This window comes from Microbacterium sp. MYb62 (genome assembly GCF_002979475.1).
Classification (GTDB): Bacteria; Actinomycetota; Actinomycetes; order Actinomycetales; family Microbacteriaceae; genus Microbacterium.
Genome location: NZ_PCOY01000001.1, coordinates 338657 through 452164 on the forward strand (window position 1 = coordinate 338657; position 113508 = coordinate 452164).

At 68.8% G+C, this 113508-nt stretch carries 111 protein-coding genes and 1 tRNA gene (2 of these 112 only partly in view); 44 read left to right on the forward strand and 68 right to left on the reverse strand.

The annotated features are described in order from the left end of the window. The 3 genes from CQ042_RS01660 to ispG form a co-directional block, all read right to left on the reverse strand. Positions 1-229, reverse strand: partial view of a hypothetical protein gene (locus tag CQ042_RS01660; RefSeq protein WP_105668484.1) — the beginning only. The gene continues 638 nt to the left of window position 1, outside the view; the window shows 229 of its 867 coding nt (coding positions 1-229); the start codon lies at positions 227-229; its stop codon lies off the left edge, out of view. A 61-nt stretch (positions 230-290) separates the two neighbouring features. Then, a complete protein-coding gene (locus CQ042_RS01665; protein WP_105668485.1) occupies positions 291-623 on the reverse strand; it encodes a hypothetical protein in 333 nt (110 codons plus the stop codon). A gap of 18 nt (positions 624-641) precedes the next feature. Further along, positions 642-1793 (reverse strand): flavodoxin-dependent (E)-4-hydroxy-3-methylbut-2-enyl-diphosphate synthase, encoded by a 1152-nt coding sequence (gene ispG, locus CQ042_RS01670; RefSeq protein ID WP_181157395.1) that lies wholly within the window; start codon positions 1791-1793, stop codon positions 642-644. 219 nt (positions 1794-2012) lie between these two features. On the opposite strand from ispG, the gene CQ042_RS01675 reads away from it, so the two are divergent. Next, positions 2013-3896, forward strand: coding sequence for an anthranilate synthase family protein (locus CQ042_RS01675; RefSeq protein WP_105668487.1), 1884 nt, complete (start codon positions 2013-2015; stop codon positions 3894-3896). Between the two features lie 118 nt (positions 3897-4014). Here the strand turns inward: CQ042_RS01675 and CQ042_RS01680 are convergent, their stop codons facing one another. The 3 genes from CQ042_RS01680 to CQ042_RS01690 all read right to left on the reverse strand — a co-directional run bounded on the left by CQ042_RS01680 (position 4015) and on the right by CQ042_RS01690 (position 6899). Continuing rightward, the gene (locus CQ042_RS01680) at positions 4015-5151 is read right to left on the reverse strand and encodes an RNA polymerase sigma factor (RefSeq protein ID WP_258131924.1); all 1137 of its coding nucleotides are present in this window, start codon (positions 5149-5151) and stop codon (positions 4015-4017) included. Next, positions 5148-5516, reverse strand: a complete 369-nt coding sequence (locus CQ042_RS01685; RefSeq protein WP_105668488.1) for a YciI family protein — start codon at positions 5514-5516, stop codon at positions 5148-5150. Before CQ042_RS01685 ends, CQ042_RS01680 begins: the two co-directional genes overlap by 4 nt. Positions 5517-5585: 69 nt before the next feature. Next, on the reverse strand, positions 5586-6899 hold the full coding sequence (locus tag CQ042_RS01690) for an RIP metalloprotease (RefSeq protein WP_105668489.1): 1314 nt from the start codon (positions 6897-6899) through the stop codon (positions 5586-5588). 65 nt (positions 6900-6964) lie between these two features. Here CQ042_RS01690 and CQ042_RS01695 point away from each other — a divergent pair, with 65 nt between their 5' ends. The 3 genes from CQ042_RS01695 (at position 6965) to CQ042_RS01705 (ending at position 10043) form a co-directional block, all read left to right on the forward strand. Continuing rightward, a complete protein-coding gene (locus CQ042_RS01695) occupies positions 6965-7549 on the forward strand; it encodes a hypothetical protein (protein ID WP_105668638.1) in 585 nt (194 codons plus the stop codon). Positions 7550-7647: 98 nt separating this feature from the next. After that, complete coding sequence (locus CQ042_RS01700) at positions 7648-8328, forward strand: YcnI family protein (RefSeq protein ID WP_105668490.1); 681 nt, start codon at positions 7648-7650, stop codon at positions 8326-8328. A 92-nt stretch (positions 8329-8420) separates the two neighbouring features. Continuing rightward, positions 8421-10043: a Mur ligase family protein gene (locus CQ042_RS01705; RefSeq protein ID WP_181157396.1), complete on the forward strand. Its 1623-nt coding sequence runs from the start codon at positions 8421-8423 to the stop codon at positions 10041-10043. A 37-nt stretch (positions 10044-10080) separates the two neighbouring features. Here CQ042_RS01705 and dxr read toward each other — a convergent pair whose 3' ends face one another. Both dxr and CQ042_RS01715 read right to left on the reverse strand, forming a co-directional pair. Then, positions 10081-11163: a 1-deoxy-D-xylulose-5-phosphate reductoisomerase gene (dxr, locus tag CQ042_RS01710; RefSeq protein WP_105668492.1), complete on the reverse strand. Its 1083-nt coding sequence runs from the start codon at positions 11161-11163 to the stop codon at positions 10081-10083. A gap of 37 nt (positions 11164-11200) precedes the next feature. After that, positions 11201-12157 carry an FKBP-type peptidyl-prolyl cis-trans isomerase gene (locus CQ042_RS01715; RefSeq protein WP_105668493.1) on the reverse strand — a complete coding sequence of 319 codons (957 nt, stop codon included), beginning with the start codon at positions 12155-12157 and terminating at the stop codon, positions 11201-11203. Positions 12158-12281: 124 nt separating this feature from the next. Here CQ042_RS01715 and CQ042_RS01720 point away from each other — a divergent pair, with 124 nt between their 5' ends. After that, a complete protein-coding gene (locus tag CQ042_RS01720; RefSeq protein ID WP_105668494.1) occupies positions 12282-13079 on the forward strand; it encodes a 1-acyl-sn-glycerol-3-phosphate acyltransferase in 798 nt (265 codons plus the stop codon). A gap of 12 nt (positions 13080-13091) precedes the next feature. Here CQ042_RS01720 and CQ042_RS01725 read toward each other — a convergent pair whose 3' ends face one another. After that, positions 13092-13586, reverse strand: a complete 495-nt coding sequence (locus tag CQ042_RS01725; protein ID WP_181157397.1) for an OsmC family protein — start codon at positions 13584-13586, stop codon at positions 13092-13094. 67 nt (positions 13587-13653) lie between these two features. Here CQ042_RS01725 and CQ042_RS01730 point away from each other — a divergent pair, with 67 nt between their 5' ends. Continuing rightward, positions 13654-14649, forward strand: a complete 996-nt coding sequence (locus tag CQ042_RS01730) for an asparaginase (protein WP_105668495.1) — start codon at positions 13654-13656, stop codon at positions 14647-14649. Between the two features lie 59 nt (positions 14650-14708). Here the strand turns inward: CQ042_RS01730 and CQ042_RS01735 are convergent, their stop codons facing one another. The 17 genes from CQ042_RS01735 to prmC all read right to left on the reverse strand — a co-directional run bounded on the left by CQ042_RS01735 (position 14709) and on the right by prmC (position 31517). Beyond that, entirely contained in the window at positions 14709-17438 is a 2730-nt protein-coding gene (locus tag CQ042_RS01735; RefSeq protein ID WP_105668496.1) for an FtsK/SpoIIIE domain-containing protein, read from the reverse strand. Positions 17439-17496: 58 nt separating this feature from the next. Beyond that, complete coding sequence (locus tag CQ042_RS01740; protein ID WP_105668497.1) at positions 17497-18294, reverse strand: PP2C family serine/threonine-protein phosphatase; 798 nt, start codon at positions 18292-18294, stop codon at positions 17497-17499. 87 nt (positions 18295-18381) lie between these two features. Further along, a complete protein-coding gene (locus CQ042_RS01745; RefSeq protein ID WP_105668498.1) occupies positions 18382-19359 on the reverse strand; it encodes an aldo/keto reductase in 978 nt (325 codons plus the stop codon). Between the two features lie 89 nt (positions 19360-19448). Then, positions 19449-20279 carry a large exoprotein gene (locus CQ042_RS20355; protein WP_105668499.1) on the reverse strand — a complete coding sequence of 277 codons (831 nt, stop codon included), beginning with the start codon at positions 20277-20279 and terminating at the stop codon, positions 19449-19451. 145 nt (positions 20280-20424) lie between these two features. Continuing rightward, the gene (locus CQ042_RS01755; protein ID WP_105668500.1) at positions 20425-21171 is read right to left on the reverse strand and encodes a YaaA family protein; all 747 of its coding nucleotides are present in this window, start codon (positions 21169-21171) and stop codon (positions 20425-20427) included. A gap of 97 nt (positions 21172-21268) precedes the next feature. Continuing rightward, a complete protein-coding gene (locus CQ042_RS01760) occupies positions 21269-21529 on the reverse strand; it encodes a F0F1 ATP synthase subunit epsilon (RefSeq protein ID WP_017830988.1) in 261 nt (86 codons plus the stop codon). Between the two features lie 2 nt (positions 21530-21531). After that, a complete protein-coding gene (atpD, locus tag CQ042_RS01765; protein ID WP_017830989.1) occupies positions 21532-22986 on the reverse strand; it encodes a F0F1 ATP synthase subunit beta in 1455 nt (484 codons plus the stop codon). A 21-nt stretch (positions 22987-23007) separates the two neighbouring features. Beyond that, complete coding sequence (locus tag CQ042_RS01770; protein ID WP_017830990.1) at positions 23008-23904, reverse strand: F0F1 ATP synthase subunit gamma; 897 nt, start codon at positions 23902-23904, stop codon at positions 23008-23010. A 19-nt stretch (positions 23905-23923) separates the two neighbouring features. Further along, positions 23924-25564 carry a F0F1 ATP synthase subunit alpha gene (gene atpA, locus CQ042_RS01775; RefSeq protein WP_105668501.1) on the reverse strand — a complete coding sequence of 547 codons (1641 nt, stop codon included), beginning with the start codon at positions 25562-25564 and terminating at the stop codon, positions 23924-23926. A 47-nt stretch (positions 25565-25611) separates the two neighbouring features. Continuing rightward, entirely contained in the window at positions 25612-26403 is a 792-nt protein-coding gene (locus CQ042_RS01780; protein ID WP_105668502.1) for a F0F1 ATP synthase subunit delta, read from the reverse strand. Continuing rightward, on the reverse strand, positions 26403-26957 hold the full coding sequence (locus tag CQ042_RS01785) for a F0F1 ATP synthase subunit B (RefSeq protein ID WP_105668503.1): 555 nt from the start codon (positions 26955-26957) through the stop codon (positions 26403-26405). Before CQ042_RS01785 ends, CQ042_RS01780 begins: the two co-directional genes overlap by 1 nt. Before the next feature lie 27 nt (positions 26958-26984). Continuing rightward, positions 26985-27221, reverse strand: a complete 237-nt coding sequence (gene atpE / locus CQ042_RS01790; protein ID WP_017830994.1) for an ATP synthase F0 subunit C — start codon at positions 27219-27221, stop codon at positions 26985-26987. 43 nt (positions 27222-27264) lie between these two features. After that, entirely contained in the window at positions 27265-27933 is a 669-nt protein-coding gene (gene atpB, locus CQ042_RS01795; RefSeq protein WP_308736974.1) for a F0F1 ATP synthase subunit A, read from the reverse strand. Between the two features lie 261 nt (positions 27934-28194). Beyond that, complete coding sequence (locus CQ042_RS01800) at positions 28195-28713, reverse strand: hypothetical protein (protein ID WP_105668505.1); 519 nt, start codon at positions 28711-28713, stop codon at positions 28195-28197. Further along, positions 28713-29882 (reverse strand): MraY family glycosyltransferase, encoded by a 1170-nt coding sequence (locus CQ042_RS01805; RefSeq protein WP_105668506.1) that lies wholly within the window; start codon positions 29880-29882, stop codon positions 28713-28715. The genes CQ042_RS01800 and CQ042_RS01805 overlap by 1 nt, the downstream gene beginning before the upstream one ends. Next, the gene (locus CQ042_RS01810; RefSeq protein WP_105668507.1) at positions 29879-30604 is read right to left on the reverse strand and encodes an L-threonylcarbamoyladenylate synthase; all 726 of its coding nucleotides are present in this window, start codon (positions 30602-30604) and stop codon (positions 29879-29881) included. The genes CQ042_RS01805 and CQ042_RS01810 overlap by 4 nt, the downstream gene beginning before the upstream one ends. A gap of 52 nt (positions 30605-30656) precedes the next feature. Next, a complete protein-coding gene (gene prmC / locus CQ042_RS01815) occupies positions 30657-31517 on the reverse strand; it encodes a peptide chain release factor N(5)-glutamine methyltransferase (RefSeq protein WP_105668508.1) in 861 nt (286 codons plus the stop codon). 100 nt (positions 31518-31617) lie between these two features. Here prmC and cysK point away from each other — a divergent pair, with 100 nt between their 5' ends. Together cysK and epsC are read left to right on the forward strand one after the other, a co-directional pair. Then, entirely contained in the window at positions 31618-32556 is a 939-nt protein-coding gene (gene cysK, locus CQ042_RS01820; RefSeq protein WP_105668509.1) for a cysteine synthase A, read from the forward strand. Positions 32557-32564: 8 nt separating this feature from the next. Next, positions 32565-33137 (forward strand): serine O-acetyltransferase EpsC, encoded by a 573-nt coding sequence (gene epsC / locus CQ042_RS01825; protein ID WP_105668510.1) that lies wholly within the window; start codon positions 32565-32567, stop codon positions 33135-33137. 20 nt (positions 33138-33157) lie between these two features. On the opposite strand, the gene CQ042_RS01830 is transcribed toward epsC, so the two are convergent. Then, positions 33158-33565 carry a phage holin family protein gene (locus tag CQ042_RS01830; protein WP_105668511.1) on the reverse strand — a complete coding sequence of 136 codons (408 nt, stop codon included), beginning with the start codon at positions 33563-33565 and terminating at the stop codon, positions 33158-33160. 70 nt (positions 33566-33635) lie between these two features. Further along, positions 33636-35180 carry a CitMHS family transporter gene (locus CQ042_RS01835; RefSeq protein ID WP_105668512.1) on the reverse strand — a complete coding sequence of 515 codons (1545 nt, stop codon included), beginning with the start codon at positions 35178-35180 and terminating at the stop codon, positions 33636-33638. Positions 35181-35348: 168 nt separating this feature from the next. Between CQ042_RS01835 and CQ042_RS01840 the strand changes: the two genes are divergently transcribed. Next, positions 35349-36992 (forward strand): sensor histidine kinase, encoded by a 1644-nt coding sequence (locus CQ042_RS01840; RefSeq protein ID WP_181157412.1) that lies wholly within the window; start codon positions 35349-35351, stop codon positions 36990-36992. Further along, positions 36989-37642 (forward strand): response regulator, encoded by a 654-nt coding sequence (locus CQ042_RS01845; protein WP_105668514.1) that lies wholly within the window; start codon positions 36989-36991, stop codon positions 37640-37642. The genes CQ042_RS01840 and CQ042_RS01845 overlap by 4 nt, the downstream gene beginning before the upstream one ends. Positions 37643-37663: 21 nt before the next feature. Here CQ042_RS01845 and prfA read toward each other — a convergent pair whose 3' ends face one another. From prfA to lysA, 5 genes are all read right to left on the reverse strand, one after another. After that, complete coding sequence (prfA, locus tag CQ042_RS01850; RefSeq protein WP_105668515.1) at positions 37664-38743, reverse strand: peptide chain release factor 1; 1080 nt, start codon at positions 38741-38743, stop codon at positions 37664-37666. A gap of 11 nt (positions 38744-38754) precedes the next feature. After that, positions 38755-40740 carry a transcription termination factor Rho gene (rho, locus tag CQ042_RS01855; protein WP_105668516.1) on the reverse strand — a complete coding sequence of 662 codons (1986 nt, stop codon included), beginning with the start codon at positions 40738-40740 and terminating at the stop codon, positions 38755-38757. 164 nt (positions 40741-40904) lie between these two features. Then, positions 40905-41867 carry a homoserine kinase gene (gene thrB / locus CQ042_RS01860; RefSeq protein WP_105668517.1) on the reverse strand — a complete coding sequence of 321 codons (963 nt, stop codon included), beginning with the start codon at positions 41865-41867 and terminating at the stop codon, positions 40905-40907. 2 nt (positions 41868-41869) lie between these two features. Further along, positions 41870-43174, reverse strand: coding sequence for a homoserine dehydrogenase (locus tag CQ042_RS01865; protein WP_105668518.1), 1305 nt, complete (start codon positions 43172-43174; stop codon positions 41870-41872). Positions 43175-43195: 21 nt separating this feature from the next. Continuing rightward, positions 43196-44614, reverse strand: a complete 1419-nt coding sequence (gene lysA / locus CQ042_RS01870; RefSeq protein ID WP_105668519.1) for a diaminopimelate decarboxylase — start codon at positions 44612-44614, stop codon at positions 43196-43198. A 146-nt stretch (positions 44615-44760) separates the two neighbouring features. Here lysA and CQ042_RS01875 point away from each other — a divergent pair, with 146 nt between their 5' ends. The 4 genes from CQ042_RS01875 to CQ042_RS01890 are packed head-to-tail and all read left to right on the forward strand — an operon-like array spanning position 44761 to position 48081. Then, positions 44761-45807: a YihY/virulence factor BrkB family protein gene (locus CQ042_RS01875; protein ID WP_181157398.1), complete on the forward strand. Its 1047-nt coding sequence runs from the start codon at positions 44761-44763 to the stop codon at positions 45805-45807. Between the two features lie 54 nt (positions 45808-45861). Continuing rightward, positions 45862-46770, forward strand: a complete 909-nt coding sequence (locus CQ042_RS01880) for an alpha/beta fold hydrolase (protein WP_105668520.1) — start codon at positions 45862-45864, stop codon at positions 46768-46770. Then, on the forward strand, positions 46748-47329 hold the full coding sequence (locus tag CQ042_RS01885) for a TetR/AcrR family transcriptional regulator (protein ID WP_105668521.1): 582 nt from the start codon (positions 46748-46750) through the stop codon (positions 47327-47329). The genes CQ042_RS01880 and CQ042_RS01885 overlap by 23 nt, the downstream gene beginning before the upstream one ends. A 2-nt stretch (positions 47330-47331) precedes the next feature. Next, positions 47332-48081: an alpha/beta fold hydrolase gene (locus tag CQ042_RS01890; RefSeq protein WP_105668522.1), complete on the forward strand. Its 750-nt coding sequence runs from the start codon at positions 47332-47334 to the stop codon at positions 48079-48081. A 21-nt stretch (positions 48082-48102) separates the two neighbouring features. On the opposite strand, the gene CQ042_RS01895 is transcribed toward CQ042_RS01890, so the two are convergent. Further along, positions 48103-48951, reverse strand: a complete 849-nt coding sequence (locus CQ042_RS01895) for a DUF2993 domain-containing protein (protein ID WP_105668523.1) — start codon at positions 48949-48951, stop codon at positions 48103-48105. A 41-nt stretch (positions 48952-48992) separates the two neighbouring features. Next, positions 48993-50657: an arginine--tRNA ligase gene (argS, locus tag CQ042_RS01900; protein ID WP_105668524.1), complete on the reverse strand. Its 1665-nt coding sequence runs from the start codon at positions 50655-50657 to the stop codon at positions 48993-48995. Between the two features lie 92 nt (positions 50658-50749). Between argS and CQ042_RS01905 the strand changes: the two genes are divergently transcribed. The 6 genes from CQ042_RS01905 (at position 50750) to nhaA (ending at position 54163) form a co-directional block, all read left to right on the forward strand. Further along, on the forward strand, positions 50750-51565 hold the full coding sequence (locus CQ042_RS01905) for an SGNH/GDSL hydrolase family protein (RefSeq protein ID WP_258131932.1): 816 nt from the start codon (positions 50750-50752) through the stop codon (positions 51563-51565). A gap of 16 nt (positions 51566-51581) precedes the next feature. After that, positions 51582-51654, forward strand: a tRNA-Arg gene (locus tag CQ042_RS01910). Positions 51655-51870: 216 nt separating this feature from the next. Then, positions 51871-52065, forward strand: coding sequence for a type II toxin-antitoxin system HicA family toxin (locus CQ042_RS01915; RefSeq protein WP_105668525.1), 195 nt, complete (start codon positions 51871-51873; stop codon positions 52063-52065). Further along, a complete protein-coding gene (locus tag CQ042_RS01920) occupies positions 52062-52445 on the forward strand; it encodes a HicB family toxin-antitoxin system (protein WP_105668526.1) in 384 nt (127 codons plus the stop codon). The genes CQ042_RS01915 and CQ042_RS01920 overlap by 4 nt, the downstream gene beginning before the upstream one ends. A gap of 183 nt (positions 52446-52628) precedes the next feature. Then, positions 52629-52802, forward strand: a complete 174-nt coding sequence (locus CQ042_RS20360) for a hypothetical protein (RefSeq protein ID WP_181157399.1) — start codon at positions 52629-52631, stop codon at positions 52800-52802. A gap of 68 nt (positions 52803-52870) precedes the next feature. Continuing rightward, positions 52871-54163, forward strand: coding sequence for a Na+/H+ antiporter NhaA (nhaA, locus tag CQ042_RS01925; RefSeq protein WP_105668527.1), 1293 nt, complete (start codon positions 52871-52873; stop codon positions 54161-54163). A gap of 73 nt (positions 54164-54236) precedes the next feature. On the opposite strand, the gene CQ042_RS01930 is transcribed toward nhaA, so the two are convergent. From CQ042_RS01930 to CQ042_RS01940, 3 genes are read right to left on the reverse strand one after another with little or no spacing between them, the layout of a single operon-like run. Next, positions 54237-55643, reverse strand: coding sequence for a hypothetical protein (locus CQ042_RS01930; protein ID WP_105668528.1), 1407 nt, complete (start codon positions 55641-55643; stop codon positions 54237-54239). Continuing rightward, on the reverse strand, positions 55640-56704 hold the full coding sequence (locus tag CQ042_RS01935; protein ID WP_105668529.1) for an NAD(P)-dependent oxidoreductase: 1065 nt from the start codon (positions 56702-56704) through the stop codon (positions 55640-55642). The genes CQ042_RS01930 and CQ042_RS01935 overlap by 4 nt, the downstream gene beginning before the upstream one ends. Beyond that, entirely contained in the window at positions 56701-57594 is an 894-nt protein-coding gene (locus CQ042_RS01940) for an MTAP family purine nucleoside phosphorylase (RefSeq protein ID WP_105668530.1), read from the reverse strand. The genes CQ042_RS01935 and CQ042_RS01940 overlap by 4 nt, the downstream gene beginning before the upstream one ends. 129 nt (positions 57595-57723) lie before the next feature. On the opposite strand from CQ042_RS01940, the gene CQ042_RS01945 reads away from it, so the two are divergent. Then, entirely contained in the window at positions 57724-58992 is a 1269-nt protein-coding gene (locus CQ042_RS01945; RefSeq protein WP_105668531.1) for a molybdopterin-dependent oxidoreductase, read from the forward strand. Beyond that, positions 58992-59219, forward strand: coding sequence for a hypothetical protein (locus CQ042_RS01950; RefSeq protein WP_105668532.1), 228 nt, complete (start codon positions 58992-58994; stop codon positions 59217-59219). Before CQ042_RS01945 ends, CQ042_RS01950 begins: the two co-directional genes overlap by 1 nt. Here the strand turns inward: CQ042_RS01950 and CQ042_RS01955 are convergent. Genes CQ042_RS01955 through CQ042_RS01965 form a run of 3 tightly spaced genes read right to left on the reverse strand, consistent with a single transcriptional unit; the run spans position 59184 to position 61197 of the window. Continuing rightward, positions 59184-59849: a bifunctional 2-polyprenyl-6-hydroxyphenol methylase/3-demethylubiquinol 3-O-methyltransferase UbiG gene (locus CQ042_RS01955; RefSeq protein WP_105668533.1), complete on the reverse strand. Its 666-nt coding sequence runs from the start codon at positions 59847-59849 to the stop codon at positions 59184-59186. The genes CQ042_RS01950 and CQ042_RS01955 overlap by 36 nt on opposite strands. Continuing rightward, complete coding sequence (locus tag CQ042_RS01960; RefSeq protein WP_105668534.1) at positions 59846-60538, reverse strand: DUF2064 domain-containing protein; 693 nt, start codon at positions 60536-60538, stop codon at positions 59846-59848. The genes CQ042_RS01955 and CQ042_RS01960 overlap by 4 nt, the downstream gene beginning before the upstream one ends. After that, positions 60535-61197, reverse strand: a complete 663-nt coding sequence (locus tag CQ042_RS01965; protein ID WP_105668535.1) for a glycosyltransferase family 2 protein — start codon at positions 61195-61197, stop codon at positions 60535-60537. The genes CQ042_RS01960 and CQ042_RS01965 overlap by 4 nt, the downstream gene beginning before the upstream one ends. A gap of 122 nt (positions 61198-61319) precedes the next feature. Here CQ042_RS01965 and CQ042_RS01970 point away from each other — a divergent pair, with 122 nt between their 5' ends. Both CQ042_RS01970 and CQ042_RS01975 read left to right on the forward strand, forming a co-directional pair. Then, positions 61320-62039, forward strand: coding sequence for a response regulator transcription factor (locus tag CQ042_RS01970; RefSeq protein ID WP_105668536.1), 720 nt, complete (start codon positions 61320-61322; stop codon positions 62037-62039). Continuing rightward, a complete protein-coding gene (locus tag CQ042_RS01975; protein ID WP_105668537.1) occupies positions 62039-63187 on the forward strand; it encodes a sensor histidine kinase KdpD in 1149 nt (382 codons plus the stop codon). Before CQ042_RS01970 ends, CQ042_RS01975 begins: the two co-directional genes overlap by 1 nt. 78 nt (positions 63188-63265) lie before the next feature. Here the strand turns inward: CQ042_RS01975 and CQ042_RS01980 are convergent, their stop codons facing one another. Beyond that, positions 63266-63613 (reverse strand): VOC family protein, encoded by a 348-nt coding sequence (locus CQ042_RS01980; protein ID WP_105668538.1) that lies wholly within the window; start codon positions 63611-63613, stop codon positions 63266-63268. A gap of 47 nt (positions 63614-63660) precedes the next feature. Next, positions 63661-64440, reverse strand: coding sequence for a helix-turn-helix domain-containing protein (locus CQ042_RS01985; RefSeq protein WP_105668539.1), 780 nt, complete (start codon positions 64438-64440; stop codon positions 63661-63663). 126 nt (positions 64441-64566) lie between these two features. Between CQ042_RS01985 and CQ042_RS01990 the strand changes: the two genes are divergently transcribed. Then, positions 64567-66474, forward strand: coding sequence for a heavy metal translocating P-type ATPase (locus tag CQ042_RS01990; protein ID WP_105668540.1), 1908 nt, complete (start codon positions 64567-64569; stop codon positions 66472-66474). A 60-nt stretch (positions 66475-66534) separates the two neighbouring features. On the opposite strand, the gene CQ042_RS01995 is transcribed toward CQ042_RS01990, so the two are convergent. Beyond that, the gene (locus tag CQ042_RS01995; protein WP_105668541.1) at positions 66535-67905 is read right to left on the reverse strand and encodes a glutamate decarboxylase; all 1371 of its coding nucleotides are present in this window, start codon (positions 67903-67905) and stop codon (positions 66535-66537) included. A gap of 175 nt (positions 67906-68080) precedes the next feature. Continuing rightward, positions 68081-69361, reverse strand: a complete 1281-nt coding sequence (locus tag CQ042_RS02000; protein ID WP_105668542.1) for an ion channel protein — start codon at positions 69359-69361, stop codon at positions 68081-68083. 261 nt (positions 69362-69622) lie between these two features. Here CQ042_RS02000 and CQ042_RS02005 point away from each other — a divergent pair, with 261 nt between their 5' ends. Next, on the forward strand, positions 69623-70117 hold the full coding sequence (locus CQ042_RS02005; protein ID WP_105668543.1) for a DUF1269 domain-containing protein: 495 nt from the start codon (positions 69623-69625) through the stop codon (positions 70115-70117). 154 nt (positions 70118-70271) lie between these two features. Here the strand turns inward: CQ042_RS02005 and CQ042_RS02010 are convergent, their stop codons facing one another. The 5 genes from CQ042_RS02010 to CQ042_RS02030 form a co-directional block, all read right to left on the reverse strand. Continuing rightward, a complete protein-coding gene (locus CQ042_RS02010) occupies positions 70272-72464 on the reverse strand; it encodes a heavy metal translocating P-type ATPase (protein WP_105668544.1) in 2193 nt (730 codons plus the stop codon). Between the two features lie 72 nt (positions 72465-72536). Then, a complete protein-coding gene (locus CQ042_RS02015) occupies positions 72537-72797 on the reverse strand; it encodes a YHS domain-containing protein (protein ID WP_105668545.1) in 261 nt (86 codons plus the stop codon). Between the two features lie 22 nt (positions 72798-72819). After that, positions 72820-75147, reverse strand: a complete 2328-nt coding sequence (locus tag CQ042_RS02020) for a cation-translocating P-type ATPase (RefSeq protein WP_105668546.1) — start codon at positions 75145-75147, stop codon at positions 72820-72822. Positions 75148-75211: 64 nt separating this feature from the next. Beyond that, positions 75212-76171 carry a heavy metal-binding domain-containing protein gene (locus CQ042_RS02025; RefSeq protein ID WP_105668547.1) on the reverse strand — a complete coding sequence of 320 codons (960 nt, stop codon included), beginning with the start codon at positions 76169-76171 and terminating at the stop codon, positions 75212-75214. Beyond that, the gene (locus CQ042_RS02030; protein WP_105668548.1) at positions 76171-76380 is read right to left on the reverse strand and encodes a heavy-metal-associated domain-containing protein; all 210 of its coding nucleotides are present in this window, start codon (positions 76378-76380) and stop codon (positions 76171-76173) included. Before CQ042_RS02030 ends, CQ042_RS02025 begins: the two co-directional genes overlap by 1 nt. 211 nt (positions 76381-76591) lie before the next feature. On the opposite strand from CQ042_RS02030, the gene CQ042_RS02035 reads away from it, so the two are divergent. Beyond that, a complete protein-coding gene (locus CQ042_RS02035) occupies positions 76592-77545 on the forward strand; it encodes an HAD family phosphatase (RefSeq protein WP_105668549.1) in 954 nt (317 codons plus the stop codon). 69 nt (positions 77546-77614) lie between these two features. Here the strand turns inward: CQ042_RS02035 and CQ042_RS02040 are convergent, their stop codons facing one another. The 4 genes from CQ042_RS02040 to CQ042_RS02055 form a co-directional block, all read right to left on the reverse strand. Further along, positions 77615-78991: a hypothetical protein gene (locus CQ042_RS02040; protein WP_105668550.1), complete on the reverse strand. Its 1377-nt coding sequence runs from the start codon at positions 78989-78991 to the stop codon at positions 77615-77617. Positions 78992-79043: 52 nt separating this feature from the next. After that, positions 79044-79391 (reverse strand): SHOCT domain-containing protein, encoded by a 348-nt coding sequence (locus CQ042_RS02045; RefSeq protein ID WP_105668551.1) that lies wholly within the window; start codon positions 79389-79391, stop codon positions 79044-79046. A 1-nt stretch (position 79392) separates the two neighbouring features. Continuing rightward, complete coding sequence (locus CQ042_RS02050; RefSeq protein WP_105668552.1) at positions 79393-79827, reverse strand: DUF6325 family protein; 435 nt, start codon at positions 79825-79827, stop codon at positions 79393-79395. Between the two features lie 101 nt (positions 79828-79928). Next, positions 79929-81056, reverse strand: coding sequence for an AI-2E family transporter (locus tag CQ042_RS02055; protein ID WP_181157400.1), 1128 nt, complete (start codon positions 81054-81056; stop codon positions 79929-79931). A 172-nt stretch (positions 81057-81228) separates the two neighbouring features. Here CQ042_RS02055 and CQ042_RS02060 point away from each other — a divergent pair, with 172 nt between their 5' ends. After that, positions 81229-81615, forward strand: coding sequence for a PLDc N-terminal domain-containing protein (locus CQ042_RS02060; protein ID WP_105668554.1), 387 nt, complete (start codon positions 81229-81231; stop codon positions 81613-81615). A 4-nt stretch (positions 81616-81619) separates the two neighbouring features. Next, positions 81620-82063, forward strand: a complete 444-nt coding sequence (locus tag CQ042_RS02065; protein WP_105668555.1) for a DUF6325 family protein — start codon at positions 81620-81622, stop codon at positions 82061-82063. A 26-nt stretch (positions 82064-82089) separates the two neighbouring features. Here the strand turns inward: CQ042_RS02065 and CQ042_RS02070 are convergent, their stop codons facing one another. The 3 genes from CQ042_RS02070 to CQ042_RS02080 all read right to left on the reverse strand — a co-directional run bounded on the left by CQ042_RS02070 (position 82090) and on the right by CQ042_RS02080 (position 86462). Next, positions 82090-84636, reverse strand: coding sequence for a LuxR C-terminal-related transcriptional regulator (locus CQ042_RS02070; RefSeq protein ID WP_258131938.1), 2547 nt, complete (start codon positions 84634-84636; stop codon positions 82090-82092). A 56-nt stretch (positions 84637-84692) separates the two neighbouring features. Further along, positions 84693-85760 (reverse strand): DUF998 domain-containing protein, encoded by a 1068-nt coding sequence (locus tag CQ042_RS02075; RefSeq protein ID WP_105668556.1) that lies wholly within the window; start codon positions 85758-85760, stop codon positions 84693-84695. Positions 85761-85832: 72 nt separating this feature from the next. Next, positions 85833-86462 (reverse strand): hypothetical protein, encoded by a 630-nt coding sequence (locus CQ042_RS02080; protein WP_105668557.1) that lies wholly within the window; start codon positions 86460-86462, stop codon positions 85833-85835. A 140-nt stretch (positions 86463-86602) separates the two neighbouring features. Between CQ042_RS02080 and CQ042_RS02085 the strand changes: the two genes are divergently transcribed. The 6 genes from CQ042_RS02085 to CQ042_RS02110 all read left to right on the forward strand — a co-directional run bounded on the left by CQ042_RS02085 (position 86603) and on the right by CQ042_RS02110 (position 94374). Continuing rightward, a complete protein-coding gene (locus tag CQ042_RS02085; protein ID WP_181157401.1) occupies positions 86603-87436 on the forward strand; it encodes a mechanosensitive ion channel family protein in 834 nt (277 codons plus the stop codon). 67 nt (positions 87437-87503) lie between these two features. After that, on the forward strand, positions 87504-88643 hold the full coding sequence (locus CQ042_RS02090; protein ID WP_258131940.1) for an AI-2E family transporter: 1140 nt from the start codon (positions 87504-87506) through the stop codon (positions 88641-88643). Positions 88644-88796: 153 nt separating this feature from the next. After that, the gene (locus tag CQ042_RS02095) at positions 88797-90473 is read left to right on the forward strand and encodes a SulP family inorganic anion transporter (protein WP_105668644.1); all 1677 of its coding nucleotides are present in this window, start codon (positions 88797-88799) and stop codon (positions 90471-90473) included. A gap of 1 nt (position 90474) precedes the next feature. Next, positions 90475-91146 carry a GAP family protein gene (locus CQ042_RS02100; protein WP_105668559.1) on the forward strand — a complete coding sequence of 224 codons (672 nt, stop codon included), beginning with the start codon at positions 90475-90477 and terminating at the stop codon, positions 91144-91146. A 40-nt stretch (positions 91147-91186) separates the two neighbouring features. Then, positions 91187-91903: a GAP family protein gene (locus CQ042_RS02105; RefSeq protein WP_105668560.1), complete on the forward strand. Its 717-nt coding sequence runs from the start codon at positions 91187-91189 to the stop codon at positions 91901-91903. 128 nt (positions 91904-92031) lie between these two features. Next, positions 92032-94374 carry an arylsulfatase gene (locus CQ042_RS02110; protein WP_105668561.1) on the forward strand — a complete coding sequence of 781 codons (2343 nt, stop codon included), beginning with the start codon at positions 92032-92034 and terminating at the stop codon, positions 94372-94374. A 30-nt stretch (positions 94375-94404) separates the two neighbouring features. Here CQ042_RS02110 and CQ042_RS02115 read toward each other — a convergent pair whose 3' ends face one another. The 3 genes from CQ042_RS02115 to CQ042_RS02125 all read right to left on the reverse strand — a co-directional run bounded on the left by CQ042_RS02115 (position 94405) and on the right by CQ042_RS02125 (position 99877). Beyond that, a complete protein-coding gene (locus CQ042_RS02115; protein ID WP_105668562.1) occupies positions 94405-96999 on the reverse strand; it encodes a LuxR C-terminal-related transcriptional regulator in 2595 nt (864 codons plus the stop codon). Positions 97000-97099: 100 nt separating this feature from the next. Further along, the gene (locus tag CQ042_RS02120; RefSeq protein WP_258131943.1) at positions 97100-98080 is read right to left on the reverse strand and encodes an FUSC family protein; all 981 of its coding nucleotides are present in this window, start codon (positions 98078-98080) and stop codon (positions 97100-97102) included. A 123-nt stretch (positions 98081-98203) separates the two neighbouring features. Beyond that, positions 98204-99877 (reverse strand): SulP family inorganic anion transporter, encoded by a 1674-nt coding sequence (locus CQ042_RS02125; protein WP_181157402.1) that lies wholly within the window; start codon positions 99875-99877, stop codon positions 98204-98206. A gap of 185 nt (positions 99878-100062) precedes the next feature. Here CQ042_RS02125 and CQ042_RS02130 point away from each other — a divergent pair, with 185 nt between their 5' ends. The 4 genes from CQ042_RS02130 (at position 100063) to CQ042_RS02145 (ending at position 102473) form a co-directional block, all read left to right on the forward strand. Then, positions 100063-100449: an SHOCT domain-containing protein gene (locus CQ042_RS02130; protein WP_105668563.1), complete on the forward strand. Its 387-nt coding sequence runs from the start codon at positions 100063-100065 to the stop codon at positions 100447-100449. A 96-nt stretch (positions 100450-100545) separates the two neighbouring features. Further along, a complete protein-coding gene (locus CQ042_RS02135) occupies positions 100546-101010 on the forward strand; it encodes a MarR family winged helix-turn-helix transcriptional regulator (RefSeq protein WP_181157403.1) in 465 nt (154 codons plus the stop codon). Positions 101011-101037: 27 nt separating this feature from the next. Continuing rightward, positions 101038-102015 carry a zinc-binding dehydrogenase gene (locus tag CQ042_RS02140; RefSeq protein WP_105668564.1) on the forward strand — a complete coding sequence of 326 codons (978 nt, stop codon included), beginning with the start codon at positions 101038-101040 and terminating at the stop codon, positions 102013-102015. 56 nt (positions 102016-102071) lie between these two features. After that, positions 102072-102473, forward strand: a complete 402-nt coding sequence (locus CQ042_RS02145; protein ID WP_105668565.1) for a RidA family protein — start codon at positions 102072-102074, stop codon at positions 102471-102473. 38 nt (positions 102474-102511) lie between these two features. Here CQ042_RS02145 and CQ042_RS02150 read toward each other — a convergent pair whose 3' ends face one another. From CQ042_RS02150 to CQ042_RS02170, 5 genes are all read right to left on the reverse strand, one after another. Beyond that, positions 102512-103588 (reverse strand): DNA polymerase IV, encoded by a 1077-nt coding sequence (locus CQ042_RS02150; RefSeq protein ID WP_181157404.1) that lies wholly within the window; start codon positions 103586-103588, stop codon positions 102512-102514. Positions 103589-103671: 83 nt separating this feature from the next. Beyond that, positions 103672-104064 carry a DUF1304 domain-containing protein gene (locus CQ042_RS02155; RefSeq protein ID WP_105668566.1) on the reverse strand — a complete coding sequence of 131 codons (393 nt, stop codon included), beginning with the start codon at positions 104062-104064 and terminating at the stop codon, positions 103672-103674. A 71-nt stretch (positions 104065-104135) separates the two neighbouring features. Next, complete coding sequence (locus CQ042_RS02160) at positions 104136-105026, reverse strand: CPBP family intramembrane glutamic endopeptidase (protein WP_105668567.1); 891 nt, start codon at positions 105024-105026, stop codon at positions 104136-104138. Then, entirely contained in the window at positions 105023-105748 is a 726-nt protein-coding gene (gene trmB / locus CQ042_RS02165) for a tRNA (guanosine(46)-N7)-methyltransferase TrmB (RefSeq protein ID WP_105668568.1), read from the reverse strand. The genes CQ042_RS02160 and trmB overlap by 4 nt, the downstream gene beginning before the upstream one ends. Positions 105749-105804: 56 nt before the next feature. Continuing rightward, on the reverse strand, positions 105805-106644 hold the full coding sequence (locus CQ042_RS02170) for a DUF3097 domain-containing protein (protein ID WP_105668569.1): 840 nt from the start codon (positions 106642-106644) through the stop codon (positions 105805-105807). A gap of 122 nt (positions 106645-106766) precedes the next feature. Here CQ042_RS02170 and CQ042_RS02175 point away from each other — a divergent pair, with 122 nt between their 5' ends. The 4 genes from CQ042_RS02175 (at position 106767) to CQ042_RS02190 (ending at position 110918) form a co-directional block, all read left to right on the forward strand. Further along, a complete protein-coding gene (locus CQ042_RS02175) occupies positions 106767-108809 on the forward strand; it encodes a TPM domain-containing protein (RefSeq protein ID WP_105668570.1) in 2043 nt (680 codons plus the stop codon). Between the two features lie 58 nt (positions 108810-108867). After that, positions 108868-109611, forward strand: coding sequence for a PspA/IM30 family protein (locus tag CQ042_RS02180; RefSeq protein ID WP_105668571.1), 744 nt, complete (start codon positions 108868-108870; stop codon positions 109609-109611). A 63-nt stretch (positions 109612-109674) separates the two neighbouring features. Next, positions 109675-110478: an arginase family protein gene (locus tag CQ042_RS02185; protein WP_105668572.1), complete on the forward strand. Its 804-nt coding sequence runs from the start codon at positions 109675-109677 to the stop codon at positions 110476-110478. Further along, positions 110475-110918, forward strand: coding sequence for a Fe-S oxidoreductase (locus tag CQ042_RS02190; RefSeq protein WP_181157405.1), 444 nt, complete (start codon positions 110475-110477; stop codon positions 110916-110918). Before CQ042_RS02185 ends, CQ042_RS02190 begins: the two co-directional genes overlap by 4 nt. A gap of 34 nt (positions 110919-110952) precedes the next feature. Here the strand turns inward: CQ042_RS02190 and CQ042_RS02195 are convergent, their stop codons facing one another. From CQ042_RS02195 to CQ042_RS02205, 3 genes are all read right to left on the reverse strand, one after another. Further along, on the reverse strand, positions 110953-111423 hold the full coding sequence (locus tag CQ042_RS02195; protein WP_105668650.1) for an SIP domain-containing protein: 471 nt from the start codon (positions 111421-111423) through the stop codon (positions 110953-110955). Between the two features lie 69 nt (positions 111424-111492). Then, positions 111493-112200, reverse strand: a complete 708-nt coding sequence (locus CQ042_RS02200) for a tyrosine-protein phosphatase (RefSeq protein ID WP_105668573.1) — start codon at positions 112198-112200, stop codon at positions 111493-111495. Then, on the reverse strand, positions 112197-112673 hold the full coding sequence (locus CQ042_RS02205; RefSeq protein WP_105668651.1) for a carboxymuconolactone decarboxylase family protein: 477 nt from the start codon (positions 112671-112673) through the stop codon (positions 112197-112199). Before CQ042_RS02205 ends, CQ042_RS02200 begins: the two co-directional genes overlap by 4 nt. A gap of 171 nt (positions 112674-112844) precedes the next feature. Between CQ042_RS02205 and CQ042_RS02210 the strand changes: the two genes are divergently transcribed. Beyond that, a protein-coding gene (locus tag CQ042_RS02210; RefSeq protein WP_105668574.1) for an alpha/beta fold hydrolase crosses the window boundary here: on the forward strand, positions 112845-113508 show its 5' portion. Its footprint extends 263 nt past the window's final position; the window shows 664 of its 927 coding nt (coding positions 1-664); the start codon lies at positions 112845-112847; its stop codon lies off the right edge, out of view.

A 113508-nucleotide genomic window follows, 5' to 3' on the forward strand; every position in this document is an offset into this window, starting at 1 on the left:
CCTCGTCGGAGACCGCGGCCATCAGCGCCTCGGCCACCCGCACCGTGTCACCGCCTGCGGCGATCGTGCCGTCATCGCCGGGCTGGTCGGGCCAGGTGTGATCCACGGGGTGGAAGGGCGTGGCGTCGACGACGACGATGGTCCCGGCCGAGCCGCTCTCGACCCGGGTGACGAGGCCTTCTCCGGTGACAGCGCCACCGGAGAAGGTCACGATGGTGGGTGTGGGCATGGTGCTCCTCGGATTCGACGGTGGTGCGCTCGTCCCTCGGTACGGACCCTGTCCGCACCGATCAGTGCGACGGCGGGATGGTGAAGCTGGCGATCTTGTCGCCCTCGACGACGAAGATGCCGTCGGACTCGCCGTTGAAGACACGACTCGACCATCCGAAGCGGATGCGCGTGGTGTCCCCTGCGGTCTCAGCAGAGAGGACGGTCATCCGCGCACCGGCGCCGATCGCATCGCTGTCGGCCCAGCCGCGCACGCCGACGGGACCGGCCTTGACCGTTCCCCAGTCGCTGACGAAGCCGTCGGGAGTGAACGCGTCGACGAACGCCTCGGTGTCGGCGTCGTTGATCGCGTCGACCATCGCCTGAACGGTGGCGGGCAGGGTGAGTTCCGACATGTCGTCCTCCTCCGAGACTCAGACCGTGACGACCTGGGCGGTGCCGAGCGGAGCCTCAGGGCCCATGTCGGCGGCGATCCGGTTGGCCTCCTCGATCAGCGTCGCGACGATGTCCGCCTCGGGCACGGTCTTGATGACCTCGCCCTTCACGAAGATCTGTCCCTTGCCGTTGCCCGACGCGACGCCGAGGTCGGCCTCACGAGCCTCACCCGGTCCGTTCACGACGCAACCCATCACGGCGACCCGCAACGGGACGGTCATGTCCTTGAGACCTTCGGTGACGTTCTCGGCCAGCGTGTAGACGTCGACCTGGGCGCGACCGCACGACGGACACGAGACGATCTCGAGCTTGCGCTCCCGCAGGTTGAGCGACTGCAGGATCTGGTGCCCGACCTTGACCTCTTCGGCGGGCGGGGCGGAGAGCGAGACGCGGATCGTGTCGCCGATGCCCTCGCCGAGCAGGATGCCGAAGGCCGTGGCGCTCTTGATGGTGCCCTGGAACGCCGGTCCCGCCTCCGTCACCCCGAGGTGCAGGGGCCAGTCGCCTCGCTCCGCCAGCAGACGGTAGGCCTTGACCATCACGATGGGGTCGTTGTGCTTGACGGAGATCTTGAAGTCGTGGAAGTCGTGCTCCTCGAACAGCGACGCCTCCCAGACGGCGCTCTCGACCAGCGCCTCCGCCGTGGCCTTGCCGTGCTTGGTGAGGATGCGGCGATCCAACGATCCGGCGTTGACGCCGATGCGCAACGAGACGCCGGCGGCCTTGGCCGCCTCCGCGATCTTGCCGACGTTGCCGTCGAACTCGCGGATGTTGCCCGGGTTCACCCGGACCGCCCCGCAGCCCGCATCGATCGCGGTGTAGATGTAGCGCGGCTGGAAGTGGATGTCGGCGATGACCGGGATCTGGCTCTTCATGGCGATGATCTTCAGCGCGTCGGCGTCGTCCTGATGCGGCACCGCGACGCGCACGATCTCGCATCCCGACGCCGTGAGCTCGGCGATCTGCTGCAGCGTCCCGTTGATGTCGGTCGTCTTCGTCGTCGTCATCGACTGCACGCTGACGGGGGCGTCGCCGCCCACGAGCACCTTGCCCACCTTGATCTGGCGGGACTTGCGGCGCGGGGCGAGGACTTCGGGGATCTTCGGCATTCCGAGGTTCACTGCTGGCACGCCCCCAGCCTACGCCGCCAGGATGCGTGAGGGCTGGATGCCGGGCCTCGCGTCACGCGCCCGAAGCGACACCGCCGGTGTGGTAGTTTCGGCGCATGCTCGCGAACTTCACCTGGTGGCCCGCCTTCTAGGCGGTGTGTTCGCGTTCCCACGAATCCAGACCGCCTCCGGGGCGGTCTTTTCGTTGCGCCGAGCCGGAGCACTGCACAGGAGACATCCATGACCCTCTCACGCCTCGCCGAGCTCAGCACCGACCCGACGGCATCCTTCGTGCTGATCGCGCGCGACGGCGCGGACACCGTCGAGCTGCTCAGCGGCGACGTCGTCGACGTCGATCTGCTCGCGGACATTCCGCTGAGCATCGACGGCACGCCGCGCGAGGTCTTCGCGATGGTCCCCTATCGCCAAGTGCGCGAGCGCGGATTCGTCGCCCAGGACGACGGCGCCCCGCTGCGCTGCGTGATCGTCGACGAGCATCTCGACCTGCCCACGTCCGAGCTCCTCGCCGCGCTTCCCGGCGACCCGGTCCCCCTGCATGACGACGGATTCGACATCGCCGACGCGGAGTACGCCGCGATCGTCGAGAAGGTCATCGCCGAGGAGATCGGTCGCGGCGAAGGGGCGAACTTCGTCATCCGGCGTGACTTCACCGCGCGGATCGACGTCGATGACCGCACGGCCGCCCTCACGTGGTTCCGCGCGCTGCTCACGCACGAGCGCGGCGCCTACTGGACCTTCGCGGTCTTCACCCCCGGCCACATCGCCGTCGGCGCGAGCCCCGAGGCGCACGTGGTCGCCCGCGGAGGCGTCGTCACGATGAACCCGATCTCCGGAACCTTCCGCCATCCGGCCGGAGGCGCGACCAAGGAGACGCTGATCGACTTCCTCGCCTCTACCAAGGAGACCGAAGAGCTCTTCATGGTCGTGGACGAGGAGCTCAAAATGATGAGCGCGGTCTGCTCCGACGGCGGGCGGATCACCGGACCGCATCTGAAGGAGATGTCGCGGCTCACGCACACCGAGTACATGCTCCGCGGACGCAGCGCACTCGACCCCCGCGACATCCTCCGCGAGACGATGTTCGCCCCCACGGTCACCGGATCGCCCATGCAGAACGCCTGTGCGGTCATCCGGCGTCACGAGCAGAAGCCCCGCGGCTACTATTCCGGCGTCGCCGCCCTGTTCACCCCGAACGACGACGGCGGCCACGACCTCGATGCACCGATCCTCATCCGCACGGTCTACGTCCAGGACGGCACGCTCCGCGTTCCGGTCGGGGCGACCCTGGTCCGCCACTCCGACCCACAGGGAGAGGTGTCGGAGACGCACGGGAAGGCCGCAGGCGTACTCGGCGCGATCGGCGCGATCGACCGCGACCGCGTCGCCGAGGCGCGCAGCGATGCCGACGCTCCGGGCGAGGCACGCGCCCTCGCGAACGATCCGGCGATCGCCGACCTGCTGTCCTCCCGCAACGCGCGACTGGCCGAGTTCTGGCTCAACCCGCAGGGCGAGGAGTTCACCGGACCCTTCGCGGGTCGGACCGCGCTCGTCGTGGACGCGGAAGACCGGTTCACGACGATGCTCGCCCACCAGCTCCGTCATCTCGGCCTCGCGGTGACGATCGCCCCCTGGGATGAGGTGCAGGACGCGGAGCTCGACGCAGCCGATCTGGTGGTCGCCGGTCCTGGTCCCGGAGACCCCCGCGACACGACCACTCCCCGCATCGCCCGGATGCGCGAGGTCGTCGCCCGCCGCCTGGATGCGCAGGCGCCGCTGCTCGCGGTGTGCCTCAGCCATCAGATCCTCGCCGACCGGTTCGGCATCGCACTTACGCCGCTCGATGCCCCGCACCAGGGTCTGCAGAAGTCCGTGCCCGTGTTCGGGGAGGATGCCTCGATCGGCTTCTACAACACCTTCACCGCGCGGGTGGCGCCGGGGACCACGACTGCCGGAGCCGCGGAGATCTCCGCAGACCCGATCTCCGGCGACGTGTACGCCCTCCGCGGCAGGCACTTCGCCTCGGTGCAAGGGCATCTGGAGTCGATCCTGTCCCGCGACGGGATCCACACGCTCGAGCGCCTCGTCGCCCAGGCCCTCGCCTGAGACGGGGCGGGCGACCGGCGTTCAGAGGCCGAGATCGCCTCTGGACCGCAGCAGGCGGCGCTCCGCGTCGTTCTTCGTGCGCTCCCGAGCGTCGCGGACGGCGATGGACGATTCCTCGTCACGCCCGAGACGGTGCAGCAGATCGGCTCGCACCGCGTGCCACAGGTGGAATCTGTTCCAGCTCGTCATGGAGCAGGTCCACCTCTGTCAGCGCCGCCTCGACCTCGCCCGTCTCCGCGACCGCGACCGCCCGGTTGAGGCGGACCACCGGCGACGGGTCGTATCCGAGCAGCATGTCGTAGAGGACCACGATCTGCGGCCAGTCAGTGCGCGCGTACTCCGCGGCGTCGGCGTGGCACGCCGCTATCGCGGCCTGCAGCTGCCATCGCCCCGGTCGCCCCCGGGCTGCGGCGGCAGCGAGCGCACGGTGCGCATCGATCTGCAGCGCGGGGTCCCAGCGCGAGCGGTCCTGGTCCGCCAGGAGCACGATGTCTCCGCCGAACGAGCGCGCCGGCTCACGGCTGCGATGGAACTTCAGCAGCGCGACCAGGCCGAGCGCCTCCGGTTCGCCGGGGAGGGCCTGCGCGACCACGTCGGCGAGCCAGAGCGCATCCTCGGCGACATCGCGATCCGCCGCAGCGCCACCGCCCGCGACGAGGTGCGCCTCGTTGTACATCACCGAGATCACGGTGAGCACCAGGTCGAGACGCGGCGACCGTTCCCCTCCCGTCGGCACCCGCAGCGGGATCCCGGCTGCTCCGATCTTGCGCTTCGCCCTGACGATGCGCTGGCCGACCGCGATCGGCGTGCTCACCGTGGCCCTGGCGATCTGCTCGGTGGTGAGTCCGCATACCGCGCGCAGGGTGAGAGCGAGCTGCGCCGAAGCCGACAGGGCCGGGTGGCAGCACCCGAACAGCAGCGGGAGGCGCTCGTCGATGTCGCGCTCCGACGGCACCGGAGTCGCGGCGAGGAACTCGAGCTTCTGTCGATAGCGCTTGTCACGGCGGAGCCTGTCGAGCGCGTCGTGCCGGGCGGCGGTGGTGAGCCAGCCGCCCGGGTTCGGAGGAACGCCCGCCGTGCGCCACCGCACCAGCGCCTCGGCGACGGCCTCCGCCGCCGACTCCTCCGCGAGATCGAGGTTGCCGAGTGAGAGGGTGAGCGCCGCGACGATCCGTCCGGACTCCTCGCGGATCACCCGAGCGAGCACGCGATCGGATGCCGCGTCGGACGGCGACACGGCATCCGGGGCGTTCACTGTTCGAACTGGCTGTAGTCGGTCACGACGGGACGGACCTCCACGGAGGTGCCCTCGAGCTCCAGCATCGGCCAGCTCTTGGCGAGCGCGATCGCCTCATCGAGGTCGGCGACGTCGATGATGCTGAACCCGCCGACCGCCTCTCTGGCCTCGGTGAACGGGCCGTCGACGACGATGACGCCCTGCGCGCTGTGTCGCACCGTGGTCGCCGTCTCGACCGGCTGCAGTTCTGCTCCGCTGTCTTCGATCGCGTCGGCGTTGTCCTGGAACCACTGGTACACGCGCCCGTAGACGTCCTGCGCGACCTCCGGTGCGACGGCCGCGTCGTGCTCCGGGGTCGACGTGAACATGATGACGTACTTCATGAGGTTCGTCCTTTCGTCGTGAGAACCGTTTCACCCCCACAGCGAACGGGCAAGGACGATTTCGACACGTCAGCCGAGAATGCTCACCGGATTGAAGAGATCGGCGACCAGGAGCAGGGCACCCATCGCGATCAGGAGGACGGCGACGACCACCGTCAGCGGCACGAGCTTCGTCGCGTCGACGGGTGCAGGTGGAGGGCGGCGGAAGAGCTTGGCCCACGCGCGCTTCACGCCGTCCCAGAGCGCCACCACGATGTGACCGCCGTCGAGCGGGAGCAGCGGGATCAGGTTGAAGACGAACAGCGCGATGTTCAGCGACCCCAGCAGCCCGAGCACGTAGGCGAATCGGTTGAGGATCGGCGCATCGGTCGCGGCGGCCTCCCCGGCGAGACGCCCGACGCCCACGACGCTCAGGGGTCCGTTCGGATCCCGCTCGCCACCGGTCACGAGCGAGACGCCCACGTCCCACAGACGCACGGGGAGCGTGACGATCAGCGAGGCGACGCGACCGACGCTGTCGGCGGCCATCTGCGGACCGGCCGTGAGGGGCTGCTGCACGTAGCCCATCTGCGCCCCCATGCCCACGTACCCGACCTCCTTGACGACCGGCTCGCCGTCGTCGTCGAGGACCGGCTGTCCGCCGGCATCCGTGATCGTGCGCTCCGCGGCGATCGGGGTGATGCTCAACGTCTTCTCCGCGCCGTCGCGGAGCACGACCATGTCGAGCGTCTCCCCCGGCGACGCCTGCACGATCGCCGTCGCCTCGGCGAAGGTCGACACCGGCCGGCCGTCGACGGAGACGATCACATCGAGCGGCTCGATGCCGGCTTCCGCGGCCGGCGATGGCGGATCGTCGGGAGCGCACTCGGTCGCGGTGGACCCGGCGGGCACCACGCACTCTGTGACCGAGGCGATCGTCGTGGTGCCCTGCTGCAACCCGATGCCGGACAGGAGCACCGTGAAGATCACGACGGCGAGGAGCAGATTCATCACCGGACCGCCGAGCATGACGACGACGCGCTTCCAGACGGGCAGCTGGTAGAACACCCGGTCTTCCGCGCCTTCGGCGATGGTCTCGTCGTTGGCGGAGCGGGCGTCCTGGATCAGCGAACGGAAGACACCGGATGCGGCACGTGTGCTTCGCGACGGCGGGTACATCCCCGACATCGAGATGAAACCACCCAGGGGGAGCAACTTGAATCCGTACTCGGTCTCGCCGATGCGCTTCGACCACAGCCGCGGTCCGAAGCCGATCATGTACTGGCCGACACGCACGCCGAAGAGCTTGGCGGGGACGAGATGGCCGACCTCGTGCAGGCCGATCGAGACCCCGAGGCCGATCAGCATGACGAGGATGCCGGCCAGATAGAGCAGGAATTCCACGTGCCAACGCTAGTGCCCCCAGCTAGGAATCCGCCCGGCCCCCTCCGCGGGGCTAGGCTGTGGGCGTGAATGCCCGGCAGCTGCGTCTCGTGCGTGCTGCCGCCATCTCCTCCGCCGCGACGCTGATCGCCGCGATCTCGCACACGTGGGGAGGCGGATCCGCGCCCCACCCGCTGCTGGTCATCGCCGTCGCAACCCTGCTCACGCCGCTGTCCGCACTGCTCGTCGGCGTGCACCGCTCCCGCATCCGCGTCGCCGTCGCCGTGTGCCTCGGGCAGACCGTCTTCCACGTGCTCTTCCAGGTGCTGGGCGCGCCGACGGGCGCCACCTCGATCACGGGCGGCGGACACGTCCACCACATCGACCTCGCGCTTCTCGGCACCGCCTCGGCCCTGCCGGCACCGAGCACGATGATGCTGTTCGCACACGCCGTCGCGGCGGTGCTGACCACGCTCCTGGTGTGGCACGGAGAATCGGTCGTGCGGGCCGTCGCGGTGTGGGTCGAGGCGTTGTTCCGGCAGGTCGTCGCGCTCGCGCCCGCCGCGCACCGGCGACCGCCCCGTCTTCGCTCGACCACCGTGTTCTCGTTCGACGCCGCCGTCGCCGCCGCCGTGCCGCGACGCGGTCCTCCTGCGCTCGTCCGCGACTGAGCCGTCGCATCCGAGCCCACCGCCCTTCGCAGGCGGCATCACCCTTCGCGGAGCCGCGCCGTCCGTGCGCGCCCGCACACGAGCATCAGGAGATATCCATGACCCGTAACACCCGTACCCGCACCCGCCGCACCGTCATCACCGCCACCGGCATCATCGGCGGTGCCGTCCTCGCCCTCGCCTTCCCCTCGATGGCCGGCGCCCACGTGGGAGTCAGCCCGGACGAACTCGTCGCAGGCGACCACGGCGTCCTCACGTTCTCGTTCTCGCACGGGTGCGAGAACTCCCCCACCACGGCGCTGCGCATCACGATGCCGGACGGACTCGCCTCCGTGGCGCCGACCATGGACGGGGACTGGAACATCGAGGTGGAGCGCGGCGACGACGGCCTCGTCAGCGCTGTGACGTACACCGCGCTCACACCGGTGCCCACCGATCTCCGAGGAGCGGTGAGCATGTCGGTCGGTCTCGATGAGAGCACGCCGGAGTCGCTCGCGTTCCCCGTCGTGCAGCAGTGCGTCGAAGGCGCGACCGAATGGACGCAGCTCGCCGAGAAGGGCGAGGACCCGCACGACCTCGATGCCCCGGCCCCGGTGGTGTCCGTCACGGAGACCGCGGCAGGCGATCACGGCGAGCACGGAGCCGCCGCGGCCGCGGACGAGACTCCGGCGACCTCCCCCGCGACCGATCCCGTGGGAATCGTCCTCGGCACCGGCGGGCTCATCGCCGGCCTCGCCGCCCTCGTGGTCGCCGTCCTCGCCTACCGGCGTCGGGCCTGACGGCTCGCACGGCTCCTCGCGCCCCTCTCAGGCGCGCGAGGAGTCGTGCCGGAGAGGAGTTCGCGGTGCCGCCATGAGATCATGGATCCGCCATGTCGATTGAACAACAACCGAGCCTGCCTCCCGTGCTCCGCCCCGCGAACCCGCCCCGGCGTGAGCTGTCCGAACTCGCTTCCCGTTTCGCCCGCAGTGTGCGCGGCGATGTCGACGGGATCGCCCTCTCCGGCATCACCCTCGCCACGGCGGACCTGCGCCCCGGCGAGGCCTTCGTCGCGATCCGAGGGGTCAACCGGCACGGTGCCGACTTCGCCGTCACCGCGGCGGAGAAGGGTGCCGTCGCCGTCATCACCGACGAGCACGGAGCAGCCATCGCCGAACCGGCGGGACTGCCGATCCTCGTGGTCGACGATCCTCGCGCCGTGCTGGGCGACCTCAGCGCCTGGGTGTACGGCACCGGGGCCGGTGATCCGCTCCCCCTGCTGTTCGCGACCACCGGCACCAACGGGAAGACCAGCGTCTCGCACCTGCTGGAGGGCATCCTCGACCAGATCGGCGTCGTCACCGGCCTCTCTTCCACTGCCGAGCGCCACATCGCGGGCGAGGTCATCGTCTCCCGCCTGACGACGCCCGAGGCCTCCGAGATGCACGCGCTGCTGGCTCTCATGCGTGAGCGCACCGTCGAAGCGGTCGCGGTCGAGGTCAGCGCGCAGGCCCTCTCGCGTCACCGTGTCGACGGCATCCGATTCGACGTCGCCGGCTTCACGAACCTGAGCCATGACCACCTCGACGACTACGCCGACATGGAGGAGTACTTCGAGGCGAAGCTCCCGCTCTTCCGCCCTGACCGTGCGAAGCGCGGCGTCATCTGCCTCGACTCGCCCTCCGGCGCGATCGTGGTCGACCGCGCCGAGATCCCCGTCGTCACGGTCGGCACGCCGTCGATCGCCGCCGACCCCGACGCCGCATCAGCCGCCGACTGGGTCGTCGTGATCGACGAGGAGCGGGCTGCCGGCACCACCTTCACGATGCGCGGCCCTGCCGGCTCGCTCACCACCACCGTCCCGGTGATCGGCCCGCACATGGCCGCCAACGCGGCGCTCGCGATCGTGATGCTCCTCGAGGGGGGCTATGCGTGGGAGCGCATCGTCGACGCGCTCACCCGTGACGGCGGCATCCGCGCCTACCTGCCCGGTCGCACCCAGCTGGTCTCGGGCGAGCACGGTCCCGCCGTCTTCGTCGACTTCGGTCATTCTCCCGACGCCTTCGAGAAAACTCTCGCCGCTGTCCGTCGAGTGACGCCGGGGAAGGTCCTGATGCTGTTCGGTGCCGACGGCGATCGCGATGCCAGCAAGCGGTTCGACATGGCGCGAACCGCCGTGGAGGGCAGCGACATCCTCGTCGTGACCGACCACCACCCCCGCTTCGAGGACCCGGCATCCATTCGCGCCACCCTCATCGAAGGCGCTCGCACCGCACGACCGGATGCCGAAATCCATGAGGCGTCCCCGCCCGAGAACGCGATCGTGACCGCGGTCGGGCTCGTCGGCGACGGCGACGCCATCCTGTGGGCAGGCCCCGGCCACCAGGACTACCGCGACATCCGCGGCGTGCGCACCCCCTACTCGGCCCGGGAACTCGCCCGCAGAGCACTGCGCGCCGCCGGCTGGCCGGTCCCGGACTCGCGTTGGCCGGTGCCCTACCCCGACGAGGACTGACCCGTCCGATCGGGGCGGTCATCGCCCCGATCCCGGCTCACGCCGCCGCGATCATCCGATCGGCGGTCGTGCGCGCCCAGGACTCGGCCGCGGCGAGCGTCTCGACGTTCAGCGCGTCCGGAGCCTCGTGTGCATCGACGACCCGGGCGATCGTGTCGACGATGCCGAGGAACGACAGCCGTCCCTCGTGGAACGCATCGACGGCCTGTTCGTTCGCCGCGTTGTAGACCGCCGGGAAAGTGCCGCCGGCGCGTCCGACGGCTTTCGCGAGGGCGACCGATGGGAATGCCGCGCTGTCGAGCGGCTCGAAGGTCCACGACGTGGCCGATGTCCAATCGAGCGGCCGGCCGACCCCGCCGATCCGATTCGGCCAGTCGAGTCCCAGCGAGATCGGCAACCGCATGTCAGGAGGCGAGGCCTGCGCGATCGTGGAGCCGTCGATGAACTCGACCATGGAGTGCACGATCGACTGCGGATGCACCACGACCTCGATGTCGTCGTAGGCGACGTCGAAGAGCAGATGCGCTTCGATCACCTCGAGGCCCTTGTTCACGAGGGTGGCCGAGTTGGTCGTGACCATCCGCCCCATGTCCCAGGTCGGGTGCGCGAGGGCCTCAGCCGGGGTCACATCGGTGAGTTCGGAGCGGCTGCGCCCACGGAAGGGGCCACCGGATGCCGTCACCACGAGCCGTCGCACCTCGGCGTGGGTGCCGGCGAGCAGGGCCTGGGCCAACGCGGAATGCTCCGAGTCCACCGGGACGATCTGCCCGGGGGCGGCGGCGGCGAGCACGAGGTCGCCACCGACGATGAGCGATTCCTTGTTGGCCAGTGCCAGGGTGCGCCCCGCCTTCAGCGCCGCGAGCGTGGAGCCGAGGCCGATCGATCCGGTGATCGCATTGAGCACCACGTCGGCCTCGACATCGCGGACGAGCTGCTCGGCCTCGTCGGCGCCGAGCGCGGTGGCGTCGACCTGGAACTGCGCCGCCTGCGCCGCCAGCATCTCGCTGTTCGAACCGGCGGCGAGGCCGACCAGCTCGAATCGCCGAGGGTTGGCCCGGATCACATCCAACGCCTGCGTGCCGATGGAACCGGTGGAGCCGAGGACGATGATGCGACGCATACCGCCAGCCTAGGACACGACCTCGGCGCCTCCGCGGCTACTGCTGGACGGGAGTCGTCGCGAGGATGTCGACGACGAACACGAGGCTCTCCTTCTGGAGTTCATGTCCTTCGCTCGCGCCGTAGCCGTCGGACGGCGGCATCACCACGATGACCTGGGACCCGACCTTCTGCCCCTCGAGCGCCTTCTGGAAGCCGGCGACGACACCGGTCGTCTGGAACTGCGTCGGCGCCGCGTCACGGCTCCAGCTGGAGTCGAACTCCTTGCCGTCGGACCACTTGACGCCCAGGTACTGCACCACGACGAGATCACCCGAAGCGACCGTCGGACCGTCGCCCTGCTTGAGGACGGCGACCGTGGTCTCGGTCGGCGCGTCACCCTCCGGGATCGTCACGGTCGGCGCGCCCTTGTCGTCGAGCTTGACGGTGGGCATGCCGGGCGTGGGATCCACCGGGGTACCCGTGGCGACCTCGGGAAGCTTCTCGACGGCTTCCGCGTAGACGACCTTGTTCGTCTGCCCCTCGCCGAAGACGCTTCCGGGCAGGGCGAGCGCCACCTGAGTGCCGACGGGCTCGCACTCGAGCGCCGCGATGAACAGAGACGCGTTGTTCTGGTCGAGCAGCACGGACGCGAGTCCGCCCTCGTTGCGCGCGGACGAATCGACGACCTCTCCCGTGTCGGCGTCGACGATCTTGAACATCACCGAGACCAGGTCGTTCGCGACGACCTCATCGCCGTCTCCCTCGGAGATGACGGTGCGCTCGACCTCGGCGAACGGGGCATCCGCGGGCACGGTGACGGTGGCATCGACGCCGGAACCGTCGACCACGACCGCATCGGATGTCGCACCCGGCTGGGCATCCAGCAAGCAGGTGCTCGACGCGGTGGGCTCCGGAGTCCCGGAGCTCGACGGCGCAGAGGCGCCGGAACAGCCCGCCAGCAACAGGGTCGCCGCGGCGACGGTGGACAGAACGATGAGCGGACGCTTGCGCACAGGGAGACCTCGGGATCGCGGGCAGGGAAACTCCATCCTGCCTCATCCCCCTTTGCCCGCGCTGGGAGGCGCGGCGCGAGTCTTCATTCCCACGTCGGCATGGATCCGGGAGTAACCTGCTCTGATGACCTCTGCGCAGTCCGTCGAGCCCGAATCCTCGTCAGAAGAGGAATCCTCGCCAGAAGAGACTGCGAAGCCACGTCATGCCGGATTCGCCTACACGCTCGGCCGCGGCCTCATCACCCCGCTCGCCCGGCTCGTGTACCGCCCTCGGATCGAAGGTCGGGACAACGTCCCCCTGAGCGGTCCCGTCATCTTCGCGAGCAATCATCTGTCCTTCATCGACTCGATCGCGATCCCGGTCGCGGCGCCCCGACCCGTCCATTTCCTGGCGAAGTCGAGCTATTTCGAGGGCGAAGGCTTCCAGGGCTGGATGAGCAAGACGTTCTTCGAGTCGATCGGCGCGATCCCGGTGCGCCGGGGCGCTGGCCAGGCCGCCTTGGACGCACTGGATCTGCAACGGCAGCTCCTCGACGAGGGTCTCGCCGTCGCGCTGTATCCGGAAGGCACACGCTCCACCGACGGCCGCCTGTACAAGGGCCGCACAGGCGTCGCGTTCCTCGCGCTGCAGACGGGCGCTCCCGTGGTCCCCGTCGGACTCATCGGAACCGACAAGGTGATGCCGGTGGGGGCGAAGGTGCCCACCCTCAAGGAGCGCATCACGGTCCGGTTCGGCGAGCCACTCGACCTCTCCCCCCACGGACCGGCGACGAGCGGGCGAGCACGCCGCCTCGCCACGGACCAGATCATGGCCGCGATCCACGGCCTCTCCGGCCAGGAACTCGCCGGCGCCTACAACGAGGCTCCGGCGCAGGGTGCCATCGAGAAGATCAAGCAGGCGCTTCCCCACGAGCGCCGCTGACGCCGGGTCGATCTACGCGAGCGCGCTGACCGTCGCCTGATGCCGCACAGGGAAATTCATCGAGTTCGCGATGAAGCACCATTCGTTGGCCTGCGCGTGCGCACGCTCTGCGGCGTCGATCATCGAAGCCTCGGCGACGACGACCTCCGGTCGCAGCATGACCTCGACGAAGGAGCCGCCGCCCTTGCCGTCCTCGCGCATCATGCCACTGGCCTGATCGCGGTAGGACACCACGACGACTCCGGCCGTGACGCACGCGTGCAGATACGAGAGCAGATGACACTCGGACAGGGAGGCCAGCAGGAGGTCTTCCGGGTTCCACCGCGAAGGATCCCCCCGGAAGGGCTTGTCTGATGACGCCAGGAGCTCGGGCTTGCCGCTGACCTCGATCGACACGTCGCGGCGGTAGTCCCGGTAGCCGCTGGTTCCGGTGCCGGTGTTGCCGGTCCACGTCGAGGTGAGCGCGTAGTGATGCTCGCCGAGGATGCGAGGGGTCGACTCTGCCATGGGATCAGTCTGTCAGCGACCTCCGACACGGCGCGAGACGTCGAACGCCCCGAGCTAGAGTTGACGGGTGCTGGAGACTCTCACCGTTCAGGATTCCGTGGAACTCGCCGTCGTCGAGCGGAGTGGATTCGTCGAATCCCGTCACGCAGGCGCGGCGGTCGTGCTCTCGCCCGACGGCGATGTCGTCGCCCGCCACGGCAACGCCGACGCGCTGATCCTCCCTCGATCCAGCATGAAGCCGCTGCAGGCCGTCGCGTGCATCACCGCAGGTGCCGTCCTCGAGGGCGAGCAGCTCGCGATCTCCACCGCGAGCCACGTCGGCACCGACCGGCATGCGTCCGTCGTCCGCGACATCCTCACCGAAGGCGGGCTCAACGAAGACCATCTCGGCTGCCCCGCCGCCTGGCCGAGCGACTCCGCGACGCGCGACGAACTCGTCCGCGAGCACGGCGAACCGGCACGCGTGCGCATGAACTGCTCGGGAAAGCACGCCGCGATGCTGCGCGCGTGCGTGGCGACCGGCTGGTCGACGGCGGGCTACGTCGACCCCGCGCATCCCCTGCAGCAGCACATCCGCGAGGTCGTCGAGCGCCTCACCGGCGAGAAGATCGCCCACACGGCCATCGACGGCTGCGGCGCACCCGTCCACGTCATGACGCTCACCGGTCTCGCTCGCTCGATGCACCGCATCGGCACCGCATCCGACCGCTCGCCGTTCGCTCTCCACCGGGTCGCGGGCTCACTGGTCCGGGCGGTGCGGGAGAACCCGTGGACCATCGAGGGCCCCGGTCGCCCGGACACGATCGCGATCGAGAGACTCGGGGTGTTCACCAAGCACGGTGCCGAGGGCGTCATGGTCATGGTGGCGCCGAACGGCACGACCGTGGCGCTGAAGATGCTCGACGGCGCGACCCGCGCCTCGACCATCGTGGCGGCCACGCTGCTCAGCCGTGCGGGCGGTCTGACCGACGCCGAGGTGGCCTCGCTCGCGGACGCACTCCCGCTCTCGATCCTGGGCGGCGGGACGGACGTCGGCCGCATGCGCCCCGGCGCCGGGATCTGATGTTCGGGGAACCGCGCCTGCGACCCTGAGACGGAGACTTCTGCGGTGGCGTACCCCTCTCACGGTGACAGCTCGGGAAGGACGACTCGGCGCGGCGAGCCCGCGCCGACCACCGACCACGCTCTGCCGGCATGGGGACGGGCGTACGGAGGCAGCTCCCGCACGGCGGCGAGCTGACGGAGGTCCGCCTGCTGTTCCGCGCGGATCAGCACTTCCCCCGTCGCCCGGATACGCTGCCAGGAGGACCAGTTGCGCTGCCACGTCTCCGCGTCGGCGACCACGATGCAGGCTCTTCCCGAGGACGGTTCGATCCCGGCGTCGATCACCTCGCATTCGGGATGAGCCCGACGCAGGCGAGCCGCCACCGCGGCCGCACCGGCACTGACGACGGCCGTGACATCGCTCGACGGCACCCACGCCGCCGCCGTTCGATGCGGCGGACGGACGGCCTCCTCCTCGACCCAGGCGAACTGCACCTCGCGGTCGCCGATCCTGGCGCGTCCGGGAACGCGATCGCGCACGAACCCCGCTGCCTCTCCCCCGGCGGCCATGTGCTCCACCCGAGTGGGCATACGCAGCAGCGCGCGATGCGCGACCAGATCGAACACGCGTCCGGGCGCCCCCGACGCCCTGGCCGCTGCGAGCACGAAGGTTGTGCTCGATCCTGCGCGCACGACCTGCTCCCAAAAGTGGGCGTACTGCTGAGCATGTTCGGGCGGCAACGTGGCGAGGAGGGCGTCGAAGTCGTCGCAGAGGACGACGGCGGGCGGACGTTCGCCGCCGGTCGACCAGGCCGCCACCAGATCCCACGCTTCCTCGGGGTCGGCCGGGATCCAGAGCGCATCGGGTCTCTGCGCCGCCACAGCTCGCAGCACCGCGCTGCGACCCGATCCACTCGCCCCGAGGACGACGAGTCCGCGGCCACGGCCTCCTCGCAGGAGCTCCAGCGGTTGGGACTGGTGCTCCGGATCATCGGCCAGACCCAGCACGATCGCGTCAGAGCCGGCGGCGGACTCAGCCACGAGATCGGCGAGAGCTATGCGCGCCGGGAGCGCGGGGAGCCAAGGGCTGCGTGGCGGGGGCTCGCTCGCCCACCGCAGAGCGACGCGACGCAGATCCGCCGCCCCGGTCAAGGCGATGCGCATCGGGACGGGCTCGTCATCGGCTGGTCGCCGGACGATTCCGAGGCCGCGCGAGCTCGGTCCTCCGGGCAGCGTCGATGCGGCGTCCGTCCCCACCATGAGTCTGCTGTCGGCCGCGTCTCCGACGCGCAGACTGATGCGCAGCGGGCAGTTGGCCGCCAGCGCGTCACGGACGATGCCCGCCGCTCTCTGTGTGCCGAGGATGAGGTGCATGCCGAGAGCCCGACCACGCGCGGCGACATCGGTGAAGACGGCGCCGAGATCGGGATGCTCGGCCAGCAGCGCCGCGAACTCGTCGACGACGATCACCAGACGCGGCATCGCGACCTCGCGCACGTCACGGGCCCCCGCCGCGGCCAGCACGCCCTCACGACGTCGCAGCTCGGCCGTGAGGCTGGAGACGCCGCGCCTCGCGCCGCCCTCGTCGAGATCCGTGATGACCGCGGCGACCTGACGCAGCTCGCGCAGCGGTTCGAACGCCGTCCCTCCCTTGAAGTCGGCGAGCACGAACGTCACACGTTCCGGGCCGTTCCCGGCGGCCATGGCCGTCACCCAGCTGACGAGAAGCTCGCTCTTGCCCGTCCCCGTCGTGCCGGTGACGATGGCGTGAGGGCCGTCACCCACGATGTCGACCACGACATCGCCGCGCTCCCCCCGCCCGATCGCCACCGCCAGGCCGTCTGCGGCCTGAGGCTGCGTGAGCTCCTGCAGGGAGACGACGTCGGGGAGCGCATCGTCCTCCTCCCCTCGTTGCGCGAGGCTCCGTGCGATCGCCTCCGCCTGTGCGAACGAGAGGAGTTCGACGGACACGCCCGACACTCCCTGCGGCGTGCGCAGTGTGGCTCGCCCCGGTTCGATGATGTCGATGACCGTCGTGATCCCCTCCGGCACCTCCGCATCCTCCTCGGTGCGCCAGATCACGGCCGCCGCATCGATCCGGCTCCCGTTCGCGGCGCCGACCCCCAGGCGGAAGCCGCCCCGGCGCGCCCTCACGGCGTGCGGGAGCGCCCCGAGACCGTGATCGTCGAGGTCCGCTCCGACGACCGACAGCTGCGCTGCTCCGAACCTCAGGCACAGCTGCAGGACCAGAGCGCGTGCCGCCGCATCTCTCAGCGGTCGCGGGCCCCGCAGACAGATCCCTCCACCCAGCGGAACGACGACGGGAGCCCCTTCGATCACACGGCAGCGCTCCCGGAACCTGCGCCCGCGCTCATCGTCGCCGCCGATGCAGTGGATCTCGCTCACCGCGCTGCCGGCCCCCACGACGACGTGGGATGTCGGCTCGGGAGGAAGCACGCCCCGAAGCGGCGGCTGCGCGAGGCACGCCGCCGCATCAGGTCGCCGGAACCACAGTGCGTCGCGCTCCTCCGCGTGCCGACGTGCGAGTTCTGCCTCTGCCGCCACCCAGTCCCGCTCCGCCTGCGCATCGTCCTGTCGACGCTCGCGTCGCCGGTTGCGGACCGAATCCGCCAGCGACGCGAGGATCATCAGCGGCCCGAGCGCCGCGAAGCAGAGCGCGAGGATCGAACCCGAGACGAGCCACAGCACCACTCCCGCAGCGATCGGGACGAGCGCGGCGATGAACGGCAACGGCGCGCGCCGCGAAGGAGCCGGAACCGAGGGCAGCACGATCGGGAGGGATTCCATGCACCCCAGTGGATCGCATGCGGACCCTGGATCCCGCGCTGTCCACAGCGCGGAACGGTTACTCGGCCGTGTCTTCGATTGGGGAGGACGAGTCGGCCTCGTCCGCCACCTGCACGATGATGAGGGTCACGTTGTCCCGTCCGCCGTTCTCCAGGGCCGCGGCGAGCATCGCGTCGACGGCGGCGCCCGGATCGAGGTGCTCGCGGAGGAAGTGCTGGATCCCGTAGTCGGTGAGCTCCTTCGTCAGCCCGTCCGAGCAGATGACGAAGCGGTCCCCTGCGCGCACATCGATGGAGACGTAGTCCGGCGCCGTCAGCTCACTCGCCCCGACGGCGCGGGTGATCACGTTGCTGTACGGATGCCCCTCGGCCTCCTCCGGGCTGAGCTTGCCCGCAGTGATCAACTCCTGGACGACGGAGTGATCCGTCGTCACCTGCACGAGGCGGTCATCGCGTAGGAGATACACGCGCGAGTCCCCGATGTTCAAGGCGATCCAATGGGCCTCATCGCCCTCGTTCTCGAAGTACACGCCCGTGAGCGTCGTCCCCGTGCCCTCGTCCGTGGTCTCGGGGTGATCGGCGATGTCGGCGACGGCCAGTTCCAGCGCGTTCTCGATCGCAGGACGATTCACATCGCCCGCGGAGACCGTGGATTGCAGTCGGTCGACCGTGCTGCGACTCGCGATCTCCCCGCCCGCGTGCCCACCCATGCCATCGGCGACGATGAAGAGCGGGAAGTCGGCGAGGAACGCATCCTGGTTCGTCTCCCGGCGCCGCCCCTGATCGGTGACACCGGACCAGGACAGCAGCAGCGGGCGCTGCGCAACCGTGACGCGGTGCGTCTTCGTCTCAGCCACGTGCTGCCTCCGATGGGCCTGCGACGGATCGGACGACCGCAGGATACTCACACATCGTAGTAGAACTCCCCCGCACCCGAATCACACTCATGCGCCCGGATCCGCCGGCAGCGGGAACAGCTCGTCGATGATCGCCAGATCGGAGGCGTCCGGACGCCACGCGTCTCCTGCTGCCGCGTTGGCCTCGACCTGCGCCGCCGTGGTCGCTCCGGCGATCACGCTGGACACCGCAGGCCGCGAGAGAAGCCACCCGAACGTCGCCTGCAGCATGCTGATACCGCGCTCGTCGCAGAAGCCGCGGAATGCCTCGAGCGCATCCCACGGGGCGTTCTCCCACACATGGCGCCGCGTCGACATGATGCGGCTCGATGCGGGGCCTCCTTCGCGACGGAACTTGCCGGTGAGCAGCCCGTTCTGGAGGGGGAAGTACGGGAAGAAGCCGAGCCGGTAGCGCTCCACCGCCGGCAGAACCTCGCGCTCCGCGGCGCGCGCGAGCAGCGAGTAGTGGTTCTGCGCCGAGATGAACCTGCCGGAGGAACGTGCCCGGGTGGTGAACTCGGCCTCGGCGATCTGCCAGCCGGTGAAGTTCGAGTGTCCGTAGTAGCGGATCTTCCCTTCGCCCACGAGTTCGTCGAGAGCGTCCGTCGTCTCGGCGATCGGCGTCTCCGGGTCGGGAAGATGCAGCTGGTACAGGTCGATCCAGTCGGTGCGCAGTCGTCGCAGAGACTCCTCGACCGCGCGGCGGACGTACCGGCGGGATCCGCGTGCCGCGGGGAACGCGTATCCCATGTCGCGTTCCTGGCCGAACTTCGTCGCGAGCACGATGCGATCGCGCCGTCCGTCGAGGGCCTCGCCCATCAGCGTCTCGCTCGCGCCGGCGACGGCACCGTACATGTCCGCCGTGTCGAAGAAGGTGACGCCGTTGGCGATGGCCGCGTCGATCACCTCGCGCGTGCCTGCCAGCGTCTCGGTCACGGTGCCCGCCCGCCCGAAGTTGTTGCAGCCGAGGCCGGTGGACGAGACGAGGAGACCGGATGCGCCGACTCGGCGCTGAGACAAGACCATGACATCCACGTTAGCGTCCGCGCCGGACCGGCGACCGACGGGGACAGCACAGAGCCCCCGACCGGAGTCGAGGGCTCTGTGTCAGACGGTCACGCGGGAGGCTGCGTGGGATCGGTCGGCGGTGCCGGCGGTGCAGCAGGCGGTGCCGGCGGTGCAGCAGGCGGTGCCGGCGGAGCAGCAGGCGGTGCCGTCGGCGGTGCCGGAGGGGTGGTCGGCGGAGCTGCGGGAGGAGCCGGCGGCGTCGTCGGCGGGACCGGAGGCACCGGAGCGCCCGTCGCCGGAGCCGCGGGCCCTGCGGGCGGTGCATAGCCCGGCTGTGCGGGCGGTGCGTATCCCTGCGGGGCAGGCGGCGCGTACCCCTGAGGGGCGGCACCGTAGCCGGCGCGCGGGGCGGCGGCGGACGGCTGGACGGGAACGCCCTCCCAGACCGTACGGTCGCCGAGCAGACCATTGCCGCTCCAGGAGGCCGGCTGGATGTTCGGGTTCCACCGCGACTTGTCGAAGGCGTTGATACCGAGCCACACGGGCGGGAGGAAGAAGTAGAGAACGACCCAGACGGCGTCCTTCTGCAGCTTCAGGCCCACTCGCCACCCGACGATCAGGTCGAGCACACGCCCCGCGATCGCCACGAGGGGCAGGATGAGGAACCATCCCAGGAACGGGATGATGGCGCCGACGAGGCCGGCTCCCATGAGGTACAGGATCAGCCACGGACTCAGGTCACCGAGCTTGTAGAAGATCATGGTGCTGTACACGGGCACCCAGGCACGCCACTTGCCCTGGACCCCGGCCTTCTCGAAGACCTTCATGTAGAACCACGAGTAGATGACGTAGGTCACGATCGGCAAGACCGTGTAGATGAGGGACAGGAAGATGAACCACCCACCTGCAATCCCCTCATAGCCGTAGTAGTCGTCCATGGTTCCCTCCAACGATCTTCGTAACGCGGCATTGTGCGCTGATCACATTAGCGTGTCCCTGCACGAGGCGCATGCCTCCGTCCGCTCGGGCGAGTTCGAGCGGAAACCCCGACCCGACGTCGCACGTCGCGGACCGGGGAGACGCTCACTCCTCGACGACGAGTTCGAGGACGCCCGACTGCGCCCCGTCACGGAGCACGACTCCGCGCTTCTGCGCCCAGCTGCGCATCGCTCGGAGGGACGCGATGCGGGGACGCTCCTCCGCGAGCGCCCGGAGGAGCAGTCCCTTGGACTTCTTGTTGAAGTGGTTGAGCGCCCTGCCGTGCTCCGTCACCACCCTGACGTACGCCGATGACACCGACGAGGGTACCGGACCGAGTGCGACGTAGGCCTCGCTGCGCAGATCGAGCACGAACGACGGATCCTCCGCAGCGATCGCCGAGGTCGTGGCGTCCGCCCAATGCCGGCGAAGCGCGGGAAGACCGGGAAGGGACGTGCCGGCGGCGAGTCGGTAGGTCGGCACGGCGTCCATCGCGCCGACCGGTCCGAGGGGCGCGCTGTGGATCCAGACATGCGCCCCCAGCCAGCGGCGCGAGAAGGAAGAGAGGGTGCGCGCATCGAGTGCGTCGAACAGCACCCCCGTGTAGCGGTCGACCGCCGGCATGGTCGGCGCTGTGCGAAGTGCCCGGTTGTGCGCCACATCTCCACGCTGGCGGTCGCTCAGCTTGAGGACGCGACGCGCCGCGTCCTCATCGGACGCGAGATCGACCAGAGCCTCGATGACCGCCGACCGATGCCCGTGCAGAGAGGGCAGAGCCAGCGCACTCAGGTCGAGCGGGGAACCGTCTCCCCCTTCGTGCTTGGTCTCCGACGGAGGGAGCAGGATCTTCATGAAACCTCGGTGGATGCAGACGCGTCCGCCTCGGTCCTTCGACAGGCTCAGAAGACGAGCTGAGGAAGGTCCGAGGCGGACGCGATGATGTGAACTGCTAGGCGATGAGAGCCGCGTTGCCGGCAACGATCGTCAAGGTGTCGCCCTCCATGGAGAGGAACCCGTCCTGCGCGTTGGCCAGCACCTTGGTGCCATCCGACTGGGTGATGCGAACCTGGCCTTCGGCGAGGATGGCCAGCACCGGCTCGTGGCCGGTCATGAAGCCGATCTCACCCTCGACGGTCTTGGCGACCACGAGGCTCGCCTCTCCCGTCCAGACCTCCGCATCCGCGGAGACGAGGCTGACGTGGAGCGCCATGGTCAGCCGTTCTCCTTCTGGATCTTCGCCCACTGCTCTTCGACGTCGGAGATGCCACCGACGTTGAAGAAGGCCTGCTCCGCCACGTGGTCGAAGTCACCGCGGGTGATCGCGTCGAACGACTCGATGGTCTCCTTCAGCGGGACGGTCGAACCCTCGACGCCCGTGAACTTCTTCGCCATGTAGGTGTTCTGCGAGAGGAACTGCTGGATGCGACGTGCACGCGACACGACGATCTTGTCTTCCTCGGAGAGCTCATCGACACCGAGGATGGCGATGATCTCCTGCAGCTCCTTGTTCTTCTGGAGGATCTGCTTGACCGTCGTCGCGACGCGGTAGTGGTCCTCGCCCAAGTAGCGGGGGTCCATGATGCGCGAGGTCGACGTCAGCGGGTCGATGGCCGGGTACAGACCCTTCGAGGCGATCTCACGAGAGAGCTCGGTCGTCGCGTCGAGGTGGGCGAACGTGGTCGCCGGAGCCGGGTCGGTGTAGTCATCGGCGGGCACGTAGATCGCCTGCAGCGAGGTGATCGAGTGGCCGCGCGTCGAGGTGATGCGCTCCTGGAGCACACCCATCTCGTCGGCGAGGTTCGGCTGGTAGCCCACGGCGGAGGGCATGCGGCCCAGCAGCGTGGAGACCTCGGAGCCGGCCTGCGTGAAGCGGAAGATGTTGTCGATGAAGAGCAGGACGTCCTGCTTCTGCACGTCACGGAAGTACTCCGCCATCGTCAGAGCCGACAGGGCGACGCGCAGACGCGTCCCCGGCGGCTCGTCCATCTGGCCGAACACGAGGGCGGTCTTGTCGAAGACGCCCGCCTCTTCCATCTCATGGATGAGGTCGTTGCCCTCACGGGTGCGCTCGCCGACACCGGCGAACACCGACACACCACCGTGGTCCTGCGCGACGCGCTGGATCATCTCCTGGATGAGGACGGTCTTGCCGACACCGGCACCACCGAACAGACCGATCTTTCCACCCAGCACGTACGGCGTGAGGAGGTCGATCGACTTGATACCGGTCTCGAACATCTGAGTCTTGGACTCGAGCTGGTCGAAGTTCGGCGCCTTGCGGTGGATCGGCCAGCGCTCGGTGACCTCGATGGTCTCGCCGGGCTCGAGGTTGAGCACCTCGCCGATGACGTTGAACACCTTGCCCTTGGTCACGTCGCCGACGGGGACCGAGATGGCCTCACCGGTGTCGCGGACCTCCTGACCGCGGACGATGCCGTCGGTCGGGTTCAGGGCGATGGCGCGGACGAGGTCGTCGCCGAGGTGCTGAGCGACCTCGAGCGTGATCTCGGTGGACTCTTCGCCCATCGCGATCGTGGTCTTCAGCGCGTTGTAGATGTCGGGGATCGAGTCATGAGGGAACTCGATGTCGACAACCGGACCGTTGACGCGTGCGACGCGCCCGACGACCGCGGTCGCCGGCTGGTCAGCCGGAGCGGTGAGGGTCATTTTCGTCTCTTTCCTGATGGTCTATTTGCTCGAGAGGGCGTCGGCGCCGCCGACGATCTCGGCGATCTGCTGAGTGATCTCCGCCTGGCGCGCGTTGTTGCGCAGACGGGTGTAGTCGGTGATGAGCTTGTCGGCGTTGTCGCTGGCCGACTTCATCGCCTTCTGCGTCGCGGCCTGCTTCGCGGCAGACGACTGCAGGAGAGCGTTGAAGACGCGGCTCTGGATGTACACCGGCAGGATCGCATCGAGAACGGTCTCGGCATCCGGCTCGAACTCGTACAGCGGGTAAACGGTGTTACCGGCTTCCGACTCATCGGCTTCCGTGATCTCCAGCGGGAGCAGACGCACGGATTCCGGCGACTGCGTCATCATGCTGACGAAACGGTTGTACACGAGGTGGATCTCGTCGACACCGCCGTCCTGTCCCCCGCGGGAGAAGGACTCGAGCAGTGTCGCGGAGATCTCCTCCGCGGTGTGGAACGACGGGGTGTCGGTGTCGCCCGTCCACTCCGCAGCGGCAGCCAGGCGTCGGAACTGGAAGTATCCGACGGCCTTGCGACCGATGAGGTAGAAGACCGGCTCCTTGCCCTGCTCACGCAGGAGCTCCGCCACCTCGAGACCCTCACGGAGGATCTGCGAGTTGAAGGCTCCGGCGAGACCGCGGTCCGAGGAGAAGATCACGACCGCGGAGCGGGTGATGTTCTCGGACTCACGGGTCAGCGGGTGATCCACGTTCGAGTGCGTCGCGACGGCCGATACGGCCCTCGTCACGGCACGCGCGAAGGGAGTGGACGCCTTCACGCGTGCCATCGCCTTCTGGATGCGCGAAGCCGCGATGAGTTCCATCGCCTTCGTGATCTTCTTGGTCGTCTGAGCAGAAGAGATCTTCTGCTTGTAGACCCTGAGTTGAGCGCCCATATGTCAGTACCTCACGCGGTTACGCGCGACGACCCTTGACGATCTTCTCCTGGTTGACGTCCTCAGCCTCGGCTGCAGCATGCTCCTCGTGACCCGGGGCGCCGATGGCGTGTCCCTTGCCGCCCTGGAACTCCAGGATGAAGGCATCCGTCTGCTTCTCGAGCTCGGCGACCGTGGCGTCATCGAGGACGTTGGTGTCGCGGAGCGTCTCGAGAACCTTGGTGTTGCGACGCAGGTAGTCCAGGAGCTCGCGCTCGAAGCGCAGGACATCCGAGACCTCGATCGTGTCGAGCTTGCCGTTGGTACCGGCCCAGATCGAGACGACCTGCTCCTCCACGGGGTACGGCGAGTACTGCGGCTGCTTGAGCAGCTCGGTCAGACGCGCACCACGGGAGAGCTGACGACGCGAAGCCGCGTCGAGGTCGGACGCGAACATCGCGAACGCCTCGAGGGAGCGGTACTGCGCGAGCTCCAGCTTCAACGTACCGGAGACCTTCTTGATCGACTTGACCTGCGCGTCACCACCGACTCGCGAGACCGAGATACCCACGTCGACCGCGGGACGCTGGTTGGCGTTGAAGAGGTCGGACTGCAGGAAGATCTGGCCGTCGGTGATCGAGATCACGTTGGTCGGGATGTACGCCGAGACGTCGTTCGCCTTGGTCTCGATGATCGGGAGGCCCGTCATCGAACCGGCGCCGAGCTCGTCGGACAGCTTCGCGCAACGCTCGAGCAGACGAGAGTGCAGGTAGAAGACGTCGCCCGGGTATGCCTCGCGGCCCGGCGGGCGGCGCAGGAGGAGGGAAACGGCACGGTAGGCCTCAGCCTGCTTCGACAGGTCATCGAAGATGATGAGGACGTGCTTGCCGCCGTACATCCAGTGCTGGCCGATGGCCGAACCGGTGTAGGGAGCCAGGTACTTGAAGCCGGCGGGGTCGGATGCGGGAGCGGCCACGATGGTGGTGTACTCCAGAGCGCCTGCCTCTTCGAGCGCGCCCTTCACCGAGGCGATGGTCGAGCCCTTCTGGCCGATCGCGACGTAGATGCAGCGGACCTGCTTGTTGACGTCGCCCGACTCCCAGTTGGCCTTCTGGTTGATGATCGTGTCGATCGCGATGGCCGTCTTACCGGTCTGGCGGTCGCCGATGATCAGCTGGCGCTGGCCACGGCCGACGGGGATCATGGCGTCGATGGCCTTGATGCCGGTCTGCATCGGCTCGTGCACCGACTTGCGCTGCATGACGCCGGGAGCCTGGAGCTCGAGGGCGCGGACGCTCTCGGTCTCGATGGCGCCGAGGCCGTCGATCGGGTTGCCGAGCGGGTCGACCACGCGGCCGAGGTAGCCGTCGCCGACCGGAACCGAGAGGACCTCGCCGGTGCGGGTGACTTCCTGGCCGGCCTCGACACCGGTGAACTCGCCGAGGACGACGACACCGATCTCGTGCTCGTTCAGGCTCTGTGCGAGACCCTTGGTGCCGTCGGCGAAGATGACGAGCTCATTCGCCATGACGCCGGGAAGTCCCTCGACGTGTGCGATGCCGTCTGCGGCGTCGATGACGGTGCCGACCTCGGTCGCCCCGGCCCCGGAGGGCTCGTATGCTGCGGCGAAGTCCTTCAGCGCGTCACGGATGACGTCGGGGCTGATCGATAGTTCTGCCATTGTCTTCCCTTTGTATCTGGGTGCGCGGTTCCCCGCGCGAAGTCGTGTTAGCCCGCGAGCTTCTGGCGAAGGTCTGCGAGTCGTGCGGAGATGCTGCCGTCGATGACGTCATCGGCGATCTGCACGCGCAGACCTCCGACCACGGCAGGGTCGATGACGACGTTGAGCGACACCTGGCCGTCGTAGCGACGCGAGAGCGAGTCGCTGAGACGGGCGCGCTGGGCGTCGCTGAGGGCGGCCGCGGTGTGCACCGTGGCGACCACGCGACCCCGCTGATTCGAGACGATTCCCATCGCCCGGTTCAGCAGGCGACGAACACGGCGTCCGCGCGGCTGACGCACGAGCGACGTGATGATCAGCGTCGTGGCAGCGCTCGTGGAGCCTTCGGCCAGGAGGCGCTCGACGAGCGCGCTCTTGGCATCTTCTCCCCCGATGCGGCTGCCCAGAGCGAGCTCGAGCTCGGGGTTGGCCGCGATGACGCGAGAGAAGCTGAACAGCTCCGCCTCGATGTCCGCGCCGGGCTCTGCGATCGCGGCAGCGCGGATCGCGAGCTCCTCGATACCGTCGACGAGTTCACCCGCGTTCGACCAGCGCTCTGCGACCGCGGTCTTCAGTACGCCCTGGGCGCCTGCGGAGAACCCGCCGAACACCGCGGCCACGACGTTCTGTCGTGCCGCGGCGGGAGCGGAAGGGTCAGCAAGCGCGCCGCTCAGCTGGGACGACTCGCTCACGGCACGCGCGGCAGCCAGCAGCTCCCGTGCGGTGTCGAGCGTGATGTCCTTCGCTGCGGCAAGCGTCTTGATGGATGCCGCGAGTGCCTGAGTGGTCGCGCTGCCCATTACTGAGCCGCCTTCTCGGATGCCTCGAGGTCGGCGAGGAAGCGGTCGACGACAGCCGTCGCACGTGCGTCGTCGGAGAGCGTCTCGCCGACCACGCCACCGGCGAGGTCGAGGGCGAGCGTTCCGACCTCGCTGCGCAGCGACACGAGAGCGGTCTGACGCTCTGCCTCGATCTGCGTGTGCGCGGTGGCGGTGATGCGTGCGGCCTCGGTGGTCGCGGCATCCTTCGCCTCGGCGACGATCTTCTTGCCGTCCTCGCGGGCGGCCTCGCGGATCTCGCCGGCCTCGGTACGCGCTTCAGCGAGCTGACGCGTGTACTCCTCGAGTGCCGCCTCCGCCTGCTTCTGCGCCTCATCGGCCTTGGCGATGTTGCCCTCGATGGCGGCGGACCGCTCATCGAGCATCTTCGTCAGCTTCGGAAGGGCGACCTTCCAGACCACGATGAGGATGACGATGAACCACAGGCCCGACCAGATGATGTCGTACCACGCAGGGATGAGGGGGTTGTTCGGCTCACCCTCTGCTGCGAGGTTCGTGACAAGAGCGTTCAGCATCCTGTCTCCTTCAGAAGTCGGTGAGGATTACGGGAAGGGGATGAATGCGACGGCGATGCCGACGAACGCAAGCGCCTCGGTGAAGGCGATACCGATCCACATGAGGACCTGGAGACGACCGGCCAGCTCGGGCTGACGGGCGACACCCTCGATGGTCTTGCCGACGACGATGCCGACGCCGATGGCCGGGCCGATGGCTGCGAGGCCGTAGCCGACCGCTCCGAGGTGGCCGTTGATTTCAGCGAGAACCGTAGTAGCGTCCACGGGTTTTTCCTTTCGTTGGGTGGGAGGGCTGTTGCCCGCCCGCTCAGTGCTCTTCTGCGACCGCGAGCTGGATGTAGACCGCGGTGAGGACGGTGAAGACGTATGCCTGGAGAACGGCGACCAGCATCTCGAAGAGAGTGAAGGCACCACCGAAGGCGAGGGTTCCGACACCGAGCGCGGCCCAGCCGCCGCCTGCGGTGAAGAAGAAGAACTGGGTCGCGGAGAACGCGAGGACCAGGATCATGTGCCCCACGACGAGGTTCATGAGAAGACGCAGCGTCAGCGTGACGGGGCGCAGGATGAAGGTCGAGATGAGCTCGATGATCGCGACGATCGGCATCGCGGCGACAGGAACGCCCTGCGGGAACAGCGAGTTCTTGAAGAACTTGAGCCCGTGGCGCTTGATGCCGGCGTAGATGAAGGTCACATAGCTGACCACCGCGAGCGTGAGCGGCACCGCCACGATCGCCGTTCCCGGCATGTTCAGGAACGGGATGATCCCGGTGATGTTCATGAACAGCACCATGAAGAAGATCGTGGTGAGGATCGGCAGGAAGCGGTCGCCGTCCTTGCGTCCGAGCATGTCGTGGGCGACGTTGGTCCGGACGAAGCCGAGCCCCATCTCCACCAGGCTCTGGAAGCGTCCGGGGACGACCTTCATGCGTCGGGTGCCGAGCCAGAGGATCAGAACCACGGCGATCACCGCGAGCAACTGGACCAGGTGGATCCGGTTGACGGGGACGGGACCTACGTAGAAGAGGATCTCCGGAAAGAAATCGTCGATCGAAGGGCCGTGGAACTCGCCGTCGGAGGCAAGTCGGGGGGTCAGGGTCGCAGCAAGATTAAACAGCGCGGGCTCCAGCTTCGGGGCACCGGTCTAAACCGGGGCGACGATGGTCGGTGTGCTACACAGCGCAAGCGCTCGCGGGCGAGCGGCGGGCACTTGTCAACACTATCAGAATCTGAGGGTCACCTAAGACCGCGGACCGTCCTCGTGGGGCCCCTCGTCGATGTGATTCGCCGTCCCGGGAGCACGGTCTTCGGGCACCTCGGTCGGAAGCGTCGTGTCGCTGACGTTGGGCAGACGCATGCTGGTCAGCACGATCACATCGATCGCGAGCGACATCAGCACACCGGCCACGATCGAGAGGAAGAACACCATCGGCTGCAGCCACGGCTGACCCGCGAGCAGGATCATCGCGACGACGAACAGTCCGAGCTTGAGCAGCCAGCCGCCCAGCACGATCGCGAAGAAGAGCTGCACGTAGAGCGGGTCGCCGTACCAGCGGTTGGCGATGAGGATGCTGATGCCGGTGATCGCCAGGAACACCGCGGCGAGGAGGACGCCGAGCAGGCCGCTGACGAGCCCCTCCCCCTGGGCGACGAGTAAGCCGACGCCGCCCGCGATGATCGCGAGCACCACGGTGGCGACCGCCGACCAGATCAGGGTGCGCCGCAGGATCGGCGTGCTGGAAACGGGGCTCGGACTCATCAGGACTCCACGGGTGTCGGGTCGGGTTCTGCGTCCGCTGCGGCTTTTCTGCGGCGGGTGGGGCTCAGGGTGATGACGAGGCAGGCCGCGATGCCCACGACGCCGAAGGCGACGCCGGGCAGGTACTGGCCGGGCCAGTCCTCGCGCGCACCGACATACATCATCAGGACGGCGAGCGAGACGACCGCGGTCCATGCGTAGAAGATGAGGACCGCATCACGGTCCCGGTGGCCGAGATCGAGCATCCGATGATGCAGGTGCTTCCGATCCGGAGAGAACGGCGATCGACCCGCGCTCATCCGGCGGAGCACCGCGAGGCCGAAGTCGAGCAGCGGCAGCAGGACGACGAGCAGCGGCAGCAGGATGGGGAGGAACGCTCCCACCAGCTGGGACCGCCCGAGGCGCTCCGGGTCGAGGGCGGACGGGTCCATCTGGCCGGTGATGGCGATCGCCGACGTCGCCATCAGCAGTCCGATCACGAGCGCGCCGGAGTCCCCCATGAAGAGCTTCGCGGGGCTCCAGTTCAGCGGCAGGAATCCGAGGCAGGCGCCGATGAGGACGGCCGCGATGAAGGTGGAGAGGTTGAAGTAGCTCGAGGCGCCGGAGTCGCGCGTGAAGATATAGGAGTACGCGAAGAACACGCCGTTCGAGATCAGGCAGACTCCCGCGACGAGTCCGTCGAGACCGTCGATGAAGTTCACCGCGTTCATGACGATGACGATGGCGAACATCGTGATCGTGATGCTGAGCCAGCTCGAGACGACGATCAGGTCGCCGAAGGGCAGCGACAGGATCTGCAGACCGCCGCCGACCGTGATGACGCCGGCGGCGAGGAACTGCGCACCCAGCTTGATCATCCAGTCGATGTCCCAGAGATCATCGACCACGCCGATGATCGCGATCAGCAGCGAGGCGCCCAGGATCGACCACATGGTCTGCGGCGGGATCCAGATGCTCTGGAAGAAGGGATTCACCGCGGAGAATCCGAACGCGGCGGCGATGCCGAGGAAGATGGCGACGCCACCGAGGCGCGGCGTCGGGGTCGTGTGCACATCGCGCTCGCGGATGCCGGGGTACAGCTTGAAGCGGAGGCTCAGCTTCCACACCGCCCAGGTCAACGCGAAGGTGATCGCGGCGGTGAGGACGATCGTGAAGAGATACTGCTTCACGAATCCCCGTCCGGCTCCTGCGCGTGCGCGTGCTCCGTCGGCTGCTCCTCCGCCTCGAGCAGATCGCCGAGCACCTCCTGCAGCTGCTCGCGCGTGACCGCGCCGTCACGGAGGATGCGTACGGTCGCCGGCGCGGAGTCGTCGCCGCGACGCACCAGCGAGGTGGCATCGACGATGGTGGACGGGATGCCGTCCTTGCTCAGCCCGTCGGCGAGGTAGACCGCGACGCTGTCGCCCAGCATCTTCTCGGCATCCAGCGCGGAGATGGCCGCCGACTCCCCCGTGAGGTTCGCGCTGGAGACCGCGAGCGGACCGGTCTCCGCGAGCAGCTCGAGGGCGACCCGGCCCTCCGGCATCCGGACCGCGACGGTACCGAGAGTCTCTCCCAGATCCCACACCAACGAGGGCTGCGCCGGGAGCACGATCGTGAGTCCGCCGGGCCAGAAGGCCTCAACGAGGCGCTCGACCGGCTCGGGGACCGACTCCGCCAGGGCCGCGAGCGTCTCCTTCGTGCCGATCAGCACGGGCGGCGGCTGGTCGCGTCCTCGCCCCTTCGCATCGAGGAGGCGCTGGACCGCGGCCGGAGAGAAGGCGTCGGCGGCGACGCCGTAGACGGTGTCTGTGGGCATGACGATGAGGTCGCCACGGCCGATCGCCTGGCGCGCATTGCGCATGCCGGCGAGCAGCTGCGACTCGTCGCGGCAGTCGAAGATGGAGGACATGACGGTTCGATTCTATGCCGCGCGGTCGCGCCGCATGCTCGGAGTCCGCTGATCAGGGCCGGATCGCGGTGGTGGTGCGGTCGCGCAGCGTCAGGTCGCGATGCGTCGCCGCCGCTCGCCAGCCGTCCCCGGTGAGGATCTCCCTGATCGATTCGCCCTGCAGCTCGCCGTGCTCGATCACGAGGAGACCGCCCGGTCGCAGCAGTCGCAGCGCCCGCGTGCTGAGCACCCGGACGATGTCGAGGCCGTCCTCTCCCCCATACAGTGCCATGGACGGATCGAAGAGCCGCACCTCCGGATCGCGGGGGACCGCGGCGTCCGGCACGTACGGCGGATTCGAGATGACGACGGACGCGGTTCCATCGAGCTCGGGGAACGCCTCGCGCAGGTCGGACAGGACGAGCGTGAGGTTCTCGACCCCCGCGACGTTCCGGCTGGCCCAGGCATAGGCGTCTTCGGAGAGCTCGGCCGCGAAGACGCGGGCATGCGGGACCTCCGTCGCCATGGCCAGGGCGATCGCTCCGCTGCCGGTCCCGAGGTCGATGCCGATCGGTGCCGGCTCGGCGGAGTTCAGCAGCGCATCGATCGCGTACTGCACCACGGTCTCGGTCTCCGGTCGCGGCACGAAGACCCCCGGTCCGACCGCCAGCTCGAGGTGCCGGAATGCCGCGGTGCCGGTGATGTGCTGCAGTGGTTCGCGCGAGGCACGGCGCGTCACGAGCGCATCCAGAGCCGCTGCGCTCTCTTCATCGATCCCGTCGCCGCGGATGATCGCGGCCTGCACCTCACCCCGGCGGCGGCCGAGCACGTGCCCGGCGAGGAGTTCGACGTCGACCATGGGATCCGGCACGCCGACGTCGGCCAGGCGCTGGACGGCCGTGCGGACCGTCGCGGCAAGAGAGGTATCGGGCATGGATTCCAGCGTAGAGCGCCGGGCGCCGTCACAAAGCCGTTTCCCCAGGACCCCTCCCCTAGGCTTGTCCGGCAGCGACCCCCGCACAGGAAGGCTCACCATGCCCGGCATCCACTCCGACATCACGACCGCTTTCGGCAACACACCCCTCGTCCGCCTGAACCGGGTGACCGAAGGCCTCGGGGCCACCGTTCTCGCCAAGCTCGAGTACTACAATCCCGCGTCCAGTGTGAAGGACCGCATCGGCATCGCGATGATCAACGCCGCCGAGGCATCGGGCGAGCTCGCACCAGGGGGCACGATCGTGGAGTCCACGAGCGGCAACACGGGCATCGCCCTCGCCATGGTCGGCGCTGCCCGCGGCTACCGGGTCATCCTGACGATGCCGGCATCCATGTCGAAGGAGCGTCGCGTCCTGCTGAAGGCCTTCGGCGCGGAGATCGTGCTCACCGACCCCACCAAGGGGATGAGCGGAGCGATCGAGGAGACCAAGCGCATCGTCGCCGAGACGCCGGGGGCGATCTGGATCCGCCAGTTCGAGAACGCCGCGAACCCTCAGATCCACCGCGAGACCACCGCGCAGGAGATCCTGCGCGACACGGACGGCGCGGTCGACATCCTCGTCGCGGGAGTCGGCACCGGCGGCACCGTCACGGGCACCGGCCAGGCGCTCAAGGCCGCGAAGCCCGGCGTGCAGATCATCGCCGTCGAGCCGAAGGACTCCCCCGTGCTCACTGAGGGACACCCCGGTCCGCACAAGATCCAGGGCATCGGCCCGAACTTCGTCCCCGACGTCCTCGACCGCGACGTTCTCGACGAGATCCTCACCGCCGAGTTCGACGAGTCGCTGCGCGTCGCGCGCGACCTCGCCGCCAAGGAGGGCCTGCTCGTCGGCATGTCGTCCGGCGCGGCCGTCGCCGCGGCGCTGAAGGTCGCCGCCCGTCCGGAGAACGCCGGCAAGACGATCGTCGTCGTGATCCCCGACACCGGTGAGCGGTACCTCTCCACCGCGCTGTTCGAGGATCTGCGCGAAGACTGAGTCGTTCGATGGGCATGATCGGGCGCATGCGCGAGGACATCGCGGCGGCCCGCCTCAGAGACCCGGCGGCGCGCAGCGCTGTCGAGGTCACTCTGCTGTACCCGGGACTGCACGCCATCTGGGCGCACCGCGTCTCGCACGCGCTCTGGCGGCGTCGACTGCGCCTGCTCGCGCGCACCGGCTCGCAGGTCTCGCGGTGGCTGACCGGGATCGAGATCCATCCCGGAGCGAAGATCGGACGTCGCTTCTTCATCGACCACGGCATGGGCGTGGTCATCGGTGAGACCGCAGAGGTGGGCGACGACGTGATGTTGTATCACGGCGTCACCCTCGGCGGGCGCACGCGCACAGCCGGCAAGCGGCATCCCACTCTCGGCGACGGGGTCGCCGTCGGCGCGGGTGCGAAGATCCTCGGGCCGGTGACGATCGGCGCGGGCTCGGTGGTCGGCGCGAACGCCGTCGTCACGCGTGACGCCCCGGCGGACAGCATCCTCGTCGGGGTGCCGGCGAAGCCGCGCCAGCGCGCGGACGGCGAAGACACCCGGGCGCTGCTCACCGCACCCGATCACTACGCGATCTGAGCGGAACGGCCCCGAAAGGACTAGCGGCGGGCGGTCTTGGCGGCTTCGACCCGCTTGCGCAGGAAGATGAGCGGAAGCAGCACGCTGCCGACAGCGGTGATCAGCCACACGATGACCGACCCGAGCAGCCACCCCGTCAGGTCGGTGATCCGGAGGCCCCCGATGGGCAGCAGCACGACGATGATGAGGGAGATCAGCGTCGAGAAGATCCCGATCCCACCCATCAGCACCGGCGCGTAGCGGGTGGCGATCTTGCCGACCCAGGGCGAGAGCACACTCTGCAGGATCGCGAAGATCAGGATGCAGATGACGAAGCCCCACCACTTGTCCCACTCGATCTCGAAGCCGTCGAGCAGGAGGTCTGCGGCGATGAGGCCGAGCCCGGCGGACACGACGTACATCAGGCCGCGGAACAGGAGAGTGATCACGGGCTGAGCATATCGCCCTGCACGGCCGGCGGCGGGGAGCTCGGCGCCCGCGCTTCCCGCCGCCGGGTCGTCACTGCGCCACGAAGAACGGGACGGCGCCGGTCAGGATGCCGACCGCGAGCATGACCAGGGACACGATCGTCGCACGCCAGAGCACCTTGCGGTGGTGGTCGCCCAGGTTCACGCTCGCGAGGGAGACGAGCAGCAGGATCGCGGGCACGAGCGGGCTCTGCAGGTGCACCGGCTGACCGGTGATCGAGGCTCGCGCCATCTCCACGGGATCGATGCCGAAGTTCGCCGCGCTCTGGGCGAGAACCGGGAGGATGCCGAAGTAGAACGCGTCGTTCGACATGAAGAACGTGAACGGGATCGAGAGGACCCCGGTGATCGGGGCGAGGAACGGGCCGAGCGCCGGCGGGAGGACGTTCGTGATCCAGGTCGCCATCGCATCGACCATCCCGGTGCCGGTGAGCACGCCGACCAGGACTCCGGCTGCGATGACCATCGAGACGACGCCGACGATGCTCGGGGCGTGCGCGACGATCTCCGAGGCCTGCTCCTTGATGCCCCGGAAGTTGATCACGAGGGCGATGCCGGCGCCCACCATGAACACGTACGGCAGCGGCAGGATGTCGAGCACCAGCAGCACCATCACCGCGACCGTGAGCACCAGGTTGAACCAGATGAGCTTCGGCCGGAGCGTGGGGCGGGCGGGGTCCAGCATCGTGTCGGCCATGGCCGTGTCCGCAGGATCGACGCTCGCTGCGGACACGGGAGCGTGTCCCCCGGCGACGACCACGAGATTGCCGGTGCGCAGCGACGCCCGTGCACCGGGCTTGGGCTCGGCTCCCCGGAAGATCTTCGGCACGGTGGAGAGCGATCCGCCGTCGGCACCGGCGAGCAGCCCCTCGGAGCCGAGCCGTCCGAGTCGCCGGCGCTCCTGCAGGCCGAGTATCCACGCGAAGCCGAGGGTCACGATGATCCCGGCCCCGAGGGCGGGAAGCATCGGCACGAAGATGTCGGTCGGCTGCAGCCCGAGCGCCGTCGCCGCCCGCACGGTGGGACCGCCCCACGGCACGATGTTCAGCGTGCCGTTCATGAGACCGGCGACGCAGGTGAGCACGACGGGGCTCATGCCCAGACGGAGGTAGATGGGCAGCATCGCCGAGGTCGTGATGATGAAGGTCGTCGAGCCGTCGCCGTCGAGGGACACGGCGCCGGCCAGGATCGCCGTCCCGAGGACCACCTTCGCCGGATCGTCACCGAGCAGACGGGTGATCACGCGGATGAGCGGATCGAACAGGCCCACGTCGATCATGATCCCGAAGAACATGATCGCGAACATCAGCAGGGCCGCGGTCGGCGCCATGGTGCCGATCGCGTCGAGGATCATGTCGCCGAGGCCGAGGCCCGCTCCCGCGAAGAGCCCGAACGCCGTGGGCACGAGGATCAGAGCCACCATGGGTGTCAGGCGCTTGGTCATGATGAGCGTCATGAACGCGAGCACCATCGTGAATCCGAGGAGCACCAGCACCCATTCGGGCGGCACGAACGCCACGTCGTAGGTTGGCGCCTCTTCGGCGGCCGCGAACAGGCCGGTGAGTGCGTCTGGCATGCGTTGACTCCTTCGTCGTGGCCCCGTCGTCGGCGACGGGTCCCGATGAGATTAGGCAATCCCCGACGACCGGGTGCGGTATCCCGCATTCCCGGGGCTTCTGCGCGTAGCGTGAGTTCTGCGCATATTGCGCGAGTGCAGCACGGGAGGAGCACGGTGCCGAAGACGATGCCGACCAGACCGCGGTTCGCCACGCGAGCCCTGCTGCTTCACCTCGCCACGGTGACGCTCGTCGTCGCACTCTGCACCGGCGTCTATCTGCTCCTCACCGTCCAGCAGCTGCGCGCCGAGGCCGAGTCCACGGCGCTGGGCATCGCCCGCACCCTCGCGGAAGATCCGCAGGTTCGTGCGGAGGTCGCCCGCATCTCGCTCTCGGAGAGCGCGCCCGACGCCCGAGACCTCCGCAGCGGCGACCTGCAGCGCATCGCGTCCGACGTCACATCCCGCACCGGAGCACTGTTCGTCGTGGTCACCGACGACAACGGCATCCGTCTCGCGCACCCCACGCCCTCCCGCATCGGCGAGGAGGTCAGCACCCCGTACGAGGAGGTACTCGCCGGCGCCGAGGTGGTCGATTGGCAGACCGGCACCCTCGGCGAATCCGCGCGCGCGAAGGTGCCCGTGCGCGATGAGGCCGGCACTCCGGTGGGAGAGGTCAGCGTCGGATTCGAGCGCTCCGGCGTCTTCGATGACCTCCCGCCTCTTCTGACGGTGATCGGCGGCACAGCCGCCGGTGCGCTCGCCCTCGCCCTCCTCGCGTTCCTGCTGCTCCGCCGGCGCTGGGAGCGGCTGACCCTCGGAGTGCAGCCGGAAGAGCTCGTGGCACTCGTGCAGAACCAGACGGCCGTGCTGGACGGCGTGGACGACGGCGTCATCGCCGTCGACACCCGCGGAGTGGTGCGCGTGAGCAACGCCGCCGCCGACCGTCTGCTCGGACTCGACGACCCCGTCGGCCGACCGCTCGACGGACTCGGCCTCCCCGCCGCCGTGCTCGACGCCATGACCGGGGCGCTCACGCGCGCGAGCACAATCGTCGGCGACCGCATGCTGTACCTCGACTCCCGGCCGGTCGTGCGCGACGGCCACGCGCTCGGCGACGTCCTGATCGTGCGCGACCGCACGGATCTGGTCGCTCTCACGGAGCGTCTGGAGACGGTCAGGACGATGACGGCGGCGCTGCGGGTGCAGCGGCACGAGTTCGCCAATCGCATGCACGTCGCCGCAGGACTGATCGACGCCGACCGGGTGTCCGACGCGCGAGCGTTCCTGGGCGAGCTCGTGGAGCGCGGTCCGGTGGCGTTCCCCGTCGCGGGACTCGACCTCCTCGGCGACCCCTTCCTGCACGCGTTCCTCGGTGCCAAGGGCGTGGAGGCGGGCGAGCGCGGGGTCGACCTCCGGATCGCGGAGGACACCCAGCTGATCGGGAACGTGACCGCTGCCGAAGACGTCGCGGCCGTTCTCGGCAACCTCATCGACAATGCCGTGGCCGCCGCGGTCTCGGGCGTGCGGACACCCCGCTGGGTCGAGGTCGCCGTGCTGGACGACGGCGACGCCCTCGTCTTCACCGTCTCCGACTCGGGGCCGGGCCTCAGCGACATCGATCCGCTGTCCCCACGACCGAGGGAGGAGGACGCTGCCGACGGGGTGCACGGGCACGGGATCGGGCTCCCCCTCTCCACGGAGATCGCTCGTCGGAGCGGCGGGGACCTCTGGGTCATCGATTCCGGCGGTCCCGACAGCGGCGCGGTGTTCGCCGCGCGCATCGGCGGAGCCGTCGACGCCAGCCCCCACGACCAGAAGGAGAACACATGACCGAGCCCCTTCGCGTGCTCATCCTCGACGACGACTTCCGGGTCGCGCAGCTGCACCAGGGCATCGTCGATGATCACCCCGGCTTCACCGTGATCGAGACCGTGCGAACACTCGCCGGGGCCCGCGAGAGCATGCGCTCGTCTCGCCCCGACGTCCTCATCGCCGACGTCTTCCTCCCCGATGGGGACGGCATCGCGCTCGTGCGGGAATCAGGGATCGATGCGATCCTCATCTCGGCCGCCGACGATGCCCCCACGGTACGTCGGGCGCTGCGATCGGGAGCCGTCGGCTATCTCGTGAAGCCCTTCGAACGACGAGCGCTGTCGAGTCTCCTCGATCGCTATGTCCGCTACCGCAACCTCCTCGGCGGGGACCGCGCACTCCGCCAGGAGGACGTGGACCGGGCACTGGCGATCCTGCACGGCGCGGGCGAGTCGGTGTCGATCTCCCGATCGGCGACGGAGCAGCTCGTGCTCGCCGCACTCGGCGACGGCGAGGCCTCGGCCGCGGAGGTCGGCGAACGGGTCGGGATCTCCCGCGCGACCGCGCAACGCCATCTGGCGGCGCTGGCCGCCAGGACGGTCGTGGAGGTGCGCCTCAACTACGGCACGACGGGACGCCCCGAGCATCGATACGCAGCGCGCACCTGAGCCGACCGGGGAGACCGCTCGTCAGGAGTCGGAGCCGACCGCGGCGAGCCGTGCTTCCTCGTCAGCCGTGATCGCGCTCTCGATCAGCGGATCGAGAGCGCCGTCCATCACCTGATCGAGGTTGTACGCCTTGAACCCGGTGCGGTGATCCGCGATCCGGTTCTCCGGGAAGTTGTACGTGCGGATGCGCTCGGAGCGGTCCATCCCGCGGATCTGCGAACGACGAGCATCGGATGCTGCGGCGTCGAGCTCCTCCTGCTGCCGTGCGAGCAGACGGGCGCGCAGCACGCGCATGCCGGCCTCGCGGTTCTGCAGCTGCGACTTCTCGTTCTGCATCGAGACGACGATGCCCGTCGGGACGTGCGTGATCCGCACCGCGGAGTCGGTCGTGTTCACGGACTGTCCACCGGGACCGGAGGAGCGGAAGACATCGATCTTGAGATCGTTCTGATCGATCTGGATCTCTTCCGGCTCATCGACCTCGGGGAACACGAGCACACCGGTCGTCGACGTGTGGATGCGCCCCTGAGACTCGGTCGCCGGCACACGCTGCACGCGGTGCACGCCGCCTTCGTACTTCAGGTGCGCCCAGACGCCCTGTGCGGGATCGGACGACGAGCCCTTGATCGCGACCTGCACGTCCTTGTATCCGCCGAGGTCGGATTCGTTGCGCTCGAGCAGCTCCGTCTTCCAGCCCTTGGACGCCGCGTACTGGATGTACATGCGCAGCAGGTCAGCGGCGAACAGCGCGGACTCCGCGCCGCCCTCCCCCGCCTTGATCTCCATGATCACGTCGCGGGCGTCATCCGGGTCGCGCGGGATCAGCAGACGTCGCAGACGCTCCTGAGCACCCTGGAGCTCCTCCTCCATCGCCGGGATCTCCGCCGCGATCGACTCGTCCTCGCGAGCGAACTCTCTCGCGGTCTCGAGGTCGTCGGTCGCTGCGACCCAGGCCTCATAGGCGGCGACGATCCGCGACAGCTCGGCGTAGCGACGGTTGACGCGCTTCGCACGGGCGGCGTCGGCGTGCACCGCCGGGTCGGAGAGCTCCTCCTGCACCCGGCGATGCTCGTCGATCAGAGTCTGGACGGACTCGAACACGGCTCAGCCGCTCAGCGGATGTTGTTGTCGTGCCCGTGCGCGCCCGAGGGGAGCGTGGGGATCGACTTCTGCATCTGCACGAGGAACTCGACGTTCGAGTTGGTCTCCTTGAGCTTGCCGAGGACGACCTCGAGGGCCTGCTGCTGGTCGAGGCCGGCGAGGGCGCGACGCAGCTTCCACGTGATCTTGACCTCGTCGGCCGAGAGCAGCATCTCCTCGCGACGGGTGCTGGACGCGTTCACGTCGACCGCCGGGAAGATGCGCTTGTCGGCGAGGGCGCGGGACAGGCGAAGTTCGCTGTTTCCGGTGCCCTTGAACTCCTCGAAGATGACCTCGTCCATCTTGGAGCCGGTCTCGACCAGCGCCGTGGCGAGGATCGTGAGGGATCCGCCGTTCTCGATGTTGCGTGCGGCACCGAAGAAGCGCTTGGGCGGGTACAGCGCCGAAGCGTCGACACCACCGCTGAGCACACGACCGGATGCCGGAGCCGCCAGGTTGTACGCGCGTCCGAGGCGGGTGATGGAGTCGAGCAGCACGACCACGTCGCGGCCGAGCTCGACCAGGCGCTTCGCGCGCTCGATGGCGAGCTCGGCGACCGTGGTGTGGTCTTCGGCCGGACGGTCGAACGTCGAGGCGATGACCTCGCCCTTGACCGAGCGCTCCATGTCGGTGACCTCTTCGGGGCGCTCGTCGACGAGCACGACCATGAGGTGGACCTCGGGGTTGTTCTGCGCGATCGCGTTCGCGATCTGCTGCAGGACGATGGTCTTGCCGGCCTTGGGCGGCGCGACGATCAGGCCACGCTGTCCCTTGCCGACCGGGGCGACCAGGTCGATGATGCGCTGGGTCAGCTTCTCGGGAGCCGTCTCCATGCGCAGACGCTCCTGCGGGTAGAGCGGGGTGAGCTTGCCGAACTCCACACGGGTGGCCGCGTCATCGATCGACAGACCGTTGATCGAGTCGACCTTGACGAGGGCGTTGTACTTCTGGCGGCCCTGCTGCTCACCCTCACGGGGCTGCTTGATGGAGCCGACGACGGCGTCGCCCTTGCGCAGGTTGTACTTCTTGACCTGTCCGAGGGAGACGTAGACGTCGCTGGGGCCGGCGAGGTAGCCGGTCGTGCGGACGAAGGCGTAGTTGTCGAGGACGTCGAGGATGCCGGCGATCGGGATCAGGACGTCGTCCTCGCCGATCTCGGTGTCGAACTCGTCGGTCGGGGCTCCGCTGCGACGCTTGTTGCGCTGGCGGTTGCGGCTGTTGCCACCGGCCTGATCGTCGTCGGCTGCAGGCTGAGCCTGCTGCTGCTGCGACTCCTGCGCCGCGCCGTTCTGGCCGCGGCCGCGGTTGCGGCTGCGGCTGCGGTTGCGACCGCGACCGCCCTGCTCCTCGCCGCCCTCGGAGTCGTCGTCGTTGTTGTTCTGCGCGTCGTTGTTCTGCGCATCGTTCTTCTGCGCGTCGTTCTTCTGCGCGTTGCGGCCCCGTCCGTTGCCGCCCTGGGCGGGCTCGGCGGCTGCAGGCTCGGATGCGGCCTCCGCCGCGGGAGCGGCGTCCGTCGCTTCGGCCTCGGGGGCTGCCGTCTTCTGGGCGCCACGGCGTCCTCGGCCGGTCGACTTGGGTGCCGACTCCGCCGGAGCTTCCGCCGGAGCGTCAGCCGCGGTCGGTGCCTCTGCGGAAGTGGCGTCCGCGGCCGGAGCTTCGGCATCCGCCTTCTTCGCGCGGCTGCGACGCGGTGCCTTCGCCTTCGGGGCGGCCTCCGCGGTCTCGGTCGACGCCTCAGCGGGCGCGGACTCGGTCTTCGGGGCGGCTTCCGCCTTGGGCGCGGCTTCCGCCTTCTCAGCCTTCGCAGCTTCCGCCTTCTCAGCCTTCTCGGCCTTCGCCGCCGCCGTGGCGGTGCTGGCACGGCGAGGTGCGCGCTTGCGCGCCGGTGCAGCCTCGGTCGCGGGTGCTTCGGTCACCGAAGCGGACTGGTCGTTCTGGGTCTCGGAGAGGTTCTCCACGAGTACTCCCTTATATGTCATGGGGAATGAGCGTTGAACGCACACAACGGGTGCTGCGCGCGATCGCACGGGCTGACGCTCGGCGCCAGCCAGCCTCGGCACTTGTGCCACAGGAGTTTGCGTGCGGGTCTTGCAAGAGTTGCAATGGGGCCAGATTCACGTAGTTACGTGGAGCCCTCCGCTCGAGTCCCCACTGTACCACCACGGACGTCGACTGCGAGCAGGAGCGCCTCCCACGGGGTGTCGGTGACTCGATCGGCCAGTTCGACCGCATCCTGGCGGCTGCCGGGACCGTCGGCGAGCACGAGCACGCTGGGGCCGGCGCCGGAGACGACGGCGGCGAAGCCCGCGGCGCGCAGCGCCTGGACGAGGCGCTGCGTCTCGGGCATGGCGAGGGCTCGGTAGTCCTGGTGGAGCCGGTCGGCGGTCGCGTCCAACAGGAGCTCGGGGCTCTGCATCAGCGCCGCGATCAGCAGCGCGGAACGGGAGACGTTGAACACGGCATCCGCGGTCGACACCTGCGGGGGCTGCAGCGACCGCGCCTGCGAGGTCGACATCGTGTACGCAGGCACCAGCACGAGCGGAGAGACGCCGCGGTGCACGAGGAGCTTCTTGTGCTGCGGTCCGCGATCCGACATCCACGCGATCGTCAGGCCGCCGAACAGTGCGGGGGCCACGTTGTCGGGGTGACCCTCGAGCTCGGTCGCGAGACGGAGGAGGTCGGCGTCGTCGATCTCGACGTCACCCGCCAGCAGTCCCTTCGCGGCGAGCACTCCGGCAGCCACGGCGGCGCCGGACGAACCGAGTCCCCGACCATGCGGCACGCCGTTCTCGGCGACGATGCGCAGACCGGGAACCGGGCGCCCGGCGTCGGCGAACACGTAGGCGATCGTGCGGACGATCAGGTTCGACGCGTCGCGCGGGATCTCGGTCGCGCCGGAGCCCGTCACCTCGATCTCGAGCTCGCCTGCGGGCAACGCCGTGACCTGGAGCGTGTCGTAGATGCTGAGCGCCAGCCCGAGCGTGTCGAAGCCGGGCCCGAGGTTCGCGCTCGTCGCAGGAACCCGCACCTCCACGGTGCGCCCCTCGAGGGCTGCGCCCTCGACGGGGTCAAGGGCAGCCGCCATCGTCACTCGCCTTCCACCCGCAGCACGGAGACGACCCGCGCGACGACCTCGCTGTCGGCGAGAGCGTCGACGGTGGCGCTGAGCGCCTGCTCCGTCGCGCGATGCGTGCCGATGATCAGGCGGGCCGTCGGCTCGTCTTCGCCCTCGACGGTCTGCACGACCGTCGCGACCGAGACGCCGCCGTCGCTGAGGATGCCCGAGACCGTGGCGAGCACGCCGGGCGCATCCGCGACTTCGAGCGTGATCTGGTAGCGGGTGGTGACGTGGCCGATGGGCACGATCGGAAGGTTCGCACGGGTCGACTCCCCCACGCCGACGCCGCCGGCGATGTGACGGCGCGCAGCCGAGACGACGTCGCCGAGCACGGCGGAAGCCGTCTGCACGCCACCGGCCCCTGCACCGTAGAACATCAGCGAGCCGGCGGCCTCCGCCTCGACGAACACCGCGTTGTTGGCACCGTGCACGGAGGCGAGCGGGTGCGTCGACGGCACCAGTGCCGGGTACACGCGCACCGAGATCGACTCCGCGCCGTTCGCCTCGATCCGCTCGCACACGGCGAGCAGCTTGATCACGAAGCCGGCAGCGCGCGCCTCTTCGATCATGGATGCCGTGATCGAGGTGATGCCCTCGCGATACACCGCCTCGAGCGGCACCGCGGTGTGGAACGCGAGGCTCGCGAGGATCGCGGCCTTCTGCGCGGCGTCGTAGCCTTCGACATCGGCCGTCGGGTCGGCCTCGGCGTACCCCAGGCGCTGCGCGTCGGCGAGCACATCGGCGAAGTCGGCCCCTTCGGTGTCCATCCGGTCGAGGATGTAGTTCGTCGTGCCGTTCACGATGCCCATGATGCGCACCACGCGGTCGCCGGCGAGCGAGTCGCGCAGCGGACGGATGATCGGGATCGCTCCGGCGGCGGCGGCCTCGTAGTACACGGAGGCGCCGACGCGGTCCGCCGCCTCGAACAGCTCGGGGCCGTGCGTCGCCAGCAGCGCCTTGTTGGCGGTGACGACGTCGGCTCCGGAGCCGATCGCCTGCAGGATGCTCGTGCGTGCCGGCTCGATGCCACCGATGAGCTCGATCACGATGTCGGCACCGAGGATCAGCGTCTCGGCGTCGGTGGTGAAGAGCTCCTTGGGCAGGTCGACATCGCGGGGCGCATCGAGATTGCGCACGGCGATGCCCGCGAGCTCCAGCTCGGCACCGGCACGATCGGCGAGCTCGTCGCCGTGGCGCAGCAGGAGAGCCGCGACCTGAGAGCCGACCGCCCCGGCACCCAGCAGTGCCACGCGAAGTCGTCGGTAGTCAGTCATGGTTGCTCCTTCGGAGGTGGGTCATTGGTCTCCCTCGGCGGCGTTCGCCCCGTCGATGCCCGCGTCACGGGCCAGCACGTCGTCGATGGTCTCGCCGCGGACGATCACCGTCGAACGACCGTCGCGAACGGCGACCACCGGCGGACGCGGGACATGGTTGTAGTTGCTCGACAGCGCGACGCAGTACGCGCCGGTGGCCGGCACGGCGAGCAGATCGCCCGGGACGAGGTCTTCCGGCAGGTACTCGTGGTCGACGACGATGTCGCCCGACTCGCAGTGCTTGCCGACCACTCTGCTGAGGCGCGGCGCACCCTCGCCGATGCGCGAAGCGAGACGCGCGGAGTACTGCGCGCCGTAGAGCGCCGGCCGAGCGTTGTCGCTCATGCCGCCGTCGACGCTGATGTAACGGCGCGCGGCTCCGGCATCGAGAGTGACGTCCTTCGTCGTGCCGACCTCGTAGAGGGTGACGCCGGCCGTGCCGACGATCGCCCGGCCGGGCTCGAAGGACAAGGCGGGGAGCGGAATTCCCCTGGCGGCGCAACCCTCGGCCACCGCGGCGACGATGGCGCCGGCGAGTTCGTCGATGGGGGTCGGGTCGTCCACGCGCGTGTAAGCGATCCCGAATCCACCGCCGAGGTTGAGCTGCGGGACCGGCCCGCCCTCGAGCAGGGCGGCGTGCAGGTCGAGCACGCGGGACGCCGACTCGCGGAAGCCGGCGACGCCGAAGATCTGAGAGCCGATGTGGCAGTGCAGGCCCGCGAACACGAGCCCGGAGATCTCCCGGATGCGCGCGACCGCCTTCTCCGCCTCCGGGAGCGGGAAGCCGAACTTCTGGTCCTCGTGCGCGGTGGCGAGGAAGTCGTGGGTCTCGGCGTGGACGCCGCTGATCACGCGCACCATGACGCGCTGTGTGGCGCCGGTGCGGGCGGTGATCGCCGCGAGCCGCTCGATCTCGATCGCACTGTCGACGACGATCGTGCCGACACCCACCTCCACGGCGCGCTCCAGCTCGGCGACCGACTTGTTGTTGCCGTGGAAGCCGAGGGAGGCCGGTGCCACCCCGGCCGCGAGCGCCACCGCGAGCTCTCCGCCCGTGCAGACGTCGATCCGCAGCCCCTCGTCGACCATCCAACGCGCCACCGTCGTGCACAGGAACGCCTTGCCGGCGTAGTACACCTGGGCGGTGGTGCCGTTGTCGGCAGCCGCCTTATCGAACGCGACGCGGAACCGCCTCGCGCGTCCACGCACCTCGTCCTCGTCGAGCACGAGCAGTGGAGTGCCGTACGTGCGGGCGAGCGTCGTGGCGCTGACACCGGCGATGTCGAGCGCACCGTCGGCGTCGCGCACGGCGGATGCGGGCCAGACGCCGTGGGCGAGGTCGTTCGCGTCATCGGGGATGGTGAGCCATTCCGGAGCGAGCGAATCGGCAGGGAGAAGCACTGATCACCAATCATCGGGAGGATCTCGGGCAGGCGCGCACATCGAGGTTGACCCGATTCTAGGGCACCGAATCGATCACCCTGGTCACGGTGACGCGCGGCGTCAAGCCCCTGCAGCGGTCCCTCCGCTCCTCCTAGGGTGGGGGCGTGACGAACAGTGAAAAACGGACAGACTCCCCCGCGCGTCCGGGCCTCATCCCGCGCATCACCGGCCCCGTGATCGCGTGGGCGCTCGCGCGGCGACCGGTGCGCGCCGCACTGCTCTACACGGAGCGGCGCGGACCGATGCTCGCCGACAGCGTCACGTATCGTGCACTCTTCAGCGTGTTCGCCGGCGTGCTGCTGGGCTTCTCGATCGCCGCACTGTGGCTCGCCGGGAATCCCGTGGCGTGGCAGGCGATCATCGATGCCGTGCAGTCCGCGGTGCCGGGGCTCATCGGGGAGGACGGCGTGATCAAGACGAAGGATCTCCGCGCACCGGCGTCCCTGTCGATCGCCGGCATCATCTCGCTCATCGCCCTCGTCGGCTCCGCCCTCGGCGCCATCGGCTCGCTGCGCACGGCCGTGCGCGTGCTCGCCGGAACCGTGCAGGACGACATCCTCTGGATCTGGGTGATCGTGCGAAACCTCGCGCTCGCCCTCGGAATCGGACTGGCCTTCGTCGCATCGGCTTTCCTCACCTTCGCCGGCCAGCTCGGCGTCGCCTGGGTCAGCGACCTGCTCGGTCTCTCCGCCGACTCGGCTGCGGTCGCGTGGGCCGTGCGGCTCCTCTCGCTCCTCGTCGTCTTCGCGCTCGACGCGGTGATCATCATCGGCGTGTTCCGCCTGCTCTCCGGTGTGCGTCCGGCTGCGCGCTCCCTCTGGTCGGGTGCGCTGCTGGGCGCGCTGGGACTCCTGGCCCTGCAGGAGCTGTCAGGACTCTTCGTGGGCGGCGCGACGAGCAACCCGCTTCTCGCGTCCTTCGCGTCGCTGCTCGCCCTCCTGATCTGGCTGAACTTCTCCGCCCAGGTGATGCTCTACGCCTGCGCATACATCGTGACCGCCGAAGAGGAGAACGCCGATCGCGTGCACGCCCGGTTCTCGGCGACGACGTTCCCCCAGAGACGCCTGCAGCGCGCGGAGGTCGAGGTGCAGATCGCGACCGCCGAACTGCGCGCAGCGCAGAAGGCCGCTGCATCCGACGGTCCGTCCTGACGCCCGCCCTCGTTGTGACCCAATCGGCTATATTGGTCACAACGAAAGGAAGCCATGGAGCCTCGCCGCATCCGCATCCGCATCGATCTGCCGCACGCCACGGTCTCGGCCTTGGAATGGCATCCCGCCGACGAGAAGCGGACGCCGGTCCTTCTCCTGCACGGCGGCGGCGCCGACAGCGCCGAACTCTCCTGGCGCGAGGTCGGATCCGCACTCGCCGAGGCCGGGCATCGCGTCATCGCCCCCGACCACCCAGGATTCGGAGACAGCCCCCGCGCGGACTGGGCGCTCACCCAGGAGGGACTCGTCCGGCATGTCGGCGAGCTCGTCGACCGGCTCGAACTCTCCGACTACGCGATCGCCGGGCTCTCCCTCGGCGGGGGCATGACCGTGGGACACCTCCTGGATCAACCCGGCCGTGCACGCTCCGCCGTGCTGCTCGGCTGCTACGGCTTGATGCCCCGCCTGGCCGACGGCTTCTTCGGACCGATGACGCAACTGAGCACCTTCCTCCTGTTGCGTTCCGGCCTGCTGGCCGCGCTGACCCGCTCCTACGCACGCAACGGACCGGCGATGGAGCGTGGACTCCGGGATCTGGTGCGGAACCCGCAGTCCCGCACACCGGAGCTCGTGGATGCGGTGCTCAGCGAGGCCGCCACGGGCACCGGTCTGGAGGTCTTCGGGGAGTGGCAGCGTGATCAGGTGCTCTGGAATCGGCTGCGCACCGTCTACACGGAGCAGCTGCCGTCGATCCGCACGCCGACTCTCCTGGTGCACGGCGACCACGATTCCGGCGTCCCCCTCCCCCGCATCGAGGTCGCAGCCGACCTGCTGCCCGCCGGGTCGCTGCGGATCGTCCCCGGAGCAGGCCACTGGGTGCAGCGCGACCGCCCTGACCTCGTCATCCCGGCGATGCTCGACCACCTGAACAGGAGCGACGATGCCCAGACCACGCGTTCCTGATCGGCGCGAGCGCATCCTCGACGCGGCCGAGGAGCTCGTCTTGGCCCGGGGTTTCGACGCGATGAGCGTGGCGTCGATCGCCGGGCATGCCGGGATCGGCAAGGGAGCGGTGTATCTGGAGTTCGCCGGCAAGCACGAGATCCTCGACGCGCTGCTGCAACGCGGCACCACGCGCATGAACGATCGCGTGCGCGCCGAGCTCGGCGACCATCCCCGCCTCAGCTCGGCGTATCGGGCCTCGGCACGCGCACTGAGCGACGATGCACTGATGACGGCGGCGTTCCTCGACGATCGCGGCATCCTCGGTGCACACGTCGCCGAGATCACCGACGGCCGTTATCGCGACCGCCAGCAGCGGGTCGTCGAATGGCTTCACGGACTGCAGGAGCGGGGCGAGATCGTGCCCGACGTGGACGTCGATGCGCTCGCGCTCGCGCTCTCGAGCGCATCGATCGGCCTTCTCACCGCGGCGCAGCTGCTGGGGCCGTTCGAGCCGGCACAGCTCGAACGCGCCATCGACACGATCGGCCGCATGGCCGAGACCTTCGAGAGGAACTGACGATGCACGTGAAGACCTCGGGCCCTCAGGGGGAACGCCCACTTCTGCTCCTGCACGGCGGAGGCGTCGCCGGTTGGATGTGGGAGCCGATGCGCGCCCACCTGGACCAGGGACGACGCCTCGTGATCCCCGACCTTCCCGGCCACGGCCTCAGCGCGGATGAGCCGTACGTCTCCCACGCGGCGACGACCGCCGCGCTCGCGCTCGCCCTGGAGGAGGAGGGACGCCCGGCGACGGTCGTCGGGTTCTCACTCGGCGCCCAGCTGGCGGTGCAGCTCGCCGCGCAGCGCCCCGATCTGGTCGACCAGGTCATCGTCGTCAGCGCGCAGGCCGTGCCGATGCGGGCGACCGGTCCCACGCTCGCCCTGCTCGGGGCGATGGCGGGATTGGCGAAGCAGGAACGGTTCGCCAGGCTCCAGGCACGGCAGCTCTTCATCCCGGCGGAGCTCATGACGGACTATGTGCGCACGTCGGCGGGCATCTCCCGCGAGACCCTCCTCCGCTCCGTCGAGGAGAATCTCCGGTTCGTGCCACCCGCCGCCTGGGGACGCTTCCCTGGCGCCGCGTCGATCCTCGTCGGAGCGGAGGAGAAGACGCTCATGAAGCGCTCGGCTGCGGCGCTCCATGCCGCGCTCCCGTCGAGCGCGCATGAGGTGGTCGACGGCTGCGGTCACGGCATCCCGCTGCAGCGTCCGGCCTGGCTCGCGCAGCGCATCGAGTCCTGGCTCGACGGTCGCCCGGTGGCTCGTTAGCGACGCGGTCCTCCCGGCGGATCAGCTCGGGCAGACGCCCTTCTCCTGCAACGAGGCGTCCGAGACGATCGCGCCGTCCACATCGACGTCGATCACGGCCGCACCGTCGACGATCTCGAGACCCGTGAGAGTGAGTCCGGCCGGAAACCGATCGGCGATGCAGATCCGCTGCGCCTTCGTCAGCCCCTCCCCGAGGGAGCCGAGGCTGGAGCCGACGTCGTCGAGGTCGATGTCGAGTCCGCCGATGCTCGCGGCGACCGGTGTGAGGTCCAGATCTCCGTCGACGACGCCGGGAAGGAAGGTCAGCGAGAGCGGGACCGCCGCACCGAACACGGAGAACGACCCCGCCACCGTCGCGTTCGGCGCATCGAACTCGACGGACTCCACCGGGAGGTCGGTGCCGGAGAGCAGCGAGGTGAACTGCTCCTGATCGATGCGGATCGTGCCGGAGGCGCCTCCGAGGTCACCGCCGCGCAGCGGCACCGCGGTCGCAGTGACATCCGCCGCCCCGGTGATGCCCTCCAGGGTCAGGGAGTCGGTCGACAGGTGCAGGCTGTCGAGACTGCCGACGATCAGTTGCGGGACGAGCAGGCCCTCGGCTTCGACGTCGAGCTGCTGGTCTGCGGGGAGGTCGAGCTGTTCGATGACGATCGAGCGCACGGTCCCCGGCAGCACGGCGCGCGCGATGAGCTCGGCCGCGACGGCGAGCACCGCCAGGACGACGATCACGATCAGCAGCACCCAGGGCCAGCGCCGCCGGGTGCGGGGCCCGGCATCCGCATGCGACTCCCCTGACGAGCCGGGGATCACGAGCGTCGGGTGCTCCGCCGCGGCGTCCGGGTACGGCAGGGTGTGGTTGTCGTCACTCATGCCTGCCATCCTGCCGTACCGACAGGGCGACACAACGCACGCTACATGCGCTCGGGGGCGCTCACTCCCAGCAGATCGAGCCCGTTGCGGAAGACCTGGCCGGCGGCATCGTTCAGCCACAGCCGTGTGCGATGCACACTCTCGATCGGGTCGTCGCCCTGCGGGATCACGCGGCAGTTGTCGTACCAGCGGTGGTACAGCCCCGCCAGCTCCTCGAGGTAGCGGGCGACACGGTGCGGCTCGCGCACCTCGGCGGCGAACGCGACGATGCGCGGGAACTCCTGCAGGGCGCCGAGCAGTGCGCCCTCGCTCTCGTGCGTGAGCGTCTCCGGGGCGAACTCGGAGCGGTCGACGCCCGAGTCGGCGGCGTTGCGCGCGACGTTGTGCGTCCGGGCGTGCGCGTACTGCACGTAGAACACCGGGTTGTCGTTGGTGCGCTTCTGCAGCAGCTCGGGGTCGAGGTCGAGCGGCGAGTCCGCGGGCGAACGCTCCAGCGAGTACCGCAGCGCATCGGTGCCGAGCCAGTCGAGCAGGTCGTCCATCTCGATGATGTTGCCGGCGCGCTTGCTGAGACGGGCGCCGTTGATGGAGACCATCTGCCCGATCAGCACCTGGACGTTCTTCTCCGGATCCTCGCCTGCGGCGCCGGCGATGGCCTTGAGCCGGTGGACGTAGCCGTGGTGGTCGGCACCGAGCAGGTAGATCTTGTTCTGGAATCCGCGGTCACCCTTGTTCAGGTAGTACGCGGCGTCGGCGGCGAAATACGTGTACTCGCCGTTCGAGCGGCGGATGACGCGATCCTTGTCGTCGCCGAAGTCGGTCGTGCGCACCCAGACGGCGCCCTCGTCGTCGAACACGTGCCCCTGCTCGCGCAGACGATCGACGGCCTGATCGATCAGGCTCGTGCCGGAGGCGTCTTTCGCGTGCAGCGTGCGCTCCGAGAACCAGACGTCGAACGGCACGTTGAAACGGTCGAGCGATCTCTTGATCTCGGCGAGCTGGAAATCGTACGCGAGCTCCATCGCGACACCCAGCTGCTCGTCTTCGGGAAGCTCCAACAGGTCGGGGCGCGCCTCGAGGACGCGGCCGGCGAGCGTCGCGATGTACGCCCCCGGGTAGCCGCCCTCGGGGGTCGGCTCGCCCTTCGCCGCAGCCAGCACCGAGAGGGAGAAGCGATCCATCTGCGCGCCGGCGTCGTTGATGTAGTACTCGCGGACGGCAGTGGCGCCGCTCGCGAGGAGCAGACGCACGATCGAGTCGCCGAGCGCCGCCCAACGGGTGTGGGCGATGTGCAGCGGGCCGGTCGGGTTGGCCGACACGAACTCGACGTTCACGCTGACGCCCGCCTGCGACGCGTTCGTGCCGTAGCCGGTGCCGGCGTCGACGATGACCTTCGCCAGCGCGCCCGCTGCGGCGGCATCCAAGCGGATGTTGATGAAGCCGGGACCGGCGACCTCGGCGCTCGAGACGCCGTCGACTTCGGCGAGCCCGTCGACGATCTGCTGCGCGAGCTCGCGAGGATTCGTGCCGAACGGCTTGGCGAGGCGCATGGCGATGTTCGACGACCAGTCTCCGTGGTCGCGATTGCGCGGGCGCTCCAGCACGATGTCGGACGCGGCGAGCCCGAGAGGCTCACCGGGACGTCGTTCCTCGGCGATCGGGGCGAGGACGGCGAGGAGGGCTTCGGCGAGGGTTTCGGGGTTCATAGCCTCCCCAGTTTACGGGGCCGGACAGTGGGGAGAGACGGCGCCGACGCGGAGGAATTTGCGATCGGCCTCCGGTGATCTACTCTCATGCCATGAAACCCACCGCCACCCGACGTCGAGTGGGCGCCGCAGGTATCGTCATCGCCCTGCTCCTCGCCGTCGCGGCCGTCGTTCTCGGCGTGTGGCGACCATGGACCCCGATGCCGTCCACCGCCCCGCTGGGAGCAGCATCCGACGGCGACCTCGGCACCTCCGCGGTGATCGCCCCCGCACCGCTCGTCCTGCCGGAGCACCCCACCGTGCTGGTCTTCGGCGACTCCTGGACGTACGGCTCGGCGGCGAGCGATCCGACCCTCGGCTACGCGTATCTTCTGGGCGACCTGCTCGGTGGCGAGACGATCGTGAACGGCGTCCGCGGCAGCGGATATCTCAAGCCGGGGATCGATGGACCGACCTTCGGGGAGCGGATCGCCGCTCTCGACCCGTCCCTGGCACCCGATCTCGTGATCATCCAGGGTTCGATCAATGACCGGGCCCAGGGCGTCGCCGGCTACCGCGAGGCCGTGAACGCCGCGTGGGACGCCCTCGCCACGACCTACCCCGAGGCGACGGTCGTGGTCCTCGGACCGGCACCCCACGAGCTTCCGGTCGGCGCCGCCACCGCGCGCATCGACACGGATCTGTCCGAGCTCGCCGCGGCCCGCGGCTGGTGGTACGTCTCCCCCGTCGCCCAGGACTGGATCACCGCACAGAACTACCTCGACGTGATCGACGTCGAGGTGGGACGCAAGCACCCCTCCACCGAGGGACACCGCTATCTCGCCGAGAAGGTCGCCGCGGCGCTCGACGAGCTGCGCGTCGCACCGGCCACCGAGGCCGGCGGGTCGGAGACCACCCCCGACGAGTGATATTGTCGATCGGTACGCCTCCGTAGCTCAGTGGATAGAGCGCCGGTTTCCGGTACCGTAGGTCGCAGGTTCGACTCCTGTCGGGGGCACAACGGAACACTGGACAGTCTGGGAATTCCCCGGCTTCCAATAGCCAGAACAATAGCCACCTCAACTTTTGAGGTGGCTATCGTTTTGCCAGCCCTCAGGACAGGGACCCACCCGGCATCCGCGGCGAGATACACGATCAGTCCTCTGCGCAACCGAATGCTCGAAATGTCTAGCCCGACTTGACTGGTTTTGTCTAGAGCGAATAGACTACACTCATGGTCAGCGAACAGCCCACCCGCAAGATCGTCAAAGCTCTCCGCGATGCAGGCTTCCTCCCTGACCGTGCAGTCGGCTCCCACACCGTCTGGGTGAATGGAGGAATCAGTATCAGCGTCCCGGATGGGCATAAGACGATCTCTCCTGGAGTTGTTCGAAAGGTCAACAAGGCGATTGAGGAGGCCACCAGATGAACAACTACAAGGTCACCATCAGCCGAGAGGGCAAGTGGTGGATGGTTGCGATCCCAGAGATCGACGGCCTCACTCAAGCGCGCACGATCAACGAGGCACACAAGATGGCGAAGGAGTACATCGCCGTCACGCTCGACGTCCCCTTGGATTCATTCGACATCCACGTTCAAGCTGAGCGCATCGGAACAATTGAGCACGTCACTCAGATCCTCGAAGACATCAAGATTGAGCGCGCTGAAGCCGAGAAGATGGAGCGCGAGGCGAACGAGAGAGCTCGAGACCTGGCGAAGGCTCTGGCCGCTCAAGACATCACGCTTCGCGATATTGGGGAACTGTTCGAGGTGTCTCACCAACGGGCGCACCAACTCGTGAAGTCCTGATGACGTCCTAGCAACGCACTCCACCCGAGAAGGCGGTCGACGAGAGCGCGCGAGTTCGATGCGGCACGATGATTCGTCTGCGTCACTTCCGGGCCCCCTGAGAGCGATGGCGGGCCAACGCACCGTAGAGGGGAATGCACGTGCGAGCCGGGGACTCCCAGCCCACCCGGATAGGCTGTTCGAATGCCCCTCCTCTCGATCGCCGGTTCGACGCGTGCCCCGCACCGTCTGCGCTCGGCGACGCCGATGAGGGAATGGATGCGATTCGTCCTGCACCCGGGCACGAACGGGTGGACCAGCGTCTGGGGCACGCTCTCGCACGGCGAGATCGCCGGCTGCCCGCCGCCACGGAACTAGACCACGCCTCGAACGGGGCGGTGGTCGTCTTGCGCCATTCACCCCTTCTCTCGCGTGAGGTCTTTTCCGTGTCCCCGAATCCTGCTCCTGCCCGTTTCTCCCTCGCTCCGCATGCGCTGTGGCAAGGCATCCGCTCGAACGCCCGCAGCGACGTCCTCGGCGGGGCGCTCCTGCTCGCGGCGACGTTCACAGCCCTGGTCCTCGCCAACAGCCCCGCAGCTCCCTGGTATGAATCGGTGCGGGACTTCACGTTCGGCATCCCCGAACTGCACCTCGAACTCAGCGTCGGCGCCTGGGCGGCAGACGGCCTGCTGGCGATCTTCTTCTTCGTCGTCGGCCTCGAGTTGAAAGAGGAGTTCGTCGCCGGGCGTCTGCGCGACCCTCGTCGAGCGGCCCTGCCGATCGCAGCGGCCGTGGGTGGTGTCGTGGTCCCCGCGGTCATCTTCACCCTGATCAATGCCGGCAGTGGAGCGGATGCGCTGCGTGGCTGGGCGATCCCCACCGCGACGGACATCGCGTTCGCCGTGGCCGTGATCGCGGTGGTCGGCAAGTTCCTTCCTCCCGCACTGCGCGTGTTCCTGCTGACGCTCGCGATCATCGACGACCTCATCGCGATCACCATCATCGCGACGTTCTACACCGACTCCATCCGCTTCCCGTGGCTGATCCTCGCACTGCTGCCGCTCGCGGGGTTCGCCGCGCTGGTGGCGAGAGGCGTGCGCGCGTGGTGGGTCCTGCTTCCGCTCGCGATCGCGGTGTGGGTCTGCATCCACGCGTCGGGTGTCCACGCGACCGTCGCGGGCGTGCTGCTCGGCTTCGTCGTCCCGGTCACGGCGACCGAACGCGCCAGGGTGCGCACGGGCACCGACGACGCAGGGCGACCGGTCTACGACGGCATGGCCGCCCACTTCGCCGACCGATGGAGCGTCGTGGCCACACTGTTCGCCGTCCCGGTCTTCGCGTTCTTCGCGGCGGGTGTGACGGTCGGCGGACTGGAGGGGCTCACCTCCGCCTTCGCCGATCCGATCACGGTCGGGATCGTCGTCGGACTCGTCGCCGGAAAGCCGATCGGCATCCTCACGACGACATTCCTGCTGAGCCGCTTCCCGGCGCTCCGGCTGGACGAGACGCTGCGCTGGCCCGACCTGATCGGCATGGCCTTCCTCGCGGGGATCGGCTTCACGGTGTCCCTGCTCGTCGGAGAGCTCGCCTACGGATCGAGCTCCGTCGCCGACGAGCATGTGAAGATCGGCGTGCTCGTCGGATCGCTCGTCGCTGCGGTCCTGGGCGGGGTCATCCTCGCCCGGCGCAATGCCCGCGCACGGCGACGGGCGGCGCCCGCGTCCGCATCCGCGGTGTGAGGACGGAGCGCACGCAGCGGCGGTCGTGCGCATCCGGCGCCGGACTCACCGCCGTCGCCCGTGCGGTCGCTGCTCACCACCCGGTGCTGAGCAGCGACTGCACGACGATCGCGAATCCGATCTGCAGACCCAGCAGCCAGCGACGCGTCGAGCGTCCGAAGAGGGCGAGACCGAGCGTCGCCCACGGCACGAACGGCAACCAGATGCGTTCGACCTCCGCCCGGCTCATGTTCGACAGGTCGGCGGCGAGCACCATCAGCCACCCGGCTGCGGCCAGCGTCAACAGCACGACGCGCGGATCCCACTTCGCTCCCCCGCGCCCGCCCGCCACGACGTCCCTCGCGACGAACTCGCTCCCGCGCTCGCGTTTGCGCCCGCCGAACATCCCGACCGTGGCAGCACCCACGGCGGCGATCGAGGCGCCGATGGCGGGGCCGGCGCTCACGCCGAACGCGGCGAGATTTCCCCACATCCAATACTCCGGCGGTCGCCGCGAGGCCACGCCGTCCCAGTAGCGCTGCTGCAGCACGGGGAACGCCTCCCACCAGGCGAACCCGTTGATAGCGAACAGTCCGACGACTCCCAGAGCCGCCGCACCGGCGATCGGCAACGGCACCCACGACTTTCCCGCCCACAGGACCGCGACGGCCAGTATCCCCAGCAGCGGCAGGCCATACGACAGCATCACGCAGTATCCGAGCAGCAGCCCCGCCGTGAGCGACCAGACGACCCGACGTGCGCCGGTCGTCGCCGTGGCCAGGGCGAGGGCGCAGATCCCCCACGCCGCGACCGCCATGAACAGGCCGTCGCCCGACACCGCGATCCAGATCGCGGCGGGGGTGAACACCAGGAAGAGCACGGCCCTTCGCGCGTACTCCTCAGCCCGCAATGCCCGCAGCGCGATCATGACCGCCATGACGGTGGTGGCCCCCAGCACCAGCACGACGAAGCCCGCGGCGAGCGCGCTGCCGAGCCCGAGCCGGACCAGGGCGACGAAGAACAGCAGCGCTCCCGGCGGGTGACCGGCGATGTGCACCGGCCAGTTGTCCGCGTGGGCGTAGGGGATGCGTTCGATGTATTCGCGCAGAGTGGCACCGACGTCGTCGACCTCCCGCGCGGTGCCCAGATACTCGTACCGATGGTCGAGGATCGTGCCGATCCCGTCGAGGCCGTCCACCGTGGCGAGCGCGAACAACCACAGTGCGGAGGCGCCGAAGGCGATCAGCAGAAGGTGCCCCCACCGCGCCGACGAGGCGATGCGGGGGCCCCAGACGAACGCTGCGATGCCGAGCAGGACCGCGAGCGGCGTGCCGGGCCCCAGCCGCGGCATCCATTCCGCGTGCAGCGGCGGGAACGAGTTCACCCGCACGTTCCAGCCCGTCAGAGCCGGGACGGCGATGGCGGCGGCGATCAGGAGGAGTGCCCCCACGACGCCCCAGACCGCCAGCCGCGACCCGGCGCGGAATCTCACCTCGCTCATCCCTCGGCCCTGTCGCGCAGCGGTTCGTGCGCGAACTCCCGCACGCCCTCCTCGAACCCGACCTGAGGACGCCATCCCAGCTCCGCCCTGATCCGGTCGGCGGATGCGGTGATGTGCCGCACGTCGCCCATCCGGAATTCGCCCGTGCGCGGTGGCCGCTCGCTGCCGAACGCGGCAGCGAGCCCATCGGCGAACTCGCCGATGGTGTGCGGCACGCCCGTGGCGACGTTGAACGCCCTCGCCGCCTCCGCCTCCGCCGTCTCCGTCCAGTCGAGTGCGGCGATGTTGGCGGCGGCGACGTCGCGCACATGGATGAAGTCCCGTCGCTGCTCCCCGTCTTCGAAGACCCGTGGCGTCTCGCCGCGTTCCAGCGCCGAGCGGAACAGCGATGCCACACCCGCATACGGTGTCCCCTGCGGCATCGCCGGCCCGTAGACGTTGTGGTACCGGAGAAGGGCGGCCCTTCCCCCGCTCTGTGCCCAGGAGCGGGCCAGCAGCTCCTGCTCGAGCTTGGTCGCCGCATAGACGTTGCGCGGATCGCACGGCTGGTTCTCGGAGATCGACAACGGTCGCAGCGGTGCGCCGGTCCGCGCCGACAGCGGGTCGAAGCGACCGGCTTCGAGGTCGTCCCTCGTACGCGGTGGCGGCTGCACGACGCGGTCATCGTCGAGATACAGGCCTTCCCCGTAGACGACCATCGACGAGGCCAGTACGAGCCTCTCCACGCGGGCCTCCGTCATCGCCGCGAGCAGGTTCGCCGTGCCGAGCGAGTTCGACGAGACGTAGTCGGGGGCGTCACGGATGCCGAGCCCCAGGCCGACCTTCGCCGCCTGATGGCACACGGCGTCGACGTCGATCAGTGCCCGGGCGACCGCATCCTCGTCGCGCACGTCCGCGCGCACGAACTCGACCTCGCCGCGCGGAGGGCCCTGTGCCGCCGCGTGCACGTCGGGACGCAGCGAGTCGAGCACCCGCACCCGCCACCCGGCGGTCAGCGCTGCATCGACGACGGCGGAGCCGATGAACCCCGCCCCGCCGGTGACGAGGAGCCGCCCTGTCATGCCTGCTCCCCCTGCCCGTGCTCACCGCGACGAAGAAGAGCGTCGACGACGTCCGGCGCGAGTCGCGGCACGGCCTCCCTTCCGGTCGGGATCGCGTCGATGATCGCCGCGACGGCCGCGCTGAGCCGAGGCTGCGCTGCCGCCATCACGGCGAAGACCCGTTCCGCGGTCGCCGAGGTGTCGGCCTCAGCCTCTCCCCACTCGGTGTCGGTGTCCGTCACGATCGCGAGGTTCACGTGCGCGAGGCCCACCTCCGCGGCGAGGGCGGCTTCCGGCAACTGCGTCATGTTGACCAGCCGGGCACCCATCGCACGGTGCCAGTCGGCTTCCGCGGCCGTCGAGAAGCGCGGCCCCTGGATCACGACGCTCGTGCCGCTCGCGTGTACGCGTTCGCCGAGCCCCTGCAGGGCAGTGAACGCGATCCGGCGCAGGTCGGCGTCGTACGGCTCGGCGAACGGCAGATGTTGCACTCCCGATGCGTCCCCCGCGCCGTCGAAATACGTGTCCGCTCTGCCGTTCGTGCGATCGATCAACTGATCGGTGAGCACGAAGTCACCCGGACGCAGAGAAGCGTCCAGCCCGCCGACGGCGTTCGTCGACAGCAGCACCCGCGCTCCCCTGCGCCGCAACCCCCACAACAGCGGCCGAGGATCGACCAGGTGCGGCGGCACCCGGTGCCCGACACCGTGGCGCGGTGCGAAGCCCACCGTGCGCCCGCTCAGCCGCCCTGTCACGATTTCGGGGATCGTCCCCCACGGCGACACGCTGGGCGGAACGACCGCCCGGTCGACGAGGTCGAGCGTCTCGAAGCCCGACCCCCCGATGACCGCGATCTCGATCTCCGCGCTGTCTCTCTCCGCGCCCGAGGCTCCCTGCACTACATCGCTCATCACCCCAGACTGCGCGAGCGGCAGCCATCCAGGACACCGATTTCCTTACACCGCGATGACATCTGACTCGTCATCACTCTGTAAGGGGATCGGCGCCGCCGCGCCGAAGCCGCTTCGCATACTGGGGGCATGGCCACTCCCCGCACGATCGGCTCCGTCACCGAGCGGCTGTCGAACGCGCTCCAGGAGCGATCCGAACGGGTGCGCGCCGCTCTCGGCTCCCCGTTGCGCACCACCAGGACGACCGTCGTGGTGGGCCGCCTGCTCGGAGCCGCATTCCTCATCTGCTTCCTCACCGGGATCTACAGCAATCTGCTGCAGAGCCCGCTGCCGTGGCTCTCCCCGCCGCCGGGGCCCGCCCACCTCTACGCGTGGACGCAGGGGACGCACGTGGTCGTCGGTGCGATGCTCATCCCGCTGCTGCTGGCCAAGCTCTGGGTCGTGTTCCCCCAGCTCTTCACGTGGCCTCCGGTTCGGAGCCTTCCGCACCTTCTGGAGCGCGCGAGCCTGGCGATCCTCGTCGCCACCGCCCTGATGGAGCCGATCACCGGAGTGCTCAACGCCCTGAAGTGGTATCCCTGGGACTTCTCCTTCCGCCGCACGCACTTCGCACTCGCGTGGGTGCTCATCGGAGCGATGATCGTGCACATCGCGGTCCACCTGCCGGCGATCATCCGCGCCTGGCGGAGCGGCGGTCCCGGCGACGACCGAGAACCGGTACAGGACCAGACTCCGGAACAGGATCGGACCGAGACCAGGGACCGGCACCAGACCTCGGAGGAAGCCGGCGCGCCGAAGACGACCGCCGTCTCCCGACGCCGGTTCCTCGGTGTCGTCGGGGGCGCATCCGCACTGACCGGTGTTGCCGCGCTCGCACACGCGGTCGCCCCGATCGGCCCGTTCAGCCTGAAGGAGCCCCGGGCGCGCGTGTCCGCTGCGCAAGGGGTCACGGTCAACCGCTCGGCCCGACAGGCCGAGGTGACCGACCTCGCGAGCGACCCCGGATGGATGCTGCGTCTCGGAGCCGGCGAAGGAGCACTCGCCCTCGCGCGCGCCGATCTCGAAGCTCTCCCGCAGCGGACCGAAGTGCTGCCCATCGCCTGCGTCGAGGGATGGACGATCGACGCGACCTGGACGGGCGTGCGTCTCCGGGACCTTCTGGATCTGGGCGGAATGCCCGAGGAGGCGACGATCCGTCTGCGCAGCCTGCAGCGCCGCGGCGCTTTTCGGGAGACGACCATGCCGGCCGCCTACGCCCGTGATCCGCGCACCCTGATCGCCCTGCGCCTGAACGGGGAGCCGCTGGACCTCGACCACGGGTATCCCGCACGGGTCATCGCTCCTGGACGACCAGGAGTGCTCCAGACGAAGTGGCTCACCTCCATCGAGGTGGCCTGATGCGTTACATCCGTCCTGCGCTGATCGTCGCCGGGGGCCTCGGGCTCGCCTGGGGCGGCTGGCTCCTCCTCTCGACGCAGTCCGTCGACCAGCTGCTCAGCGTCGTACTCTGGCTCGTCGCCGTGGTCGTGGTGCACGACGGGCTCCTGGCCGCGATCAGCGCCGCGCACCACCGGCGGGCCGGACGTCGTTCACGCCCGGCGGAGCCGGACGAACGCACGTCCTGACACCGTCCAGCTCTCGACGAGGTCGAGCGCGGAGCCGTGCAGCCGACGACGCAGCGCCGCGGCCCCGATGTCGTACCAGGGGAATGCCGAGCTCGATCGTCCGTCGTCGTCGACCACCGTGGCCACGAAGCCGCGATCGACGTGAGGATCCGGATCGACCTCGGCGAGGATGCTGCCGAGCGGCGTGATGATCTCGGCGCAGCGCTCGAGCAGCACCGCGGGCGACCCGCCGATGCCGATGTTGCCGTCGAGGAGGAGAAGCGTCTCCCATGCGCCCTCCTGAGGGAGCGCGTCGAACACCGACAGCTGCAATGCCGGTAGCCCCCGTTCCCGCGCGTGTTCGACAGCCGTTCGAGAGACGTCCACCCCGAGACTGAGCTGCCCCGAGCGGATCGCCGCATGCAGGATCCGCCCCGGTCCGCAGCCCACATCGAGCACCGGACCTCTGATCTTCGAGATCACCGAGTCGTCGGCGGCGTCGGCAGCGGCGAGGAATCGGCCGATCTCGACGCGACGCTCACCCCCTGCCGCCACCTCGACCAACCGCAGCACCCCGCCTCCGTTACGCAGCGCGACGTCGTACGGGGCGTCGCCGCCCGCGCCGAAGTGCGCCGTCGCCGGAGCGCTCATGAGGCACCGGCTTCGAGGTCGACGCCCAGCTCAGGCAGAAGGCGGGCGAGGTGTCCACCTGCCGGCAGCACCGATGCCACCTCGCGCAACGAGGCGAGGTCGTCGATGTCCATCAAGGGCGGTGCGGAGGCGGTTCTGAGCCAGGCACCGACCAGGCGCTCGCGCTGCCGCAGGCCGGTGTCCGGTGCCGACATCGGAACTCCGCGCACCAGATCACCGCGCGGACGTCCGCCGAGTCGCTCCCGCGGCAGGTCGTCGAGGCCCAGCAGCCAGAAACCGCCGTCCTCGGCCGGACCGAACCAGGCATCGACATCGTCCGGCCAGTCGTCGGCGACGGCGCGCAGGAGCAACGGATCCACCTGGGGCGTGTCCATGCCGATCAGCAGGACACGGCCGGTGCAGGAGTCCAGCGCCGCGGCGATCCGATCGTCCAGCCCTCCCTCGACCTGCGGGATCGAGTCGAAGCCGGCGGGGAGTGCGATCTCGCCCTGCGCGCAGACGACGACCGGCAGTCCGGTCGCGCCGACGGCGGCGAGAGTGTCGGCGAGGCTCGCCTCCGCGATCCTCGCCGCATCCTCCAGCGTGAATGGAGGATGCAGACGCGTCTTCACCCGCCCTGGCACGCATTCCTTGGCCATCACGACGATCGTCGTCGTCTTCGTGTTCGTGTCCGTGTCCGTGTCGTTCATGCGAACCTCCGCAGGGCGCTGCGCATGTCGACGACGGCGGTCACGGTGCCCCGGACGGTACCCGTGACCTTCGATCGTCCGAGTCGCGGACGGTAGTCCACGTCGACCTCGTCGATCCGCAGACCCTCCTTCCCGGCGCGGAGCAGCAGCTCGAGCGGGTAGCCGCTGCGGCGATCCTCCAGGCCGAGGGCGAGAAGCTGCTCGCGGCGTCCGGCACGGAAGGGGCCGAGGTCATGCAGAGCGAGGCCGGTGCGCCGGCGCACCATCCCGAGAAGAGCAGCATTCGCGAAGCGTGCGTGCACGGGCCACGACGCCGCGCTCGTGACTCTGCGCCGCCCGAAGACGAGGTCGCTCTCGCCGCGATGGACAGGCCCCGCGACCCGATCGAGCTGACCGAGGTCGAAAGAGCCGTCGGCATCGCAGAATGCGACGACCGATGCGGTGGCGGCGCAGAGGCCGGCGTGCACCGCGGCACCGTAGCCGCGCTGGTGCGCCTCGACGACCAGAGCACCCGCGGCACGTGCGACCTCCGCCGAGCCGTCCGTCGAGCCGTTGTCCACCACGATCGCCCTGGCTCCCTGCGGAAGCGCGGCGAGCACACCGGGCAACGCCTCCGCCTCGTCGAGGCACGGCAGGACGACATCGGTGCGGAATCTCATACCCCGACGCTAGGGATCGAGGACTGCTCCGACCCCCGCCAACTCCTTACGAACCGAGGAAGGATGCCGGGAACAGCCGGATTCCTCGCGAGGAAGAAGTCCCGCGAACCTACGATGGGACCATGTCCCCGCCCTTGTCCGACTCGCCCGAGTTCGCGGATCGTCGCGTCCTCGTGATCGAAGACGACGCGACCGTCTCCGAGATCGTGCGCACCTACCTGCAGGCCGCCTCCTACATCGTCGACGTCGCCACCGACAGCTTCGCCGGACTCGCCGCCGTCGCCACCGGCTCCCCTGATCTCGTCGTGCTCGACCGGATGCTGCCGGGCATCGACGGTTCCGAGGTCTGTCGCCGTATCCGTGCCGGCTCCTCCGTACCGATCATCATGCTCACCGCGCTCGGCTCCGAGGACGACCGCATCGACGGTCTGGAGGCGGGTGCCGACGACTACGTCGTCAAGCCCTTCTCCCCCAAGGAACTGGTGCTGCGGGTCAACTCGGTGCTGCGACGGAGCCTGCCGGAATTCGCGCGCGAGGCGCCGTTCCAGCTCGGGCCCTTCCACCTCGATCCTTCGGCCCGCATCGCGACGAAGCACGGCGCTCCGCTCGAGCTCTCGGTGCGCGAGTTCGATCTCTTCGCGTTCCTCCTCAAGCACCCGCGGCAGACGTTCGACCGCCCGACGCTGCTGCGAAGCGTGTGGGGCTGGGAGATCGGCGACCTGTCGACGGTGACCGTGACCACCCGCCGCCTCCGCGAGAAGATCGAGGAGGATCCGGGCAACCCGACGGTGCTCGTCACGGTGTGGGGCGTCGGCTACCGCCTCGAGTGGGGGCCCGCCTGATGCCTGTCGCCGACGTCGCCGCGATCGCCGGCATCGCGTTGATCAGCGCACTGCTGGTCGGCGTGCTCGGTGTGATCGCACTATGGCTGCTTCGTCGACGCTCACTCATGCTGCAGTTGTGCGTCGTCATCCTGGCCGTCGTGCTCGCGTTCGCGACGGGCGTGCTCGCCGTCGCCGAAGCCATGTACATCTCGCCCCACGACCTCCTCGTGGTCGTCGTGGTGACCGCGATCTCGGCCGTCGTCGCGCTGGCCGTGGCCGTCGTGCTCGCCATGCAGCTGCTGCGCGGAGTGCGCTCGCTCCAGAAGCTGACGCACTCGGTGGGCGACGGCGAGCGCCTCGACGCCACGGGCTCGCTCGCCGTGAACGCGGACTTCGCCCGGGTAGCCGAGGAACTCGTCACCACGAGCGAGCGACTCGCGGCAGCCAGGGACGAGGTGCAGCTCCTCGATCGGTCGCGGCGTGAACTGATCGCGTGGATCTCGCATGACCTGCGCAGCCCGCTCGCCGGGCTGCGGGCGATGACGGAGGCTCTCGACGACGGGATGGCCGACGATCCTGCGCGATTCCACCGCCAGATGCGCCGCCAGGTCGACCACATGACGGATCTGGTCGACAGCCTCTTCCAACTTTCCAAGATCACCTCGGGGACCCTCGTGCTCCGCCCGGAGCCGATGTCGCTCCACGATCTGGTCAGCGATGCCGTCGCCGAACTGGCCCCGGTCGCTCAGGCGCGCAGCATCTCGGTGATCGAGCGCACGAGCCCGGAGCACACGATCGTCGGCGACGCCAGAGAGCTCGCCCGCGTGATGATGAATCTCCTCGCGAACGCGATCGAGCACACCCCGACCGGGGGGACGATCCGCATCAGCACCGCCCGCGAGAACGAGGTGATGCTGCTGTCGGTGGAGGACTCCGGCATCGGCATCGCGCATGCCGACCTCGACCGCGTGTTCGAACCCGGCTGGCGTGGCACCGACGCCCGAACGCCGGGTGCCGGCATCCACGGTGCCAGCGGGGCGGGGCTCGGCCTCGCCATCGCCCGCGGCATCGTCGAGGCGCACGACGGCGTGATCAGCGCCCACCAGGCCGACGTCGGGTCTCGCTTCGACATCCGTCTGCCCGCCTCGCTGGCGTCGGCGCCCTAGATCGTCGTAGCGGAGCGCCCGGTCGAGGATCCGTGGTGTCCCCGGGAACGGCCGAGGGAAGGCCCCGAACCTCGGGCGTCAGGCGGCTTGCTTGACTCCGATGACGACCCCGTCCGGAGCGGTGACGTATCCGACTCTTCCGACGCCGGGGAGGTCGTGCAACTCTCCCCTCTCACCGCCCGCGCCCTCGACGGCGGCGAGGGTGACCTCGATGTCGTCGACCGCGATCCAGAGGATCGTGCTCTGACCCTGGTAGCGGCGATCCATGATCGCGGCGTCGATACCGGTGCCGGATCCTGTTCTGGCGGTCAGGTAACCGGGCAGGTGCGGAGACGGCTCCGACACCCACCCGAAGGCGCGGGCATAGAACTCGGCGGCCGCGGCCGGATCGGTGCTGGTCACTTCGATGTGCATGATGTTTCCCATACGGCAAGGCTAGGAAGAGCGGGTTCCGCGGGGCTTGAAGAAATCGGTCAGTCCTGCGCCATCAGACGGGCGATCCCGTCGTACCGATGACGGAATGCGGTCACCGTCATCCCCGTGAATCTCGTGAACTCGCGCGATGCATGGGGCTGGTCCGCGTACCCGGCAATGGCGGCGAGGAGCGCCGCCGGCTCGCGGTCGGCACGTTCGAGCAGGCGATCGGTGAAGGCACGATGGCGCATCACCTGGATGTACTGCTTCGGAGAGAGGCCGACGAGGTCGCGGAAGGCGCGGTACAGCGTCGATGAGGAGACCGCCAGAGCCACACGGAGTTCCTTCACCACGGCGACCGAGGGGTCGGCGTCGATCTGCCGGACGGCTTCGGGAAGGACTTCTGCGAAGGACGGATCCTTCCGCGCGAACTCGCCAAGCCAGCGGTCGAGTTCGTCGGCTGGATCCCCTCGAAGGCGGCTCTTGTCCGGGAGCGGGCCGATGGCATCGACCACCTGAGCGGGCTGTGTCGGGGCCTCGGGGAACAGCGACCTCGCACCCCACGGCGTGAATTGGATGCCGACGTAGTGCGAGTCACCTTCCTGCTCGATCACGAACGGCTCGACTCCCACGGGAAGATAGACGTTCGCGTTCCTCGTCGAAGGTCCCCCTGCCGCGAAGCGCCGTCCCGGTGTGCCGAGGCAGAACTGCACGGTCGCTCGCCCGTTCGGGACGAGCACGGCACGCAGTGCGCCCGGGGGCGCGGGTGCCGTCACCGACCAGTAGTGTTCGACGAAACCCGAGAGGCGTGTCGCCGGTGCGTGCCGCGTGTACCTCACTTCACCTCCTTCTGTGCGGGGCCGTCCTCGACACTTCCGAGGGCCGCCGGTTCATGCTCCCACCTCCCGTCCGGATCGGGTGCTGAACGACGTGGCGCTCCACGCCGATTCGCGGGAAGCTGAGGCATGAGGTTCCTCCGGCCGCTGTGGCGATACCCGTCGATCACGATCACCGTCGTCGTGTTCGTCGGCGTGCTGGTGCTCCATGGTGTCGACGCCGCTGCCGTCGGCCGTTGGATCGCCACCGGCTACGTCGCCGTGTTCGTCGTGTGGACTCTGGTCGGGATGGTGAGAGATGTGCTCCGGGGCCATGTCGGCCTCGACATCCTCGCGATCGTCGCGATGGTCGCGACCTTGGCCGTCGGCGAGTACATCGCCTCACTCATCATCGTGCTGATGCTCTCCGGCGGTGAGGCGCTGGAGGACTTCGCGGCCCGGCGCGCGAAGCGGGATCTGTCCGCCCTGCTCGATCGCTCCCCTCGCATCGCGCATGTGCTCGCGCATCCCCACGAGGACTCCGACGCCGTGGAGGATCGCCCCGTCGAAGACGTCGCCATCGGAGACGTCCTCCTCGTCCGCCCCTCGGAGATCGTGCCGGTCGACGGCGTGCTCCTCACCGACACGGGGACCTTCGATGAGTCCTCGCTCACCGGCGAGAGCATGCCGGTGACGCGCGGGTCCGGCGGAGAGGTGCTCTCCGGCGCGATCAACGGAAGCCGTGCCGTGCGAATTCGGGCCGTCCGCACGAGCGTCGACAGCCAGTACCAGCAGATCGTCGCTCTCGTGCACGCGGCCGAAGACTCACACGCCCCGGTCGTACGTCTGGCCGACCGCTTCGCGATCCCGTTCACCGCCGTGTCCCTCGCCCTGGCGGGGACCGCGTGGGCGATCTCCGGCGACGCGACGCGGTTCGCAGAGGTCCTCGTGCTCGCGACGCCGTGTCCCCTCCTCATCGCCGCGCCCGTCGCTTTCCTCGGCGGGCTCTCACGTGCCGCGAAAGCCGGAGTGATCATGAAGGGCGGTGCCGTCATCGAGCAGATCGCGCGTGTGCGGTCTGCGGCGTTCGACAAGACGGGAACGCTCACACAGGGACGTCCGGAGCTCGTCGACGTCCGACCGGCGAACGGATTCGGCACGGATGAGATCCTTCAGCTCGCGGCCTCCGCAGAGCAGTATTCGACACATGTGCTCGCTGAGGGCATCCGTGGCGCCGCGGAAGCGCGCGGTCTCGTGCTCCGCAGCGCCGCCGAAGCGCGCGAAGAGGCCACGAACGGCGTCGTGGCCGTGATCGACGGGCGCGAGGTCGTCGTCGGCAAACCCGCCTATGTGACCGCGCTGGCCCCCGACACCGTCCGCGCGACGCTCGACGTGAGCCAGGCGGCGGCGTACATCGCGATCGACGGGCGCTTCGCCGGCGTCCTCGTCCTCGCCGACCACCCGAGACCCGAAGCGGCGGCGGTCATCACCTGGCTGCGCACGCACGAGGTGGACCGGATCGTCATGCTCACCGGCGACGTCGGCTCGACGGCGGAATCGGTCGCTCATCAGGTGGGCATCGCGGAGATCCACGCCGAGCTGCTCCCGCCGGAGAAGGTCGGTCTCGCCGCCGAGCTCCACCCCCGTCCGGTGATGATGGTCGGCGACGGAGTGAACGACGCCCCCGTGCTCGCCGCCGCCGACATCGGGGTCGCCATGGGCGCGAAGGGAGCGACAGCGGCGGGTGATGCGGCCGATGTCGTGATCCTCGTCGATTCGCTGGCGAAGCTCGTCGATGCGGTCTCGATCGGGCGCCACACGCTGCGCGTCGCCCTCACCGCGATCTGGATCGGGATCGGATTGAGCATCGGCCTCATGATCGTCGCGATGACCGGGATCATCCCCGCCGTCGTCGGCGCCCTCGTCCAGGAGCTCGTCGACCTCGCGACGATCCTCTATGCGCTGCGGGCGCTCCGCGGCCCCTCCCCTGTGCTTCCCGCTCCCTCGGTCTCCCGAAGCCGGAACACCGAGGAGGCGGCGCCGCTCCCTGCCGACTGACTCGCGAGGCACGACACCCGCCAGACGATACGTGCGGATCGTGGCGCAGCACTCGTCGGCTCAATGGTGGAACGCCGATTGGGGCTTCTCGGCCGGCATCGGAGATTCGAGCGCGTCGAGGTACGCGACCTCGGCCTGAATCGCCTGCAGCAGCTCGGCCGCGAGGTCCATGCTCAGCCCGTTGCGGACGACGATGCGCTGCACCGTGATGTGCTCGAGGTCCACCGGCATGGGGTAGGCCGGGATCAGCCAGCCTTTCATCCGCAGCCGATCCTGCAGATGGTAGAGGTTCCAGTTCTTCGTGTGACCGTCCTGGAGGCGCCACGCGAAGACCGGGATGTCGCTGCCGTCGTTCCAGAGTTCGAACGCGTCGAGCTTCGCGATGCCGGCCGAAAGGTACTTCGCGACGTCCTGCGACGTCTGCTGCACGGCACGGTACCCCTCGAAGCCCAGACGCAGGAACAGGTAGTACTGCAGAACCACCTGCGCACCCGGCCGCGAGAAGTTCAGCGCGAACGTGGGCATCTCGCCTCCGAGATAGCTGACCTTGAACACGAGGCCCTCGGGGAGCCACTGCGCGTCCCGCCAGACCACCCACCCCAGCCCCGGATACACGAGGCCGTACTTGTGCCCCGACGTGCTGATCGAGTGCACGCGGTCGAGGCGGAAGTCCCACACCAGATCGGGCTGCAGGAACGGCGCGATCATCGCCCCGGACGCCCCGTCGATGTGGATGGGGATGTCGAGCCCGGTGCTCTTCTGGATCTCGTCCAACGCGGCGGCGATCTCGGCCACCGGCTCGTACATCCCGGTGTACGTCAATCCCATGATCGCGACGACGCCGATCGTGTTCTCATCGATGTACGAGGCCAGGTCATGACCGTCGAGCGTCTTGTGCTCCGCGCTGATCGGCACGTAGCGCGGCTCGACGTCGAAGTAGTTGCAGAACTTCTCCCAGCACACCTGCACGGCCGACGACATCACGAGGTTCGGGCTCGAGGCGTCCTTCCCCGCGGCGCGCCTGGCCTGCTGCCAACGCCGCTTGAACGCGAGACCGCCCAGCATGCAGGCCTCCGAGGAGCCGATCGTCGAGGTGCCGATGCTCTTCTCCGCATCCGGAGCGTTCCAGAGGTTCGCGAACATGTGCCAGCAGTTGTCCTCGATCGCGGCCGTCTGCGGGTACTCGTCCTTGTCGATCATGTTCTTGTCGAACGACGCCGAATACACCTGTTTGGCGTCGTCGTCCATCCACGTGCTCACGAACGTCGCGAGGTTCAGGCGCGCGTTCCCGTCGAGGATCGTCTCGTCCTCCACGATCTGCTTCGCGGTGTCGGGAAGGGATTCGGCCGAGGGGATGACGTGGCGCGAGGTGAGCGTCGCCTCCCCCGGCCTCGTGAAGATCGGCTGGTCGTCGGTGAAGGGGGTGCTCATGTCCGGAACCTTTCGCTTCGCTGACGGCGTCGCACCGGCGACACGCTCGATCCTCGTCGCTGGTCGTGTGCCGCCACTATCGCAACCGGCGTGGCGTCGCGCCAGCGTCTTTCATCCGCGCGGGATGAGTCCGCTTCGGTGCGTCCCCGAACCGGAAGGCGCTCGCACGAGTCGGTCAGCGATCCGCCGGGAGCTCGACCGGTTCGTGCACGATCATCTCGGGGGCGCGCGAGACGAGCAGCCAGCACGGCAGGATCGCGATGCACAGGACCGCCAGCACGGTCACGCTGCCGGTGACCGCGACGGCGATGAACAGGGCGATCCACCCGTCGCGGGACACGGCGAGGACCATCCCGAGCACGCCTGCGGCGATCGCGACGACGACGGGCACGTCGGGGACCACGGCGTTCGCGAGCACCCCGATCGCCGTGCCGATGAAGACGGCGGGGAAGACCCGGCCGCCGCGGAAGCCCGCCGCCGCGGCGATGACGAGGGCGACGATCTTCACCGCGACGATGATGGCGAGCTCCCCCGCCGAGTAGTCCCCCCTGTGCTCCACGAGGGTGGCGGTCTGCTCGAGACCCTTGAACAGGGTGACGGGGCCGCCGATGACGCCGAGCAGACCGAGGATCGCACCGCCCACCGTGACGTAGAGCACAGGGTTGCGGAGGATACGGAAGCTGCGATGGATGAACGGGAACACCGCCGCCGCCGCGATTCCGAGCGCAGCGGCCACAGCCGCGATCACGACCGCGCTGAGCAGATCGATCGCGGCGATGCTGTCGTACGCGGGCATCGGGACGGCGAAGGACGGTTGGGTCAGCAGCGACATCGTCACGGCGCCGGCACCCGCCGCGAGGAGTGGAAGGAAGAGCTTGTCCCAGAGCGCCTGGCCGCCGACGACCGATCCCACGACCCCGGTGAACACGAGGGCGGCGGCGACCGGGGTGCCGAACAGCGCGCCGATCGTGGCTGCGGCCGTGATCAGGACGATCAGTGTCCCGGATATCTGGGGCCAGAACCGGGCGAAGACGGCGATGAGGATGCCGGTGTTGATGGCGATGATCGGGCTCTCCGGGCCCAGGCTCACACCTCCGGCGAGGGCGAGGGCGGCGACGAGGGCGAGCGAGGGAAGCGCCCGCAGTGGGAGCGGCGGCGCCATGAGCTCCGTGGTCGCGGAATCCCGCCCGCCGTGGCCGGGGAGGAGCCAGATCGCGAGACCGACCGCCAGTCCGGTGAGGGTGAGGACGGTGAAGATCCACCATCCCGAGGCCGGGTCGAATCCGACCGCTTCCGGCAGCCCCTCCCACAGAGCGTGTTCGAGAAGCGCGGCCAGCTCCTCGAGCCCGAACAGGACCAGGGCGGACACCACGCCGATCAGGATCGCCGGCAGCGACAGGGCGATCAGGCCGCGCACGGTCGCCGCAGATGTTTCGTGCTCTTCACCGGTCGTCATCACGCCTCCACGCAGCCTCTGCTTCACGAACGCGACGGCGCAGTGATCACCGAATTATCCCCGCATTCCCGTGGTGGCTTCAACAGGAACGTCGGACCCGGCCCGGCGACGGATGAACGTCCCCCGGGTGAATTCGCGATGACTCCCCGCGATTCGAGAGCGGCCGTCGTTACCATGACCGAAGCGGGATTCCGCCGAGGAGCGGGCTCCCGAGATCGTCGGTTGAGGGTGGTCGACTCAGCCCGGAGAAGGGAAGAATCCATGGCTGAACTCATCGTCATCTCGTTCGACAGCGAACCGCAGGCGGAAGGCGCCTACGACGAGATCCTGTCGCTGCAGAACGACCTGGTCGTCGAGCTCTCGGGTCTCGCGCTCGTGAAGGTCGACGAGAAGGGGAAGACGAAGGTCGAGTACCCCGGGGCGGCCGGAAACGTCGGCGTCGGTGCCGCGGGCGGAGCGCTCTTCGGCATGCTCATCGGACTCCTGTTCTTCGTGCCGATCGCCGGTCTCCTCTTCGGAGGTCTCTTCGGTGCCCTGTTCGCCGGTCTCGACAAGACCGGCATCGACGCCGAGTTCCGCGACCGGGTGAAGAGCACCGTCTCCGCCGGCAAGTCGGCCGTCGTCGTCTACGCGACCAAGATCACGGAAGACAAGTTCGCCGCCGCGCTCGCACCGTTCAACGGCACCGTCGTGCAGACCTCACTCTCCGCCGAAGACGAGAAGGAGCTCATCCACGACCTCGGCGGCGCGCAGTAGGAGCAGGTGCCGCGCGTCGCACGGGGGCGCGGCGTCGGGGCCGACGCGAGAAAGGGCCCAAAGGGAGAGGCCCCGTCCGGTGGGACGGGGCCTCTCCCTTTCGATATCCGAGCTCGCCGGGATCCACGATCGGGCGATGGTCAGCTCCCGGATCTCAGCGATCCAGGATGGCGCGGGTGGTGACGTCGGGACGCAGGTCGAGTCGGCGCAGGAGCTGCGCGTTGAGTGCCACGACGATCGTCGACAGGGACATCAGGATCGCTCCCACCGACATCGGCAGCACGAACCCGATCGGCGCGAGCACACCTGCGGCGAGGGGAACCGAGAGCAGGTTGTAGCCCGCTGCCCACCACAGGTTCTGCTTCATCTTCCGGTAGGCGGCACGGGAGAGCTCGATCACCGAGAGCACCGAACGCGGGTCGTCACTGGCGAGGATCACACCGGCGGAGGCGATCGCGACGTCGGTTCCGGCCCCGATGGCCAGCCCCACGTCGGCCTGCGCCAGAGCGGGAGCATCGTTCACACCGTCTCCGACCATGGCGACCTTGCGGCCCTCTCGCTGAAGCTCCTGCACCTTCGCGGCCTTGTCCTCCGGTCGGACACCGGCGAAGAAGCGATCGATCCCGAGGTCGGCGGCGACCGTCTGCGCGACGGCCTCCGCGTCTCCGGTGATCATGACCACCTGCACACCGAGCGCGTGCAGCGCGTCAACGGCTTCCCACGATTCCTCCCGCACCTCGTCGGCGAGTTTCAGCGCGCCGACGACGCGACCGTCCCGGACGACGTGGAGGATGATCGCGCCGTCCGTGCGCCAACGCTCGGCGACCGGGAGCTCGTCCGCGTGCTCCTCTGACAGCAGGTGGGGTCCTCCGACGCGGACCTTCGCGCCGTCGACCGTCGCAGTGACGCCGACGGCGGGAGACGACGTGAAGTCGCGGCTCTCGGGCACCGCGAGCTTCCTGTCGACGGCCGCGCGGACGATGGCCTTCGCGAGCGGGTGCTCGCTGTCGGCTTCCGCGGCCGCGGCGAGCGCGAGGACCTGATCGGCGTCTTCGCCGTCGACGACCGAGATCTCGGAGACGATCGGCTCGCCCTTCGTGAGCGTGCCGGTCTTGTCGAAGAGCACGGTGTCGACGGTGCGCATGCTCTCCAGCGCCAGGCGGTCCTTGACCAGGACGCCGCCACGGGCGGCGCGCTCGGTGGCGATGGACACCACCAGGGGGATCGCGAGGCCGAGCGCATGCGGGCAGGCGATCACGAGCACGGTGATGGTGCGGATGACGGCGGCATCCGGGAGGCCTACCAGGGTCCACACGATGGCGGTGATCGCCGCGGCGCCCAGCGCGAACCAGAACAACCAGCCGGCGGCGGTGTCGGCGAGGCGCTGGGCGCGCGACGACGAGCTCTGCGCCTCGGTGACCAGACGCTGGATGCCGGCGAGAGTGGTGTCGTCCCCTGTCGCAGTGATCTCGACCCGGAGCCCGGAGTCCGTCGCCACCGTGCCGGCGGTGACCTGGTCGCCGATTCCTCGCGCGACCGTGCGGGACTCCCCCGTCACCATGGACTCATCCATCGAGGCGCGCCCGTCGACGATCCGCCCATCCGCCGGCACGCTTCCGCCCGGTCGCACGACCACGATGTCGCCGACGGCGAGGTCGGCCGGCGAGACGATGACGATCTGGCCGTGCTCGACACGCTCGGCTTCGTCGGGAAGGAGCGCGGCGAGGGAGTCGAGGGCCGACGTCGTCTGCGCGAGGGAGCGCATCTCGATCCAGTGGCCGAGCAGCATGATCACGATCAGCAGCGCGAGCTCCCACCAGAAATCGAGTTCGTGGTGCAGGATGCCCAGGCTCGCTCCCCACGACGCGAGGAAGGCCACGGTGATCGCGAGACCGATGAGCAGCATCATGCCGGGCTTCCGGCTGCGGAGCTCGCTGACCGCTCCGACGAGGAAGGGCTTTCCGCCCCACACGTACATCACGGTCCCGAGCACCGGAGACACCCACGCCAGCCAGGGAGCATCCGGCAGCGTGTAGCCGAGGATCATCGCGAACATGCTCGACAGGGCGACGGTGGGGATCGCCATCACGAGCATGATCCAGAAGAGGCGCCGGAACTGTCCGACGTGGTCACCGTGCCCCGCGTGTCCACCGTGTCCCGCATGCGCATCGTGTCCCGCATGCGCATCGTTACCTGCGTGCGCATCGCTGCCTGCGTGCGCGTCGTGGCCCGCGTGCGCGGCATGCCCTGCGTGGGAGCCTTGATGCACGGACTCCTCGTGCGCCACGGTGTGCGCATCCGCATGGTGCGTGGCGGGATCGGTGTGGTCGTGGTGTGGGGTGCTCATGGACCTCTCCTCCTCGGAAAGACGATGCCGTGCGGGGCTGCCGGATGGCGAACCCCGCACGGGTGAAGCGGGTCAGGCCGCCGCTGCGTATTTCGCGGGATCGGCGTCGAACGCCGGGCCGCATCCTGCGCAGCAGAAGTAGTAACGCGTGCCCTCGTAGTCGCGGAAGAGGCCGGCGGCCTCCGCGACCTCGATGACGACGGGGCTGCCGACCATCACCGGGCACTCTGCCATACCGCCTGTGGGCGATGCGAGCAGATCCTTGCGTCCGTCGGCGGATACGGCGCTGTCGCTGTTCACGCTGCAGCAGGATCCTGCGGGGGAATCGGACATGAAGTGCTCCTCTTTCGGTTTCTCAGGGGGTTCCGACGGGTGACGCCGTCGTCGTGCGCTCTCGCGCGACTCCGGCATCCGTCGGGGAGGGATCCGCCGCCTGGCTCCGGAAGGACCGCAGGCGGAGGCTGTTGCCGACGACGAAGACGCTGGAGAACGCCATCGCCGCACCGGCGAGCATGGGATTGAGCAGCCCGAGGGCCGCGAGCGGGATGGCGGCGACGTTGTAGGCGAAGGCCCAGAACAGGTTGCCCTTGATCGTGCCGAGTGTCTTCCGCGAGAGCCGGATGGCGTCCGCCGCACTACGCAGGTCTCCCCGCACGAGCGTGATGTCACTCGCCTCGATGGCGACATCGGTGCCGGTGCCCATCGCGAGGCCCAGGTCTGCTTGAGCCAGAGCCGCCGCGTCGTTCACGCCGTCTCCGACCATCGCGACGACCTTGCCCTCGCCCTGCAGCCTGGTGATGACGTCGACCTTGTCCTTGGGGAGGACCTCGGCGATGACCTCGGTGATGCCGACCTCGGCCGCGATCTGCTCGGCCACCGCCCGGTTGTCGCCGGTGAGGAGGATCGGTGTGAGCCCGAGGGCCTTCAGCTGCGTGATGGCCTGGGCGCTCGACGGCTTCACGGTGTCCGCCACGACGAGCACGCCACGCGCCTCTCCGTCCCAGCCGACGGCGATCGCGGTCTTGCCCTGACGCTCCGCCTCGGCCTTCGCTGAGGCGAGAGCGGCGGGAAGGTGCTGCGACCAGTCGGCGAGGAGCGATTCCCGGCCGACGAGCACGGCGTGTCCATCGACGACGCCCTGCACACCCTGGCCCTCGATGTTGGCGAAGCCCTCCGGGACCGGAAGTGCACCGACCTCCTGCGTCGCGGCCTTGGCGATCGCCTGTGCGATGGGGTGCTCCGAGGCGTCCTCGACGGCCCCAGCCAGTCGCAGCAGTTCCGCCCGGTCGACACCCGCAGCGGTGTGCACGTCGGTGAGGGTCATCTTCCCGGAGGTGACGGTTCCGGTCTTGTCCAGTACGACGGTGTCGACCTTGCGCGTGGACTCGAGGATCTCCGGTCCCTTGATGAGGATGCCCATCTGGGCGCCGCGTCCCGTGCCCACCAGCAGTGCGGTCGGGGTGGCGAGACCGAGTGCGCAGGGGCACGCGATGATCAGCACGGCGACCGCGGCGGTGAAGGCGGCCGAGGCGGGGAATCCCGCCCCCAGCCAGGCGCCGAGTGTGCCGAGTGCGACGGCGATCACGATGGGGACGAAGATCCCGGAGACACGGTCCGCGAGGCGCTGCACCTCGGCCTTGCCGGTCTGCGCGTCCTCCACGAGCCGCGCCATCTGCGCCAGCTGCGTGTCCGATCCGATGCGCGTGGCGCGGATCACCAGGCGTCCGCCGGCGTTGACCGTGGCGCCGGTGACGGCGTCGCCCTCACCGACCTCGACCGGAACGGATTCGCCGGTCAGCATCGACGCATCGACGGCCGATGTCCCCGACACGATGATCCCGTCTGTGGCGATCTTCTCCCCCGGACGGACGACGAACTCGTCGCCCACCTTCAGCTCCGCCGTGGGGATGCGCGTCTCGACCCCACCGCGGATGACTGCGACGTCCTTCGCGCCGAGCTCGAGCAGCGCCCGCAGCGCCGCCCCGGCCTGACGCTTGGAGCGCTTCTCGAAGTACCTCCCGGCGAGGATGAACGTGGTCACGCCCGCCCCCACCTCGAGATAGATGTTGGCCGCCCCATCGCTCGGGGCCACCGTCAGCTCGAACGGGTGCGTCATGCCGGGGACCCCGGCCGTGCCGAGGAACAGGGCGTACAGCGACCAGAGCAGCGCCGCGATCGTGCCCATCGAGATGAGCGTGTCCATGGTCGCCGCGCCGTGGCGGAGGTTCGTCCATGCGGCCTTGTGGAACGGCCACGCCGCCCACACGATCACGGGTCCGGCGAGGGCCAGCGACAGCCATTGCCAGTAGGTGAACTGCAGCGCGGGGATCATCGCCATCGCGATGACCGGGACGGTCAGCACGATGGAGGCGACGAGTCGGTGCTTGAGGCTGATGAGCTCGGCGTCCGGTGCGTCGTCGACATCGTCCTGTCGGGCGGCGTTCTCCGGAGCGGGCAGCGCCGCGGTGTAGCCGGTCTTCTCCACTTCGGCGATGAGAAGCGCGGGATCGAACCCGGCCGGTGCCATCACCTTGGCCTTCTCGGTGGCATAGTTCACCGTCGCCGTGACGCCGTCGATCCGGTTGAGCTTCTTCTCGATCCGCATCGCGCACGATGCGCAGGTCATGCCGCCGATCTCCAGCTCGACACTGGCCTCCGGGGCTGCGGACTGCGTGTCCGTCATGATGATCTCCTCGATCCTTGCGCTCCGCGCCCGAGGACGCGGAAGAGAGTGCTGCGGGACGGGCTCAGTGCCCGTCGTGGTCGTCGCCGGTGTCCGTGGACGTCCCGGCGGCGGAGGGCGTGGCGTCCAGGACGAACGGCGCGGTGTGGACTTTCCCGTCGACCTGGAAGTCGAGGTAGAGCAGGTATCGGCCGGCGGTCGGGGCCTGTGCCGTGAAGATGACCTCGGGGCCGGCGAGGTCACCGGCTGCGGGCTCGTCGCCGTGCGCATGGACGTGCAGATACGCCAGGTCGCCTTCGCGGAGCGCGACGAGGTGCCCGAACGCTCCGAGGTAGGGCTCGAGTGCCGTGACCGGCGCTCCGTCGCGGCTGACCTCCACGGTCAACTCGCTCCCGGTGCCGGCGACCAGGTCTCCCGTGATCGTCACGTCGAACCCGTCGACGGCCACGGTCGTCTGCGGTCCCGTCGGCGGCTGAGGCGTGAGGATCCCGGCGACGTCGACGGTGCGCGAGAGTGTCGTTCCCGCTCCGCCCTCCGCCGTGAAGTCGGCGTAGACGCGGTAGGTGCCCGCGGCATCCCAGGTCCACGGCAGCGACCAGGTGCCGGTGTGCGCGTCCAGCACGGGGTGCACGTGCCGGTACTCACTGCCGTCGCTGCGCACCACGATGAGGTGCAGCTGCTTGCCGTGAGCCGTCTCATATGCGGTGACCGCGTCACCCGCGGCATCCCGGATCTCGAAGGACAGTTCACCCTCGATTCCGGTCTCCCCCGGCGCCGTGATCGCTCCGATGGTGAAACCGGATGCCGCGATCGTCACTCCACTCACGTCTGATTCCTCTTCTTTCCCTGTTCCCGTGTCCTGCACGGCTTCCTCAGCGGGGTGCTCGTCGTGTCCGGCGTCCCCGCGCTCCGTCCAGGAGGCCACGGCGCTCTCGGGCACGATGGCGCTCGACGCGGCGAATGCCGCGCCGAACACCACCACGAGGCCCGCACCGTAGATGCCGAGACGGCCTGCGGTGTTCATCAGGCTCTGACCGCCTGGTAGCCCGCCTCGTCGACGGCTGCGAGGATCGCGGCGTCGTCGAGAGGCTCGGCGCTGGTCACGACGAGCCTGCCGGTCTGGGCGCTGACGTCGATGGCGTCGACGCCGGGGATCTGACCGACCTCGCCGCGGATCGCGACCTCGCAGTGACCGCAGCTCATTCCGGTCACCTGGTACTCGCTCGTGCTCATGTCCGTTCCTCTCTCGATGTCAGCATACCCAGGTGGGGTACTCCTTCGTCTCAACCCTATACCCTCCTGGGGTATTCCGATCACGCGTCGCGAGTTCGACGGGCGCCCCGCGCCATCACCCCCGCCGGGTGACCGGCACCTGTCGTGGCGGAGCGGAGATGCCAGCCTGGGTGCCACTGTCGCCCACCCATCGAGACGCGAGGAACCGATAATGACCGACCGCAGCTCCCTGCCTTCCTGGCGCGACACGCGCACCCGCAGAGACATCGAGGCGTTCATCGCCTCGGTCACCGAGGGGCCGGGCGCCGTCCCCGTCGAGGAGCGCGTCGCGGTGTTCGACAACGACGGGACCCTGTGGTCCGAGAAGCCGATGATCACGCAACTGCACTACGTCGTGGAGCAGTGGCGGGCAGCGGCGGAGCGCAATCCCGAGCTCGCCGAACGGCAGCCGTACCTCGCCGCCGTGAGCGGCGACTTCGGCTGGCTGGGCACAGCGATCGACAAGCACTACAGCGGCGATGACTCCGATCTGAAGATCATCATCCAGTCGCTCGTCGGACTCACCGACGGGATGAGCGTCGAGGACTACGCGAGCTCCGTGGAGGAGTTCTACCGGACGGCGCAGCATCCGACCCTCAAGCGCCCGTACTCGGAGGCGGTCTACCAGCCGATGGTCGAGCTGCTCCGCTACCTGGAGCACCACGGCTTCACCTGCTATATCGTGTCCGGGGGCGAGCGGGACTTCATGCGCCCCATGACGCAGGCCAACTACGGGATCCCCCCGGAGCGCGTGGTCGGATCGGCCTTCGGACTCGCCTGGGACGATGCCGACGCCACCGTGCGGTACTCTTCCTCGCTCGCCTTCTTCGACGACGGCCCCGAGAAGCCCATCCGGATCTGGACGCGCATCGGCCGGCGCCCCCTGTTCGTCGGCGGGAACTCCAACGGCGACACGGCGATGATGGACTTCGCGCGTCGCGGACCGCGACCCGGCTTCGCGCTCCTGGTCCACCACGACGACCCGACACGAGGCGACATCCCGTACGACGCCGGCGCCGAGAAGGCGCTCGCCGATGCCGCGGACAAGGGCTACACCGTCGTGAGCGTCAAGGACGACTGGGCGACTGTGTTCCCGGACGCCCCCTCCGCCGCAGAAAGCGACTGAGCTTTCACGTCGAACGCCCGGGGAGTCGCACTCCCCGGGCGTTCGCTCACGTGCGAGCAGACGGACCGCTCACGGTGCGGAGGCGGAAACCCTCGCGTCCGGACCGGTGTTCTCGTCGGTGTCGTCGGTCTCGTCCGGCGCAGACTCCTCCGTCGTGTGCTCCGTGTCGGCGACTTCCGGACGCCGTAGCAGTTCGACCACGATCGCGAACACCACGAGACCGACGGTCACACCGACCACCGTGCCGAAGGAGACCGGACGCGTCACCATCAGGATGACCACGGCGAGGATCATGCCGACGAGGAGGATGGGTCCGTGGAAGCGGTCGACCGAGGAGCCGAACCGTCCGGTCGACAGCCCCCGCCGCTCCCAGGTGCTCCGGACCGCGGAGAATCCGCTGTCGAGGATGCCGCGAGTGGCCGCCGCGCTGCGACTCGACCCGGCGAGCCACGCCCAGACGGCGATCAGCACGCCGACCAGGGCCAAGGCCACGATCGTCGAACTCAGCAGCGAGGTCACCTGGTCGAACAGGGATTGGGCGGTTGCCGCGGTCATGATCGACGGACTCACCGCGCCGATGAAGAACGTCCTTCCGATGCCCACCCCCGCGGAGAGCAGCAGGAAGGCCACGGCGAACCCGATGCTGGTCCAGAAGAGCGCCCGCGTCCGGTTCCGCGCGATCAGGATGCCGGCGACGACCAGTCCGAGCACGACCCACGGCAGCCAGAACCCGGCTGCCACCGCGATCTGGTACACGGTACGCACCAGCACCAGAGCGTCGGCCTGGGCGATCGGGATCGACCTGTCGATCTCCGGGATGAGGTCGGCGAATCCGACGCCCCGCTCCGACAGCGCCGCCTTGACGCGGTCGACCACCAGGCCGATGTCGATCGACACCACGCCGTCATCCGCGAGCTGAAGCGCGGCGTCCGGACTGTTCTGCATGATCGCGACGGCGCGTTCGTGGGTGAATCGGAGTGATTGCACCCAAATGTCGGCGAACTGATCGGACGCCACGACATCATGGATGACACCGTCGACGAGCGACGTCAGGCCGCTGGCCGCCGGTACTTCCAGCAGGGAGAGCGCCGAGGACGCTCTGGGCGGAAGGTCGAGTTCCCGCAGGCCGTCGAACACCTCGCCGACGACCGCATCGAAGTCCACCTGCTCCTGGATCGCCGTGCTGACCTGATCCGCGACGAAGTCCTGGACATCGGGGTCCTCGGCGAGGGGCGCGAAAGTCGCGACGAACCGATCCGCATCGACGAGCTGCAGGCGCGCCCACGTCCCCATCGCCGCGATCGGAGCCATCAGAACGGCGACGGCGAGCACGATACCGGCGACGATGCTCCTGGCCACCGGGCGACGGCGGCGGGGCTTCTTGAGGGTCTCGTTCTCCTGCTCGAGGAGGAGGACGCGGGCCCGCAGATCATCCAGTTCACTCATTCGTTCTCCTCCTCGATGCACCGGGTCGGCTGTCGCTTCTCAGCTGCTCAGCTCAGCTCAGGATCTTCTGCTTGGCCGCGGCGAACTCCGCCTCGGACAGCACTCCGGAATCCTTCAGCGCGGCCAGCTGCTGCAGCTTCGAGATCATGTCGTCCGCCCCGGCGGCGCCGGACGCCGGTGCCGTGGGAGCCGCGTACTGGGCGGCAGCGCTCTGTGCCGCCGCGTCGACCTGCGCCTGCTGCTGCGCGGCCTCGTACTGCTGCTGCTCATACTGTCCCTGCGCGCGCTCCTGCTGATGCCGCGACATCGCCCCACCGACGGCGGACGCCGTCCCGGCGACCACTGCGGTCCTGGCCGCGAGGCCGATCAGTCCGGGGCGACCGAATCTTCTCAAGGGCATGTCATTCACCTTCCTGATCGAGGATGTCCATCATGGCGTTCACCACGGGCGCGGGCACGCGCTCGCTGCGGAGCACCTGCCCTCCGGCGGCCGCGAGGCTCTGAGCCAACGTGCGCGCGAAGGTGAGCTCCAGCACGACGAGGGCGGCGGACTGCCCGGGGGCGAGCGCGGCCGCCAGCGCCTCGACGTCCTCCTCGCCCGCGAGGCCTGCCGCCAGGGGTTCGAAGTCGTCGAGTCCGAGTGCGCCGTCGTCCGCGTCGAGTTCCACGATCTCGACTTCTCCGGTCTCCGATTTCGCGAGCACGACGAAGTCGAGCAGGCGCACGACACCGGTGTCGACGAGGTCGGTCAGTGCTCGGAACGTCGCCGGGTCGGGACGCGCTCCCTCGAACCCGACGAGGTAGAACTCGGCGGGGCCGAAACGGAAGTCATTCATGGATTGTCCTTTCTCACGGGGCACACGGACCGCGGCTGCGACCCATCGTCGCATCGCCGGCGTCGAAGCGATCCGCATTCTCACCCGAACAGGATGAGCGCTCAGTCCTCCGGGGGCTCGGTCTGACGGTTCTGACGGGGGATCCAGACCTTGCGGACGATGATCAGGATCGATGCCGTCAGCGGAATCGCCACGAGCGCTCCGAGCAGCCCCAACAGTGTGGCTCCGATCATCGCCCCGATGATCACGAGAACCCCCGGCACAGACGCCGCCTTGCCCATGATCCGCGGAGTGACGACGTACGCCTCGACCTGGATGTACACGAGGTAGGCGATCACGAAGACGAGCGCCGCTGTCGGGCTGACGAACAGCGTCGCCACACCGCCGATGACCAGGAACACCAGGGACCCGATCATCGGGACCAGGGTGACGAAGAACGCGACGATCGCCATCACCGCGGGGATGGACGACCCGACGGCGAGCTGGATCAGGAGCACGACGGCGGCGTTGATGATCGACAGGGTCACCCCACCGGCGACCACGCCCCCGACCGACTGCGTGATCTCGTCCAGCACCTCGGCGAACCGCACCCGGCGGTACAGCGGGACGAGATTCGAGATCGCCGCCTTGATGCTCTGCAACGAGGAGACGAAGTACAAGGTGAGGACGACGACCATGACGAAGCTCGACACGGCGCCGACGACTCCGAAGCCGGCCTTCAGGACCCCACCGGAGATTGCGAGGAACGACGACAGCGTCGTGAGCGAGCGGATGCTCTCGGCGACGACGGCTGAGAGATCGACACCGAGGTCGGCCTCCAGCGCGCGGTACCAGTCACTCTGCTGCATCGCCGCGATGGTCTCCGGCGCGGCCTCGATCGCGGCGGCGATCTGGCGGACCGTCGCGGGCACCAGGATGAGGAGGATCACCGCCACCACCCCCAGGAAGACGACCGCGACGATCGTCACGCCGACTGGCCTGCTCATCCCCCGGCGTTCGAGCACGCGCACGGCCGGATCGAGACCGAGCGCGAGGAACATGCCGAGGAAGATCGAGATGAGCACCGTCGAGATGCCCGCGATCGTGGCCGCGAGCGCGATCGCGAGAAGCACACCGACGGCGACCGAGAAGCCGGAGAGCAGCGGGGTCGCCGGCAACACGCGCTGAAGACGGGACCGCTGTCTTCCCTCCGGTCGTTCCGCGTCCTGCGCGGTCGTGTTCTCATCCACGGAACGCACACTACGCGCGCACCGCCCACGAGAGGCTTCGCTCTCACCCGTTCCTGGTGACCGCGACGGTCCCCCACCGTGGGGTCGCCCGCTCGGGGTGAGCGCTCCTCCCGCGCTCCCACGCACGCTGTCACCATCGCAGTACGCAGTAACTCAACGAAAGGGGTCCGAAGTGTCCATTTGGGAAAGCTTCTGGGACATCATCTGGTGGTTCTTCTGGGTCTTCGTGTTCATCTCCTATCTGATGGTCCTCTTCAACATCGTGGCCGACCTGTTCCGCGACCATGAGCTCAACGGCTGGTGGAAGGCCCTCTGGATCATCTTCCTCGTCTTCGTCCCGTTCCTGACGGCGCTCGTCTACCTGATCGCGCGCGGCAGAGGAATGGGCGAACGGAGCGTCTCGGTCTATCGGGAGCAGCAGCACGCCGCCGATTCCTACATCCGCAGTGTCGCCGGATCCAGTCCCAGCGATGAGATCGACAAAGCGTCGAAGCTCCTCTCGGCGGGCACCATCACTCCCGACGAGTTCGCCGCCATCAAGGCGCGCGCGCTGAGCTGACATCGTGGCTGAGGTGGTCGATGTCACCCTGCAGGCGCTCGGCGACGTCGAGTTCGTCGTCGTCCGCCTGGAAGACGACCGCCTCAGCCCGAACATCCTCGAAGCGCTGCTGCGACAGGTCGAGAGCGGAGCCATCCGTCTCCTGGACTTCCTGATCGTGCAACGGCTCGGCGATGAGGAGTATCGCGTCATCGAGGTCGACCACGACGAGTTCACCCTCGCCGGCCTGGGGCTGGACACACCGGGACTGGTCTGCGAGGACGACGCTCGCCATTTCGCCTCCGGGCTGCCGATCGGCTCGCTCGCGGCCGTGATCCTCGTCGAGCCGACGTGGGGTGAGCGGTTCTCCCGCGACGTCGATCGTCGAGGCGACCGCATCCTCGCGACCCAGCCGATCCCCGCCGCGATCGCGAACGCGGTTCTCGCCTCGGCGTTGCAGCAGTCCTGACGCGGAGCAGCGAGAGGGGCAGCCGATCAGACGGTGGTCCGCACCGCCTCCCGCCGGGAGGAGACCCCGAGTTTGCGGTATATCGCGCGCTGGTGGGTCTTCACGGTGTTGATCGACACGGCCAGCTCTCGGGCGATCTCATGCAGCGTGCGCGCCGTCTGCAGCTGTTGGAACACATCGCGTTCCCGCTCGGAGAGCGCGTCGATCAGCGACCCGGCGGCGTTGTCCGCCAGGCACCGTCCGATGAAGTCCTCGAATTGCGTGCCGAAGTGCACATGCTCGTGGAGGAGTCTGCGCACCGCCGATTCCCGCGGCCCGAAGGGCAGACGGATGTTCTCGCCGGAGGCGACCGCGATGGCCGCCTCGCACAGCTCATGCGCCTCGTCGTGATGTCCGCCCTGGCGGCGCAGCACCGCGGCGGTGATCAGGGTCGCCGACTTCACGTACGAGACTTCGGCGAACGCGCGCAGGGATCGCAGCATCTCCAGAGCCGCCGAGTACTCGCCCGCGCGCCGCAGCACCCCGGCGAGCGCGACGTTGACGACGGGAAGATCCGGACAGTGGATGTACTTCCTCGCGATCCGCATGGCTCGGTCCTGGCGACCGACGGCCTCCTCGAGCAGCGCCACCGACGACTCGCGGAACGCCGGCCAGGACACTCCGTGGACGACTTCGAGCGGGATGGTCTGGATCCCGATCGCCGCGCGGCGGCAGGCCGCGACATCGCCTGTCTCGGCGGCCGCGAACGCGATCATCATGCGGGCGACGCTCGTGAAGGACCGATCGGCGCTCCCGTTGGCGATCACGGTGCCGAACTCCCGGATCGCCTGGTCGAACTCGCCCGACCAGTACGAGACATACCCGGCGGCCGTCGCGGCACTGCCGCCGGCGTAGGTGCTCCACGGCAGCCGGACGTCCTCCGCATCGGATACGACGGCGAGCGAGACCCGCGCGTCGGTGAGGCGCCCGGCCCAGGTCTGCCCGAAGGCGAGATGGCCCAGAGCCCGGCTCGCGAGTTCGCGATCCCCGGAGCTCTGCGCTTCCCGTGCCGCGGCGGAGAAGTACTCGAGCGGGATCATCGGGTTGCCGCGGTGCCGGATCTCCGTCCAACCGAGGAGATAGTTGAGGGGCGCACGATCACCCAGCTCGGTCGAGTCCGCGTCGAGCAGCATCTGCCGCACCTTCGCGCTCGCGTTCGCGACGTCGCCGCGTTCGTCGGCGATGAACAGCCGGGCGATCTGCAGAACGGCCGGCTCTGCGTCGTCACCCTGCCGAGCGATCATCGCCTCCGCCCGTCGGAACAGCTCGCGGGCGACGCGATGATCGCCGAGCACATCGCTCGCGCACGCCCGCACGAGCAGCACCTGGGCATCTTCCGGGCTGCGGCGCAGCATCTCGGTCGCCGTGCGCTCGACCTCGGAGGCACTCGCTCCGACGACGAGGCCGAGCCAGTGGTGCAGGAGCGTCCGCCGGGCGACCTCGAACTCTCCGGCGCGGAGCGAGTGCGCGATCGACGCGATCGGATCCGTGGCTTCGAGCAGGATGGCGGCGCGGCGGTGGCACCCGGCTGCTCGCTCGGCATCCCGTCCGAGGATCTCCGCGCATTGCTTCGCGAACGAGGCATGCCAGCGATACACGACGCCGTTCGGCCCTTCGAAACGATCGAGGAAGAGACCGAGTCGTACGCAGGTCTCGAGCAGGTCTCGGGCATCGGGCCGCTCGGTGACGGCCGCCGCCAGCTCGGGCGTCAGCTCACCGCAGACGCTCCCCTCGAGCACGAAGTCGGCGACGTCGGGCGGGAGTGCCCCGAGGACGTGCTCCCGCACGTAGTTCCCGAGGAAGCTCGACGCGCTCTGCGCGCGGGAGTCGGGTCTTGCTCCGCCGATCATCATCAGGCGGACGGCGATGGGCCATCCCCGAGTCTCCTCGAGAATGGTGTCCGCGCCGAGACGGGCTGCCGAGGTTTCGTGGAGGAGCGCCACCTCCGCCCCGGTGAAACTGAGCGTCTCCGCACCGACGAACGACTCCGGATGCGTGACCCGATGCCGGGAAAGGGTGACCTCGAGCAGCGTCGTTCCGACGAGCACGACCCGCAGGTTGTCCGGGGCCTGCTCTGCGAGCATCCCGAGAAGCCCGTGGCGCCAGTCCTCCCCCGCGCGCTGCGCATCGTCGACGACCAGGTGGACACGTGTGCCGACCTGTTCGAGGGCTTCGCAGATCTCCTGGTAGGCGTGCTCGGGGTCGTCCAGATCCCGTGCGAGCGCGAGCGGGCTCCCCGCACGCTCCGAACCGACCTGCAGCGCGTTCACGACCCCCTGGGTCAGACGCGATGGGTCGGAGTCGAACGAGCTGAGGCCGAGCCAGGCGACCTGCTCGAGTCCGGAGGCCCAGTCCGCGACGGCCGTCGTCTTGCCGAAGCCGCTGGGGGCGCTGATCACGGTCAGCGGGTCGACCGACGCCGCCTCGGAGAGCACGGCGCTCACCCGTTCGCGGCGGATCGCGCCGGGTTGAGGAGCCGGCGGCCGGAATCGCATGGTGGGTCCCGGCCTCGTCGAACGTACGGGGGGCGACATGGCACCAAAGCTAGTGGCGTTGTCGGACCGCGTTCAAGGGCCTCCCCCGGGTGATTTCAGTCTGCGCCGTCCGTTCCGGCATCGCGTTTGAGCGCGTCGGCGGTACGGATGAACAGGATGATCCAGGTGAACACGACGGTCCCGGCCACGAGCTCGACGGCCGTCAGCGTGTAATAGCCGACAGCGAAGAACACCGACAGCAGCACGATGAGCAGAGTGAACACGTAGCCGAGCAGCAGGAACGTCCGGGAGACGCCCGGCACCCACCAGCGGATCGCCACGATGAGGACCGCATAGGCGACGACCATGCCCGAGGCCACACCGGTGTGGAGCGCGAAGTGCTGGTCGACCGGGAACACGCCGACGAGGCCGAGGAAGATCCCGACGATCACCAGACATGTCCGCACCGACGCCGTACCGCGCGGATGCGTCGTCGGGATCCCCTTGGTCGCGTAACGGGCGAGGGTCGTGACGAGGATGCCGGCGACGATCAGCGTCAGGTTGAAGGCCCGCGCCGACAGGTCGTCTGTCATTCCCAGAGCGCTGAGGTTCTCCTTCCACCACTGCGGGTCGCTCGCGGTGAGCATGCTCGCGAGCACCCCGAGCACGAGGAACACGGCGAGCACCGTCGCCAGGAGCTGCAGATCGAGATGGGTCGCGGAATAGTAGGTCACATACGCCGTGAGCCCCGCCGCTGCCCCGGCGAGCATCAGCACGGGTATCGGGTACACCACGGCACCGATGAGCCCCTTCTCCATGATCGTCGCCGCCAGAGTCCATCCCAGCAGGGCGATCATCGCATGTGCGAAGGCGAAGGCCCCGACGTCGATGACGTCGAGCACGCCCAGCCTCTTCCCCCGCGCGGGGTCGGCCGCGATGATGCGTCCCAGCACGAAGACGACGATCGCCGTGACGGCGGACATCAAGGCAGCGAACTGACCGAGTGAGTCGGGGCCGGAGATGGGTGCCGGACGCAACCGGAACACCAGGAGGGCGACGAGCGCCGCCAGCACGAACGCGAAGATCGAGATCTGGAGTCCGATGGCCTCGCGTGCTCGTTCCCGCGTCGCCCCGTGCGAGCGCGCCGCCGTGAGGAGGTCGGGTGATCGTGGCGTCGACGACATGCTCTCAGTCTCCGTTCCCGGCTGCGCGATGGCGACACGGGGTCATCCGTGTCGGGCGATCCTCCCTCGGCATCAGATCTTGATCGGATAGGTCGACAGCACGATGACGCCGACCACGGCGAGAACCCCGCTGAGGGTGAGGAACACCGTCCGCCTCCAGCGCGCCCGCTGGTTCTGGGACAGGGCCGCGAAGAAGAGCACGAGTGCGAAGAGGACCGTCAGCAGCGAGTAGTCGTCGCCGCGTTGATTGTTGCGCAGCGCTTCGTCGAACTTCTCATCGGCACGCGCGCTGAGCTCCGCGGCCTCCACTTCCCCCGGCGGCACGTACTCGTCCATCGCGAACGGCCCGTCCGCCGTGCGTCCGCCCTCGTTCCAGGCCTCGAAGGCAACGGCGAACTCCGGGGTGAAGCGCTCCTCGATGAATGCGCGCAGCTCCGCGCGCTCGTCCGCCTCGGCGAGAACCCACTCCGTGTAGATCGTCAGGTCGTACTGGCGGGCGGCCTGCGCTCTCGCCTCCGCCGACGCCGCCTGTACGCGTGCGCTCGATGCCTGGCTGAACGCTATCGACATCTCGCCGCCCCACTTGGAGGACTCGAAACCGCACCAGGCGGTGATCACCGCGGTGATGGCGAGCAGGAGGACCGTGCTGATCTCGAGCACGCCGTACTTGCGATCATGCGCCGGCGCCGGTCGGTCGTTCATGCGCCCATAGTGGCGTTCCGGCAGCGGGGAAGGTCACCTCGCTCACCCGCACCGGGTGACCGCGACCCGCACCCGGGGAGGCACGCGACGCATCCTTGTCACATGAAGCGGACGCACCTGAGACCGAGCGGCCGGGGATCGTGACGCTGGGAGACCTGTTCCCGGACGGGCTCTCGGCCTGGCAGATCGTGCTGGCGGTGCTGTCGGTGCTCGTCGGCTGGTTGCTCTCCCGCTTCGCCCGAAGAGGCGTGCTCAAGCTGGCGGCGCGCACACCGGGCATCTCCGACTCGGTCGCGCAGCTGGCCGCGCGGTTCACGCAGTACGCTCTGCTCCTGGTCGGGGTCGGCGTCGGTCTGGCTTTCCTCGGCGCGAATGTGCAGCCGCTGCTCGCGATGACCGCCATCGCCGTGGTCGTGCTGATCCTCGTTCTCCGCGGGGTCGCAGACAACTTCGCCGCCGGGGTCCTGATCCAGTCGCGACAATCGGTGAAGATCGGCGAGGAGATCCTCATCGACGGTCCCGATGGTGCGATCCACGGTGTGGTGCAGGAGCTGAATGGACGCACGGTCATCCTGACGACGGTGGACGGCAGGACCGTGCACGTGCCGAATGCCGCCCTGCTCACCGGCGTCCTGGTGAACGACTCGCGCCATGGCGCGCGTCGCAGCACCGTCGACATCCGCGTCGCGCGCGCGGCAGCGCTCGAGTTGGACGTGGTGGTCGACGTCATCACGCAGGCGGCGAGCGAGGTCGAGGGCGTGCACTCGCGTGAGCATCCCGACGTCATCTTCGCCTCGGTCTCGCCGGCGCGCTGGATGCTGACCCTGCGGATCTGGCATCACCCGCTCCACGGAACGGCCGTCGTCTCCGGCGCCGTGCGCGGAGTCGCGGAGGCGTTGGAGGCCGCGGGCATCGAGGCGGTCGTCACGCCGCAGCAGGGGCCGCCACCGCTGATCTCCCCGGAGGCCATCTGATCGGGCCCGTCGATGCCGGTGCCGCGAGGCGACGGCGAACCCCGTCGCCGGCGGCTACGCTGGCCGCGTGACCTCCTCGCCTGCTCCCGAGCACACTCCGGTCCGGATGCTCTCCCCCAGTCTGCGTGTGCTGCTCGTGCTCGCCGCGAGCGTGGTGACGCTGGCCGGTGTGTCCCTCGCCCGCGATCTCTTCGGACCGATCGCCCTCGCGATCGTGATCGTCATCATCTGCGAGCCTCTTCGCCGCCCTCTCGATCGACGTGGGTGGCCGCAATGGGTGAGCACGACAGCCGTCATCGTGGTCGCCTACCTGATCCTCCTGGTGATGGGCGCGCTGCTCTGGCTCGCGGGCACGCAGTTCGCCCGCCTGGTCGGAGAGCTCGTCTCGGAAGGCGGGTTGGCGAACACCGTCGACGAGTTCGTCGGCTGGCTGCAGGCGCTCGGTCTCGACGAGTCGGCTTCGGATGCCGCGGCCTCGGCACTCGATCCCGCGACGCTGCTCGACGTCGCCCGCAGTGTGGGAGGCACGGTACTCAGTGTCGCGACCGCATTGTTCTTCGTCTGCGCCTACATCATCTTCATGGCCGTCGACGCGGCACGCTACCGCCAGGCACCGTCGCTGTTCGGCGCCACGAAGGGGGCGGTCATCGCGCGCATCGCCCACCTCAACACGGGCATCCGCCGCTACTACATCGTCAACGCCTCCTTCGGCGCGATCGTCGCCGTGATAGACGGGCTCGCCCTGTGGTGGATGGGCGTCCCGGCTCCCGTGGTGTGGGCGATCCTCGCGTTCGTCACCAACTTCATCCCGAACATCGGCTTCGTGCTCGGACTCGTCCCCCCAGCCATCCTCGCGTTCGTCGTCGGCGGCTGGCCGTTGCTGCTGGGCGTCATCGCCGTGTACAGCGTGGTGAACGTCGTCCTCCAGGTGCTCGTGCAGCCGAAATTCGTCAGCGATGCCGTCGATCTGAGCCTCACCCTGAGCTTCTTCTCCGTGATCTTCTGGACCTTCATCATCGGCCCGCTCGGCGCGATCCTCTCCATCCCGCTCACGCTGCTCGCACGCGCCCTGGTCTTCGAGGGCGATCCCGATGCCACCTGGCTCCGCTGGCTCTCCGGCGATCACACCGCCGTGCCACCCGCCCCCGAACCGGAGCCGACCGCAGAACGTCGTCGGCGTCGACGTCGGGGGTTCCGCCGCGCCTGAGCACCGCACTTCCACCGTCGACGTGGCGTAAATCACCAGGGGTGGCGTAAATCACCAGGGGGAGGTTGCGAAGCAGACGTGGTCGCCGTCACCCGCCCGGTGGGATCGTGGACGCGAACGCGCTCGACGGGGGCGCTACCGAAGGGAGGCGACGTGCAACGCCCACTCGCGGGACTGACGAAGCGGAACTTCCTCACCGAGTTGACGGCCGGGGTGACGCTGCTCGCCATCGCGATCCCCCTCAACATCGGGTACGCGCAGATCGCGGGGCTCCCGCCGACCGCCGGCCTCTACGCCCTGATCGTCCCGACCATCGTGTATGCGCTGATCGTCTCCTCGCGACAGCTGGTCGCCTCACCCGATGCCGCGGCCGCAGCGCTCGTCGCGTCGTCGATCGGCGGTCTCGCCGCCGCCGGCAGCGCCGACTACGCCACCCTCGCGCTCGCCCAGGCGATCATCTGCGGAGTCATGTTCGTGCTGCTCGCCGTGTTCAAGCTGGGCTTCCTGGCGAACTTCCTCTCGAAGCCGATCCTCGTCGGGTTCGTCGGCGGGCTCGCGCTCGACATCATGGTCAGCCAGGTGGCGAAGATGCTCGGCGTCAAGATCGACTCGGGCAAGGAGTTCACCGGCAAGGTCGCCGACCTCGTCGGGGGCTTCACCTCCCTCAACGGCTGGGCGGTGCTGATCTCGGTCTGCTCGGTGGCGGTCCTGCTGCTAGGGCGCGCCTATCTCCGGGCCGTCCCGTGGGCCTTGATCGTGCTCGTGGCCACGACGCTCGTCGTCGTCCTCACCGGTCTCGACCAACGCGGAGTCGATGTCCTCGGCGAAGTTCCCGCCGGACCGCCGGTGCTGACCTGGCCGATGATCGACTGGTCCCTCTGGCTCATGCTCGTGCCCTCGGCGATCGCCTTGACGCTCGTCACGACAGCGGAGGGACTCCTCGTGTCCCGCTCGTACTCCGAGAAGCACGGCTACCCGTTCCATGCGAACCGCGACCTCCTCGCTTTCGGCGCCTCGAACATCGCCGCCGGTGCCCAGGGCAGCTTCGCGGTGGGTTCGTCGACCTCGCGCACGGCGGCGATGGACCAGGCGGGTTCTCGCACGCAGTTCCCGGCGCTGATCCTGGCAGCGGGAACCCTGCTGCTCCTCCTCTTCGGCACGGCGCTCCTGGCCGACATCCCGTCGCCCGCCATCGGAGCGATCGTCGGCGTGGCGATCATCCCCCTTCTCGGCATCCGGGACTTCATCGATCTGTGGCGCAAGGATCGTTTCGAATTCCTCATCGGGGCGACGTGCTTCCTGGTCACGCTCTTCATCGGCTCGATTCCCGGCATCCTTGTCGCGTTCGTGCTGGCGCTCATCAACATCGCCAAACGTGCTTCGAACCCGGCCATCGACGTCCTCGAGTCCAGCGGCGACCCCGGTGAATCCCTGCTCGAAGACGCTCCGGCAGGAACGGTGACCGCGCCGGGAGTGATCGTCATCCGACTGGCCGCGCCGCTGTTCTTCGCGAACGGGGCCGTGTTCTCGACCGCTGTGAAGGACGCCGTCCGCTCGGCGGGCGACGGAGCCGTCCACCACCTCGTCGTGGACATGGAGGCCGTCACCGACGTCGACGTCACCGGTGCCGAGTCGTTCACCTCGCTCAAGAAATGGCTCGGTGATCACGCGGTCGCCCTCGCGTTCAGCAGGGTCAGGCCGAACACCCTCCAGAGACTCACCGCTCTCGAGCTGCTCGAATCGGAAGAGGTCTACGCGACCAACCGTGAAGCGATCACACAACTGGCGTCGACTCCTCCGGGATCGACACCTCCGGAGAAGGAGCACTAAAATGGGTACCGTCATCGGCGACATCCTCCCGCTCGCGCTCGGCGTCGCGATCAGCCCCATCCCGATCATCGCGGCGATTCTCATGCTGCTCTCGCCGAAGGCCCGCGTGACCAGCGTGGGGTTCCTGCTGGGCTGGGTCATCGGGATCGTCGTTGCGGTCACCGTGTTCACGCTGCTGTCGTCGATCCTGCCGGAGGACGATCCCGATGCCTCCCGTCCCATCCGCGGTGTGGTGCAGCTCGTCCTCGGTCTGCTGCTCTTCGTGCTCGCGTTCGGGCAATGGCGCAAGCGTCCGAAGGTCGGAGAGGAGGCCGCGCTCCCGAAATGGATGCAGGCCATCGACACCGTCACGTTCCCGGTCGCGTTCGGTCTGGGGTTCCTGCTGTCGGCGGTGAATCCGAAGAATCTCATCATGGCGGCCGGAGCGGGGACCGACGTCGGCGCTGCGACGCTCTCGACCGGGTCGACCATCGTGGTCGTCGTCATCTACACCCTCATCGCCTCATCGACCGTGCTCGTCCCCGTCGTCGGCTATCTCATCGCGGCTGACCGGCTGCGCGCACCCCTGGACGCTCTGCGAGGCTGGCTGGCCACCGAGAACGCCGTCATCATGGCCGTGCTGCTTCTGGTCATCGGCGTATCGATGGTCGGCAAGGGCATCGGGAGCTTCTGACCCGCATCCCGGATCTTCCGCGTAGGAGAGGAACACGGACATGGGCGAACTGATCCTGGCCCTCATCCCCGTCGCCCTCGGCGTCGTGCTCAGTCCTCTCGCGATCATGGCCCTCGTCGCCGTCCTCCTCTCCCGCGAGGCGCGGATGAACGGCATCACCTACCTCATCGGGTGGTTCATCGGTCTCGCGGGCCTCATGGCCCTGTGTCTCTGGCTGTTCCCGCTCCTGGCCGTCCATGCGCTGGGGGAACCGCCCCTGTGGGTTCCTCTCGTGCGGGTGCTCCTCGGTCTGTTCCTGATCGTGTCGGCCGTCTGGGTGTACCGGAAGGGACGTGTGCACATCGCGCGGATGGCCGCGGCTTCCTCGCCGCGTGAGGTCGTCGCCGCGTCACCGCAACTGCCCGGCTGGCTGCATTCGGTGGAGTCGTTCCGCCCCGGACGCACACTGCTCCTGGGGCTCGGACTGTTCGTGCTGAACCCTGTCGACGCCTCCTGCGCGATCCTCGCCGCACTCGACATCTCCCTGTCGGACGTCGACAGGACCGCCGGCCTCTGGGTCGCCGTCGTGTTCGTCGTCATCGGCACTCTGCCCATCGCCCTGCCCGTGCTGTACGTGGTGGTCCGCGGCACCGAGGCGCAGCCGCTCCTCGACCGGGTGCGGGGCTGGATCGCCGGCAACACCCACGTCCTCAATGCAGCGCTGCTCCTCGTGATCGGCGCCCTCCAGCTCGAGAAGGGAATCGCCGCATTGCTGTGACCCGGCGCGGGCCCTCCGAGAGATCACCCGGATGAAGGACGACGAGGTCTGCTGACGGGAAGAATCCGCCGCAGTACTTTGAACCCGATGGGCAGCTGCATCGTTCAACGAAGAGAAGGAGACCGGAGATGGCTCGGGAATTCCAGGGCAAGATCGAACTCGATGTGCGCGACTCCGTCGCTGACTGGGACGCCTACCGCGCCGCGGCACCACCAGCCGGCGCACCGAATGTCCTGGTCGTGCTCTACGACGACACCGGCATGGCCGCGTGGTCTCCCTACGGTGGCCGGATCAGCATGCCCACCATGGATCGACTGGCACAGAACGGCCTCACCTACTCGCAGTGGCACACGACCGCACTGTGCTCCCCGACGCGCTCGACCTTCCTGACGGGTCGAAACCATCACCTCAACGGCTTCGCGACGATCTCGGAGTCCTCGACGGGGTTCCCCGGCTACAACTCGCACATCCCCGACTCCAACGCCACGATGGCGCACGTCCTCCGCGATGCCGGCTGGTCGACCTTCTGGGTCGGCAAGAACCACAACGTCCCCATCGACGAGTGGACCGCCGGTGCGTCGAAGAAGCACTGGCCGCTCGCGCAGGGCTACGACCGCTTCTACGGGTTCATCGGCGGGGAGACCAACAACTGGTACCCCTCGCTCGCCGAGGACAACCACTACATCGATCAGCCGTATCTCCCCGAGCAGGGCTACCACCTCTCGAAGGACCTCGCCGACCAGGCCCTGACGATGATCCGCGACGTCAAGCAGACCGAACCGGAGAAGCCCTGGTACCTCTGGTTCTGCCCGGGCGCCAACCATGCGCCCCACCATGCGCCGCAGGAGTACATCGACAAGTACAAGGGACAGTTCGACGACGGCTACGAGGCCTACCGCGAGTGGGTGCTCGCCCGCATGGTCGAGAAGGGCATCCTCCCGGCCGACACCGACCTGACCGCGCTGAATCCGATGACCGACGGCACGTTCAACCCGACAGACGAGGTGCGTCCCTGGGACTCGCTGAACGCCGAGGAGAAGGCGATGTTCTCGCGGATGGCCGAGGTGTACGCCGGCTTCAGCGAGTACACCGACGCCCAGGTCGGCCGTATCGTCGACTACCTGGAGGAGTCCGGACAGCTCGACAACACCCTCATCCTCTACTGCGCCGACAACGGCGCATCCGGCGAGGGAAGCCCGAACGGCTCCGTCAACGAGGGGAAGATCTTCGGCGGCTACCCGGACGACGAGGCGGAGAATCTGCGTCTCGTCGACAAGCTCGGCTCCCCCGATACCTACAACCACTATCCGACCGGTTGGGCGGCGGCGTTCTCGACGCCGTACAAGATGTTCAAGCGGTACACCTACCAGGGCGGCGTCTGCGATCCGCTGGTGATCCACTGGCCCGCCGGGATCAAAGCCCGCGGCGAGGTGCGCCACCAGTACCACCACTCGACCGACATCGTGCCGACCATCCTCGAGGCCTGCGGCGTCGATTTCCCCGACGTCTACAACGGCGTCGAGCAGACGCCGCTATCCGGAGTCTCCATGGCGTACTCGTTCGACGCCGAGCCCGAGGGTCCGACGCAGAAGAAGACGCAGTACTACGAGATGCTCGGCCAGCGCGGCATCTGGCACGAAGGGTGGAAGGCGGTCGCCGTCCACGGACCGATGAGCGGTATCAGCAACTTCGACAAGGACGAGTGGGAGCTCTACCACACGGATCTCGACCGCGCCGAAGCGACGAACCTCGCCGCCGAGCACCCGGACAAGCTGGAAGAACTCAAGGCGCTCTGGATGGAGGAAGCGCAGACGAACAATGTGCTGCCGCTGAACGACCTGCAGATCATCGGCAATCCGAAGGACTTCGAGACGTTCGTCGCCATGGAGTTCCACCAGCCGGCTCCTCCCTCCGGCCAGTTCGTCTACTACCCGGGCACGAGCGAGGTGCCGGAGCGATCCGCGGCGAACACACACGGCGTCTCGTACAAGATCGCAGCCGAAGTGGAGTTCACCCCGGAGACGGAAGGGGTGATCTTCGCCCACGGATCACGGTTCGGCGGTCATGCACTCGTCGTGAAAGACGGACAGGTGCACTACGTGTACAACTTCCTCGGCATTCCTCCGGAGGATCGGGTCTCCGCGCCCGTGCCGACCTCGGGGACGCACATCATCGGCGTCGAGTTCACGAAGGAGGGCGTGGGCGAGCACCGCGAAGGCGTCGGCCCCGTCAAGCTGTACATCGACGATCAGGTCGTCGGCGAGAAGCGGATACGCACGGTCCTCGGGCACTTCTCGCTCTGCGGTGAAGGTCTGACCATCGGCAGAGACAGCGCCGACCCGGTGTCGTCACTGTACGGGTACGGATTCGACTTCGCCGGCGGCTCGATCACGAAGGTCGTGTTCGACATCGCGGATGACGCCTATCTCGACCTCGAGGCCCACTTGGCGGCCGCGTTGGCACGAGACTGACGCGTCTCGCCCCACGGCGGCCGCATGCGCTCACTCGATCCCGAGTGCGTGCGCGGCCGCCGTCACGCTGTCCCGGTCGGAGACCCCGAGCTTGCGATAGATGTTGCGCACGTGCGTCTTCACGGTGTTCGGCGAGATGAACTCCTGCTCGGCGATCTGCCGCAGCGTCGCGTGACGGCTCAGCGCGGCGAGGACGATGCGCTCGCGCCGCGTGAGCTCCTCGTCGACGAGGATGCCCGCCGCGGCGAGTCTCTCGCGGACGCTGTCCGCGAATCGGCCACGGGAGCCCGGGGTCGCGCGGGCGGCGAGCAGACGGGCCACCACGGGGCCGGCATCGGCGAAGCGGCGGATCTGCTCCTCCGGCTCGGCGAGGGCGAGGGCGAGGGAGAGGGAGAGCTGCGCCTGCTCGGGATGCCCCTCCTGCACGTCGAGACAGGCCGCGACCAACCAGGCATCGACCATCGAGGCCGGCAGCAGGCACGGGAAGGACCCGTCGAGCACCGGGCCGAGCGCCCGTCTCGCATGTGCGTGCTCCTGATCGTGGAGGAACGCGAGCGCGTGGAGCACCGCGACCTCGCCCTTCGGACCGAGCAGCCGCTCGATCTCGACGATGAAGCGATCGCGCAGCGACTGCTCGCCGAGCCTGTCGAACGCCCGCACCGCGAAGCCGCTCATCATCGCGTACCAGTGCACGGGAAGGGGCATGTCGTCGCGAGGTGTCAGATTCTCGAACAGTGACACCGCAGCCGAGTGCGTGTCGATCGCGGTGTCCGCTCCCAGCAGAGCGATCATCCCCCGCAGACCGCGCGCGATGGCCGGCTCGGCACCGGATTCGATGATGTCCGTCGCCGCGCGGAACGTCTCGTCGGCATTCGCCGCACGCATCTGTTCGAAGGGGACCCAGTAGCGCCACACCCTGGTCACCTCGTAGAACGAGTCGTCCGGTCTGCCGAGCTCGGACCAGCGCTCATCGAGGCGCGCACCGGAGCCGAGAACCTCGCGCATCCGGCCGCGGAAGAGCTCTGCGGTGTTCATGACGGCAGCGGCCTGCAGCTCGGCTGCCGGGGTGTCGGCCGCACGGGCGTGATCGCGCGCGAAACGGGCGAGACGCTCGGCCTTGTCCAGGTGACCGATGTACAACTCGGCCATCGCCGCCTGGAGGGACACATACGTGTCGAGCTGCGATTCTCCGGTGACCTCGTCCAGCAGATGGTCGAGCCGGTCGAGCGTCGCGGCGAGTCCTCCCCGCCGCACCGCCGTGTGCAGATCCAGCCCTTTCCGCCACTGCCGGGAGATGTTCGACTCCTCCGCAACAGGCAGCGATTCGAGCAGCGCGGCGGCCACGGAGGCATCGCCGCGCGTGAGCTCGGCCGATGCGATCAGCATCTGCACCGCGGGCTCGGCCCGCACGGAACGCGGGAGCTGCGCGATCGCGGCGAGGACCTCATCGGTGTGTCCGCTCAGGACCAGCTGCATGCCGCTCTGGCGCAGGATCTGAGACATGGACGCCTCATCGCGACTGCGTATCGCGTGCGAGAGCGCGACCAGGTGGTTCCGCTCTTCCGCGAACCACTCCGCTGCGGCCTTCTCGAGTGCTTCGACGACCGTGGGGCCGCGATCCTTCAACCGCGCGTACAGGAACTCCCGCAACAACGGGTGGTAGTGGTACAGCACCGGCTCGTTCCCCTGCCTGCTGATGAGGATGTTGAGGCGGATGAGCCGTTCGATCATCGACGCCGCCGGCGCACCGCCGGCCAGTCGAGAAGCGAGCTCCGGGGAGAACGAATCGGGGACGGACGTCAACACGAGGAACTCGGTGAGCTCCTGATCCAGTTCCGCGAAGACCTCCTCGACGAAGTAGTCGGTCACGGCCGGCGAATCACCCCGCAGCGGAAGGACGGTCGCGAACGAATCGTGCAGTGCCGCCAGCTCCAGGAGCCGCAGACCGGTCGCCCAGCCCTCGGTCCGCCGGAGCACCGAGGTGATCTCCCCCTGGGAGAGGCTCACCCCGCGAGCGCGGAAGAACGAGCGCACCTCCGCCGGAGTGAACGCGAGGTCCTTGGCATCGAGCTCCAGTGCGATACCGGCGATGCGACGGCGGGCCAACGGCACCCTCCGTGTTCCGCGGCCGGAGATCACGACATGGGCGTTGCCGGGTACGGCGTTGACGAAGGAGGAGAGCATCTCGGCGAGCTGATCCGTCTCGACCACGTGGACGTCATCGATGATGACGACGATCCGTCTGCTCGCGCGACGCAGAGACCGCGCCAAGGCGCGGGCGGTATCCGTCGACCAGTTCCCGGAGAGCCGCGCGAGGCCCGCACGGAGTCCCTCGTCATCGACCCCCTCCAGCGCGTACTTCAGCGGCTCGAGGTCGGTGTCCCCCCGCTGCAGCGCGAGCCAGACCACGGCCGTGTCCTCATCGTCGGCATCGATGATGTGCGCCCACTGCGTCAGAAGCCGCGTCTTTCCCGCGCCGGCCGGGGCCGAGAGCACGGTCAGGGTCCACGGCTCGTCCATTGCGGCGGTGAGCCGCGACAACAGCCGAGGCCGTGGCACGTCCCGCGCCACGGCGGAAGGTGTGAGCGCGCGCGCCGCATCCGATTCCGGCAGATCTGAGTCCATCAGCAACCCCCCGTAAAATGTTAGACGACACCACCTTCCCCATCTCGAAGTATGCCACCGCGGAGAACCCGGTCTCAAGCGTCTTTCGTCTAGTGACGCACTACACCGACGACGATCTCCGGGCTCTGCGCAGGAACGAGACGACCGAGGGCAGCACCGCCCCGAAGATCAGCGCGAGACCGACCCCGATCAGCGTTTCCACCGCGCGCTCGGCGAAGCGCTCCGCCGGGGGCTCCGCCGAGGTCATCATGATGAGCGTCAACGCCAGGAACGTCGTGAATCCCGGGGTGACATACCAACGGCTCTCCTGGCTCGCGCACGTCGCCCCGATGACGAGGCCGAGGATGACGCCGACCACGACGTCGGCCGGAGCGAGAAGAGCCAGACCGGCAGCGGCGAGCGCTCCCACCACCACCGAGATCGCACGGCCGATGCTGCGCGAGATGAGCTGACCTCGAACCGGCCGCATGACCAGGAGCACCGCTCCGGTCGCCCAGCCGACGTGCTCGAGGTCGAGGACGAAGCCGATGACCGCCGCCGACGCGGCCGCGCTACCGAGCAGGATGCCGTACACCAGCATGGCGCGGCCCCTCGGCACGGGAGGCGGCGGCCGCGGCGGTGCATCGCGTTCCGGCCAGAGGAGCGAGATCAGCCAGGCATAGATCGAGCCGATGACGATGCATCCGGCGAAACCGAGGGTGAGCGGTGACCAGGAGAAGCTCAGGCCGATCCCCGTCATCGGGAGCACCAGGACGAGGATCATCTGTCCCAGGCGCCCCCGGGTCGCGTTGAGGCTCGCGAGGATCGCGAGCCCGAAGACCGCAGCGACGGCGATCACGGGCCAGGTCGACAGCAGCGAACCGACGAGCAGCCCGATCGCGCTGAGCACGCCGACGAGCGGGAGGACCGTTCGACCCTGTCGGCGCGGGGGGAGACCGATGGCCGCGGCAGGCACCACTCCGATGCCGAAGGCGACCGCGAGCGACACGTCGAAAGGGGCGACGGCCATGGCCGGCAGCGCGAAGAGGATGCCGAGGCCGAACCGCGACCACCGCCAGCTCAGCCCCGCGCGGTCGTCCACCCGGGCCACCTCAGTCCCGCTCGCACCTGCAAGCCGCTCGGCATGACCTGCCCCCTCTCGCGGGAGCACCCGCGGGTCACCCCTGCACTGTGGGGCCAGCCTAGAGAGGTCGAACCATGCCCGTCAGGGCGCATCGCCCACTTCACCCGGGTGAACGCGGGCGGTGGAGCCTGTGGTCGCACCCGCCGCCGCGATCCCGTCTCTGACCGAGTCGTGGACGCGCCCGGCGGACTCGAGGCCTGCGAACCAGGGCGTGCGCCGAGCGACACCCGCAGCCGCCTCCGGGAGTCTGGCGAGATGCAGCACGGTGCCGAGCTGCGCCAGTTCCCGGTCGAGGTTCTCCAGGGCCTCGAGCACGGTGATCGTCATGACCTCCTGCTGCTTGAGGCCCAGCACGAGTGCGTGGACCGGCTCGGACTCCGCCCCGACCATCTCGAGGATGAGCCGTTCATTGGCCATCGCATTCGCGGTGTAGAGGCCGCGGTCCAGGTGGATGCCGAGCACTCCCCCGAGCCGCCCGACGACGGTCACCTTCGGCACGTTGACCTCTCGCAGCACGAGGATCAGCGTGACGACGACGCCGACCGCCACGGCGGGAAGAAGCCCGGCCGTCAGGCCGAGGATCGCGACGGAGAGCGCGATCCAGAAGTCCACGGGACTGATCCGTGCCCAGCGCACCAGTTCGGGGATGTTGATGAGACCGGCGACGGCGACGAAGACCATCGCCGCGAGGGTGGCTTCGGGCAGCAGACTCAGCACCGGTCCGAGGAACAGGGCGACGAGAACGGCGAGGACCACCGTGGCGACGGTCGCCAGCTGCGACCGGGCGCCGGCGCTCTGATTGACCGCACTCTGCGAGAACCCGCCCGCCGCGGGCATCGTCCCGAAGAAGGCGCCGACGGTGTTCGCTGCACCGGTCGCGAACAGCTCCTGGTTGCTGTCGATCTGCGGCTCGGTCGCCGCTCGCAGGCTCCGCGCGACGGCCGCCGACTCGAGGAACGCCATGACGGCGATCGCCAGCGCCCCGGGAATGAGCGCTGCGATCTGGGCGAAGTCAGGTATGCCGGGGACGGGAAGACCGCTCGGCACCGTCGCGATCAGATCGACCCCCAGCCGATCGATGCCCGCGAGCCAGACCAGGAGGATGCCGCCGACCACGACGACGAGCGTGCCCGGCACCCTCGGTGCGAAGCGTTTGAGGACGAGCATCACCACGATCGACCCGGCGGACAGCGCGATCGTCGGCCAGTTCGCGCTCCCGAACGCCTGCGCGACCGCGCCGAGCGACTTGAGGAAGCCGTGACCGGAGAAGTCGTCGCTCTCTCCCAACAGCTTCGGCAGCTGACCGACGGCGACGGTCGCTCCGACCCCGATCTTCAATCCGAGGACCGTGGCACCGCTGATGTTCTCGACGAGTGAGCCGAGTCGACAGAATCGAGCGATCAGCAGGATCACACCGACGAGCAGCGTGAGCATCATCAGCGAGCCGATCGCGTCGTCGGATCCCGCGGCGACTCCCGCTGAGACCAGAGTCGTCGCCGTCAGCGTCGCGATCGTCGACGTCGTCGAGACGCTCATGGCTCGGCTTCCACCGAGGAACGCGTACACGATCATCGGCACGATGCACGTGTACAGCCCCACCTGGACGGGCAGGTTCGCGATCGTGGCATACGCCATCGCCTGCGGGATCACCACGGCCCCGGCGGACAATCCGGCGATGACGTCACGGACGATCCACTTCCGCTGGTAACCGTCGACCGAGCTGAACAGCCATGACGGTCGTCTCGTCGCGGTCATGCGCCCTCCCTCGTCGGTCGTCTGAAGCGTACTGCGACGGGTACCGGGAAGAACACGCTCAGAGCGCGGGATCACGGGGCTCACCCTGGTGAACTCCCGCGAGGAGCAGTGCGCCGGCGGCGGTGTACCGAGTATCGTCCGACGGGGCCGCCGGCACCGGCGGACATCTTCTGAAGGAGTGTTACATGAGTTTTTGGGGATCGTTCTGGGACATCATCGCGTGGTTCTTCCTGGCGTTCATCTTCATCTCCTACCTGTTCGCGCTGTTCGCGATCGTCGCCGACCTCTTCCGCGACCACAAGCTCAACGGCTGGTGGAAGGCTCTCTGGATCATCCTCCTGATCTTCGTCCCGATCCTCACCGCCCTCGTGTACGTCATCGCACGGGGTACGGGCATGGCGGAGCGGAGCAACGCCGAGGCGGCCAACGCCCGCAGCGCAGCCGATGCCTACATCCAGCAGGTCGCCGGCAGCAGCCCGAGCGATGAGATCGCGAAGGCCAAGGCGCTCCTGGACGCCGGCACGATCACGGCACAGGAATACAACACCATCAAGGCCAAAGCACTCAGCTGAGCACGCGGCTTCCAGGGCGCGTCCGACCGGGTCGGACGCGCCCTTTTCTCGAAGGATAATGTTGTGCACAATTGAATTGCATGCGATCATCTAAGGATGGCCGTGACGGACGAGATGGTGTGCTTCTCCTTGTACTCCGCCGCACGTGCGACGACGCAGGCGTACCGGGCACTGTTGGCCCCCTGGGGGCTGACGTATCCGCAGTATCTGGTGCTCGCCGCGCTCTGGCTCGAAGGCGAGCAGACGATCGGCTCCCTCGGGGCGGTGATGCGCCTGGATTCCGGTACGCTCTCCCCGCTCGTCCGCCGCCTCGAGCAGTCAGGGCTCGTGGCGAGGTCACGGAGCCGAGACGACGAGCGAGTGGTGACGGTGAAGCTCACCGAGCAGGGACAGGACCTTCGCTCCGAGGTCGCTCCGATCCACGGCACGATCGCCTCGATCTCCGGGCTCGACGACGAAGAGCACCGTCGACGACTCATCGCCGAGCTCCACGACATCTCCGACCGCCTTCAGCAGGCCACCAACGACCTCGGCGTCGCCCGCGCGGGCGACGCCCGCTGAACCCACCTCAGACAGAAACGGACCCCCATGCGAGCTCTCATCCACTCCACATTCGGCGCACCGGAGGAGGTCCTCCACATCGAGGACCGCCCGATCCCGGAGCCAGGAGAGGGTCAGGTGCGCCTGCGGGTCGTCCTCTCCCCCATCCACAACCACGATCTCTGGACCGTCCGCGGAACCTACGGCTTCACGCCTGAGCTGCCCGCGCCGTCGGGAACCGAGGCGCTCGGCGTCGTGGATGCTCTCGGGGCCGGTGTCGAGAACCTCGCCGTCGGCCAGCGCGTCGCGACCGGCGGCACCTTCGGCGCCTGGGCCGAGTACATCGTGACCAGCGCCGCCGGACTCATCCCGGTTCCGGACACGGTCCCCGACGAGACGGCGGCGCAACTCGTCTCCATGCCCTTCAGCACGATCACGCTGCTCGACTTCCTGGAGGTGAAGGAAGGAGATTGGATCGTCCAGAACGCCGCCAACGGGGCCGTCGGGCGTATGCTCGCGCAGCTCGGGTCCGCACGCGGCGTGAACGTCCTCGGCCTGGTGCGTCGCACCGCCGGGATCGAGGAGCTCCGCGCGCAGGGCATCGACAACATCGTCGCCACGGATCAGTCCGACTGGAAGGAGCAGGTCGCCACCCTCACCGGAGGGGCGCCCGTGGTCGCCGGCGTCGATTCGGTCGGCGGCGCGGCCGCGGGGCAGGTGCTGTCGCTTCTCGCCGAAGGAGGGACCCTGGTCGCGTTCGGCGCCATGGACTCCCCTGTCATGGAGATCGCCTCGTCCGACTTGATCTTCACGCAGGCGACGGTGAAGGGCTTCTGGGGCAGCAAGGTGATCCCGCAGCTCGATCCCGCCACGCGCAGCGCACTGTTCGGCGAACTCTTCCAGCGGCTCTCCGACGGCAGCCTCACCCTTCCGGTCGGCGGGATCTTCGATGCCGCCGAGATCCGCGAGGCCGTGCACGCGAGCAACACGCCGGGGCGTGTCGGCAAGGTGCTTCTCCGCTTCTGAGCGATGACGCCGCGGAGGGGCTTTCCGATGTCGGCGACCAGGAGCAGAGTGTGCGCATGGAAATCACACTCACCCAGCCCGAGGGGCTCGTCGTCAGCCCCGCGTTCAGTCACGTCGCCGTCGTGCCTCCTGGCGCGACGACGATCTACGTCGGGGGCCAGAACGGCGTCGACACCAGTGGATCCGTCGTCTCCGCCGACGCGGGCGAGCAGTCGCTGCGCGCGGTGGAGAACGCGAGGATCGCCCTCGAGTCCGCCGGCGCCGGCCTCGACGACGTGATCAGCTGGACCGTCCTGATCCATCAGGACGCCGATCTGCGCGCGGCGTACGGCGCTGTGTCCTCACGACTCGCGCGAGAGGGCGCTCCGCCCCTCGTCACAGCGGCGCTGGTCGCGGGGCTCGGAGTTCCCGGCGCCCTCATCGAGGTGAGCGCGGTCGCAGCTGTCGTGCGCGAGTGAGCGCCCCGCAGATCTAGAGGGAACCGTGACGAGAAGGCTCAGATCCTGCCTCGCACCGGGGTGCGCTCGACGCCATCGACCTCGTCCGGCATCGTCATCTCCGCGCGCACCCCGAGAAGCCGGACCTCGCGTTCGGGGTCGAGCGTCGCACCGAGAGCGACGGCCGCGGCGACGAACTCATCACGATCACCCGTCGGCCCCGGCAGCTTGCGACCGGAGGTCTTGGTGTCGAACGGCGCGTACCGCACCTTGAGATGCACACGCACGACGGGCCTGCCCTCGGCGGCGCAGTCGTCGAAAGCCTGGGCGGCGAGCTCTCGGAGCGCCGCTTCGACCTGCTCCGCTGTGGTGAGATTCTCCTGGTACGTCGTCTCTCGGCTGTGACTGCGCGCGACCCACGGTGTGTCATCGACAGTGCTCGGACCGATGCCCGACCCCAGGCCGTGATACCAGACTCCCATGCGCGGTCCGAACTCCGTCACGAGCGTCTGCTCATCGGCGTCGGCGAGCTCGCGCACGCTCGTGATGCCGTGCGCCGCCAGACGCTTCTGCACCTTGGTGCCGACACCCCACAGGTCGCGGGTGGGCTTGTCGCCCATGACCTCGAACCAGTTGTCCTCCGTGAGACGGAACACGCCGCGGGGCTTCCCGAACTCGGTCGCGATCTTCGCCCGCACCTTGTTGTCGCCGACGCCGACCGAGCAGTGCAGCGCGGTCGCGCCGAGCACCGCCGCCTGCGCAGACCTCGCCACCGCCTCCGGGTCGTCCGTTGTCACGCCGAGGAAGCACTCATCCCACCCCACGACCTCGAGCACCACATCCGGCAACGCACGGAGGGCGGCCATCACCTCTCCGGAGGCCACCGCGTACGCCTCATGATCCACGGGAAGGAAGACCGCGTCAGCGGGTGCCTTCCGCGCGGCGATCTTCAGCGGCATACCCGAGCCGATACCGAAGGCGCGGGCTTCGTACGAGGCGGTCGATACGACGGCCCGTTCGGTGGGATCACCACGCCCGCCCACGATCACCGGAAGGCCGGCGAGCTCCGGTCTGCGCAGCACCTCGACGGCGGCGATGAACTGATCCATGTCCACGTGCAGCACCCAGTAGGCCATGCAACGAGTGTGACGGCTGACGGCACTGCTGTCACCCTGCAGCCGTCGCCCGGGCCCGTGGCCGGTGACCGGTGACCTCGAGGTCAGCCGATCGCCACGCCGATCGCGCTCCCGACGACGGCGAGGAGCGGGAGCGTTCCCTGCATCGCGGCGGCGCGCACCTTCGAGCGGTCGGAGAGCACGAGCACCAGAGCGGCGGCGAGCATCATCGCGGTGCCGGCGAAGACGAGGGTGAGCCCGACCGTCTCGGCACCCACGATCACGAGCCCGATACCCAGCAGCGTCGTCAGCGCCAGGAAGAGGTTGTAGAAGCCCTGGTTGAACGCGAGCTGCTTCATGGTGCGGGCGTCCGCCTCGCTGGCGACGCCGAAGATCTTCCTGGTCTCCGGCTCGGTCCACTTCAGCGACTCGAGCGCGAAGATGAACACGTGGAACGCAGCGGCCGCTGCGGCGAGGACGAGACCGACGATGAGCATGGGCTGATTCTCCCGCCCACACGGTCGGTCGGCAAGCCGAGGATCCGCCGGATCGCTCGGGGAGACCGAGGTCAGACGAGGAAGATCGGCAGCAGTCCCGGGTTGTGCGCGTGCACGAGCACCGCGAAGACCACGGCATCGAACAGCAGATGCACGGTGACGACGTAGGCGAGCGAATGCGTGCGCAGGAAGATGTATCCCTGCAGCAGAGCGAACGGGATGGTCAACAACGGTCCCCATTCGCGGTAGCCCAGTTCCCACAGGAACGAGACGAACACGATCGCCTGCAGCAGGTTCGCCACGAGATCGGGGAAGTGACGTCGCAGCAGCGCGAACACCGTGCAGATGAAGAACAGTTCATCCCAGATGCCGACGGCGCCGACCCCGACGAAGAGTCGTGCGATGAGCTCCGGCGTGTCGACCACCGGCCAGTTCTGGTAGACGCCGCTGCTGATGAAGTAGAAGGGCAGGATCAGCCACCCGAGGACCAGCACGGCCACGAGCCAGCCCCACTGCAGCCGCCCCCAGCGCCGGTGGGTGCGCCACGGGAAGCTGATCGCGCGGTCCCGGTAGACGAATCGGGAGAGGACGTACGGCACAGCCACCGCGCCACCCAGCGCCAGGGTGAACCGCAGCATGGCGACGTTGTCGAGTTCCGCGGCGAGCGGGATGATGCTGACGATCAGCAGGCCCACGGCGATCAGGGAGAGGTCCCGGGCGAGCGATGGCTGGCGGTGCACGCCGATCGCCGTGGCGGTCTCCCGCCGTGCCCCCATGCTCACGACCTGATCCGCGGCCGGCCGGCCGCGTTCGATCAGCCAGGCGGCTCCGACACCCACGGCGAGCAGCACCCACCCCAGCCAGGGGATCTCCAGCACGAAGAAGGCCGGAGCTGCGGCGCACACGAGCAGCGCGGGCAGGATGTCCAGCCGCAGGGCCGTGTCGCGCCGCACGGAGGTCACGCGCGGGCCCTGCGCCGATAGACCAGATCGCGGATGTCGCGCCCCTTGGCGATGCCTTTGCGTTCGAACGCGGTCATCACCCGACCGTCGAATCGATCGGCCCACTCGCCGTCGAAAGCACGCTCGAACAGCGGCTCGGCATCGAGCACCTCGCGCATCTGCAGCGCGTAGTCCTCCCAGTCGGTCGCGAGTCGCAGCAGTCCGCCGTCACGCAATGCCCTCGCCGCGGTGTCGCCGAAACCTGGGCGGACCAGGCGCCGCTTGGTGTGCTTCTTCTTGTGCCAGGGATCGGGGAAGAAGATCCAGACCTCGCGTGCTGCGGCTTCGGGAAGATACGAGGAGAGCACCTCCGGCGCATTGGCTTCGACGACGCGCAGGTTGCGGGCGCCCTCGCGATCGGCGTCGAGCATCGTCCGCGCCAATCCGGCGCGGAACACCTCGACGGCCAGGAAGTCGTCGTCGGGACGCGACGAGGCCGCGGCGACGATCGCGTGCCCCTGCCCCGATCCGATCTCGACGTAGAGGTCGGCGGTGCGACCGTACTCGGACCCCGGGTCCAGACGCGCCTCGGGGTGCACGGACGTCCAGGCGACGTCTCGCGGGACGTCGAGCAGGTAGTGCGGACCGAGTTCGGAGAAGGCGCGCTCCTGCGCCTCGGACATCCGGCCGCTGCGGCGCACGAAGGACACCGGCTCGTCTCGGAAGGTGCGGGGTTCGGGCATGATTCCAGGGTAGCCGTCGGCGCCGCGACCCCCGGCGCTCCCCCGCGCCCAGCGCGTCAGGCCTGCGGCGCCGTCACGAAGTCGATGAGCTCTTCCACACGTCCGAGCAGGGCGGGCTCCAGATCCCGATAGGTGGTCACCTTCGAGAGGATGTGCTGCCACGCGCGTGCGGTGTCAGCCTGGGTCTCGTGTGGCCATCCGAAAGCCCGGCAGATCCCGGTCTTCCAGTCCGTACCGCGCGGGATCTCGGGCCATTTCGCGATGCCGAGAGCACGCGGCGTGACGCACTGCCAGACGTCGACGAACGGATGTCCCACGATGCGGAGATGACGCCCGTGCGGACCGCGGGCGACCGCGTCAGCGATCCGCGACTCCTTCGACCCCGGCACGAGGTGATCGACCAGCACCCCGTAGCGCCGGGTCGCACTCGGCGGCTCGGCCGCGAGCAGGTCGTCGAGCAGATCGACGCCCTGCAGGAACTCGACCACCACGCCCTCGACACGCAGGTCGGCACCCCAGACCTTCTCGACGAGTTCGGCATCGTGCTTGCCCTCGACGAGGATGCGGCTGGGCAGCGCGACGCGCGCACGTTGATCGGCGACGACGAACGACCCGGAAGCCGTACGCCGCGGGCCCTGCTCCTTCGCGGCCGGGACGGTCAGCCGGACAGGAGAACCATCGATGAGGAAACCGCCGCCGAGAGGGAACAGCCGGCGGCGCCCGGCGCGGTCCTCCAGCTCGACGTTCCCGCCCTGTACGCGCGTGACCGCGCCGCAGAATCCGTCGTCGGCGACCTCCACGACGAGATCGGCCTCAGCCGCGACCTGCAGCACCTTCTTCGCGCCGCGGTCGCGCCAGCCTGTCGCCAGCACATCCGAACCGTACATGTCGTCCATGCCTCCCAGCGTATGTGTCTCCGCTGAGGGCGAACGGTGAACCCGCACGGAACGCTGTCGCGTGTCGGGCTCTGTGCATAGACTCATGGCATGGGGCTCGGCTGCCGGTCGGAGGGAAGACGATGACGAAACGGTGGCTGGCGCTGGCCGCACTCACGCTGGCCGCGACCGCCGGGGCGTTCACCGCCTCCGCGGCGTCCGCCACCGATCCGGTCACTCTCGATTCCGGGTACGTCACCGACCAGGCCGACGTGCTGAGTGCCGATGAAGAGGCCGCCGTCGAAACGCGGCTCCAGGAGCTGACCGACAACTCGAGTGCTGATCTGTTCGTCGTCCTCGTCGACGACTTCACGAATCCCACCGACAACGTGCGATGGGCCGACGCCGTGGCCGACGCGAACAACCTCGGAACCGAGCAGTACCTGCTCGCGATCGCCGTGGACGGCCGCAGCTACTACATCTCCGCCGCCCCCGACGGTCCGGTGAGCTTCAGCCAACTCGACAGCATCGAAGACAAGATGGTCCCCTTCGCCGCAGACGGCGACTGGGTCGGGGCGATCACGCTCGCCGCCGACGAGATCCAGGGCGACGGGGGCGCCGGGGCGCTCCGCATCGGCCTGATCGTCGTCGCCGTCGTCGCGGTCGCACTGCTCCTCTGGCTCGCCATCGCGCTGGTGCGGCGCGCGCGCCGCAGGGCCGCGACCCGCGAACGCGGCGCGATGCCGGAGACCCCGGACCCCACCGATCCGTTCTCCACCCTCACCGACCAGCAAGTGGAGACACAGGCAGGGCTCGCCCTGGTCCAGGCGGACGACGCCATCACCTCGAGCAAGGAAGAGCTCGGCTTCGCCGTCGCCCAGTTCGGTGAAGGTGCGACCGAGGAGTTCACGCGCGTCGTCGACACCGCGAAGGCCAAGATCTCCGAGGCGTTCGACCTCAAGCAGAAGCTCGACGACGAGATCGAGGACACGATCCACGACCGCCGGGCCTGGCACATCCGCATCATCCAACTCGCGGACGAGATCGACGACGTGCTGGATGCCAACACCGCGGCGTTCGATGCCCTCCGCCAGCTCGAGCAGAACGCCCCCCAGGAACTCGAGCGCGTTCGCGGCGAGCGGGCCGCGCTCGACCCCGTGCTCGCCGCCGCGGCCCCCGCACTCGCCGCTCTGTCGTCCGTCTACGCTCCCGCGGCCCTGGCGATGGTGACCGACAACCCCGCCCAGGCGCGCGAGCGCGCCGAACTCGCAGACCGATCGATCGACGCCGCAGCCCAGGCGATCGCGGCAGGCCGGTCGGGTGAGGCGGCCTTCGCGATCCGCACGGCAGAGCAGTCCGTGGCGCAAGCCGCTCAGCTCGCCCGGGCGGTCACGAGCCTCGGCACCGAACTCGCCGCGATCGAGACGCAGGCGCAGGCGCTCGTCGCGGAGCTGCAGGGAGACCTCGCGGCAGCGCAGCAGCTGCCCGACCCCTCAGGGGCGATCGCCGGCGCGGCATCCGCGACCACTCAGCAGCTCCAACTCGCGCACGCCGACCTCGCAGGTTCCGCGCGCAACCCGCAGCGCGTGCTCGAGGCGCTCACCGCGGCGAACGCGCAGATCGATGCCGCCATCGCCCAGGGCAGGGAGAGCGTCGAGCGGGCCCGCCGCGTGCAGCAGCTCCTCGCACAGACCCTTGCGCAGGCGAACTCCGAGATCCGCGCCGCTCGGGAGTTCATCGAGACGCGTCGCGGCACCGTCGGGTCCACAGCTCGCACGCGCCTCGCGAACGCGGAGACGAGCCTGACACAAGCGCAGAATCTGCAGGCGACCGATCCGGATGCCGCACTGGCGGAAGCGAATCGTGCGCTCGCCCTCGCCGGACAGGCGACGGCGGCGGCGCAGTCCGATGTCCAGTCCTACAATCCTCCCGGCTACGATCAGGGCGGCTTCGGCGGACCCTTCGGCGGATCCGGATCGTCCGGCGGCTCGGGGATCGGCGGCGACATCCTGGGCGGCATCATCGGCGGCCTGCTCGCCGGTGGCGGGGGCGGCTCCTCCCGCCGAGGTGGCAGCAGCGGCTGGCGCTCTTCCGGAGGTGGCGGATTCCGCAGCTCGGGCTTCGGCGGCGGCGGCGGTTCGCGCAGCAGCGGCCGCAGCGGCCGATCGGGAGGTAGACGCTTCTGATCCGCTACACAGACACTTACGACAAGCTCTCGAAGACGCCCTCTGAAAGGAACCACGCATGACCAAGCAGTCCATCTTCGGACGAATCTCGACCCTCGTCCGCGCGAACATCAACTCTCTGCTGGACTCCGCGGAAGACCCGCAGAAGATGATCGACCAGCTCGTTCGCGACTACACGAACAGCATCGCCGACGCGGAGTCCGCGATCGCGGAGACCATCGGCAACCTGCGCCTTCTCGAGCGGGACCACGAGGAAGACGTCCAGGCGTCGACCGAATGGGGCAACAAAGCACTCGCCGCGAGCCGCAAGGCCGACGAGATGCGCTCGAGCGGCAACACCGCCGACGCCGACAAGTTCGACAACCTCGCCAAGATCGCCCTGCAGCGCCAGATCAGCGCCGAGCGCGAAGCCACGGGCGCCGAGCCCCAGATCGCGGCGCAGACCGAGATCGTCGACAAGCTCAAGAGCGGCTTGAACGGCATGAAGGACAAGCTGGTCGAGCTCAAGAACAAGCGCAGCGAGCTCCTCGCCCGCGCCAAGGTCGCCGAGGCGCAGACCAAGGTGCAGGACGCGGTCGGCTCGATCAACGTTCTCGACCCCACCAGCGAGTTGGGCCGGTTCGAGGACAAGGTCCGCCGTCAGGAGGCCATCGCGCAGGGCAAGATCGAGCTCGCCGCGTCGAGCCTCGATGCACAGTTCGAGAGCCTCGAGGACCTCGGCGAGCTGACCGAGGTCGAGGCCCGGCTCGCCGAGCTCAAGGCCGGCGGCAGCGCTCCCCGTCAGGCCATCGAAGGCAACTGACACGCCCGGCGGATGCCCCGGCCGCGTGCCGGGGCATCCGCCCTCTCTTCTTCGGAGGCTCCGATGGTGCGATTCCTCGTCATCCCGCAGTGGCAGGGCTCGCCCGCACCGCGCGCGATGCTCCTCGTCGACGGAGCCTCGGCGATCGCCGGGGATCTTCCGCGGGCTGCCACGACCGTGCTCGATGTACCGGTCGAGGCCGGCGAGTCCCTGGGCACCGGGGTCCGTCGCCTGAGTGCGCTGCTTCGCACCCGTGAGCTCGTGCACGGGCACATCGACTCCGACACCGTCGTGATCGCGGGCGATTGCAGCGTCACCGTCGCGGCGCTCGATGCGCTTCCCGGGGGCACGGACGATCTCGCCGTCGTCTGGTGCGACGCGCACGCCGACATGCACACCCCGGAGACCTCGCCGTCGGGCGCGTTCTCGGGAATGGCGCTGCGTGCGCTGCTCGGCGAAGGTGAGGAGCAGCTCGTTCTGACGCCTGCGATCCCCGCGAGCCGTGTGGTGACCGTCGGCATCCGCAATCTCGACGACGCCGAGGTCGAGCAGATCGCCCCCCTGACCAATCTCTCCGTCGACGACCTCGACCGCCCAGAGGCCCTGCTCGATGCCGTCCGCGCGACCGGGGCATCGCGGGTATGGGTTCACATCGACGTCGATGTGCTCGACCCTTCGGACTTCGCCGGGGTGTCCTCCTCGGTGCCCTTCGGCCTCTCCCCCGTTGCGCTGAGCACCGCGATCCGCGCGCTGCGCGCCGAAGTGCCGCTGGCCGGCGCGACGATCGCCGGTTTCGCACCCCGCTCGCCCGCCGACGCCGTCGACGATCTCGGTGCCCTGCTCCGGCTGGTCGGAGCCGTGGCGTGAGCGCGGTGACCGACTGGCGATCCGAGGCCGACGTGGTGCTCGCGCGCGGACGCCGGTTCGACCGGCGCATCCCCTCGTTCCTGCTGCGATCGCCGATCAGTCGGCTCGGTTACCTCTGGGGCACCGCCGTCGGCTGGTGCTGGGGTTCTCTGTGGAGCACCGGTCCCGTCGAACGTCGTGCAGGCCTGTGGATCTTCCGGGGCATGCCGAAGTGGACGTTCAACCGAGGAGGGGTCTGCGTGGGCGGGTGCTTCCTGACCGGCGACGCCCGCCCCACGGATGCCGTCCTCCGGCACGAGGCGGTGCACAAGGAGCAGTGGCTCCGCTACGGCTTCCTGATGCCCGTGCTGTATCTGTTCGCCGGACGGGATCCGCTGCGCAACCGCTTCGAGATCGAGGCGGGCCTCGAGGACGGCAACTACGTGCGGCGCTCTCGCTGACGGATCGGGCTCTGACGGATAAAGCGCTGACGGATCAGCGGTCTGCGGGCAGAAGACCGAAGCGATCGGGCGTGCGGATGAGCGCCGGAGCGATCTCCAGTGCGCCCGTCAGGTGTTCGACGATGTCGGCCGTGCCGAGGTATCCGCCGAGCAGCGTGACGTGAGTCTCGATCTCGTCATCGCACATCATCTCGTCAGCCCAGGCGCAGGTCGCGCGCGCCAGCGCCTGTCCCGGCGCGCAGGCACGACCGCTGCCGGGTGCTCCCGTGCGCTGTTCGCGAGCGAGCCACGTGACCGTCATCCGGCCGGGGGCATCGATCACGCCGATGTCCGCAACGGTCGGCACCTCGATGAAGATACGACCGGAGGCGCACAGCGGCAGAGTCGTCAAGAACACCTCGAGCTCGGTGAGCGACTGCTCGTCCGCGGTCACCAGATGGTGCGCCCGCTGACGGGCCGCGCGGCGTTCGGCGCGCGTGCTGCGGATCTCGAGCGAGGTGTTCATGATGTCTTCATCGTACACCAAGTGAAGGCTTGCCTAACCTTGCTCCGACTGTGCGTCGACCGAAAGGGTTCAGGGCGCGATGAGCACGGTGGACAGCGCCGCGAGTTCGCCTTCGCTCATCCCCTTCTCACGCAGATACCCGGCCGCAGAACCCCAGCGGTCATCCACCTCCGCCAGAAGACGGCGCATCACCGGCGCCGGGGACTGCGTGGCGAGCGCGACCGCATGCACGGCTTCCGGGTGCTGGGTCCGCAGATATTCGGCGATCCGTCGCGAGCGCTGGGCAGGGAGCTGCGACTCGGTCAGCGCGTAGTCGGCGATCACCTCCTCGCGGTCGGCGCCGACGGCCGAGAGCGCGAGAGCGATCGTCACACCCGTCCGGTCCTTGCCTACCGTGCAGTGCACGAGGGTCGGCTCCCCCGCGGCGATGATGCGGATGGCCTCCGCCAGCCGCTCTCCACTCTCCTCCAGCAGATGCAGATAGAGCTCGTCGAGACTGGTATCCGCTTCGAAGAACGAACGGACCGAGCCGAGGAAGAGCGGGAGGTGCGTGGTGCGCAGCCCGTCGATCTCGGTGGGCTCCGCGGCCACCTCCTCGCCGTCGCGAAGGTCGACGATGTGCTGCACGCTCGCACGCAGCGCCGTCACCCCGGCTGTCGTCGCGCCGGAGAGCTGCCCCGACCGCAGCAGGACACCCGAGCGGATGCGTCCGCTCGTCGTCGGGATCCCTCCGACGTCGCGGACGTTCGAGACGCCCTCGATGTCGAGGATCGTCATGCCTGCGCCTGGGGGGCGCGGGGAGGCACCGGATAGCGACCGGCGATGACGATGCGGTTGAAGGCGTTGATGGAGACGCATGCCCAGCTCAGCGCGGCGTACTCCTTCTCGGTGAAGACGCTCCCGACGAGGTCGTACACCTCGTCGGAGACGCCATCCTCGGAGATGAAGGTGAACGCCTCCGCGAGTTCGAGTGCCGCGCGCTCCCGCTCGCTGAACACACCGCTCTCGCGCCAGGTCGGGATCTGGGTGAGGGTGTCGGCGTCGACGCCGGCAGCGACCGCCCTGTCGACGTGGATCCGGGCGCAGTAAGCGCATCCGTTGAGCTGCGAGCAGTGGATCATGACGATCTCCTTGAGACGATCGTCGATGCCGTTCGCGGCGCAGATCTGACCCACGGTCTTCGAGAACGCGTCCAGCGCCTGATATGCGGTCGGCTCGGTCTTGGACAGGTGCACGCGCGTCTCGCTCATGAGTCCATGATATTCGGCCCACGCCGTGGAGACCCTCTGCAGCACGGGATCGTCCGAATGCAGATAGTCAGGCTGGATGGGTAACTTTCGGTCATAATGCGTGACGTAGGGACGCACTGGCTTGTCATAACGCTCCCGCATTTCCTCCGCCCCTCCGCAAGGGCGCAGAATATGGAGGTGGCGATCGACATCAGCGAGTTCAGTTATCTCCCCGCACAGGCCGATTCTCTCGGCGTCCCTCTCCCCGAGGTGGCGCGCCTGACCCTCCGCCTCGATGACGGTCGCACCCTGAGCGCCCTGCGGTTCGGCACCGAGGCTCCCCGTGTGACGCTGCTCCACGGGGCAGGCCTGAACGCCCACACCTGGGACACCACGGCTCTCTCCCTCGCGCAGCCCCTGCTCGCGATCGATCTCGCGGGCCATGGCGACTCCTCGTGGCGCGACGACGCCGACTACACGCCGCGCACACTCGCCCGCGACGTCGCCGCCGCGCTCGACGCCTGGACGGCGCAGCCGCAGATCGTCGTCGGACAGTCGCTGGGCGGGCTCACCGGCGCCGCTCTCGCCGCCTCCCGACCCGACCTGGTGTCCGAGCTCATAGTCGTCGACATCACACCCGGCATCGACGTGACAGCCGGACCCGCCGCGCTACGCGAGTTCTATGCGGGCCCCACCGACTTCGCCTCCCGCGACGAACTCGTCGACAAGGCGATGTCGCTCGGTTTCGGCGGGACTCGTCCGGAGACCGAACGCGGCGTCTTCCTGAACACGCGCGTGCGTGCGGACGGCCGCGTGGAGTGGAAACACCATTTCGCGCACCTCGCCGCCCAGGCCC

Bases quoted from the DNA above. Each gene is read 5' to 3' on its own strand.
- CQ042_RS01665 (WP_105668485.1), bottom strand. From the start codon at position 623: ATGTCGGAACTCACCCTGCCCGCCACCGTTCAGGCGATGGTCGACGCG.
- CQ042_RS01675 (WP_105668487.1), top strand. From the start codon at position 2,013: ATGACCCTCTCACGCCTCGCCGAGCTCAGCACCGACCCGACGGCATCC.
- CQ042_RS01685 (WP_105668488.1), bottom strand. From the start codon at position 5,516: ATGAAGTACGTCATCATGTTCACGTCGACCCCGGAGCACGACGCGGCC.
- CQ042_RS01700 (WP_105668490.1), top strand. From the start codon at position 7,648: ATGACCCGTAACACCCGTACCCGCACCCGCCGCACCGTCATCACCGCC.
- CQ042_RS01705 (WP_181157396.1), top strand. From the start codon at position 8,421: ATGTCGATTGAACAACAACCGAGCCTGCCTCCCGTGCTCCGCCCCGCG.
- dxr (WP_105668492.1), bottom strand. From the start codon at position 11,163: ATGCGTCGCATCATCGTCCTCGGCTCCACCGGTTCCATCGGCACGCAG.
- CQ042_RS01720 (WP_105668494.1), top strand. From the start codon at position 12,282: ATGACCTCTGCGCAGTCCGTCGAGCCCGAATCCTCGTCAGAAGAGGAA.
- CQ042_RS01725 (WP_181157397.1), bottom strand. From the start codon at position 13,586: ATGGCAGAGTCGACCCCTCGCATCCTCGGCGAGCATCACTACGCGCTC.
- CQ042_RS01735 (WP_105668496.1), bottom strand. From the start codon at position 17,438: ATGGAATCCCTCCCGATCGTGCTGCCCTCGGTTCCGGCTCCTTCGCGG.
- CQ042_RS01745 (WP_105668498.1), bottom strand. From the start codon at position 19,359: ATGGTCTTGTCTCAGCGCCGAGTCGGCGCATCCGGTCTCCTCGTCTCG.
- CQ042_RS20355 (WP_105668499.1), bottom strand. From the start codon at position 20,279: ATGGACGACTACTACGGCTATGAGGGGATTGCAGGTGGGTGGTTCATC.
- CQ042_RS01755 (WP_105668500.1), bottom strand. From the start codon at position 21,171: ATGAAGATCCTGCTCCCTCCGTCGGAGACCAAGCACGAAGGGGGAGAC.
- CQ042_RS01760 (WP_017830988.1), bottom strand. From the start codon at position 21,529: ATGGCGCTCCACGTCAGCCTCGTCTCCGCGGATGCGGAGGTCTGGACG.
- atpD (WP_017830989.1), bottom strand. From the start codon at position 22,986: ATGACCCTCACCGCTCCGGCTGACCAGCCGGCGACCGCGGTCGTCGGG.
- CQ042_RS01770 (WP_017830990.1), bottom strand. From the start codon at position 23,904: ATGGGCGCTCAACTCAGGGTCTACAAGCAGAAGATCTCTTCTGCTCAG.
- atpA (WP_105668501.1), bottom strand. From the start codon at position 25,564: ATGGCAGAACTATCGATCAGCCCCGACGTCATCCGTGACGCGCTGAAG.
- CQ042_RS01780 (WP_105668502.1), bottom strand. From the start codon at position 26,403: ATGGGCAGCGCGACCACTCAGGCACTCGCGGCATCCATCAAGACGCTT.
- CQ042_RS01785 (WP_105668503.1), bottom strand. From the start codon at position 26,957: ATGCTGAACGCTCTTGTCACGAACCTCGCAGCAGAGGGTGAGCCGAAC.
- CQ042_RS01800 (WP_105668505.1), bottom strand. From the start codon at position 28,713: ATGAGTCCGAGCCCCGTTTCCAGCACGCCGATCCTGCGGCGCACCCTG.
- CQ042_RS01810 (WP_105668507.1), bottom strand. From the start codon at position 30,604: ATGTCCTCCATCTTCGACTGCCGCGACGAGTCGCAGCTGCTCGCCGGC.
- prmC (WP_105668508.1), bottom strand. From the start codon at position 31,517: ATGCCCGATACCTCTCTTGCCGCGACGGTCCGCACGGCCGTCCAGCGC.
- cysK (WP_105668509.1), top strand. From the start codon at position 31,618: ATGCCCGGCATCCACTCCGACATCACGACCGCTTTCGGCAACACACCC.
- epsC (WP_105668510.1), top strand. From the start codon at position 32,565: ATGGGCATGATCGGGCGCATGCGCGAGGACATCGCGGCGGCCCGCCTC.
- CQ042_RS01835 (WP_105668512.1), bottom strand. From the start codon at position 35,180: ATGCCAGACGCACTCACCGGCCTGTTCGCGGCCGCCGAAGAGGCGCCA.
- CQ042_RS01840 (WP_181157412.1), top strand. From the start codon at position 35,349: ATGCCGACCAGACCGCGGTTCGCCACGCGAGCCCTGCTGCTTCACCTC.
- CQ042_RS01845 (WP_105668514.1), top strand. From the start codon at position 36,989: ATGACCGAGCCCCTTCGCGTGCTCATCCTCGACGACGACTTCCGGGTC.
- thrB (WP_105668517.1), bottom strand. From the start codon at position 41,867: ATGGCGGCTGCCCTTGACCCCGTCGAGGGCGCAGCCCTCGAGGGGCGC.
- CQ042_RS01865 (WP_105668518.1), bottom strand. From the start codon at position 43,174: ATGACTGACTACCGACGACTTCGCGTGGCACTGCTGGGTGCCGGGGCG.
- CQ042_RS01880 (WP_105668520.1), top strand. From the start codon at position 45,862: ATGGAGCCTCGCCGCATCCGCATCCGCATCGATCTGCCGCACGCCACG.
- CQ042_RS01885 (WP_105668521.1), top strand. From the start codon at position 46,748: ATGCCCAGACCACGCGTTCCTGATCGGCGCGAGCGCATCCTCGACGCG.
- CQ042_RS01890 (WP_105668522.1), top strand. From the start codon at position 47,332: ATGCACGTGAAGACCTCGGGCCCTCAGGGGGAACGCCCACTTCTGCTC.
- CQ042_RS01895 (WP_105668523.1), bottom strand. From the start codon at position 48,951: ATGAGTGACGACAACCACACCCTGCCGTACCCGGACGCCGCGGCGGAG.
- argS (WP_105668524.1), bottom strand. From the start codon at position 50,657: ATGAACCCCGAAACCCTCGCCGAAGCCCTCCTCGCCGTCCTCGCCCCG.
- CQ042_RS01905 (WP_258131932.1), top strand. From the start codon at position 50,750: ATGAAACCCACCGCCACCCGACGTCGAGTGGGCGCCGCAGGTATCGTC.
- CQ042_RS01915 (WP_105668525.1), top strand. From the start codon at position 51,871: ATGGTCAGCGAACAGCCCACCCGCAAGATCGTCAAAGCTCTCCGCGAT.
- CQ042_RS01920 (WP_105668526.1), top strand. From the start codon at position 52,062: ATGAACAACTACAAGGTCACCATCAGCCGAGAGGGCAAGTGGTGGATG.
- CQ042_RS20360 (WP_181157399.1), top strand. From the start codon at position 52,629: ATGCCCCTCCTCTCGATCGCCGGTTCGACGCGTGCCCCGCACCGTCTG.
- CQ042_RS01930 (WP_105668528.1), bottom strand. From the start codon at position 55,643: ATGAGCGAGGTGAGATTCCGCGCCGGGTCGCGGCTGGCGGTCTGGGGC.
- CQ042_RS01935 (WP_105668529.1), bottom strand. From the start codon at position 56,704: ATGACAGGGCGGCTCCTCGTCACCGGCGGGGCGGGGTTCATCGGCTCC.
- CQ042_RS01940 (WP_105668530.1), bottom strand. From the start codon at position 57,594: ATGAGCGATGTAGTGCAGGGAGCCTCGGGCGCGGAGAGAGACAGCGCG.
- CQ042_RS01945 (WP_105668531.1), top strand. From the start codon at position 57,724: ATGGCCACTCCCCGCACGATCGGCTCCGTCACCGAGCGGCTGTCGAAC.
- CQ042_RS01950 (WP_105668532.1), top strand. From the start codon at position 58,992: ATGCGTTACATCCGTCCTGCGCTGATCGTCGCCGGGGGCCTCGGGCTC.
- CQ042_RS01955 (WP_105668533.1), bottom strand. From the start codon at position 59,849: ATGAGCGCTCCGGCGACGGCGCACTTCGGCGCGGGCGGCGACGCCCCG.
- CQ042_RS01960 (WP_105668534.1), bottom strand. From the start codon at position 60,538: ATGAACGACACGGACACGGACACGAACACGAAGACGACGACGATCGTC.
- CQ042_RS01965 (WP_105668535.1), bottom strand. From the start codon at position 61,197: ATGAGATTCCGCACCGATGTCGTCCTGCCGTGCCTCGACGAGGCGGAG.
- CQ042_RS01970 (WP_105668536.1), top strand. From the start codon at position 61,320: ATGTCCCCGCCCTTGTCCGACTCGCCCGAGTTCGCGGATCGTCGCGTC.
- CQ042_RS01975 (WP_105668537.1), top strand. From the start codon at position 62,039: ATGCCTGTCGCCGACGTCGCCGCGATCGCCGGCATCGCGTTGATCAGC.
- CQ042_RS01980 (WP_105668538.1), bottom strand. From the start codon at position 63,613: ATGGGAAACATCATGCACATCGAAGTGACCAGCACCGATCCGGCCGCG.
- CQ042_RS01990 (WP_105668540.1), top strand. From the start codon at position 64,567: ATGAGGTTCCTCCGGCCGCTGTGGCGATACCCGTCGATCACGATCACC.
- CQ042_RS01995 (WP_105668541.1), bottom strand. From the start codon at position 67,905: ATGAGCACCCCCTTCACCGACGACCAGCCGATCTTCACGAGGCCGGGG.
- CQ042_RS02000 (WP_105668542.1), bottom strand. From the start codon at position 69,361: ATGACGACCGGTGAAGAGCACGAAACATCTGCGGCGACCGTGCGCGGC.
- CQ042_RS02005 (WP_105668543.1), top strand. From the start codon at position 69,623: ATGGCTGAACTCATCGTCATCTCGTTCGACAGCGAACCGCAGGCGGAA.
- CQ042_RS02010 (WP_105668544.1), bottom strand. From the start codon at position 72,464: ATGAGCACCCCACACCACGACCACACCGATCCCGCCACGCACCATGCG.
- CQ042_RS02015 (WP_105668545.1), bottom strand. From the start codon at position 72,797: ATGTCCGATTCCCCCGCAGGATCCTGCTGCAGCGTGAACAGCGACAGC.
- CQ042_RS02020 (WP_105668546.1), bottom strand. From the start codon at position 75,147: ATGACGGACACGCAGTCCGCAGCCCCGGAGGCCAGTGTCGAGCTGGAG.
- CQ042_RS02025 (WP_105668547.1), bottom strand. From the start codon at position 76,171: ATGAACACCGCAGGCCGTCTCGGCATCTACGGTGCGGGCCTCGTGGTG.
- CQ042_RS02030 (WP_105668548.1), bottom strand. From the start codon at position 76,380: ATGAGCACGAGCGAGTACCAGGTGACCGGAATGAGCTGCGGTCACTGC.
- CQ042_RS02035 (WP_105668549.1), top strand. From the start codon at position 76,592: ATGACCGACCGCAGCTCCCTGCCTTCCTGGCGCGACACGCGCACCCGC.
- CQ042_RS02040 (WP_105668550.1), bottom strand. From the start codon at position 78,991: ATGAGTGAACTGGATGATCTGCGGGCCCGCGTCCTCCTCCTCGAGCAG.
- CQ042_RS02045 (WP_105668551.1), bottom strand. From the start codon at position 79,391: ATGCCCTTGAGAAGATTCGGTCGCCCCGGACTGATCGGCCTCGCGGCC.
- CQ042_RS02050 (WP_105668552.1), bottom strand. From the start codon at position 79,827: ATGAATGACTTCCGTTTCGGCCCCGCCGAGTTCTACCTCGTCGGGTTC.
- CQ042_RS02070 (WP_258131938.1), bottom strand. From the start codon at position 84,636: ATGTCGCCCCCCGTACGTTCGACGAGGCCGGGACCCACCATGCGATTC.
- CQ042_RS02075 (WP_105668556.1), bottom strand. From the start codon at position 85,760: ATGTCGTCGACGCCACGATCACCCGACCTCCTCACGGCGGCGCGCTCG.
- CQ042_RS02080 (WP_105668557.1), bottom strand. From the start codon at position 86,462: ATGAACGACCGACCGGCGCCGGCGCATGATCGCAAGTACGGCGTGCTC.
- CQ042_RS02100 (WP_105668559.1), top strand. From the start codon at position 90,475: ATGGGTACCGTCATCGGCGACATCCTCCCGCTCGCGCTCGGCGTCGCG.
- CQ042_RS02105 (WP_105668560.1), top strand. From the start codon at position 91,187: ATGGGCGAACTGATCCTGGCCCTCATCCCCGTCGCCCTCGGCGTCGTG.
- CQ042_RS02110 (WP_105668561.1), top strand. From the start codon at position 92,032: ATGGCTCGGGAATTCCAGGGCAAGATCGAACTCGATGTGCGCGACTCC.
- CQ042_RS02115 (WP_105668562.1), bottom strand. From the start codon at position 96,999: ATGGACTCAGATCTGCCGGAATCGGATGCGGCGCGCGCGCTCACACCT.
- CQ042_RS02125 (WP_181157402.1), bottom strand. From the start codon at position 99,877: ATGACCGCGACGAGACGACCGTCATGGCTGTTCAGCTCGGTCGACGGT.
- CQ042_RS02130 (WP_105668563.1), top strand. From the start codon at position 100,063: ATGAGTTTTTGGGGATCGTTCTGGGACATCATCGCGTGGTTCTTCCTG.
- CQ042_RS02135 (WP_181157403.1), top strand. From the start codon at position 100,546: ATGGCCGTGACGGACGAGATGGTGTGCTTCTCCTTGTACTCCGCCGCA.
- CQ042_RS02140 (WP_105668564.1), top strand. From the start codon at position 101,038: ATGCGAGCTCTCATCCACTCCACATTCGGCGCACCGGAGGAGGTCCTC.
- CQ042_RS02145 (WP_105668565.1), top strand. From the start codon at position 102,072: ATGGAAATCACACTCACCCAGCCCGAGGGGCTCGTCGTCAGCCCCGCG.
- CQ042_RS02150 (WP_181157404.1), bottom strand. From the start codon at position 103,588: ATGGCCTACTGGGTGCTGCACGTGGACATGGATCAGTTCATCGCCGCC.
- CQ042_RS02155 (WP_105668566.1), bottom strand. From the start codon at position 104,064: ATGCTCATCGTCGGTCTCGTCCTCGCCGCAGCGGCCGCTGCGTTCCAC.
- trmB (WP_105668568.1), bottom strand. From the start codon at position 105,748: ATGCCCGAACCCCGCACCTTCCGAGACGAGCCGGTGTCCTTCGTGCGC.
- CQ042_RS02170 (WP_105668569.1), bottom strand. From the start codon at position 106,644: ATGGACGACATGTACGGTTCGGATGTGCTGGCGACAGGCTGGCGCGAC.
- CQ042_RS02175 (WP_105668570.1), top strand. From the start codon at position 106,767: ATGACGAAACGGTGGCTGGCGCTGGCCGCACTCACGCTGGCCGCGACC.
- CQ042_RS02180 (WP_105668571.1), top strand. From the start codon at position 108,868: ATGACCAAGCAGTCCATCTTCGGACGAATCTCGACCCTCGTCCGCGCG.
- CQ042_RS02185 (WP_105668572.1), top strand. From the start codon at position 109,675: ATGGTGCGATTCCTCGTCATCCCGCAGTGGCAGGGCTCGCCCGCACCG.
- CQ042_RS02195 (WP_105668650.1), bottom strand. From the start codon at position 111,423: ATGAACACCTCGCTCGAGATCCGCAGCACGCGCGCCGAACGCCGCGCG.
- CQ042_RS02200 (WP_105668573.1), bottom strand. From the start codon at position 112,200: ATGACGATCCTCGACATCGAGGGCGTCTCGAACGTCCGCGACGTCGGA.
- CQ042_RS02205 (WP_105668651.1), bottom strand. From the start codon at position 112,673: ATGAGCGAGACGCGCGTGCACCTGTCCAAGACCGAGCCGACCGCATAT.